The sequence below is a fragment of the Cytophagaceae bacterium genome, assembly GCA_016722655.1.
GTDB lineage: Bacteria > Bacteroidota > Bacteroidia > Cytophagales > Spirosomataceae > Leadbetterella.
Genome location: JADKIR010000005.1, coordinates 865,071 through 980,413, shown reverse-complemented (window position 1 = coordinate 980,413; position 115,343 = coordinate 865,071). Strand labels below are relative to the sequence as shown.

103 protein-coding genes, 1 tRNA gene and 2 pseudogenes (2 of these 106 cut by a window edge) are annotated in these 115,343 nt (G+C 36.4%); 45 read left to right on the top strand and 61 right to left on the bottom strand.

Annotated features, from left to right (window positions below; translation table 11 throughout):
* Together IPP61_20140 and IPP61_20135 are read right to left on the bottom strand one after the other, a co-directional pair.
* On the bottom strand, positions 1–137 hold the 5' portion of the coding sequence (locus IPP61_20140; protein MBL0327437.1) for an FdtA/QdtA family cupin domain-containing protein. The gene continues 277 nt to the left of window position 1, outside the view; 137 of the gene's 414 nt are visible here — the first part of the coding sequence; it begins with the start codon at positions 135–137; its stop codon lies off the left edge, out of view.
* Positions 138–507: 370 nt separating this feature from the next.
* Complete coding sequence (locus tag IPP61_20135) at positions 508–1,962, bottom strand: arginine decarboxylase (protein ID MBL0327436.1); 1,455 nt, start codon at positions 1,960–1,962, stop codon at positions 508–510.
* A gap of 139 nt (positions 1,963–2,101) precedes the next feature.
* On the opposite strand from IPP61_20135, the gene IPP61_20130 reads away from it, so the two are divergent.
* Positions 2,102–3,520 (top strand): peptidoglycan synthetase, encoded by a 1,419-nt coding sequence (locus tag IPP61_20130; GenBank protein MBL0327435.1) that lies wholly within the window; start codon positions 2,102–2,104, stop codon positions 3,518–3,520.
* A gap of 26 nt (positions 3,521–3,546) precedes the next feature.
* Here IPP61_20130 and IPP61_20125 read toward each other — a convergent pair whose 3' ends face one another.
* Genes IPP61_20125 through thrA form a run of 4 tightly spaced genes read right to left on the bottom strand, consistent with a single transcriptional unit; the run spans position 3,547 to position 8,617 of the window.
* A complete protein-coding gene (locus tag IPP61_20125) occupies positions 3,547–4,611 on the bottom strand; it encodes a glycosyltransferase family 9 protein (protein ID MBL0327434.1) in 1,065 nt (354 codons plus the stop codon).
* Positions 4,608–5,210, bottom strand: coding sequence for a DUF4254 domain-containing protein (locus IPP61_20120; GenBank protein MBL0327433.1), 603 nt, complete (start codon positions 5,208–5,210; stop codon positions 4,608–4,610). The genes IPP61_20125 and IPP61_20120 overlap by 4 nt, the downstream gene beginning before the upstream one ends.
* 12 nt (positions 5,211–5,222) lie before the next feature.
* Entirely contained in the window at positions 5,223–6,152 is a 930-nt protein-coding gene (locus IPP61_20115) for a homoserine kinase (GenBank protein ID MBL0327432.1), read from the bottom strand.
* A 5-nt stretch (positions 6,153–6,157) separates the two neighbouring features.
* Positions 6,158–8,617: a bifunctional aspartate kinase/homoserine dehydrogenase I gene (gene thrA, locus IPP61_20110; protein MBL0327431.1), complete on the bottom strand. Its 2,460-nt coding sequence runs from the start codon at positions 8,615–8,617 to the stop codon at positions 6,158–6,160.
* Positions 8,618–8,806: 189 nt separating this feature from the next.
* On the opposite strand from thrA, the gene IPP61_20105 reads away from it, so the two are divergent.
* Complete coding sequence (locus IPP61_20105; protein MBL0327430.1) at positions 8,807–9,106, top strand: winged helix-turn-helix transcriptional regulator; 300 nt, start codon at positions 8,807–8,809, stop codon at positions 9,104–9,106.
* 206 nt (positions 9,107–9,312) lie between these two features.
* Positions 9,313–12,210 (top strand): hypothetical protein, encoded by a 2,898-nt coding sequence (locus IPP61_20100; protein MBL0327429.1) that lies wholly within the window; start codon positions 9,313–9,315, stop codon positions 12,208–12,210.
* 105 nt (positions 12,211–12,315) lie between these two features.
* Here IPP61_20100 and IPP61_20095 read toward each other — a convergent pair whose 3' ends face one another.
* On the bottom strand, positions 12,316–12,549 hold the full coding sequence (locus IPP61_20095) for a hypothetical protein (protein ID MBL0327428.1): 234 nt from the start codon (positions 12,547–12,549) through the stop codon (positions 12,316–12,318).
* Positions 12,550–12,580: 31 nt separating this feature from the next.
* On the opposite strand from IPP61_20095, the gene IPP61_20090 reads away from it, so the two are divergent.
* The 4 genes from IPP61_20090 to IPP61_20075 all read left to right on the top strand — a co-directional run bounded on the left by IPP61_20090 (position 12,581) and on the right by IPP61_20075 (position 16,657).
* Positions 12,581–13,354, top strand: a complete 774-nt coding sequence (locus tag IPP61_20090; protein ID MBL0327427.1) for a T9SS type A sorting domain-containing protein — start codon at positions 12,581–12,583, stop codon at positions 13,352–13,354.
* Positions 13,355–13,762: 408 nt separating this feature from the next.
* Positions 13,763–14,842 carry a T9SS type A sorting domain-containing protein gene (locus tag IPP61_20085; GenBank protein MBL0327426.1) on the top strand — a complete coding sequence of 360 codons (1,080 nt, stop codon included), beginning with the start codon at positions 13,763–13,765 and terminating at the stop codon, positions 14,840–14,842.
* 155 nt (positions 14,843–14,997) lie between these two features.
* The gene (locus IPP61_20080) at positions 14,998–16,083 is read left to right on the top strand and encodes an alanine--glyoxylate aminotransferase family protein (protein ID MBL0327425.1); all 1,086 of its coding nucleotides are present in this window, start codon (positions 14,998–15,000) and stop codon (positions 16,081–16,083) included.
* A gap of 4 nt (positions 16,084–16,087) precedes the next feature.
* The gene (locus IPP61_20075; protein MBL0327424.1) at positions 16,088–16,657 is read left to right on the top strand and encodes a MarC family protein; all 570 of its coding nucleotides are present in this window, start codon (positions 16,088–16,090) and stop codon (positions 16,655–16,657) included.
* Here IPP61_20075 and IPP61_20070 read toward each other — a convergent pair.
* From IPP61_20070 to maf, 4 genes are read right to left on the bottom strand one after another with little or no spacing between them, the layout of a single operon-like run.
* Entirely contained in the window at positions 16,646–17,269 is a 624-nt protein-coding gene (locus tag IPP61_20070) for a lysoplasmalogenase (GenBank protein ID MBL0327423.1), read from the bottom strand. The genes IPP61_20075 and IPP61_20070 overlap by 12 nt on opposite strands.
* Before the next feature lie 4 nt (positions 17,270–17,273).
* On the bottom strand, positions 17,274–17,795 hold the full coding sequence (locus tag IPP61_20065) for a 5'-3'-deoxyribonucleotidase (protein ID MBL0327422.1): 522 nt from the start codon (positions 17,793–17,795) through the stop codon (positions 17,274–17,276).
* Positions 17,796–17,810: 15 nt separating this feature from the next.
* Entirely contained in the window at positions 17,811–18,056 is a 246-nt protein-coding gene (locus tag IPP61_20060; protein ID MBL0327421.1) for a T9SS type A sorting domain-containing protein, read from the bottom strand.
* 9 nt (positions 18,057–18,065) lie between these two features.
* Positions 18,066–18,644, bottom strand: coding sequence for a septum formation protein Maf (gene maf / locus IPP61_20055; GenBank protein MBL0327420.1), 579 nt, complete (start codon positions 18,642–18,644; stop codon positions 18,066–18,068).
* Between the two features lie 89 nt (positions 18,645–18,733).
* Between maf and IPP61_20050 the strand changes: the two genes are divergently transcribed.
* From IPP61_20050 to IPP61_20030, 5 genes are read left to right on the top strand one after another with little or no spacing between them, the layout of a single operon-like run.
* Positions 18,734–19,201, top strand: a complete 468-nt coding sequence (locus IPP61_20050; protein ID MBL0327419.1) for a MarR family transcriptional regulator — start codon at positions 18,734–18,736, stop codon at positions 19,199–19,201.
* A 29-nt stretch (positions 19,202–19,230) separates the two neighbouring features.
* Positions 19,231–20,421: an alpha/beta hydrolase gene (locus IPP61_20045; GenBank protein ID MBL0327418.1), complete on the top strand. Its 1,191-nt coding sequence runs from the start codon at positions 19,231–19,233 to the stop codon at positions 20,419–20,421.
* A gap of 3 nt (positions 20,422–20,424) precedes the next feature.
* Positions 20,425–20,745, top strand: a complete 321-nt coding sequence (locus IPP61_20040) for a Dabb family protein (protein ID MBL0327417.1) — start codon at positions 20,425–20,427, stop codon at positions 20,743–20,745.
* Between the two features lie 24 nt (positions 20,746–20,769).
* A complete protein-coding gene (locus IPP61_20035) occupies positions 20,770–22,044 on the top strand; it encodes a hypothetical protein (GenBank protein ID MBL0327416.1) in 1,275 nt (424 codons plus the stop codon).
* 3 nt (positions 22,045–22,047) lie between these two features.
* Entirely contained in the window at positions 22,048–22,743 is a 696-nt protein-coding gene (locus IPP61_20030; GenBank protein ID MBL0327415.1) for a DsbA family oxidoreductase, read from the top strand.
* 31 nt (positions 22,744–22,774) lie between these two features.
* Here the strand turns inward: IPP61_20030 and IPP61_20025 are convergent.
* From IPP61_20025 to IPP61_20000, 6 genes and pseudogenes are all read right to left on the bottom strand, one after another.
* Positions 22,775–25,746, bottom strand: a pseudogene (locus IPP61_20025) (DNA polymerase III subunit alpha).
* A gap of 341 nt (positions 25,747–26,087) precedes the next feature.
* Positions 26,088–26,663 (bottom strand): MBL fold metallo-hydrolase, encoded by a 576-nt coding sequence (locus IPP61_20020; GenBank protein MBL0327414.1) that lies wholly within the window; start codon positions 26,661–26,663, stop codon positions 26,088–26,090.
* 63 nt (positions 26,664–26,726) lie between these two features.
* Entirely contained in the window at positions 26,727–27,260 is a 534-nt protein-coding gene (locus IPP61_20015; GenBank protein ID MBL0327413.1) for a DUF1003 domain-containing protein, read from the bottom strand.
* Between the two features lie 2 nt (positions 27,261–27,262).
* Complete coding sequence (locus IPP61_20010) at positions 27,263–27,565, bottom strand: hypothetical protein (GenBank protein ID MBL0327412.1); 303 nt, start codon at positions 27,563–27,565, stop codon at positions 27,263–27,265.
* 102 nt (positions 27,566–27,667) lie between these two features.
* Entirely contained in the window at positions 27,668–28,867 is a 1,200-nt protein-coding gene (locus tag IPP61_20005) for a Bcr/CflA family efflux MFS transporter (protein ID MBL0327411.1), read from the bottom strand.
* Between the two features lie 102 nt (positions 28,868–28,969).
* Complete coding sequence (locus IPP61_20000) at positions 28,970–29,413, bottom strand: hypothetical protein (protein ID MBL0327410.1); 444 nt, start codon at positions 29,411–29,413, stop codon at positions 28,970–28,972.
* Positions 29,414–29,654: 241 nt separating this feature from the next.
* Between IPP61_20000 and IPP61_19995 the strand changes: the two genes are divergently transcribed.
* Together IPP61_19995 and IPP61_19990 are read left to right on the top strand one after the other, a co-directional pair.
* Positions 29,655–30,743 (top strand): caspase family protein, encoded by a 1,089-nt coding sequence (locus IPP61_19995; GenBank protein MBL0327409.1) that lies wholly within the window; start codon positions 29,655–29,657, stop codon positions 30,741–30,743.
* A 32-nt stretch (positions 30,744–30,775) separates the two neighbouring features.
* Positions 30,776–32,314, top strand: a complete 1,539-nt coding sequence (locus tag IPP61_19990) for a C1 family peptidase (GenBank protein MBL0327408.1) — start codon at positions 30,776–30,778, stop codon at positions 32,312–32,314.
* A 73-nt stretch (positions 32,315–32,387) separates the two neighbouring features.
* On the opposite strand, the gene IPP61_19985 is transcribed toward IPP61_19990, so the two are convergent.
* Complete coding sequence (locus IPP61_19985; GenBank protein MBL0327407.1) at positions 32,388–33,221, bottom strand: DUF481 domain-containing protein; 834 nt, start codon at positions 33,219–33,221, stop codon at positions 32,388–32,390.
* A 302-nt stretch (positions 33,222–33,523) separates the two neighbouring features.
* On the opposite strand from IPP61_19985, the gene IPP61_19980 reads away from it, so the two are divergent.
* From IPP61_19980 to IPP61_19950, 7 genes and pseudogenes are all read left to right on the top strand, one after another.
* Complete coding sequence (locus tag IPP61_19980; GenBank protein ID MBL0327406.1) at positions 33,524–33,895, top strand: response regulator transcription factor; 372 nt, start codon at positions 33,524–33,526, stop codon at positions 33,893–33,895.
* 41 nt (positions 33,896–33,936) lie between these two features.
* Positions 33,937–34,752 carry a hypothetical protein gene (locus tag IPP61_19975; GenBank protein ID MBL0327405.1) on the top strand — a complete coding sequence of 272 codons (816 nt, stop codon included), beginning with the start codon at positions 33,937–33,939 and terminating at the stop codon, positions 34,750–34,752.
* Between the two features lie 87 nt (positions 34,753–34,839).
* Complete coding sequence (locus IPP61_19970; protein MBL0327404.1) at positions 34,840–36,201, top strand: glycosyltransferase family 2 protein; 1,362 nt, start codon at positions 34,840–34,842, stop codon at positions 36,199–36,201.
* Between the two features lie 449 nt (positions 36,202–36,650).
* Positions 36,651–38,246 (top strand): MFS transporter, encoded by a 1,596-nt coding sequence (locus IPP61_19965; GenBank protein ID MBL0327403.1) that lies wholly within the window; start codon positions 36,651–36,653, stop codon positions 38,244–38,246.
* A 33-nt stretch (positions 38,247–38,279) separates the two neighbouring features.
* A complete protein-coding gene (locus IPP61_19960; protein ID MBL0327402.1) occupies positions 38,280–40,718 on the top strand; it encodes a glycosyl transferase in 2,439 nt (812 codons plus the stop codon).
* A 102-nt stretch (positions 40,719–40,820) separates the two neighbouring features.
* Positions 40,821–41,033: pseudogene (locus tag IPP61_19955) on the top strand (DUF4160 domain-containing protein).
* 8 nt (positions 41,034–41,041) lie between these two features.
* A complete protein-coding gene (locus IPP61_19950; protein ID MBL0327401.1) occupies positions 41,042–41,347 on the top strand; it encodes a DUF2442 domain-containing protein in 306 nt (101 codons plus the stop codon).
* 41 nt (positions 41,348–41,388) lie between these two features.
* On the opposite strand, the gene IPP61_19945 is transcribed toward IPP61_19950, so the two are convergent.
* The 5 genes from IPP61_19945 to IPP61_19925 form a co-directional block, all read right to left on the bottom strand.
* The gene (locus tag IPP61_19945) at positions 41,389–41,835 is read right to left on the bottom strand and encodes an isoprenylcysteine carboxylmethyltransferase family protein (protein ID MBL0327400.1); all 447 of its coding nucleotides are present in this window, start codon (positions 41,833–41,835) and stop codon (positions 41,389–41,391) included.
* A gap of 48 nt (positions 41,836–41,883) precedes the next feature.
* Positions 41,884–42,327 carry a DMT family transporter gene (locus IPP61_19940; GenBank protein MBL0327399.1) on the bottom strand — a complete coding sequence of 148 codons (444 nt, stop codon included), beginning with the start codon at positions 42,325–42,327 and terminating at the stop codon, positions 41,884–41,886.
* A gap of 196 nt (positions 42,328–42,523) precedes the next feature.
* Complete coding sequence (locus tag IPP61_19935) at positions 42,524–43,456, bottom strand: DUF2971 domain-containing protein (protein ID MBL0327398.1); 933 nt, start codon at positions 43,454–43,456, stop codon at positions 42,524–42,526.
* Positions 43,457–43,584: 128 nt separating this feature from the next.
* On the bottom strand, positions 43,585–45,144 hold the full coding sequence (locus tag IPP61_19930) for an aldehyde dehydrogenase (NADP(+)) (protein ID MBL0327397.1): 1,560 nt from the start codon (positions 45,142–45,144) through the stop codon (positions 43,585–43,587).
* A 2-nt stretch (positions 45,145–45,146) separates the two neighbouring features.
* The gene (locus IPP61_19925) at positions 45,147–45,968 is read right to left on the bottom strand and encodes a fumarylacetoacetate hydrolase family protein (GenBank protein ID MBL0327396.1); all 822 of its coding nucleotides are present in this window, start codon (positions 45,966–45,968) and stop codon (positions 45,147–45,149) included.
* Between the two features lie 125 nt (positions 45,969–46,093).
* Here IPP61_19925 and idi point away from each other — a divergent pair, with 125 nt between their 5' ends.
* Positions 46,094–46,597 (top strand): isopentenyl-diphosphate Delta-isomerase, encoded by a 504-nt coding sequence (idi, locus tag IPP61_19920; GenBank protein ID MBL0327395.1) that lies wholly within the window; start codon positions 46,094–46,096, stop codon positions 46,595–46,597.
* A gap of 40 nt (positions 46,598–46,637) precedes the next feature.
* Here idi and IPP61_19915 read toward each other — a convergent pair whose 3' ends face one another.
* From IPP61_19915 to IPP61_19890, 6 genes are all read right to left on the bottom strand, one after another.
* Positions 46,638–48,122, bottom strand: coding sequence for a hypothetical protein (locus tag IPP61_19915; protein ID MBL0327394.1), 1,485 nt, complete (start codon positions 48,120–48,122; stop codon positions 46,638–46,640).
* A complete protein-coding gene (locus IPP61_19910; GenBank protein ID MBL0327393.1) occupies positions 48,119–48,616 on the bottom strand; it encodes a metallophosphoesterase family protein in 498 nt (165 codons plus the stop codon). The genes IPP61_19915 and IPP61_19910 overlap by 4 nt, the downstream gene beginning before the upstream one ends.
* Entirely contained in the window at positions 48,616–49,023 is a 408-nt protein-coding gene (locus tag IPP61_19905) for an NADH-quinone oxidoreductase subunit C (protein ID MBL0327392.1), read from the bottom strand. Before IPP61_19905 ends, IPP61_19910 begins: the two co-directional genes overlap by 1 nt.
* Positions 49,024–49,119: 96 nt before the next feature.
* The gene (locus tag IPP61_19900) at positions 49,120–50,043 is read right to left on the bottom strand and encodes an aspartate carbamoyltransferase catalytic subunit (protein MBL0327391.1); all 924 of its coding nucleotides are present in this window, start codon (positions 50,041–50,043) and stop codon (positions 49,120–49,122) included.
* A gap of 112 nt (positions 50,044–50,155) precedes the next feature.
* Positions 50,156–51,358: an ROK family transcriptional regulator gene (locus IPP61_19895; GenBank protein ID MBL0327390.1), complete on the bottom strand. Its 1,203-nt coding sequence runs from the start codon at positions 51,356–51,358 to the stop codon at positions 50,156–50,158.
* A 126-nt stretch (positions 51,359–51,484) separates the two neighbouring features.
* Positions 51,485–51,709, bottom strand: a complete 225-nt coding sequence (locus IPP61_19890; GenBank protein MBL0327389.1) for a DUF2905 domain-containing protein — start codon at positions 51,707–51,709, stop codon at positions 51,485–51,487.
* 77 nt (positions 51,710–51,786) lie between these two features.
* Here IPP61_19890 and IPP61_19885 point away from each other — a divergent pair, with 77 nt between their 5' ends.
* Entirely contained in the window at positions 51,787–52,614 is an 828-nt protein-coding gene (locus IPP61_19885; GenBank protein MBL0327388.1) for a ZIP family metal transporter, read from the top strand.
* 6 nt (positions 52,615–52,620) lie between these two features.
* The gene (locus tag IPP61_19880) at positions 52,621–53,028 is read left to right on the top strand and encodes a VOC family protein (GenBank protein MBL0327387.1); all 408 of its coding nucleotides are present in this window, start codon (positions 52,621–52,623) and stop codon (positions 53,026–53,028) included.
* Here IPP61_19880 and IPP61_19875 read toward each other — a convergent pair.
* Positions 53,006–53,452 carry a GNAT family N-acetyltransferase gene (locus IPP61_19875; GenBank protein MBL0327386.1) on the bottom strand — a complete coding sequence of 149 codons (447 nt, stop codon included), beginning with the start codon at positions 53,450–53,452 and terminating at the stop codon, positions 53,006–53,008. The two genes, IPP61_19880 and IPP61_19875, sit on opposite strands and share 23 nt — an antisense overlap.
* A gap of 9 nt (positions 53,453–53,461) precedes the next feature.
* Positions 53,462–54,505 carry an RluA family pseudouridine synthase gene (locus IPP61_19870; protein MBL0327385.1) on the bottom strand — a complete coding sequence of 348 codons (1,044 nt, stop codon included), beginning with the start codon at positions 54,503–54,505 and terminating at the stop codon, positions 53,462–53,464.
* Between the two features lie 22 nt (positions 54,506–54,527).
* On the opposite strand from IPP61_19870, the gene IPP61_19865 reads away from it, so the two are divergent.
* From IPP61_19865 to IPP61_19845, 5 genes are all read left to right on the top strand, one after another.
* Positions 54,528–55,406, top strand: a complete 879-nt coding sequence (locus IPP61_19865) for a 1-aminocyclopropane-1-carboxylate deaminase/D-cysteine desulfhydrase (protein ID MBL0327384.1) — start codon at positions 54,528–54,530, stop codon at positions 55,404–55,406.
* Positions 55,407–55,705: 299 nt separating this feature from the next.
* Positions 55,706–58,792 (top strand): SusC/RagA family TonB-linked outer membrane protein, encoded by a 3,087-nt coding sequence (locus IPP61_19860; protein ID MBL0327383.1) that lies wholly within the window; start codon positions 55,706–55,708, stop codon positions 58,790–58,792.
* A gap of 19 nt (positions 58,793–58,811) precedes the next feature.
* Positions 58,812–60,077 (top strand): RagB/SusD family nutrient uptake outer membrane protein, encoded by a 1,266-nt coding sequence (locus IPP61_19855; GenBank protein MBL0327382.1) that lies wholly within the window; start codon positions 58,812–58,814, stop codon positions 60,075–60,077.
* 47 nt (positions 60,078–60,124) lie between these two features.
* Complete coding sequence (locus IPP61_19850) at positions 60,125–60,880, top strand: DeoR/GlpR transcriptional regulator (GenBank protein MBL0327381.1); 756 nt, start codon at positions 60,125–60,127, stop codon at positions 60,878–60,880.
* 76 nt (positions 60,881–60,956) lie between these two features.
* Positions 60,957–62,138 carry a DUF2961 domain-containing protein gene (locus IPP61_19845; protein ID MBL0327380.1) on the top strand — a complete coding sequence of 394 codons (1,182 nt, stop codon included), beginning with the start codon at positions 60,957–60,959 and terminating at the stop codon, positions 62,136–62,138.
* Between the two features lie 24 nt (positions 62,139–62,162).
* Here the strand turns inward: IPP61_19845 and IPP61_19840 are convergent.
* From IPP61_19840 to IPP61_19825, 4 genes are all read right to left on the bottom strand, one after another.
* A tRNA-Arg gene (locus IPP61_19840) sits at positions 62,163–62,236 on the bottom strand.
* Positions 62,237–62,287: 51 nt separating this feature from the next.
* The gene (nuoK, locus tag IPP61_19835) at positions 62,288–62,593 is read right to left on the bottom strand and encodes an NADH-quinone oxidoreductase subunit NuoK (GenBank protein MBL0327379.1); all 306 of its coding nucleotides are present in this window, start codon (positions 62,591–62,593) and stop codon (positions 62,288–62,290) included.
* Entirely contained in the window at positions 62,586–63,104 is a 519-nt protein-coding gene (locus tag IPP61_19830; GenBank protein MBL0327378.1) for an NADH-quinone oxidoreductase subunit J, read from the bottom strand. Before IPP61_19830 ends, nuoK begins: the two co-directional genes overlap by 8 nt.
* Positions 63,105–64,310, bottom strand: coding sequence for a 4Fe-4S binding protein (locus tag IPP61_19825; GenBank protein ID MBL0327377.1), 1,206 nt, complete (start codon positions 64,308–64,310; stop codon positions 63,105–63,107).
* A gap of 77 nt (positions 64,311–64,387) precedes the next feature.
* Here IPP61_19825 and IPP61_19820 point away from each other — a divergent pair, with 77 nt between their 5' ends.
* The 7 genes from IPP61_19820 (at position 64,388) to IPP61_19790 (ending at position 71,550) form a co-directional block, all read left to right on the top strand.
* Positions 64,388–65,977, top strand: a complete 1,590-nt coding sequence (locus IPP61_19820) for an FAD-binding protein (GenBank protein ID MBL0327376.1) — start codon at positions 64,388–64,390, stop codon at positions 65,975–65,977.
* A gap of 208 nt (positions 65,978–66,185) precedes the next feature.
* On the top strand, positions 66,186–66,725 hold the full coding sequence (locus IPP61_19815) for a CoA pyrophosphatase (GenBank protein ID MBL0327375.1): 540 nt from the start codon (positions 66,186–66,188) through the stop codon (positions 66,723–66,725).
* Between the two features lie 172 nt (positions 66,726–66,897).
* The gene (locus IPP61_19810; protein MBL0327374.1) at positions 66,898–67,746 is read left to right on the top strand and encodes a PQQ-dependent sugar dehydrogenase; all 849 of its coding nucleotides are present in this window, start codon (positions 66,898–66,900) and stop codon (positions 67,744–67,746) included.
* Positions 67,731–68,285: a PQQ-dependent sugar dehydrogenase gene (locus IPP61_19805; protein MBL0327373.1), complete on the top strand. Its 555-nt coding sequence runs from the start codon at positions 67,731–67,733 to the stop codon at positions 68,283–68,285. The genes IPP61_19810 and IPP61_19805 overlap by 16 nt, the downstream gene beginning before the upstream one ends.
* Before the next feature lie 61 nt (positions 68,286–68,346).
* On the top strand, positions 68,347–69,297 hold the full coding sequence (locus tag IPP61_19800; protein MBL0327372.1) for a formylglycine-generating enzyme family protein: 951 nt from the start codon (positions 68,347–68,349) through the stop codon (positions 69,295–69,297).
* A gap of 219 nt (positions 69,298–69,516) precedes the next feature.
* Positions 69,517–70,812: a Gfo/Idh/MocA family oxidoreductase gene (locus IPP61_19795; protein ID MBL0327371.1), complete on the top strand. Its 1,296-nt coding sequence runs from the start codon at positions 69,517–69,519 to the stop codon at positions 70,810–70,812.
* A 39-nt stretch (positions 70,813–70,851) separates the two neighbouring features.
* Complete coding sequence (locus IPP61_19790; protein ID MBL0327370.1) at positions 70,852–71,550, top strand: hypothetical protein; 699 nt, start codon at positions 70,852–70,854, stop codon at positions 71,548–71,550.
* A 703-nt stretch (positions 71,551–72,253) separates the two neighbouring features.
* On the opposite strand, the gene IPP61_19785 is transcribed toward IPP61_19790, so the two are convergent.
* From IPP61_19785 to tsaE, 3 genes are read right to left on the bottom strand one after another with little or no spacing between them, the layout of a single operon-like run.
* Positions 72,254–72,658 (bottom strand): hypothetical protein, encoded by a 405-nt coding sequence (locus IPP61_19785; GenBank protein ID MBL0327369.1) that lies wholly within the window; start codon positions 72,656–72,658, stop codon positions 72,254–72,256.
* 11 nt (positions 72,659–72,669) lie between these two features.
* Complete coding sequence (locus IPP61_19780) at positions 72,670–73,887, bottom strand: alanine dehydrogenase (GenBank protein ID MBL0327368.1); 1,218 nt, start codon at positions 73,885–73,887, stop codon at positions 72,670–72,672.
* On the bottom strand, positions 73,887–74,294 hold the full coding sequence (gene tsaE / locus IPP61_19775) for a tRNA (adenosine(37)-N6)-threonylcarbamoyltransferase complex ATPase subunit type 1 TsaE (protein ID MBL0327367.1): 408 nt from the start codon (positions 74,292–74,294) through the stop codon (positions 73,887–73,889). Before tsaE ends, IPP61_19780 begins: the two co-directional genes overlap by 1 nt.
* A 391-nt stretch (positions 74,295–74,685) precedes the next feature.
* Between tsaE and IPP61_19770 the strand changes: the two genes are divergently transcribed.
* Positions 74,686–76,560 carry a peptidoglycan glycosyltransferase gene (locus IPP61_19770; protein ID MBL0327366.1) on the top strand — a complete coding sequence of 625 codons (1,875 nt, stop codon included), beginning with the start codon at positions 74,686–74,688 and terminating at the stop codon, positions 76,558–76,560.
* A gap of 4 nt (positions 76,561–76,564) precedes the next feature.
* Positions 76,565–77,824, top strand: a complete 1,260-nt coding sequence (gene rodA, locus IPP61_19765) for a rod shape-determining protein RodA (protein MBL0327365.1) — start codon at positions 76,565–76,567, stop codon at positions 77,822–77,824.
* 11 nt (positions 77,825–77,835) lie between these two features.
* Here the strand turns inward: rodA and IPP61_19760 are convergent, their stop codons facing one another.
* From IPP61_19760 to IPP61_19750, 3 genes are read right to left on the bottom strand one after another with little or no spacing between them, the layout of a single operon-like run.
* Positions 77,836–78,555, bottom strand: a complete 720-nt coding sequence (locus IPP61_19760) for an alpha/beta hydrolase (protein MBL0327364.1) — start codon at positions 78,553–78,555, stop codon at positions 77,836–77,838.
* Positions 78,552–79,097, bottom strand: a complete 546-nt coding sequence (locus IPP61_19755; GenBank protein MBL0327363.1) for a hypothetical protein — start codon at positions 79,095–79,097, stop codon at positions 78,552–78,554. The genes IPP61_19760 and IPP61_19755 overlap by 4 nt, the downstream gene beginning before the upstream one ends.
* Positions 79,098–79,130: 33 nt before the next feature.
* A complete protein-coding gene (locus IPP61_19750; GenBank protein MBL0327362.1) occupies positions 79,131–79,487 on the bottom strand; it encodes a DUF2116 family Zn-ribbon domain-containing protein in 357 nt (118 codons plus the stop codon).
* Positions 79,488–79,657: 170 nt separating this feature from the next.
* On the opposite strand from IPP61_19750, the gene IPP61_19745 reads away from it, so the two are divergent.
* Positions 79,658–84,364 carry a S8 family serine peptidase gene (locus IPP61_19745; protein MBL0327361.1) on the top strand — a complete coding sequence of 1,569 codons (4,707 nt, stop codon included), beginning with the start codon at positions 79,658–79,660 and terminating at the stop codon, positions 84,362–84,364.
* 66 nt (positions 84,365–84,430) lie between these two features.
* Here the strand turns inward: IPP61_19745 and IPP61_19740 are convergent, their stop codons facing one another.
* The 10 genes from IPP61_19740 to IPP61_19695 are packed head-to-tail and all read right to left on the bottom strand — an operon-like array spanning position 84,431 to position 93,967.
* Positions 84,431–85,909 carry a hypothetical protein gene (locus IPP61_19740; protein ID MBL0327360.1) on the bottom strand — a complete coding sequence of 493 codons (1,479 nt, stop codon included), beginning with the start codon at positions 85,907–85,909 and terminating at the stop codon, positions 84,431–84,433.
* A complete protein-coding gene (locus IPP61_19735; GenBank protein ID MBL0327359.1) occupies positions 85,909–86,622 on the bottom strand; it encodes an acylneuraminate cytidylyltransferase family protein in 714 nt (237 codons plus the stop codon). The genes IPP61_19740 and IPP61_19735 overlap by 1 nt, the downstream gene beginning before the upstream one ends.
* On the bottom strand, positions 86,619–87,662 hold the full coding sequence (locus tag IPP61_19730; GenBank protein MBL0327358.1) for a nucleotidyltransferase family protein: 1,044 nt from the start codon (positions 87,660–87,662) through the stop codon (positions 86,619–86,621). The genes IPP61_19735 and IPP61_19730 overlap by 4 nt, the downstream gene beginning before the upstream one ends.
* A complete protein-coding gene (neuC, locus tag IPP61_19725) occupies positions 87,659–88,876 on the bottom strand; it encodes a UDP-N-acetylglucosamine 2-epimerase (hydrolyzing) (protein ID MBL0327357.1) in 1,218 nt (405 codons plus the stop codon). The genes IPP61_19730 and neuC overlap by 4 nt, the downstream gene beginning before the upstream one ends.
* Positions 88,810–89,814, bottom strand: a complete 1,005-nt coding sequence (gene neuB / locus IPP61_19720) for an N-acetylneuraminate synthase (GenBank protein ID MBL0327356.1) — start codon at positions 89,812–89,814, stop codon at positions 88,810–88,812. The genes neuC and neuB overlap by 67 nt, the downstream gene beginning before the upstream one ends.
* Entirely contained in the window at positions 89,811–90,131 is a 321-nt protein-coding gene (locus IPP61_19715; protein ID MBL0327355.1) for an HAD hydrolase family protein, read from the bottom strand. The genes neuB and IPP61_19715 overlap by 4 nt, the downstream gene beginning before the upstream one ends.
* 6 nt (positions 90,132–90,137) lie before the next feature.
* On the bottom strand, positions 90,138–91,070 hold the full coding sequence (locus IPP61_19710) for an ATP-grasp domain-containing protein (protein ID MBL0327354.1): 933 nt from the start codon (positions 91,068–91,070) through the stop codon (positions 90,138–90,140).
* A complete protein-coding gene (locus IPP61_19705) occupies positions 91,057–92,196 on the bottom strand; it encodes a LegC family aminotransferase (protein MBL0327353.1) in 1,140 nt (379 codons plus the stop codon). The genes IPP61_19710 and IPP61_19705 overlap by 14 nt, the downstream gene beginning before the upstream one ends.
* Complete coding sequence (locus tag IPP61_19700; GenBank protein ID MBL0327352.1) at positions 92,193–93,191, bottom strand: SDR family NAD(P)-dependent oxidoreductase; 999 nt, start codon at positions 93,189–93,191, stop codon at positions 92,193–92,195. Before IPP61_19700 ends, IPP61_19705 begins: the two co-directional genes overlap by 4 nt.
* 2 nt (positions 93,192–93,193) lie before the next feature.
* Positions 93,194–93,967 (bottom strand): hypothetical protein, encoded by a 774-nt coding sequence (locus IPP61_19695; protein MBL0327351.1) that lies wholly within the window; start codon positions 93,965–93,967, stop codon positions 93,194–93,196.
* Positions 93,968–94,359: 392 nt separating this feature from the next.
* On the opposite strand from IPP61_19695, the gene IPP61_19690 reads away from it, so the two are divergent.
* Genes IPP61_19690 through IPP61_19680 form a run of 3 tightly spaced genes read left to right on the top strand, consistent with a single transcriptional unit; the run spans position 94,360 to position 97,326 of the window.
* The gene (locus IPP61_19690) at positions 94,360–95,064 is read left to right on the top strand and encodes a methyltransferase domain-containing protein (GenBank protein ID MBL0327350.1); all 705 of its coding nucleotides are present in this window, start codon (positions 94,360–94,362) and stop codon (positions 95,062–95,064) included.
* On the top strand, positions 95,012–96,067 hold the full coding sequence (locus tag IPP61_19685; GenBank protein MBL0327349.1) for a glycosyltransferase family 2 protein: 1,056 nt from the start codon (positions 95,012–95,014) through the stop codon (positions 96,065–96,067). The genes IPP61_19690 and IPP61_19685 overlap by 53 nt, the downstream gene beginning before the upstream one ends.
* Positions 96,064–97,326 carry a glycosyltransferase family 4 protein gene (locus IPP61_19680; GenBank protein MBL0327348.1) on the top strand — a complete coding sequence of 421 codons (1,263 nt, stop codon included), beginning with the start codon at positions 96,064–96,066 and terminating at the stop codon, positions 97,324–97,326. Before IPP61_19685 ends, IPP61_19680 begins: the two co-directional genes overlap by 4 nt.
* Here the strand turns inward: IPP61_19680 and IPP61_19675 are convergent.
* Positions 97,323–99,776 (bottom strand): hypothetical protein, encoded by a 2,454-nt coding sequence (locus IPP61_19675; protein ID MBL0327347.1) that lies wholly within the window; start codon positions 99,774–99,776, stop codon positions 97,323–97,325. The two genes, IPP61_19680 and IPP61_19675, sit on opposite strands and share 4 nt — an antisense overlap.
* Positions 99,777–99,923: 147 nt before the next feature.
* On the opposite strand from IPP61_19675, the gene IPP61_19670 reads away from it, so the two are divergent.
* Complete coding sequence (locus IPP61_19670; protein MBL0327346.1) at positions 99,924–100,682, top strand: glycosyltransferase; 759 nt, start codon at positions 99,924–99,926, stop codon at positions 100,680–100,682.
* Here IPP61_19670 and bshB1 read toward each other — a convergent pair.
* The 8 genes from bshB1 to IPP61_19630 all read right to left on the bottom strand — a co-directional run bounded on the left by bshB1 (position 100,662) and on the right by IPP61_19630 (position 110,643).
* Positions 100,662–101,381 (bottom strand): bacillithiol biosynthesis deacetylase BshB1, encoded by a 720-nt coding sequence (bshB1, locus tag IPP61_19665; GenBank protein MBL0327345.1) that lies wholly within the window; start codon positions 101,379–101,381, stop codon positions 100,662–100,664. The genes IPP61_19670 and bshB1 overlap by 21 nt on opposite strands.
* 26 nt (positions 101,382–101,407) lie before the next feature.
* Complete coding sequence (locus IPP61_19660; protein MBL0327344.1) at positions 101,408–102,631, bottom strand: peptidoglycan DD-metalloendopeptidase family protein; 1,224 nt, start codon at positions 102,629–102,631, stop codon at positions 101,408–101,410.
* 78 nt (positions 102,632–102,709) lie between these two features.
* Complete coding sequence (locus tag IPP61_19655; GenBank protein MBL0327343.1) at positions 102,710–103,846, bottom strand: glycosyltransferase family 4 protein; 1,137 nt, start codon at positions 103,844–103,846, stop codon at positions 102,710–102,712.
* Positions 103,836–105,011, bottom strand: coding sequence for a DegT/DnrJ/EryC1/StrS family aminotransferase (locus tag IPP61_19650; protein ID MBL0327342.1), 1,176 nt, complete (start codon positions 105,009–105,011; stop codon positions 103,836–103,838). Before IPP61_19650 ends, IPP61_19655 begins: the two co-directional genes overlap by 11 nt.
* Positions 104,948–106,195: an ABC transporter ATP-binding protein gene (locus IPP61_19645; GenBank protein ID MBL0327341.1), complete on the bottom strand. Its 1,248-nt coding sequence runs from the start codon at positions 106,193–106,195 to the stop codon at positions 104,948–104,950. The genes IPP61_19650 and IPP61_19645 overlap by 64 nt, the downstream gene beginning before the upstream one ends.
* Positions 106,196–106,199: 4 nt before the next feature.
* A complete protein-coding gene (locus tag IPP61_19640) occupies positions 106,200–107,042 on the bottom strand; it encodes an ABC transporter permease (GenBank protein ID MBL0327340.1) in 843 nt (280 codons plus the stop codon).
* Positions 107,043–107,045: 3 nt separating this feature from the next.
* Positions 107,046–108,137, bottom strand: a complete 1,092-nt coding sequence (locus tag IPP61_19635; GenBank protein ID MBL0327339.1) for a hypothetical protein — start codon at positions 108,135–108,137, stop codon at positions 107,046–107,048.
* 4 nt (positions 108,138–108,141) lie between these two features.
* A complete protein-coding gene (locus IPP61_19630; protein MBL0327338.1) occupies positions 108,142–110,643 on the bottom strand; it encodes an SLBB domain-containing protein in 2,502 nt (833 codons plus the stop codon).
* Between the two features lie 158 nt (positions 110,644–110,801).
* Between IPP61_19630 and IPP61_19625 the strand changes: the two genes are divergently transcribed.
* Complete coding sequence (locus IPP61_19625) at positions 110,802–112,685, top strand: type IIA DNA topoisomerase subunit B (GenBank protein MBL0327337.1); 1,884 nt, start codon at positions 110,802–110,804, stop codon at positions 112,683–112,685.
* A 12-nt stretch (positions 112,686–112,697) separates the two neighbouring features.
* Positions 112,698–113,771, top strand: coding sequence for a prephenate dehydratase (pheA, locus tag IPP61_19620; protein MBL0327336.1), 1,074 nt, complete (start codon positions 112,698–112,700; stop codon positions 113,769–113,771).
* Between the two features lie 4 nt (positions 113,772–113,775).
* On the opposite strand, the gene IPP61_19615 is transcribed toward pheA, so the two are convergent.
* Positions 113,776–115,343, bottom strand: partial view of a hypothetical protein gene (locus IPP61_19615; GenBank protein ID MBL0327335.1) — the 3' portion only. Its footprint extends 94 nt past the window's final position; 1,568 of the gene's 1,662 nt are visible here — the last part of the coding sequence; its start codon lies beyond the right edge, outside the window; its stop codon occupies positions 113,776–113,778.

The window sequence follows — 115,343 nt, the reverse complement described above, 5'->3', positions numbered from 1 at the left end:
TGACCGCCACGAATCCTGAATTCGGGCACCCCATAAATAAAATACACTCTTTCTATATGCCCGGGCATCAAATGCTCAAACACCGAGAGTATTCCATCCTGACTTTCTACAGACTTAAGTTTGATGATGTTGGCCATTAATAAAATCCTATTGAATTGCAATAACAGGGATTTTTACTTTTTTTCCAATTTTTAAAGATTAAAATTCTTTAAAAATAACAATTTTCAATAAATAATATAGAAACCTAATATTATTATTGATTCAAAAGCAGAGTATTAATAAACCTTTAAGAAATCGGTTTTACCTTATACAGTATGTTTTATGGCGGTTTTAAGCTCTTTGGTATTTTTACCGTAAGCGGGGCAAGGTTGTTTTTTGCATGAAGCGAAAAGCACCATCGAACAAAAGGCTATAAGTGCAATTTTTGTTTTCATCGATTTTTTTCTGGTTTTAACGTTTTAAATATCCTAATAGTATATTTTCAACAGTACAATTTTTATGCCTAAATTAATGATTCAACTCTGAAGATGTCAGAGGCTCTGGTTTTGCTCTTTCAGTCTTGTAACCCAGAATTTTCAACATGGTGTCAGCTTTTTGTTCAGGAGCAAAAAGTTCGGTACAAAGATTTCCATTTTCATCATAATCAATCAAAACATGTTTTGGGGCCGGAATCAAACAATGCTGAATACCTCCATAGCCACCCAGAGACTCCTGATAAGCACCCGTATGGAAGAAACCAATATATTGCTCCTCTTCCGTATTATTGTCGTCAACCATTGGCATATAAAGGTCTTCAGAATGTGACTCTGTGTTATAATAATCCGCAGAGTCACAGGTCAATCCACCCAGGTTAACTTTGGTATAAGGTGCATCCCAATTATTTACCGGAAGCATGATGTATTTTTGGCCAATTCCCCATGAATCAGGCAATTGAGTGATAAACGAGCCGTCAATCATATACCAAAGCTCGCGATCATTTTGTTGTTTCTGATCGATGATTTTATACAAAATGGCCCCACTTTCGCCTACTGTATAGCTTCCAAATTCAGTAAGAATGTTAGGTACCGGTACATTGTTTTTATGGCAAATCCACTGAATATTTTCAATAATTTCATCTACCATTGCCTGGTAATCAAAATTATAGACAATCGAAGTCTGAATAGGCATACCGCCACCGATGTCAATGGAGTCAAGTTCAGGGCATATTTTTTTGAGTTCACAATATTTAAACATAAACCTTGTAAGCTCCGACCAATAGTATGCGGTATCTTTTATTCCAGAATTAATGAAAAAATGTAGCATTTTGAGCTTAAACCTTGGATTTGGTTTGATTTTTTCATTGTAAAGGTCATCAACATCTTTATATCTGATTCCCAATCTGGAAGTATAAAATGAAAAGGTGGGCTCTTCATCAGTAGCAATTCTTATACCCAGATTTACATTTTCAGCTTTTACATTTTCAAGATAGTAGTCAATTTCACCCAGATTGTCCAATACCGGAGTACAATTGGTAAATCCGTCGTTTAAAAACTCTGTGATATATTCCAAATACTGCGGCATTTTGTGCCCGTTACAGATAATAAAGGTGTCTTTCGAAACTTTTCCTTCTTTGTAAAGGGTCTTTAACAAAGGCATATCAAATGCCGAGGAAGTCTCTAAATGTATGTTGTACTTTAGGGCGGTTTCCAAAATAAACTTGAAATGTGAGGATTTGGTACAATAACAATAAGTATAACTACCCTTGTAATTGTATTTTTTCATCGCATTTTTGAAAAGAACCTTTGAGTGCTCAATATGTTCACCAATTTTTGGTAAGTATGTGATTCTCAATGGAGTACCGTATCTTTTGATGACATCCATCAAGGGTACATTATTAAACAGTAAGTTGTTTGATTGGTCAACACCGAATTCGCGGGTAGGGAATTCAAATGTTTGTTGAATCAAATCGATGTATCTTTTCATTTATTTTGAATACAGCACTCAGGCTTTTGGAAAAATTTCGTGCAAAATTGACATAATTTTTAGAACTTTGCAAATAAGCTTTTCATAGAATAACAATAATTGTTTTATTGAGAAGAAATAGCATTATTTATTAAAAAATATGGCAGATAAGCTCGGAAAAATACATTTTATTGCGGTAGGTGGTGCCGTAATGCACAACCTGGCTTTGGCATTGGCCTCAAAAGGCTATCAGGTAAGTGGTTCGGATGATGAAATCTATGAACCTGCAAAATCAAGACTTGAAAAGGCCGGAATTTTGCCAGAAAAGTTTGGTTGGTTTCCTGAGAAAATAAATTCAGATCTGGAAGCCATAATTCTGGGTATGCATGCCAGAAAAGACAATCCGGAGCTTTTAAGAGCCACTGAATTAGGCTTAAAAGTTTATTCTTTTCCTGAATATATTTATGAACAGTCCAAAAATAAACAGAGAATTGTAATAGCCGGTAGCCACGGAAAGACCTCCATTACGAGTATTATTTTGCATGTTTTGGCCTTTCATAAACGTAATTTTGACTATTTGGTCGGAGCTCAGATTGAGGGCTTTGACCTGATGGTAAAGCTGACAGAAGACGCCCCAGTAATTGTAATTGAGGGGGATGAATATCTGTCTTCGGCCATTGAAATGAAATCTAAGTTTTTATTTTATCACCCACATATTACGCTTATTAGTGGCGTTGCATGGGATCATTTCAATGTATTTCCTACTTTTGAAAGTTATGTTAAAGCCTTTGAAGACCTCATCAATGGTATGGAAAAGTCAGGCGTTTTGTTATATGATAAAACTGACAAAGTTTTAAAAGAGGTCTGTGAAAAAGAGCATGATGGTATTTTAAAATTCCCATACGAAAAGCATCCATACAAAGTTGTAAATGGCAGGGTTCATCTGGAAACAGCTGGTGGAGATGTTCCGCTGTTTATTTTCGGAGAACACAATATGAAAAACCTTCAGGGGGCAAAAATCATATTGGATCAAATCGGAATTACAGAAGAGATGTTTTATGAGGCTATTAAGAGTTTTAAAGGTGCGGCCAAACGGTTAGAAACACTGGGTTCAAATAATAATACTATAATTTACCGGGATTTTGCTCATGCTCCAAGTAAAGTTGGTGCCACCACCAATGCCACCAAAGAGCTTTTTGATAACCGAAGGTTGATTGCCTGTTATGAATTGCATACATATTCCAGTCTCAATAAAGACTTTTTACCTCAATATTCTCAAAAATTAGACGATGCCGATGTGGCAGTTGTATTTTTCTCTCCTCATACTTTGGAAATGAAAAAAATGCCGGAATTGTCGATTGATGATATCAGGAAATATTTTGGGAGAGAAGACCTGAAAGTTTTTACAAAACAGGAAGATTTGGTGAATTTCTTAAAAGGACAAAACTGGTTCCACTCCAATCTTTTAATGATGTCTTCTGGTACTTTTGGAGGTATGGATCTTCCTAAATTTGCTGAGGAAATATTGGCTTTGCCTGTAAAAGAAGAATTGCCTGAAATTAAAAATATATCCAAATAAGTCAAACAGAGAGCTTTTTGGGTTAATTAAGGATGATTCTGATTTAATTCAATAATTTTTTTTGATTTTTCAAGAACCATCTCAGGGGTAATCCAATTTAAACAGGCGTAATCGCCTCTTTGGCAGGGCTTGTTCCCATATACTGAGCAAGGTCTGCAGGTTAGTTCTTCTTTGGGTATTTCTACTAAGTTTTCTTCTGGTTGAAAAATCGGACCAAATCCTGCGAAATGATGTGTGGCACCCCAAATACTGATTACAGGAATGCCCGCCATAGCCGCAAAATGCATGTTGGAACTGTCGCCTGTTATCATCAATTTAAGATTGGAAATAAGGTAAATCTCTTCAATTAATGAAAATCTACCTACCATATTATTTCCACTTTTTGACAAGTTTGAATCAATTAGTTCATTTTCCTTTTTCCCCCCACCGAATATTAGTATTTCCGAATCAGGAAAAGATGATTTAATATTTTCACAAAGGATACGATAGTTTTCAATTGGCCAAATTTTTCCCTTGTGCTGGGCAAAAGGGGCAATTCCTATTAGTTTTTTTTCTGAAAAATTTTGTAAGAATTCATTTACCTCAGGGTAGTTTTTTGCCTGAAAATCAAATACTTGTGTTTTTTTATTATCAAAAATCAAGTTTTCAAAATGAGCACTTTTAGAAAATGTATCTAAGTATCTTTGAACTGTGTGTGGTAATTTTTTGAATATTTTGTTTGAAATTAAAGCACGTTTTTCTTGTCTTCCTTTGTCCATCGTGAAAGATTTTATACCGGAAAAACGAAAAAAAACTTTCAAAAAAAAAGTACGGATATTTTGGTGTAAATCAAAAACAATCTCCGGACTAAAAGTTTTTAGATGTTTGTATAAATTATAAAGTCCGAATATTCCCTTATAATTTTCGAAGTCAACCGATATCACAGAAATACCTTTTTGATTTTCGAAAAAAACAGAAAATTTTGATCTTGTGACTAAGTTAATTTGTGTTTGGGGATATTTTTCGAGTAAGATTTTAAATGCCACCAAGGTCAAGGCTACATCGCCCATAGCCGAAAACCTGAAAACCAAGATGTTTTTAGGCGGTTTCATTTTTTATTATAAAATACCGGATTGAGATTGGGGTCATTGTACATTTTCATCTGTTTGTACAATTTCATGTATTTTTTTCCTGATTTCAAATCTTCCATCAATTCATCAAAACAGGTTTCCAGGTCGCCTTCCTGAATTTTCAATACAGAAAGCTTATGACTAACTGATTTTCTCAATTCATCATTCAGGTCATTTCTTTTTAACTGATCTTCAAAATGATAGATTTTTAACTGTAAAATCGACATGCGATCCAATAGCCAGGCTGGCGTTTCGGAGTTCATTTTTGCGGCAGAATCAGTTTTTGTTTCTTTCAATTGCTCAAAAAGGTATTCATCAATTTGCTCAACAGTGTCAGTCCGATGTTGGTTGGAGGCATCAATCCTTCTTTTTATTTCTACCAGATATTTAGGGTCATTTTCGGGATCTCTGATGATGTCCTCCAGGTGCCATTGAACTGTGTCAATCCAATTTTTTAAATATAAAAGTGTAGAAAATTTCTCATTTTCAAATCTCTGTGGCATACTGGCATCCACATGGTCAGTGAGATGGTAATCAGCAATGGCTGATCTGAAAATCTCATTTATGTTTTTAGCTTTCATAAAAAACTAGTCTTAATCTAAAATCTTTGGTCCTATGGTGTTGATGGGAGAAACAAACACATTGGTTTTTATTTCCACTTTCTGAAATTCTTTAGCCATAGCAATTGCCACTTTTTCTGCGGTTTCTCTGCCTTTTGAAAAAGCAAATATTGATGGGCCAGCACCCGAAATGCTGCATCCAAGTGCCCCTGCTTCAATGGCAGCCATTTTTACTTCAAAAAATTGAGGGATCAAAATTGAACGAACCGGTTCAATAATTAGATCAACCATCGAACGCGAAATTAAACTATAATCACCTGAAATTAAACCAGCTATCATTCCGGCCACATTTCCCATTTGCGAAATTGCTTTCTTCAAAGATACCTCATTTTTGAGGATGTATCTGGCATCTTTGGTATTGACTTCAATATCAGGATGTACAATAGTGACAAATAATTCCTCAGGTGTGCTTACATTGAAAAAATCAAGTGGAGAGTATGATCTGATAACCACAAAACCACCCATCAGGGCAGGAGCCACGTTGTCAGCGTGTGCTGAGCCACAGGCAATTCTTTCCCCTTCCATCGCAAACTGAAGCAGTTCTCTAGTTGGAATAGGTTGATTGAGGAGTTGGTTTACCGCAAAAACACCTGCCACTGAGCTCGCTGAGCTACTTCCGAGGCCACTACCCAAAGGCATTTTTTTGTGTAATATCACATCAAAACCTGTGTTTTTGTTGAGGTGCTCCAGATACTTGATAATAGGTACAGTTACAGTGTTTTTATTAGGGTCAAAAGTGAGTTTTCCATTGTCACCCGTGATTTCCTGAATCACGATTTGGTTATCATTGCGTTTTTTTACGATGACTTCATCGCCGGGATTATCTACCGCCAAGCCAAAAATATCAAATCCACAAGCCACATTGGCTACCGTTGCAGGGGCGAAAACTCTAATTGTATCCACTTATTTTATGCTAAAAAACTACTTAAACTTATTATATCTGCGAAAACTCCCATAGCAGTTACTTCTGCTCCTGCACCCGGGCCTTTTACGACCAATGGGTTGTTGAAATACCTTTCTGTGGTAAATGATACTATATTTTCAGAGCCGGCTAAATTGAAAAATGGATGGCTTTTACCAACAGAAGTAAGGCCGATACTCGCTTTGCCATTTTCGAGTTTGGCAATAAATCTCAGTACTTCGCCTTTTTTACTTGCTTCATTTACTTTTTGGGCGTATTGTTCATTTTCCTTTTCCAATTGGTCATAAAAAGCTTCCACATTTTTGGCATTCAAGGCTTCCTTACTCAAAAGAGGATTAATAACTACTTCCTCAAATTCAAGCGGAAAGCCACATTCCCTTGCTAAAATCAGAATTTTTCTGGCAACATCCGTCCCATTGAGGTCATCCCGTGGGTCAGGCTCGGTATAACCTTTAGCTTTTGCTTCTTTCACTACCTCAACAAAACTTTTTTCGGGTGAAAACGTATTGAAAATATAGGAAAGAGTGCCACTCAATACGGCTTCTATTTTATGTATTCTGTCACCACTGTTTATCAGTCCCTGAAGAGTATTTATCAAAGGCAAACCTGCACCTACGTTGGTTTCATAAAGAAATTTCACATTTCGTTTTTTTGCAATATTTTGCAAAGCCTGATATTGTGAATATGGCCCTGAATTGGCAACTTTATTGGGTGTGACCACTGAAATGCTGCTGTCTAGCAAAGGATAATAATATTGGACGATGTCTTTGTCGGCACTACAATCGATAAAAACACTGTTTGCAAGGTTGATTGCCTGTATATCCGCGATAAACTCACTTAAATTTACCATTTCGCCTTCGGTATCCAGACTTTTTTCCCAATGGTTTATTTTTATCCCATTAGGATTTAGAAGCATTTTTTTAGTGTTGGCAATACCGGTAAGTTTTAGATTCAGATTTTTTTCTGATTTCAAATATTTGGCTTGCTGGGAAATCTGTTTTAAAAGCGTATTTCCAATTAATCCACTTGGGCCCAGTAAAAACAGATGCAGGGTGAATCCGTCAACCTCAAAAAAAGTTTCGTGAATAGCATTGAGAGCTTTACTGATATCTTTTTTTCTGATTACTACTGAGATGTTGAGCTCGGAAGAACCCTGTGCAGTGGCCACAACGTTGATCCCGTTTTTACCTAAAACAGAAAACAGTTTTCCGGAAGTACCAGAAGTGGATTTCATGCCCTCACCTACAACCGCAATTATCGATAGATTTTGCTGGATGTTAATATTCTCAATATCACCATTATGGATTTCAGTTTTAAATCCTTGCTCCAGTATTTCCTGTACTTTTTCAGAAGATTTTGGATCGATTGCAAAACATATTGAATGCTCAGAAGAAGCCTGGGAAATCAGAATAACGGAGATTTTATTTTCAGCCAAAATACCAAAAAGCTTCGCAGAAACACCCGCAACTCCTATCATACCATTACCCTGAAGATTTACCAATGAGATGTCGTCAATGGACGAAATTCCAGTGATAGAATGATTTCTTTGTACGTAATGTCTGCCAATCGTTGTTCCAATATGTTCCGGTTGAAAAGTATTCAGGATTTTAATTGGAATATCTTTTTGAAAGGCAGGTACCAAACTGGGCGGGTAAATAACTTTTGCACCGAAATGCGACAGTTCCATTGCCTCAGAATATGAAATTTCGGGAATAGAAAATGCATTTTTTACTTTTCTGGGGTCAGCGGTCATCATGCCGTTGACGTCGGTCCAAATTTCAATAACCGATGCTTCCAAAGCAGCTCCCAGAATAGAACCGGTATAATCAGATCCACCACGGCCAAGGGTAGTCGTGATTTCTTCGTCATTTGACCCGATAAAACCGGTAACACAATATACTTTTTTATTTTCTGAAATTCTTGATTTAATCAATGCATCAGTTTTAGGAAAATCAACCTCAGCATAACCATAATTACTATTGGTTTTGATAATCTCTCTTGCGTCAATGTATTCAGAATCAATACCTTGCGACTGTAAGGTGTATGCAATAATCTGTGTAGAAAGCCTCTCCCCAAAACTTACCAGGAGATCGAGTGTGCGATTACTGATTTCTCTCAGATAAGTGATTCCTTTCAAAAGGTCTTCCAGTTCATTAAATAAACCTTTGATTCTGGCAATAATGGAGGATTGAGATTTTACGTCAACTAATGCCCTGATAGCATGGATATGGCGTTCTTCAATATTTTTAAGAATTTCTAAATATTGTGTATCATTTTTGGCTGCCATTTGGCCGGATTCAATCAATTTATTGGTTACTCCGCCCATTGCCGAATAAACCACAGCAATTGATTCATTGTTTTTTAGGTTATGATTTATGATTTCAATTACCTTTTGAATACTTTCTATTGAGCCTACCGAAGTGCCTCCAAATTTCAGGACTTTCATTTAAAACGAATTATAAAAAATTTCAAAAACTGCCAACTGTGTAAACAGGCATTCCAAAATACAAATATACCAATTTATTAAGCTTGAAATGTTGTTTTGAGTTTATGTAGGAAAAAAAAGTGGTATTTTTTTTATTTTTAAATATTTATTTAGTTATTTGTAGAAATAAACAAATTAAAAATTTTATTTATGGATAAATATTTCAAGGCTCTGAATGATTCTACTCGTAGGGAAATACTTGAGATTTTGAGATTGGGAGAAATGTCGGCAGGAGAGATTTCAGAGCGATTTAATATGTCGAAACCCAGCATTTCGCATCATTTGGATCTGTTGAGACAAGCCGACCTGGTTAGTTCAAAAAAGAAAGGACAGTTTGTGATTTATGCGATCAACCTGACTGTTTTTGACGAAATCAATCATTGGTTTGGCCAGTTTAAACCCGAAGCCATTGAAAAACCAAGGTTTAGGATTCCTTTAGGGCAGAATTGATTTATAATTGTTATAATTTAATTTTTTTAAATGAATTTGTTGCCGTTAAAATGGAATTTTTTAAAGCAACAAATTTACTTACCTGTTTTTCTAACATTTGTATAAAAATTTTACTATTATTTAATACTGAAACCTAAAAGTTTCCACGTCTTTTTTTTAAGTTTGTGGAACTTAACAAGTTCTCTGAAAAATATACTTCTTCGTCAATGAAAAAAACTTTACTTACCCTTTTTGGATTTGTATTTTCTTTATATTCTGTTTTTTCCCAAACCATTATCTCTCAACAAGATTTTGAGGCTGCACCTGCTAGTCCCGCATGGAATTATACAGTTTCCGGAACCGGTGGAAGTATTCAAAGTGGACAAAATTCATCCTCAGGAAGGCCTGCCTCAGCGAATCTTTTTAATTCTGGTTTACAGAGTTTCGGAGTCAACAATGGTACTTTAATTTTTGATTTAAGCCCTGTAAATACCCTGTATCAAAAAAACATAGAATTTAACCTCAAATTGGCTTCTTATTCAACCACGACATCTACCAATGGTATCGAATCATCCGATGTTTTCGAAGTTTTATGCAGTGTTGATGGTATTAACTATTACAAGGAAATTGAGGTTAAAGGTCATGCTACATCAAATAATGCTTGCTGGAAATTTGATGCAACAGGTGTTGCTTCAAGATTTTATAGCGGTGCCGGCAATTTTGGTTCCTTTACAGCCTCTGGTGGCGGTTTGATTGCGAATGGTCACTCTTCAATTGTCTTAACCGATTTACCCTCAGTCCCTAACCTTTATTTCAGAATTTCCATAAAAAACAATTCAACTTTTGAACTTTGGCTAATAGATGATGTAAAGCTCATCGGCGAAGCTAATACTTCTCCAACATTGCTTACTACCAAAAGAACTATTTCAGATATCAATTATTTGGTTAATAATGGTCCTTCGGTTCCAAATAATTATGCATTAACGGGTATTAATTTAACACCTGCAACCGGAAATATCGGGCTAAAAGCACCGGCAAATTTTGAAATATCGTTAAATGAAAGTTCAGGTTTTGGCGATACCCTCACTTTGGCTTATGCTGATAATTCATTGACACAAACTCAAATTTTTACCAGATTAAAATCAAATTTAAACGTTGGAGTTTATGGTGGCACTGGTTTTAATATTGTTCACGATGGGGGAGGAGCTACTAATTTGAATATTAAGTTAGATGGCAGAGTTTCTGACGGATTGTTTTGTGGAACACCTATCGATATTGATTCAGTTAGACGGACAATCCCTATCCAATCCAGTTATACTGGTCTAGTTCCATACACAATTAAAGGAAAAGTGACAGGTGTTTTTGGTTCAAATAAATTCTATTTACAAGATTCAACAGGCGGAATTGCGATATTTCAATCCAATATTGTATCAACAAATTCACTAAAATTGGGCGATTGGGTTAGTTTAACCGGAATACCGACCAGGTTTAATGGCGAAGCGGAAATCGTTTCCACAACTTGTTTTGATAAAATTGCCGGAGGCGTTGTGGATTCCCCTATGGAATTTGATACAAACAATCCACCTACTGACACCACTTTGACTGCGTTTTTGAATATTAATGAAGGGAAATTAGTAAAAATAAAGAGCATAAATGTATTAAACTACGGTACATTTATTTCAGGCACCAATTACAATTTGAGTGCCTGTAATGCTCAGGGATTTTCAGAGATAAGAATCGATGCAGGGGCGGTTTCCATCATTGGAGCCGGCATACCAAATATCACGCAAGACATAGTCGGGGTGATTGGTAGATTTGTAAATGCAACAGGTAGTGCAAATAAGACTCAAATTTTCCCGAGATATTTAAGTGATTTTCAGGAAAGTTCAGTTCCTTGTTTGCCAAGCGGGGGATGTGGAGTAACCAGTTATACCGAGGCCCCGGATAAGCTTGATATTTTCAATTGGAATTTGGAATGGTTGGGAAATACAGGTTTTGGGCCTACCAATGAAGCATTACAATTAAATAATTGCATCACAGTTTTAAATAATGCTCACGCCGATGTATATATGTTGCAGGAAATATGTAGTTATAATGCTGCTGATCCAGAAGACAATACTACATCTTTCGGCAAATTGATTGAAGGCTTAAATACAGCTCATGGAGCCAATACCTACACCGGCGAATGTTCTTCAGCTTATTCTTATTCTTATATCGACGCTCCCGATCCTTTTGGTCAAAGAGTTTGTGTAATTTACAAAAAAGAAATTGTTAGTAAAATATTTTCCAGACCCATGCTTGATTCCATGGCATTGGCGTCTTACCCTCCAACCGGAAGAAAATCGCAGTTTTGGGGTTCTGGAAGATTACCTTTTCAATTTATGGCAGGGATAGATATAGGCGGCAAAAAGGACACAATATTATTTGTCGGTTTACATGCGAAATCAGGCTCAGCAGCAGAAGATTATGAAAGAAGGAAGTTTGACGTAAAAGTATTATATGATACGCTTCAAGCCCAGTATCCTTCACGCAAAACAATGGTGTTGGGAGATTTGAATGACGATTTGGATCAATCAATCTATGTGGGTGGTCATGCCAGTACCTACGCTCCATTTTTACACCAAAATCCTTCAGACACACTTTTAAATAGTGTGAGGCCCAATCCTTTTTGGTTTCCTATTACCGATGTTTTTAGTGCAATTGGATGTGCTAGTACCGGAACCTTTTCTGATTATATAGATCATCAAATTTTGTCTGATGAATTTATGAATAAACATTCCGGATTTAAATATAAGACAAACTCAGTAACAAGTTACAGGCCAATCATTGCTAATTATGGTTCAACAACTTCGGATCATTATGCTACAATTTCACAATTTGAGTATTATATAAGGCCTGTTTTGTCACCTTGTTCTAATTTAATTACTCTTGAAAGCCCAACAGATGATTATTTAAATCAAATAGGAGATGTTTTTGCTTCAAAAGTAGATGGTAAAATTGTTGTGACTAATATCATTGGTAATTCGTCTAATATTCAGTATTTTGCACCAAGTATTGAGCTCAAACCTGGGTTTATTGCAGAAAAAGGTGTTGTTTTTAAAGCTCAAAATGGTGGATGTGATTAATTTTTTTTAAATAATATTTAAATTTATTACCTTTAATTACCTTAAAGTAAAACAGATTATGAAAAAAAGTTTACTTCTATTATTTTTAATTATTGGGAGAAATTGTTATTCACAAACAATTTTGTCATACAATTTTGCTGGAATGTTAGGTAATGAATCTTCTGTTCCGGTGGGTTCTGTAGCATCAAATTCAAGTTCTACGGTTTTAACAAGATCAGGGTCCTTAGGGGTTCCAGCAGCTTCTGGCCCAACTGCTAATACATTAAATAGTAGTTCTTGGGGGCTTACAACGACTCTAGATAATTTGAAATTTCTAACTTTTACTTTTACCCCATCCATTACCCATCAATTAAATGTGACAAATTTTGAAATGACTTTGCAAAGAACAGCCACTGGACCTGCAAATATTGTAGTATCTTATCAAAATAGTGGAGACGCTGAAGTTTTTACTGCGGTAAATTCTTTATCTGGAACAACAGATACTCCTTTTTCAATACCAATTAATTTTATAAATAATGGAGCACCGATTGTCTTTAAAATTTATGGTTATAATGGAACTGCTTCAGGAGGACATTTAAGATTGAAATCATTATCAGTTACTGGGTCAGTTCCATTGCCTGTCAATTTAACCAATTTTACAACCCAAAATAAACCCGCATCCATCTCCATCCTTTGGTCCACCGCCTCAGAGACCAATTTCTCTCATTTTGTGGTTCAAAAAAGTAAAGACGCAAGAGGTTTTGAAAGTATTGGCAGAATAGAAAGTGCAGGATTTGAATCTAAAAAAAATGAATACAGTTTTATTGACGAAAAACCTTTTGCCGGGAATAATTATTACAGGCTTAAAATGGTTGACAAGGATGGCACTGAGGATTACTCAAAAATGATCAATGTGAATTTTGACGGAAAAGCATTGGCGGTTTTTTATCCTAATCCCACACAGGATTTTGTGAGATTTGAAAACATCAAAACTGAGGATATCAGTTCAGTGGTAGTTCATAAAATCAACGGTGAATATTTAGGGGAAACTCACCCGACCACCGATGGAATTGATATTTCCGGATTTAAATCTCGGGAACTCATTTTGCAGCTTAAAATGAAAAACAATCAGACCATCACGTCACGAATCATTAAAAACCTTTAAAAACCACGATTATGAAAAAAATATCAAACAAAAGCGAATACAAGAAGCCAATATTAAATAAAATGGGTAGTGTGAAAAATCTCACACTGAAGACAGGGTCTATCGCTGACTTTGGTTCAAATAAGTATGCACCATAAAAATCATATCCGATAGAATTTTGGTCCTGAAAGTCAATTTCAGGACTTTTTTTTTGAAAAAAAATGAAAATAGTGTAAACTGAAAAATTCCAGGCATCAAATTATATACATGTAAAAAAATCATTTTTACAGTTGGGGCGATTTTTGAATTCAGGCATTCATTTTTTTTAATAAAAATTTAATTTATAAATTTGATAGAGGTAAGCTTGAAAAAGCCATTTTTTTTGTAGTTGCCATGGTCAATAATTTGAAAACTAATTGATTAGAATATATGAAGAGGGTTTTTATTTTGTATTTTTTTTTCATAACAAAACTATACGCACAACAAACTGAAACAGAAACCTTTGGGACAGTACCAGCAGGTGTAGCATCTACTATTGCTGACCATGAAGCCGCTAATAAATTTGTTGGTGTTGGATTAACTTATTCAGGCAGTGCATTGGTGAGTTCTAATGATCCCTCGCCTTTCGGAGGGGCAAATGTTTTTTTTGACAAAATACAAGGTAAAGAGCTTATTATTGATGGCTATAAACCCAACTCTGCGTGTACCATAGATGTAAGTTTTTGGATCTATAAATACGTGGAGGCTGTAACCGGGACTGAGTTTTATGTTGAATATTCTACTACCGGACCTTCCGGCCCCTGGATATTTGGCCCTCAATTTAACCCTCTACCAAACGGACCCGGAACCGTGAGGTATCACAAAAGATCATTGCAAGTGCCTAATAATTTCACAAGCATAAGATTTTATCAAGCGGGAACACTTTCACAGTATAGAATAGACCAGCTTGTCATTACAGGTAGCGGAGTAGGATGCACATTTCCGGTAAAATTAAATACTTTTTTTGGTGAAAAATTCCAGAATGATGTTTCCCTCACCTGGTCCACTGCATCCGAGACAAATTTATCTCATTTCGTAGTTCAAAAAAGTAAAGATGCAAAAGGTTTTGAGAATATTGGAAGAATAGAAAGTGCAGGATTTGAATCGGAAAAAAATGAATACAGTTTTATAGACGAAAAACCTTTTTCCGGAAATAATTATTACAGGCTTAAAATGGTTGATAAGGACGGCACTGAGGATTACTCAAAAATGATCAGTGTGAATTTTGACGGAAAAGCATTGGCAGTTTTTTATCCTAATCCTACCCAGGATTTTGTGAGATTTGAAAACATCAAAACTGACGATATCAGCTCGGTATCGGTTCATAAAATCAACGGTGAATTTTTAGGTGAAATTCTACCGACCACCAATGGAATTGATATTTCAAAGATTAAATCTCGGGAACTCATTTTGCAGCTTAAAATGAAAAACAATCAGACTATTACTTCAAGAATAATAAAACAGGATTAATATTCCTATTATTAGACATCCGTTTAATTGTCTTTACGTTTTTTTAATATTGAAATCAGGTTTTTCCATAATTTTTATTTTACTTATTGATTAAATAAAATTCATATTTCGGGAGCCAATGGTTCCCTTTTTTTATTTTTGCAAAAAAACATCTGATGTTAAATTTTTATCCCGGTCCATCTAAAGTATATCCAGAAGTCAGGCAATATATGCTCGAGGCTTTTGATAGTGGTATTTTGGAGAAAAATCACCGCTCGGCTGATTTTATGGAAATGATGCATCAGACCATTACCATTTTTAAAGAAAAATTCAATATTCCGGCTGAATATAAGGTGTTTTTTACCTCATCTGCCACAGAATGTTGGGAGATCACGGCCCAGTCAATATTTCAGGGCAAAATGAGTTTTCTTTACAATGGTGATTTTGGTAAAAAATGGCTGAATTACGCCAAAAGTAATGCTCAGGTAAAACACAGAAGCACATCAGAAAAAGGTAAACTTGATTTTTTTGAAATAACCTTTCAGCCGGAAGAATCGATTTCAGATTTAAATATTGATCAGGATTCAGAAATAATAGCATGGGTAGCAGGAGAAACTTCCAATGGAACATTTACGGGTAATGAGGCTATTAAAAAATTAAGTGAACGGCATCCTGAGGCTTTGTTGATTACTGATGTTACCTCTGTTTTTGGTGGGTATAATTTCGATATTTCGCAGGCAGATGTCTGGTTTGCATCCAGTCAAAAATGCCTGGGTATGCCTTCCGGATTGGGAATTATGGTGGTTTCACCTAAAGCAATGTTAGCTGCCGCAAAATTGGGCGAGCGTAATCACTACAACAGTTTGCTTAATATTTCTGAGAATTTCCAAAAAAAACAGACGCATTATACCCCAAATATTCTTGATATTTTTCTATTGGGAAAAGTTGCCGGGCAAGTGGAAAACATTAATGTAGTTTCTCGAAAAATTGAGGATAGGAGCATTTTACTTCGAAATTTCTTTGATGTACACCCTATGTTTTCAAATTTGATTTTAAATCCTGAAGTGCAGTCGCCCACTGTTTTGGCAATGAAATATGGTGGGAACCTGGCCGATTTATTTTCCAAACTCAAACAATCTGGCATAATTGTAGGTAAAGGTTATGGAAAATGGAAAGATGATACATTCAGAATTGCTAACTTTCCTGCGATTCCAGATGCTGATTTTCAAATGCTTATGGATTTTTTAAAAAATAATTTTTAAAATTATGAAATTAGATTTCAAAGAGATTTTGTCTGTTACTCTTATTTTATTTTCAATTATTGACATTTTGGGTTCTATTCCAATAATCCTTAATTTGAGGAAAAAAGTAGGGCACATTTATGCCGAGAGAATCACTTTGATTTCGGGTGGATTGATGCTTGGGTATCTTTTTTTGGGTACAAAAATCCTTCAGTTATTTGGTGTAGATGTAAAGTCTTTTGCCCTGGCGGGAGCCATTATTTTGCTAATTATTGGCTTTGAAATGATACTCGGAAGAGAGATTTTTAAACATAATACTCACAATCAGGGAAAGGCGAGCAGTGTGGTTCCGCTAGCGTTTCCGATCATCGCCGGTGCCGGTACTATGACCTCATTGCTTTCACTTAAGGCGGCGTATCAGCAGGAAAATATTATTGTCGGCATATTGGCCAATCTGGTATTGATTTATATTGTTTTGAAATCTTCCGCCTGGTTGGAGAAAAAGCTTGAGCCCGGCACAGTAGAAGTCCTTCAAAAAGTTTTTGGCTTGATTTTGCTGGCGATTGCCATAAAGTTAGTTAAATCAAATATCTGATTCTGAATTTATAAATCCTTGTAAAATAAGGTATTGTGCAAAACCATATGTGCTCATCACCCACAGAGAGTTCAAGGGGATTTCAGTCACAAATTTGGAATAAGCAATCAATGAATCCGAAATAATAAAGAGGATTGCCCCAAGGCCAAAAAAGAGTAATTGTTTGTCTTCCATTCCTCTATGCCAGGCAGTGATGCCCATTAGGGTCAACACGATGCAATACACCATCACGGGAATTAGCAAGCCACCATTTAGATTGGGGTAAATCAAATAGAAAAAAATCGAAGAATAAATCAAAAACAGTAGGGAGGTTATTAGGTTGTATTTACGTTTTACTCCAAATGAAAAAATATAAAAAATATGTGCCAAAAGGAAAGAGCCTAAGCCATAAATGAAATAATTTTCCCCACTGAACATCAAAAAGACATCCCCCAGAAAAGAAAAAATCAATGCCGGATATAGCATTTTTGATTTAACGCCTGACTGATAGGCTACCACAAGAAGCAAAGGCATAAGCAATGGCTTGAAAACAAATACTCCTGTGCGGTTTCCTGCCAGGCTGAATCCAATTTCCAATACAAGGACGATGAAGAATAAAGTTTTGATACTCATTGTTTTATAAAAATATTCCGGCAATTTCTTTCCATGATTTTACTCTTTCATAACCCGTTAAATGATGATTGTGTGCTGCCTCAAAAAGGATGGTTCTTCCATCAAATTTGGAGAGGTTTTTTTCATGGTCGTCTATCATTATATCTCCTTTGATGATTGATTTATCACCGCAAAGTGCGAAATTTCTCCAGCTGATAAACGGGAAGTTACGCTGCATCCAATCAATTTTTTCTTTAAGAGAATTAGGGAATTCGGTTGCCGAAGATACTACAAATACTTCATGTTTTTCTGAAAGTTCTTTCAAAACCTCCTGTGCATCAGGGATTACCTGCAGGTTTCCAAAAAAGCCCGGCTCAAATAACCTGTGCCGGTAGGTTTGGTATTTTCCCGAATTTACAAACTCATAAAAATTAGTGGTTTCGAAAAAACTTTTTTCGATATTGGTATGGTTGATTTCATTAAAAATATCAATAATGGCCTGACTTGCATCCGCCAAAACATCATCCATGTCAACTATAAATCTCATTTATAAACTATTTTTTTAAGGATGGTAACCTTTTACGATTTTCTTGGATCTGATATTTTCGTTTTGATTGACAATCACAAAATAAATCCCGTCGGCTAAACCGGTCAGGTCAAAATCATGCAATTCTTTATCATGGACCTCTTCCTGAAGTATTTTTCCCGCCAGATTTTGTAATGAAAAATGGCACTGCCCGTTAGGTGGCACTTTTACATAAACTTTGTCGTCTTTTTCGTTCAGATATATCGTTATCGAATCTTTCATAGCTATATTTTAATTCCAGCTCAAATATGGGGTTAATAATTGATAAACCAAATGAATGGGTAGCCCCATTACAGTGTAAAAAGAACCTTCTATTTTCGGAATTCCGATCATTCCGATAAATTCCTGCACGCCATAGGCTCCGGCTTTGTCAAGCGGAGTATGATTTTTAAGATAGTAATCTATTTCTGCTTGCGAAAGTTCTTTAAATGTAACCTTAACAATATCTGTTTTTATTGCATATTCATTCCCAACTTTCAGACATATTGCTGTGGCTACCTCGTGCGTTTTTCCACTCAAATTTTTCAACATTTCCTCTGCCTGAAGTATATCTTCCGGTTTATTCAGGATTTTATTATCCAAAATCACAACGGTATCGGCACAGAGAATAAGGTCGTCGGGATTGGAATTTTGGAAACACTCAGCCTTTTTTTTGGCCAGATATCCCGGCACTTCATAAAGGTCCATTTCATCAGAAAATGCCTCGTCAGTCGGTTTCACAATTACCTCAAAATCAAATCCTGCCATTTGCATAATGTCTTTTCTTCGCGGAGAATTTGATGCCAGAATAAGTTTTTTTGTTAATTTCATTTATGGTTTTTTCTGATTCAGGATAATTTTTTTTACATTTGTATTTAATGTAAAAACATTTTATTTTTTTCTTAATAAAGTGCAAAAATATGAGTTTAGAACAGGAAATAAAACAAACACGGCCATTTAAAAACGAAAAAGAAAAAGCACTGGTAAATATTATTTTTACCAACAACTGGCTACTCCTGAAACAAAATAAAATGCTGAAAAAACACGGCATTAGTTTGCAACAATACAATGTTTTAAGGATTCTCAATGGTCAAAAAGGACAACCGATTACAATCAACGAAATTATTAGCCGGATGCTTGATAAGATGTCAAATGCATCGAGATTAGTTGATAAGTTGTTTTTGAAAGGTTACGTCAATCGCGACCAAAAAATTGGAAATCGGCGGGCTTGTGATGTGATAATTTCTGAAAAAGGAAAGGTTTTTTTGGCAAAAGTAACCGAGACACTCGGAAACATGGAAAAAGAAATGGGCAATATGAGTCAGGAAGAATATGCACAACTCAATAATCTCCTGGATAAAATGCGTAATAATGAAACTGAAAAGTAATTTTTCGGTTTATTATATTAAAAAGAGCTATGAAAATAAAAAACCTGTCCAAAATCCCGGTTCTGCTTTTATTCTTTTGGATAATATCTTGTAAAAACAACGATCCCGAGCCTGCGGATCAATATCTGGTTTCATTTGAACAGGTGGCTGAAATCAGCAAAAGTAAATTTCAAAGTGAGATAACCAGTGTTTTTGGTGCCCAGAGTGCTTCGATTGCTTTGTTTATTCAGTCAGGAATGAAAACCTACCGACTGAAATACAATACCAAAACTCCTGAGGGCGATGCGATTATTGCATCAGGGGCGGTTATTGTACCAACCGATTTAACGACTGCTTATCCTATGCTTGGGTATCAGCATGGTACTATTTTCGAAGAAAACAAAGCACCTTCTTATTTTAACAGTAGTTCAGAATCTTATCTGGGTATGTTTTTTTCATCTATTGGTTATTTGGTTGCCATGCCCGATTATCTTGGCTATGGAGAATCTAAATCTTACCCACATCCATACGAACATAAAGACGGCCTTGCCAAACCCAATGTGGATTTTCTTTTGGCTGTGAAAGAAATGGCAAAAAAACTGGACCTTAACTGGAATCAAAACCTTATGTTGGCAGGATATTCTGAGGGTGGATATGCCACTTTGGCCACACAGAAACTCATCGAAGAGCAATATGCATCAGTTTTTAATCTGAAGGCTTCAAGTTGTGGGGCGGGAGCTTATAATAAAACCCAAACTGTTAAAAACTTCCTGACGCAAAAGACCAATGGTGATGCCGGAAATAACAGGTCGTATCTATGGGTAATGCTTACTTATGACCGACTGTATAAGATCAATAAGCCATTAAGTGATTATTTTGCTGCTGCTTATGTGCCTGAAATAAGTGATAAAAAACATCTGGTTTCTATTTCAAAACCATTTGACGAAATATTAAATCCGGCATTTAAACAAGCTATATTGGCAAATGGGGATGCTAAATGGACGCAAGCCATGGCGGATAATGATATTTTTGACTGGAAAGTAAAAACTCCAACCAGACTGTATCATGGTGACAAAGATCCTTATGTGCCTTACCTTAATTCTTCGACTGCTGCAGCAGCAATGAAGGCAAAAGGCTCAACGTCGGTTGAACTCATCACTGTTGCCGGTGGTACGCATGATTCTTCAGTGTCAACATTTGTATTGGGTACGATGGATTTTTTTGGAAAATATAAGAATTGAGAAATGGGTAAATTACAAGAAGGCTTTGTGCATACTGTATTTTTTTGGTTAAAAGAAAATGACAATTCAGGTCACAAACAGTTGTTGTTGAAAGGTTTAAGTGAGCTTTCGCAAATCAGCGAAATAAAAGATGCCTATATAGGTGCACCCGCCGGCACGCGTCGTGAGGTTATTGATTCTACTTTTTGCTGGAGCATTACCTTTATTTTTGAATCTGCCGAAGATCAGGATATTTATCAGACGCATCCTGACCATCTAAAATTTATCGAGAATTATGGACATCTTTGGAGCAGAGTTCAGGTTTATGATGCATTTGGTCGCTAAATTTGTATAAATATTTATCAATAATTGAAAAAAGTATTCTTTCTCGTTTTTTCGGTAATTACCGTTCAGGCTCAGAATATTAATTTTGAAGCCAAGGGTCTTTTGTTTTTGAATGATGGTGATTTTAATCCCTACAGTTTCGGAACAGGAATTGTGAAAAAAGACAAGATGGCAACCGATAAAATCGGTTCTTTTGTTTTTCCGCTTGAGTTGGATGAAGAAGGAAATGAGCAAACGGTCTCCAATTCTGCACTGGATGCGTTTAAAAATATCGCCATTAAATCTGATCATCGTATTTGTTATGTGTTAGAAAGCCATAACTCATTCAAAAAGGATGCTGCTGGCCAGGAGTATAACCTCAAAAGTACCCCCGATGGGAATTTTGTAAGTGTGGTTGATATTACCAATCTTCGAAATGTAAAGCCCGGGTATCGTTTTCAGGTAGCACCCAATCCCAAATCGCTGGCATTGAGCAAAGACAATAAATATCTGGCTGTTGCTGCCGAAGGTTACAATCAGGAATTGCAGGTGTTTGAGTTGGATGAAACCGGAAAGCCGGTGAGGTTAATTCAGAGGCCGGTAGCACTTGGAAATGGCACAATTTCAGATGTAGTCTGGCATCCAACCGAAGATTTTTTGGTTTTTTTGAAAAAAGAAACACGCGAAATTGGTCTTGTTAAAGTGCTCAGAGATGGCCCTACGGGAAATATTATCAGACTGGAACTCGTAGGCAATACCATAAAAATGGAAGGCAACCTCAAGGCGGGTGAATTTACAAAAGACGGGAAGTATTTTCTGGTTTTAGATAGCCGAGATGAACCTGGTACCAATTCTTTAGGGCAAAAAGGTCAGGTTTTTGTTGTTAGGTTTTCGCTAGAAGACAACGGTACCCATGCCCTTATTTCCAAGGCTGAAGTGGAAGAAAACCCTTCGGCTATGGTGATTCATCCTTCTGGAAAATTTATTCTGGTTACCAATCAGAAAAAATCTTTTGAATATCCTGTTTCCAAAAATACAGGCAAAGGTTCTCTTTCGGTGCTTTTGTTGCAGCCCGAAGGGACACTTCAAAACAAAATCAATGTTTCGCTTGATGGTGTGATGCCATCAGGAGTAGTTTTTGATAAAAATGGAAATAATCTGGCTGTGAGTTTTATGCAATTCCTGAATTTTGGAAAATCTACAGGAGGAATTCAGTTTTTTAATTTTACCGGCGGAAATAATCCAAAAGTAGAAAAGCAAAGTTCGATGATTAACACCTCAAAGGGAATACATTCTTTGAGAGTGATTGAAGATTTTTAATTAATGAAAATAAAGATAGATGTAGTTTCTGACGTGGCTTGTCCATGGTGTTATGTGGGCATGAAACGCCTTCAAAAAGCACTGGATTTAGTGCCTGAAATAGATACTGAGGTTTCCTGGCAGCCTTTTCAGTTAGATCCAGGCGTTCCGGCTGAAGGCCGTGACTTGAAAGAATATTATGCTGCAAAATTTGGTGGGGAGGAGCAAGCTTACAGTGTTTTTGAAAATATGGAAAATGTGGGTAGGGGAGAAGGCATAAATTATGATTTCAGGAAAATGACCCGCACCATGAATACACTTCCGCTTCATGTTTTGATGCTTCAGGCCGATGCAGAGGGTTTTAAAACAGCCTTAAAAGCCAGATTTTTCAAAGCATATTTTGAAGATGCCACCGACCTGAGTTCTAAGGAAAACCTCGTCAATATCATGGAGGAGTTTGGCTGGGCAGTTGAAAAGACAAATGCCTTGCTTAGTGATGCCCAACTCAAAGAGCAGGTAAAAGAAAAAATTACATATTTTCAGTCAAGGGGTGTGTCGGCCGTTCCATTTTTTATTTTTAATGATAAATATGGCGTAAGTGGGGCTCAGTCTCCTGAGGTTCTTGCGGGCATGCTGACACAGATCAACTCAGAAATGGCCGCAGAAATTAAAGCCGGGTCCGGCGACTCCTGTGATATAGAAACCGGAAATTGTGACTGATTTGTATTTTACACTGGGAGTGTTTTGGTACTTAATTCAAAGCGTTCATTCTCGCATTGCCTGATACCCTGGGGTCGGTTTTTAGTTCGCATTTACGCATAAAAAGCACTTCGAGACTGGGGAAACCGTATTCCTCTACCACTTTGCCTTCAATGTAGTAAACCCCTTTCCCTCTGAAGGGATACTTTTCTATATTTTGCGGAAAGTGAGTGGTGTCAAAAAACTCCCCTTCGTGGTCGATAAAATAGCCAAAAGCCATGTTTTTGTGATTTTTAGTCCTGATAGCTTTATAAGTTACCATGTAACCATAAATAGCTACCCGTTTTCCCACCAGATGGATCAACTCCGAGGCGGTAAGTTTTGAGGTGGGTGTTTCGGCAATGAGCTTAAAAGGTGAATCCAGCGGAAATCCCAGTAGTTCCATTTCGTCATAACAGTCTTCCAGCCAATGGCTTTCCAATGGCGGTAACTCGAATTTCTGTTCTTCCCATTCAAAAAGTTCATTTCCCTGACTCACGGCCTTTGGTGCTTTGTAGTGGAAGAAATGGGCTTCCCAAAGCAGTTCTTTTTTACTCAAACCAAAACTCCTGAACGCTCCCACACGTATCAAAATGCTCATTTGCTCGAGACCAAGGGGTACACGATGCACAAAGTCCTGAAAACTCACGAAGTCACCTTCATCTGTGCGGCTTTTGAGCATGGCGTCGATGCTCCGACTTTCCAGGCCTTGTATATGAATCCAGCCAAGCCATATGGTGCGTTCTTCTATCCGGGTCAGATACAGGCTTTGGTTGATCTCAGGAGCTTCCAGTTTGGCTCCGTAGCGACTGGCCTCGTGGGCATACATTTCGGTATTATAAAAACCACCGAAGTTGTTGATAACCGCCACCATAAATTCCCGGGGATAGTACGCTTTCAGGTAAAGACTCTGGTAGCTCTCAACTGCAAAACTTGCCGAGTGGGCTTTTGAAAAACTATAACCCGAAAAACTCTCAATCTGTCGCCAAACCTCTTTGGCAATGTCATCAGGATAACCACGTTCACGGCAATTGACAAACCACTTGTCAACGATCCGTTGAAATTCTTTTTTGGAGCGGTACTTTCCGCTCATGGCACGTCGCAGCACATCGGCTTCGGCCAGCGTAAGGCCCGCAAAATGGTGAGCCACCTTGATTACATCTTCCTGGTACACCATTACACCGTATGTTTCCTGCAGCAATTCTTCCATTTTGGGATGTATATAGCTGATGCTCGCCGGGTTGTGATGACGTTTGATATACTCCTGCATCATGCCGCTGGCCGACACGCCGGGTCTGATGATAGAGCTGGCCGCCACCAATGTCAGGTAATTGTCGCATCTTAGTTTCCATATGAGTTGCCGCATCGCGGGACTCTCGACATAAAATGCCCCCATGGTTTCGTGCTCCACCAGTTTTTGTCTGATTTTTGGGTCACGTTTGAAATCCTGTACAGCATGGATGTCGATGTTGACTTTGTGATTTTCACGCACTATGTCCACGCAGGTTTTGATATGTCCCAGGCCACGCTGGCTCAGTACGTCAAATTTCGCAAAGCCCACATCTTCGGCTACATACATGTCAAACTGACAAATAGGAAAACCTTTGGGCATAGGTTGCAGAGCCGAATACCGGTACATGGGCTCCTCCGAAATCAATATTCCGCCCGCATGAATACTCAGGTGCTCAGGAAAATTAATCATCATCGGGGCGTATTTGAAAATATACTGCGTGTGCTCGTTGCGGTGCTGTACAGTTGACGGGTTATTAATCAGGTCGTCTATTTCAGGTTTTGGCAGACCAAAAACTTTGCCCAGTTCGCGGTAAATCGACCGCCCTTAAAAGTATTGTACGTAGCCATCAGGCTCACGTGGTCGCGGCCATAACGTTTAAATACATAGTCAATGATCTCGTCACGCTCATCCCAGCTGAAGTCAATGTCAAAGTCAGGGGGCGACGTGCGATGGGGGTTGATAAACCGCTCAAAATACAGATCCAGCTCTATAGGGTCCACATCGGTGATGCCCACACAGTAAGCCACCATGCTATTGGCTCCCGATCCACGGCCTACGTGATAGTACCCCCGGGAGCGTGCGTAGCGGATAATATCCCAGGTAATCAGAAAATAGGAGCCAAAACCCAGCTCGTTGATAATCCCCAGCTCCCGGTCCACACGTTTTTTAGCTTCTTTGTGGCCTTTACCATATCGGTACAGCATGCCGTCATAGGCGAGTTTTTGCAATAACTCAAGGTCATCAGCGGCAGAAGAGGTAAACACACGTTTGTTTTTGGGTGACTCGTTGTCAAAAACAAATTCACAATTTCCGAGGAGGCGTTCGGTGTTCAGAATCATTTCAGGGTAGGCCTCAAATAGTTTTAAAAGCTCCGCCGGCGGCATAAAATGCTCATGCACGGTAGCATGTGCAGTGACTGGCAGCTTACTCAGTAGTGCATTGTGGTCGATGGCTCGCAGCAGGCGGTGCAGGTTGTAATTTGGGCGGTCCAGAAACGTAACCGGCTGCCAGGCGACGGCTTTTTCCGGTTCCAGCTGGGATCTGAAACGAAAGAGGGCATTAAACTGCCAGTGGCCGACACCCACATATTCGTGAGGTTTGAGTCGGTTGTAGGTCGAAAGCACTTCGATGGGATAGATAACATATACATTATTAAAATTTGGTGCTTGTATAGCAAAGGGTGTTTCGGTGAGCAGGTGGGTGCTCAGGTGCTGGTTAATTTCGGCAAAACCCTCGGTATTTTGTGCCAGGCATATATATCGCAGTTCGTCGCCATTGCGAAACTCCACACCCACTACAGGTTCAATGCCGGCTGCTTTACATTCTTTTACAAAGTCATACACCCCCGAGATGAGGTTGATGTCGGTCAATGCCAGTCGTTTAACTCCCAGTTTTTGGGCATGCTCTACCAGTGCCTCCGGGCTCAGGGTGCCATACCGCATCGAGTAATATGAGTGACAATTGAGATACATATTTTTTTGTTTTGGCAATCGGCTACAGCGATTGGCTGAGCTATTTATGAGAGACAGAATTCAGCACATGAATGATTAAACCGCACGATGAAATACTAATTTTATTATGAAATCAATTAACATACTAAAAAAATAACACATTAATTATCACCTCTCCACCTCAACCTTGTTGCCTGTTTTCTGCTGCTACGCCTCTTAAACAATTCAGAGAAACAACATTACAAATATGGTTAAAAAATTAGCACAACATTGCTGTTAAAATTAGCAAAACTTCAAACTCCTTGATAATGAGAGTTCTGGAATGGTGTTTTGGAATAAATAGGCAGAAGAAAAAAGGCTGACTAATAATTGTATGGGTTTCCGTGACCGGGAAAAACCTTAGAAACACCTTCTGATTTTAGTTTTTCCCATGACAACTTCTTTTCAATGTCATCCTCCATGAGTAAAGATTCAGGGGGAAGGTCGCCGGTGAATGTCTCGCCAGTGCTTAAAACCAAAGAAACACTATCAGGAGAGTGCCCGGGTGTGTGAATAAATTTTCCATTTATATTTAACTTTCTCAGAAACAAACCTGAATCTTCCGTATTTATCACCAGATTATCTGTCAGCTTGAGCGGAGTATATTTCCATTTTCCTGAGGCTAAAATCTCCATGGGTTCAATAAATCGTTGTTGAAAATCAAAGAGGATAAATTTCACCCCCTGATTTTTTAATTCCTGTATTGCTCCGGCGTGGTCAATATGAAAATGAGTAACTGCCAGATAGTCAATCTCACTGATTTTATACCCGGTAATTCTCATTTCACGACCCATACTATTCAATGTGTCGGGAAATCCGGTGTCGATCAATAACCGGTGGGAATCGCTCACAAGCAGATACCTGTTTACCGATTTTTCGCCTACATTAAATATTTTCATTCAGATATTTTTGCAATTTATTAAAATGAAAAAAAACATCGGAAGTTTAAAAACCGAACGGTTTCATTTTATTTTTTTCTCAATCGAACTAAGGATTTCCAGTTGTTTAGCCTGGCTCTCAAAAAGTACTTTTATTTGTTCTTCCAGAAGCAGATCAATTTTTTGATTCAATGCCCTGATCTCCAATTCTGCTTTGAGATTTATCAAATAGTCATTTTCGGCTCTTTTTCGGTCTTTCTCCTCCTGCCTGTTTTGGCTCATCATTATGATCGGAGCTTGTAAGGCAGCAATACACGACAATATCAGATTCATTAAAATAAACGGATATGGATCAAAATTTTCACCTCTTGGGGCTAGAGAATTATATGTAATCCAAAGAATCAAAAGAAAAAAAAACGAAATAATAAAGGACCAGCTACCCCCAAATCTCGCCACCTTATCTGAGATTTTCTGTCCCTGTGTCAAAAGTTCTTTTGGTGGATGCAGGAGGTTTTCAATTATTAAATTCTCATCTTCAATCGATTTTTTAACGATATCCTGTAACTTTTTTAGCTGATCGCTTTCAGCCGATAATAAGTCAGTGTTACTTTTTTTCATAATTATAGTTTCCAAAAATTGAAAAGAATGAATACAATTATTCCAAAAATACCTAATAATGAACCTAAAAACAGATAATCGGCGATTTGTTCATACCGATATTCCATTTTTTTATTTTCGGTTTTAATAGAGACAAATGATAAGAAAGACGAAATAGCTAAAAATAGGGCCACAATGGAAGTAAACTCATCGATTAAGCTATTTTCGGATTTGTTGGTAAGGTGAAGAGAGGTAAGTACAAAAAGACAAAATCCTAAAAGATTTGATGAAGTTCCCAAAATATGCTGGGAAGTTTTGTTGGCCATGATTGATTTCCTGAAATGAAAAAATATTTAATTAATAACGCCTTCCTTAAACCTTAAATACATTCAGGTGGTATTTTGCTTAATTAATTTAAAAAAATAGCATTAAGATTTATGATTCAAGGCTGATTTTTTTCTTACAAAATAATTCAAAATCAAAGAGACCGAGCTCACAATTAAAGCTGCAATTGCAAGTGGGGTGATATTATCTGTCAATCTTGCAGAAATAATGGCTCCTATTCCCGAGCCGACAAAGAAGAATATTGTCCCGTAAACCGACGCCGCAAGACCTGCCTTATCACCCATGTGTTCGAGTGCCAAAGCACTGCTGTTAGGGTCGGCGGCAGTGGTAAAAGCCATCAAAAAGGCAATCATTATAAAAAAGAAAAGCAAACTTGGTTGGTGATCCTGTGAAATAGCTCCAAGCACCATTATTGCCGAAAAAATGAAATATAAAATCAAAAAAAGTTTCAGCGATTTTTTGGCTCCAAGTTTCCGGGATAGATAGGAATTGATATATGAAAATGCAGCCATCAGAAGGCCCATACCACCAAAAATCAGCGGGAACAGCCCGGGACTTTGGTAAAACTCGCCTATTATTCTTTCAGAACTTGAAACCCAGCTACTAAGAATCGAGAAAACGATGGTGGCAATCGTTACATAGATTAGGAATCGACCGTCCTTCAAAATGCTTTTGATTTTTTGCATTGTTTCACCAAATCCTGCCACAGATCTTCTTTCAGCAGGATGGCTTTCTGGCATTCGGAATGACCACAAAAACACTAATACGGCAAATATTGGAGGTACTAAAAATACCACTTTCCAGGTAGAAAAATGCAGAATCCATGCTCCCAGAGCGGGGGCAATGACAGGTGTAAACAGAAATATCGCCATAACAAAGGACATAGTTTTGGCCATTTCATCGCCCGAAAACCTGTCTCTCACACATGCAATAGAAGTCATAAAGACGGCAGCAGCTCCCATGCCAGCCGTAAACCGAAAGAAAAAAATTATTGTAAGGGAAGGGGACAAAACAACGGCAATTCCACTCAGAATATAGAGTAAAATACCCATCCTCAGAATGGGTAACCTGCCCAGCCGGTCAGTCAGGTAACCAAAAAATATCTGAGTGATTTGACCCATAAAGAAAAAAGTGATGATATTGGCAGTCTGGCTGGTTTCTGAAACAATTCCGAAATGTTTTCTCACTTCTGAAAATGCCGGAAGCATAATATCAATGCCAAGGGCTGTCAAAACCATTGAGGAAGATGTAAATACTATAAATTCCCTGGAGTTTTTGTTAATTAGCGGGCTTTTTTTCAAAAGGATAAGGTTTTTATTTGCAAAAATACCATGTCAGATTTATTTATTTCAGGGCAAATCCGACAATCAATGAGGGGTGAATGCTCAGTTTTTGAGTTTTACATATTTTTCAATGTTCAACCTGTCAATACCTTCTTTTTCTATTTTTTCAACACCACTTTGAATAAGCGTATCGCCCTTGATTACAATTGTAAAATTGAAACTATTCCCTTCCCATGCCCGGTCTGAACAATATTCCAGATTTTCGCTGTATTGGTCGCCCTTGAGTTTAAAAGTTCCTGCACCTGAAGAATAGGTTGCTGTTGAATCTTTTCCTTTGGATAAATCATGGAGAAAGAAAGCAAAATGTGTATCGTTGATTATTTTTATAAAAGATTTCCCCTGTGTGTAGTCAGTGATTGTGGTGTCGCCTTTCTCAATTAAAGTGCCTGATAATAACTTCCAGGTACCTTCGATTTGATTATTTTCGGTTTTTTTCTGACAAGAAATCAGAAATGCCAAAAAGGAGATTAAGAAAAGATTCTTCATAATTGGGGTTGTTTTTTCAAAAATAAATAAAAAAAACAGAACCGAAGAATTTATTGTAAACGCAAAATCAAATCTACAATATTTTTCAATTTCAGAAATATTCAATTGGTATAGTTTTAATATTTAAAATATTTTTCTTCTAAAATATTTCTCTAATGTTTTTTTAATATAAATTTGACCCCGTATATAACCATGAAGTAAAGAAAAGCTTTTTGTCAGTTAAAAATCAATACCTATATCTTTGAAAGCTAGAATTTTATTGATGCTCTTGTTGCTATCCTGGAGCTATCAGACCAATGCACAGGCCAAAACTCAATTAAAAAATGTAAGGGTGTTTATGATTGGAGTCCTTGAATGGGCCAATAAAGTTTCGTTTGATTCATTCGATAAACGTGGACGTCTGGATGCCAAGATTTTGAAGCATTTCAAAGATTCTGGCGTACCCGAAGATAAAATTGTTTACCTTAAAGATAAACAGGCCACTACTGATGCGGTCAGGGCGGCATACCGGGAGTTTTTACAAAAATCAAATCCTGACGAGACTCTGATATTTTATTATTGCGGGCATGGTTATAAAGATGAAAAGGACAGGGTATGTTTTGCAAATTATACCGGTGCTGATTTTTCTGCCATGGAAATTGTGAAAACTGCCAATGAATTGTTTAAAGGTAAAACCGCGTATTTTTTTGCAGATTGCTGCAATTCGGGAGGCCTGGCCGATGAGGTGAAAAAATACAAGAATAAACAATTTGTAGCCTTAAATTCGGTCGTGCCTAAGGATCTTTCCACCGGAAACTGGACATTTTCCAATGCCTTGCTTTATGGCTTGCAGGGCCAAAGTTTCGTAGATAAAAATAGCAATGGCAGTATTACTCTATCTGAACTGGCCCAATATATTGATGAAGAAATGGCCGTTGTTGAGGAGCAAAAATCTGCTTACTTTATTCCGGCCTCAATGCAAAATATGGCCATTACCACCGGAGTTCCCAAGAAAAAAGACACAAAAGTAGGCATGAGAGTGATGGTTGATTATGACAATGAGCCATACATGGGGTTTGTTACCGGGAAAAATGCGGAAGGACAATACATAGTGCGATTCTATAGCTATCTTAATAATGAAACAGACTTCGTGGATGCTTCAGAACTCAAACCCGTGATCTGTAATACTGACTTTCCGGTGGCTGCAAAGGTAAAAGTATATTCTGACTACGACGAAAAATGGTTGCCCGCCCGGGTGGTGAAGAAATTTATGTGCTTGCATTACATCAGTTACGATGGTTTTGGGGCCGAATGGAACGAGTGGGTTTCAACCGATAAAATAAAAAAATAAGAACCAAATTATATCAAACCTAATCAAAACAAATGAATCTTAGTTTCGAAAATCAGGGCGGTGATGACCGTGAAATTGCGGGTTACTCTTACTTATCGCCTAATTCTGCCGCAAAGGCTTACAAAGCTTCATCGGGAATAAAAGGTGCAAAATTACCCGCAAAGGTCGATTTACGTCCATTTATGACCAAAGTAGAAGATCAGCAAAGATTAAGTAGTTGTACTGCTAATGCTGTTGCAGGTGCTTATGAGTATCTGGCAAAAAAATATCTTACCAAAAAAGCATTTGAAGTTAGTCGGCTTTTTGTGTATTACAACGCCCGCTTGCGTGCCGGAAGTACCATAAAAGACGGCGGCAGCCACATTCAATATGCTGTGGAAAGTTTGATGAAAATTGGTGCATGTAAAGAAGATGTATGGCCTTACGAAGCACCGAAAGTTAACACCAAACCTCATGAGAAATCTTATCAAACGGCAGCAAACTTCAAAATTGAAAAGTCAAGATTTGTGCCTGTAAAACTGGAAGATTGGAAAAAATGTCTTGCCGAAGGTTACCCTATAGTTTTTGGTATAGCACTTTTCCCTTCTTTTGACAGCTGCAATAAAAATCACGGGATCGTGCCAATGCCTTCACCAAATGAGACTTCAAGAAGTGCTCATGGCTTACATGCAATGCTTTGTGTGGGATACTCAGAGGTAGATAAAATGTTTATTGTAAGAAATTCCTGGGGAGAAAGATGGGGCGACAAAGGCTACTGCTATATGCCTTATGAATATGTAATAAACCCGAAGTTTAACCTGGGGGACTGCTGGATTTTTGGTCGTTCTACTCCAATTCCTGATTCAGAAGAAACCTGGATCGAAGATAAGAAGTCGGTTATAAATGACGGGAAAGGGTATGATCGCAACGATTTTAAGTTTTATAAACCTGACGAATATAAAAGTTTTGATGTTTGGGAAACTATCGAAGTGGAAGATTACGATGAGGAGGTACCCGAGGAATATGATGAACTAGAGTATGAAAGTGAAGGTGAATACGATGAATTGCTCGAAGAATACGAAAGTCAATATGAAGGCTTAGAAGAGGAAGAATACGAGGACGAAGAGGAGGAAGAAGAATACGAAGAAGACGAAGAATCTGACGATGAGGAAGAAGAATCTGAAGAAGAGGAAGAATCTGAAGAAGAAGAGGAAGAGGAATCCGAGGAAGAAGAGGAAGAATCTGAGGAAGAAGAAGAATACGAGGAAGAAGAGGAGGAAGAGGAAGAAGAATCTGAAGAAGAGGAAGAGTACGAGGAGGAAGAGGAATCCGAGGAAGAGGAAGAAGAATCTGAAGAAGAGGAGGAAGAATCTGAAGAAGAGGAAGAGTACGAGGAGGAAGAGGAATCCGAGGAAGAGGAGGAAGAATCTGAGGAAGAAGAGGAATACGAGGAAGAAGAGGGGGAAGAAGAATCTGAGGAAGAGTATGAGGAGGAAGAAGAAACCGAAGAAGAGTACGAGGAAGAAGAGTCGTCAGAAGAAGAAAGTGGCGAGGAAGAAGGTGGGCAGGAAGAATCTGAAGAGGAAGCCTAAAATTCCATCAGCATGAGCTTGTCGAAGGCAAGTATTTAGAAATACACTTCGACAAGCTCATTTTGAAAAAAAACTAATTGCTTTGGCTATAAGCAAATCCCAAACTTGCATTAATCTGAGTGTTTTTTACCCCTGCAGTATTGTTATTTTCATAACTATTTTCCAATGTGGTATTCAACGAAATATGCTTTCCAACTTTATATTGTAGCTGAGTTAAAGCATTCCATCTCAGATATTTAGAAGTGATTGAAGGTTGGAAAAAAGTAATATTATTGAAGAATAGTTTGTCTTTTATTATTTCGGCTTTGAACTTTAAACGCGTTGAATTCCGCCACAAATCCCGATCTTCGCGAGTATAAAAATCAGTTTTTTCCTTTAAAAAGGCATTGCTGATACTCAGTTTTACTCTACTTTTTGGGTATTTTAAACCTCCAATAATCTTATAGCCTACACCAATTCCGGCCAAAAACCGTGAATTTATTTTCCTTAAATTACTTTCTTCAAATGATCCAAAAACCAGCCCGTATACATCAGATTGATTATAAAAAAATGTATTGTTTAGATCAACATAAAACTCCCTTTCCTGCAGTAAACCATTGTTTTTTCCATATTGATATTTTGGGGATGTATTTACGCCCCAAATCGATTTGGGTTTTTCGTAATTGATTGATGCTCTGAGCGAAAGCAATTGCCGGTTGACGTTTCCTGAATTATAAACCCCGTCAGCCCCAAACGAATAATACCATTCCGGAAGTTTTTCTTTTTCTTCTGTTGAAGGCATGTCAGAATCTTCCTCTTCTTCTTCTTCGGGTTCCTGAGTAACTTGGGTAGAATCGGTTTGAGAAAATACTGGAGAAAATACGAAAAGAAAAAACGCACCGAAAAGCAGTAATTTGAAATATTTCATAGCTGGTTTTAGGGTAAAAAATTTTTGCAAAAATAGGAAAAAATTGTTTAAAATCAGGTCAATATTTTAAACCTCAACTTCATAAATAGTTGGGTAATTTTCCTCTCAATTTTCGAAAATAAACTTACTTTTTGAGAAATAATTTTGGAAAAGATATTTTAGGATATTAACGAAATTTTAATACTTGGCATAATTTCTGTAATTAAAAACTGAAACTAATATCAAAATCCCACCCATTTATAATTGATTGATTGAGTGATAGTTGTAGAAAAAAAGAGGGATAAAAATAAACTATCATATTTATGAAAGTATTAATAGCCGAGGATAACGAATTGCTCAGAAAATCTCTGACTTATTTTTTGTCGTCAAAAGGATTTGAAATTACCGAATTTGACAATGGAAGCGATGCCATAGAATCTTTGAGCAAACATTCGTTTGAACTCATTATTACCGATATTAATCTGCCGGGTGCTTCAGGTATGGAAATAACCCAATTTGTCAGAAAAACGCTCCAGTCAGATATCCCCATCATTGTTTTTACTGCATCAAATATTGAAGAAATTGAGCTTGAATCTTTTGATATGGGAGCCAACGAATTCATTCCCAAGCCTATAAGTCCTTCTGTTTTATTGGTTAGAATCAATAAACTTCTTAAAACAAGTTCTGGAAATTAATCTCATTTTTTGAGTAGGAAAATTTAATAATACAAAATCAAATGTTGGAAATACAGAACAAGCATGACTGGGTTGAACCATTTTTAATGGTTGCTATCATGTTTTTTGTATTGCTTTCACTGTCCATTTTTGGTGTAATTATTTATATCAGGCAAAAAAAAATAAAGGTTCAAAGTAAAGAGGAGCAGTTTAGGGAGGCTATTGAAGAGATACTTTTCAAAATCCTTTTTGACGGCATTGACTTTAATAACATCAACAAAAATTTTGCTTTCCGTAAGTTCAATGACCAGCCTTTCTTTAGAAATCTAATGATGCGGTCGATTATCGATCTTCACAAAAATTATGATGGATTGCAGGCTGTAAGGCTTGAGGCATTTTACAGAGAATCAGGCCTGATAGAAGACTCTATTCAAAAAATGAAAGACCAGGAGTGGGAAGTAAAATGCATGGGAGTAGTTGAACTAAGCGAAATGAACATCAAAGAAGTTTTTGAAGAAATTGCCCGCATCTCTTTAAAAACAAAAAATAAAATCCTGAAAATCACAGCAATAAATGCCTGCATAAAATTGGATGCAAACCGGGGGATTTTGCATTTGACAGGTCATAGATACCGCTTCGATGTCTGGACACAGGTAAATATCCTTGATGCTATCACGAAATTAAATATAGAACATTTGAATGGTATTGACCGTTTGTTAATTTCAAAAAATAAGTCTGTTGTCAGTCTGGGTCTTAAAATTATCAAGACTTTCCAATTGGCCGAGCTTATGCCTGAAATCTCAAATATTACGGCTTCTATAGACAGCCAATCGATTAAAAAAGAAGGGATTGAATTAATGGAACATTTTCAGAATTAAAAAAATATGGTTGCCAATTTTAAAGAAATATACATTTTTTTGACAGATTCCTATCTGTTTCTGATCTTTCTTTATGCGGTTGGAGTCATGTCCTCTTATTTGGTTCTGGCATATTTGTCTTACAAGGAACTTCAATCTTATCTCAAAAGACATGGTTTTATCAACTATGATATTTTGCTGTCATCAAGATACGCACCGGACCTCACCCTAATAGCCCCTGCCTATAATGAAGGATTGACTATTGAAGAGAATGTAAAGTCTTTATTATCATTAAATTATAATAATTATAAGGTAATAATAGTAAATGATGGCAGCAAAGATAATTCCATGGACCTACTCATCAAATCTTACAATTTGGTTCGATCAGAAGCTATATATGATGAAATAATCCCTACAAAAGCAGTAAAAGGCATTTATAAATCTCAAAACAACGCTTTCAGGAAATTGATTGTTGTGGATAAGGAAAATGGAGGAAAAGCCGATGCACTCAATGTGGGAATCAACATTGCCCAAAGTGCATATGTAGTTTGTATCGATGTGGACTGTATTTTAGATAAAGATGCTCTTTTGAAACTCGCAAAACCATTTTTGGAACAAGGTCGCAAGCGGGTAATTGCCACAGGCGGGGTAGTGCGAATCGCCAACCAGTGTGTGATAAAGGATGGCAGACTGATAAGTGTAAATGTACCCCAAAAAATGTTGCCGAGAATCCAGGTTTTAGAATATTTAAGGGCATTTTTATTGGGCAGAATGGCGTGGGAACGGTTAGATGGTTTGTTGCTGATAAGTGGTGCATTTGGAGCATTTGATAGAGAGATAGTTTTGGCTGTGGGAGGATATAACACCAAAACGGTAGGTGAAGATATGGAGTTGGTGGTACGTATGAGGAGATTTATGCACGAAAATAAAACCCCTTACACGGTAAAATACATTCCGGATCCACTTTGCTGGACCGAGGCACCGGAAGATTTTTCAATATTTAAAAAACAACGAAGCCGTTGGATGCGTGGAACCATGGAGACGCTTTGGCTGCATAAAAAGATGTTTTTCAATCCCAAATACAGATTAATGGGAATGATAAGCGTGCCTTACTGGACTTTTTTCGAGTTTTTGGCACCTTTTATCGAAATCCTGGGGCTAATTATCACGGCCATTTTCATTTACTTGGGATTGCTAGACTGGGGCTTTTTCTTTTTACTTCTCTTTTTTGTGTATTTTTTCAGTGTTTCTTTTTCAATATTGGCTTTACTAGCCGAAGAATTGACTTATCACAAATACCCACGCGTGAAAGATTTCATTAAGCTACTGATTGGAGTGTTAGTAGAGCCATTTTACTACCATCCACTTGCTGTTTATGGTGCTTTGTTGGGTTATTACCAGAAAATTGTCGGTATCAAGGGTTGGGGAGAAATGACCCGGAAAGGCTTCAATAAAGTTGAAACCAAATGAGCTACAACATATTTACTGCATAGAAATAATTTTTTCAGAAATTGTTTTGAAAGAATTTGCCTCTTTGAATTTTTCAAAAATGAGATTATCCATCATTTTAATGTTTTTCCCACTTCGTTTTTTTCTTCTTATAAAATTATTTAGGCACTCAAAAAGTGAAATTGCTATTTTCAAATCAGTGTAAATTTTATTTAATTTTTTGACAAAATTGTGTTAGTGAATAGCCCAAATTGATCCCTAACTTTACAATTTGATTTTCTATTGTTTGTTTTTAATGCTTGATTCCTTTTCATCTTTAATAAAGATTTATAATTCCATTAATTCTATTCATTTCTAATTTAAATTTGTGAAACTACTTCGCACTTTTGATTTCAGGCAATGCTTTTTTTAATTGAATATGAAAGTATATGCCAATAAAAAACATTTATTCAATCTAAAATCACTATTAAATGGCAAGTCTGTCTTTTAAAGAAAAAATTGGTTACGCACTCGGCGACGGTGCTGCCAACATTGCCTGGAGAGGCGTTTCTACCTTCCTTTTTATTTTTTATACTGACGTTTTCGGTCTTAACCCAGCTGCTGTCGGTGTATTATTTCTGGTGGCTAGATTTGGAGATGGCGTCAGTGACGTCATTATGGGTATAATTTGCGACCGCACCAATTCCAAATATGGCAAATTCCGCCCCTGGATTCTTTGGTCGGCCATTCCGCTCGGTATTATCCTGTCGTTGCTTTTTATGAGCCCAGATTTTTCTCAAACCGGAAAATTGGTTTATGCTTACATCGTTTACAACTTGTTTACACTCATTTATACTGCCAATAACATACCTTACGGGGCACTTATGGCTGTAATGACCGGTGACGATAAAGAACGCACCAGTCTTGGGTCTTTCCGTATGGTGGGGGCTTTTGTAGGAGGTATGCTGGTGCAGGGTGCTTTACTTTTTTTGGTGGCATATTATGGAAATATTAATCCCGAGATTAAAGTAACCAAACTCGAAACCAGTAAATATGTAGTGAAGGTTTCGACCAATAAAGATGTAAAAAATGTAAATATCAAAACCAAAGACGGCTTAGCACAGTTTATTTGGGCTGATGTCAATCAAAAAGACAATACTCCAACGCAAGGAAAAAGCTTTTCGATGGAAGCAGGCAAAGATTATTCGTTTTTGGTAAGTGGAGAAGAAAACCTGGAGGCAAGCAAAATTACGATTGTTGACCAAAAGCGGGGCTACAGCAATGCCATTTATCTTTTGTCTTTCTTTTTGTCAATATTTATGATTCTGACATTTTTGAGTACCAAAGAAAGAGTATTGCCTCCAAAAAATCAGGAGACCAATCTGCGGCAGGATTTAAAAGATTTGATTAAAAACAGGCCCTGGCTCGTGTTATTGGTGATGGGTGTGGTTTTCCAGGTATTTAATTCTATCAAGCAAGGTATTGTGGTAATTTATTTTACCCATTATTTGCATAATCCATTGCTTACCTCGTCTTATCTTATTGCCCTTGCCTTTGCTTCTATTTTGGGTGCTATGATTACAACGCCTTTGGGTAAAAGATTTGGGAAAAGAAATCTTTTTATTTATGCTTTGATATTCTCCGGATTGGTAAATGCCCTCATTATGTTTTTCGGTCCATCCAATATTTCCGGAATATTTGCACTTGGAATCCTCAGTGAGATAGGGGCCGCTATTTTCCCGACCTTATTCTTTGCCATGCTTGGTGATGCCGCTGATTATTCTGAGTTTAAAAATGGTCGTAGAGCTACCGGCCTGGTGTATTCTGCAGGTTCTTTCGCTACAAAATTTGGAGGCGGAATCGGTGGAGCAATCATAGGAATGGTCTTGGCTTCATTTAATTACAATGGCCAAAACGAAGTAGCGATACAAGGAGCCGTACCTGGCATTATAATGCTTATGAGCTGGATACCTACTATTGTGGCATTGATTGGAGCGGTTTTCATGATGCTATACCCGCTTACTCAGGCAAAAATGGATGAAATTACCCTTGAGTTAAACCGCAGAAGAGCCAGCGAAGAGGCTTAAGAATTATTTTTTAAACACTTTTTTACTAGAAACATGAAATTCGGACATTTTGATGATTCCAACAGAGAATATGTAATCACCAACCCAAAAACACCATGGCCATGGATAAATTATCTCGGAAATGAAGACTTTTTTTCATTGATATCCAATACTGCCGGAGGTTATACATTTTATAAAGACGCCAAATTTCGCCGGCTCACCAGGTATCGGTACAACAACGTACCTATGGATGATGGCGGAAAGTATTTTTATATAAAAGATGAAGAAACCATTTGGTCACCAGGCTGGAAACCCTGCAAAACCGAGTTGGACGAATATGAATGTCGCCATGGCATGAACTATACTTCTATTAAGGGCGTAAAAAATGGGGTTTCGGCAAAAGCACTGTATTTTGTGCCCTTAAAAACCTGGGCAGAGGTACAAAAACTGACACTCACCAATCATTCTGATTCTGTCAAAAAGCTAAAAGTATTTTCATTTGTTGAATGGGCACTTTGGAATGCCGCTGCCGACATGGAAAACTTCCAGAGAAACTTCTCCACAGGCGAAGTAGAGATTCAGGATTCGGTGATTTACCACAAAACAGAATACAAAGAAAGACGCGATCACTATTCATATTACTCCGTAAATGTGCCGATTCAAGGTTTTGACACCGACAGAGAAAGCTTTTTTGGGCTTTACAATGGTTTCGATGAGCCTCAGGTAGTTGCGGAAGGAACACCCCGCAATACTGAAGCTCACGGATGGTCACCCATAGCCTCTCATTATATTGAAGTCGAATTAAAACCCGGCGAAAGCAAAGACCTTATTTTTGTTTTGGGTTATGTTGAAAATGCAGCTGAAGAAAAATGGGAATCAAAAAATATTATCAATAAGGCCAAAGCAAAGGCAACGATTGCCAGGTTTGATACCGTAGAAAAAGTTGATGCTGCTTTGGCCGATTTACGAAAATATTGGGATAATCTGCTGAGTGTATATTCGGTTAACTCCGGCGATGAAAAACTCGACCGGATGGTCAATATCTGGAATCAGTATCAGTGCATGATCACCTTCTGTTTCTCTCGGTCGGCTTCGTTTTTTGAGTCAGGTATTGGCAGAGGTATGGGTTTCCGTGACTCCAATCAGGATTTGATAGGTTTTGTGCATCAGATACCCGAGCGTGCCAGAGAAAGGATAATTGACATAGCCTCTACGCAGTTTCCTGACGGCGGTTGTTATCATCAATACCAGCCATTGACCAAAAGAGGTAATAACGATATCGGAGGTGGTTTCAATGACGACCCCATGTGGCTAATTTTGGGCACAGTAAGCTATATCAAAGAATCAGGCGATTTCTCAATTTTGGATGAAATGGTGCCTTTTGACAATGATCCTGCTACGGCAACTACGCTTTTCCATCACCTTACGGTTTCTTTCAATCACGTCATTGAGCATTTGGGACCTCATGGTCTGCCACTGATTGGCCGTGCCGACTGGAACGACTGCCTAAACCTCAACTGTTTCTCCAATGACCCCAATGAGTCATTTCAAACTACCGAGAATAAGACCGAAGGCACCAAAGCTGAGTCTATTATGATTGCCGGTCTTTTCGTGGTTTATGGCCGTGACTATGTGGCTCTTTGTGAACGCCTGGGAAATAAAGATGAAGCAGAAAGAGCTCAAAAACATGTGGATGCGATGATTGATGCTGTGAAAAAATATGGTTGGGACGGAGAGTGGTTTTTGCGTGCCTATGATTATTTTGGAAACAAAATCGGCAGCAATGATAATGAGGAAGGCAAGATTTTCATCGAATCCAACGGCTGGTGTACCATGGCAGGCATAGGGCAGGAGGAAGGCTACTGCGATCAGGCGTTGGATGCAGTAAAAGAACGTCTCGACACTCCTTATGGCATTGTTTTGAATAATCCGGCATTCACAAAATACTACATAGAATATGGTGAAATCTCCACTTATCCACCCGGATACAAGGAAAATGCAGGTATTTTCTGTCATAATAACCCCTGGATTATGATTGGCGAAACCGTACGTGGCAATGGAAATCGTGCCTGGGAATATTATCAGAAGATTTGCCCGTCTTACCTTGAGGATATCAGTGATTTGCATAAAACCGAACCTTACGTTTATGCTCAGATGGTAGCAGGAAAAGACGCATTTAAACCGGGAGAAGCTAAAAACTCATGGCTTACGGGTACAGCATCATGGAATTTTTACGCCATCAGTCAGTATATATTTGGTATTCGCCCTGATTATGATGGACTTATGGTTGATCCATGTATTCCTAATGATTGGAAAGAAGCCAACATCACCCGCAAGTTTCGTGGAGCAACTTACCAAATAAGCATTAAAAACCCTGATTCAATATCAAAAGGGGTGAAACAACTCATAGTTGATGGAAAAACCATAGATGGAAACATTATACCTGTATTTGCTGACGGTCAGGTACATGAGGTACAGGCTGTTTTAGGGTAAAAATATTCGCCACAGCGTTTCATTTTGGGACGCTTTGGCGATAATGTAACACATAAATAATGAAGTATATGTTTTTTAGTGGGATTGTTTTTTTGAAAAAAGGATCATTTCCCACCTCATTTTCATGCTGAATACAATGGGGAAGAAGCCCAGTTTTCAATTGAAACAGGAAATATAATTAAAGGCGATCTGCCCAGAAAGCAATCCAGGTTGATACAAGCATGGGTGGAACTTCACAGGGAGGGGTTAATGTTTAACTACGATGAATCTATGAAGGATAATGGTGTTTTAAGGAAGATTCAGCCTTTAAATTAATTTATAAAATGTTACCGAGAATTAATGAAGTATTGGAAGTGGAGTTCCCAAAAGTCAAAACCCGGTGGAATAACCAAGAGGTAAGATGGGTGAATTTCTCCAATATCCTTTCCGAAATAGCGGCATCAAGTACTTTTTCGCAACTTCTTAACAAAGAAACATTTGCAAAAGTAAAAACAGATGGGCGTACACTATATTGGGATAAATTAGCTTTAATACAAGACTATGATGGTTCTATAAAGCCGGCTTCTCTTGATTTTTGTCCGGATGTTTTATATCAGAATATTCAACTCGAAGGTGAAATTACCGCCTAATTTCTTATTATGTTCCAAAAGGTAATCGAATATCTGAGGAATCAAATCCACCGCCTGACTTTCGATTTATAGGCAGTGAAACTATTTCCGAATGTTTTTTCCAGAATTTTTTCCTCGGATGGAATAATTGTAAAATTCATAATTCCCCAGAAAATAATTGGAGATAAAAACGCCGTAAGCGACCCCATTAAAACAGAGATACCTAAAAGTGCGAGGCACATTCCCAGATATATTGGATTACGGCTAAAACGAAAAGTGCCGTTTGAAACCAATTTATCAGGGGTTTCAAAAGGCTGGATACTGGTTTTTTGTTCGGTCAGAATTTTGTTTGAAACATAGACCACAATAAAACCTGTTACCAAAAATACAATTCCGAAATATGAGTAAGGTTTGGGGATTATCTGAAGAATTGGAAAAACAAAATGAAAAAGCACTGATAAAGACAGCGATAATAAAAAATATCCATCAGGCTTTATATTAGATTTCATGATTAAAAAACAAATGAATTAAAAAACCGTAAACTTTTCATGGTTTGCTCAAAACTTCTTCATCATAATCACACCAACCACAATAAGTACCAACCCGGCCAACCGACCCAAACTTATGGGTTGATGCTGGGCTCCCATAATTTCGAAGTGCTCCATGAGCATTGAGACCAGCAATTGGCCGGCTACCACCAGGCCAAAAGTAAGCCCCGGACCGATTTTTGGGAAAGCCAAGACAATAACCGTCACATAAAAAGCCCCCAAAAGTCCACCCGCCCAGGCATAAGCCGGTGCCGACTTGAGACCTTTTATTGATAAATTGTTGGATGTCAACAAGATATAGATAAGTAAGACAAGGATACCCACCACAAATGATATCATAGATGCATGCACAGGACTTCCACCAGATTTGGCCAGTTTGCTATTCATACCGGCCTGAATAGGCAATATAGCCCCCGCAGCAAATGCTATGATTACCCAGATAAATTTTTCCATAAGGCTTTGTTGATGTAATATTATTTGATTCCAAGGTTCAAAAATATGGGATTTAGGGATGAATTGAATAAAATGAACCGGATTTTTCCTTAATAATTAATATGTCCCAAGTCTCCTAGCTGAACTTTTTAGAACCTTATTTTTTAATATTTTGAATATTATAATGCCCTAATTTTTAGGATTTTACATTTAAAATTTAAACTCTTGAAAAAGTCTCTTTTTGCTCATAAAAACTCTTTTTGTCTTTTAAATCAGTTAACTCAATCCTATTTGATTTCCATTCTATTTCAATAATTGGAATGTCGTATTTAATTGAGTAATAATACAAGTCCTCTTTTTGTTTTTCATTTGTGAAATTTGAAACTATAATTGCTTTTAAGCTGTCTTTTATTTCAAGCATTATGGATTTACCCACAATGTATTTTCCTCGGATTTTTTCATAATTACAAAGTTCTTTATCAAATTGGACACCGATTCTGAATTCACTTTCACCTTTATAGTCACGGTGTTTTATAAAATAACCGTTTATTATTTTTTTTAATGCGATTTTTGTAAACTTATCTTCTCCAACTTTGTTCAAGAAATCTTCATTTAAATCTTCAAGTTTTTCATTTTCTAGCTTAGAGAAGCTGAAGTATTTGACATTTCCCGTTATTAATTTTAATCTGGATTTATTAGCAGAGATGAGCTTTTCTTTGGAGAATGCCAAGCATACACCTGTATATTTTTCGGCATATTGATCCCACATTCTAGACTTTGTAAATCCAAATAATTCTTCATAATATTTGAAACCTTGAAAGTAATATTCTTTTTTATCACTTTTATTGTTTTTACAAAAGCAGATTTGATGGAAATTTTCATCGAGAGATGAAGTTTTTTCAATTAATTTATTAATGAATAGTGCATTCTTTTTTTGAATTTCCTCTGAATAAATGTCATATTCAGATTTAATACTTATTATAGATTCTACACTTTCAATAGGGTCACTTGAATTTTTCGATGGTGTAAAACGCAATTGATTTTTAAATAAAATGTAATCTATTGCGGTAGAGGCTTTTGTATAATGGAAAATGACATCTTCTGAATACAAACCCTGTATTATATCTAAACTTGGTGGGAATAATGACATAATGTTTGAATTTAATTGTTTAAAAATTGTATAGATTCGTAAAAATAAATAAAATACTCTTATGATGTATTTTATATACCTTATTAACAAAAAAAAATACGTCCCTCCCGGCACGCATTTAATATTTTTTATTTCCTCATCTCCCCATCCACTTTCCGCCAGATATTCAGGGGGTTGGCGGTTTTGAGTTCGTCGGGTAAGAGGCTGTCGGGCATATCCTGATAGCAAACGGGTCGGGTAAAACGGTGAATGGCAAGCGTGCCTACCGAAGTACTCCGGCTGTTGGTCGTAGCCGGAAAAGGGCCACCATGCACCATAGCATGCGTTACTTCTACACCGGTCGGGAAGGCGTTGATAATCAATCTGCCCACTTTTTGTTCCAAAATTTCCAGCAAGTCGGCATATTCTGTCAATTCTTCTTCTGAGCCAAATACCGAGGCCGTCAAATGCCCGCTGAGTTCAAGTGCAAGTTTCAATATTTCATCTCTGGTTTGGCAGTTAACCACCAAACTCGATGGACCAAACACTTCCTCTTTCAGATGCTCATTTTCGGTGAATCCTGTATAGTCAGTGCTGAAAATCACGGGCTTGGCCGCTGTGAATCCCTCGGGTTGAGTTCCTGTACTCAATACTTCAGCTCCCAGGCTAAATTGCTCTATACCTTTTTCATATGCCGACTGAATGCCACTATTAAGCATAATACCACCGTTGGCTTGTGAAGTTTCTTTTTTTAGATTTTCGATAAAAGTATCATCTTTGTGCACTACCAAAAGGCCGGGATTGGTACAAAACTGCCCCACTCCCATAGTCACTGAACCCAGATAAGCTTTGGTAAGTGCTTCGCCTTTTTCTTTTAAAGTTTTGGGTAGAATAAACACGGGATTGATGCTCCCCATTTCGGCATATACTGGGATGGGTTCAGGGCGAAGGCCAGCTGCATCAAAAATCGCCTTTCCACCTCGGTAAGAACCTGTAAAGCCAATGGCCTTTATCTGAGGATGTTTTACCAGAGCCTGACCGATTTCTACACTATCGTCGATAATTAACGAAAAAACGCCGTCAGGCATTCCTGTCTTTTTTGCTGCTTCAATAATGGCTGTTCCCACCAGTTCCGATGTGCCCAAATGCGAAGGATGTGCCTTATAAATCACAGGACAGCCCGCTGCAAGAGCCGAAACTGTATCTCCACCGGCTACAGAAAAAGCCAAAGGGAAATTGCTCGCCCCGAAAACACCCACAGGTCCCAGCGGCCGCTCCATCGCCCTGATGTCGGGTTTGGGTAAAGGTTGGCGGTCAGGCTGTGCAGTATCAATGATGGCATTGACCCATGAGCCTTCTTTTATGTAATCGGCAAATAGCCTTAACTGGCCCAGTGTGCGGCCCCGCTCACCTTGTGCACGGCCTAAAGGCAAACCGCTTTCGGCTACATATCTTTCCAATAATTTATCTCCAAGTGATTCAATCTCAGAAGCAATGGCTTCCAGGAATTCAGCTTTTTTGTTTCCCGAAAAAATGCGGTAGATTTTAAATGCTTTTGAAGCTTTACTGACAGCTTTTTCCAGCTCAGCCTGAGTCGCTTTAAAAAAAAGTGGCCCAAGAGGCTCGCCGGTTGCGGGGTTGATGGCTTGAATTCCTACTGTACCCTCAGATGAGGTCTCAAATCCTATGATGTTTTTGCCTGAAAGCATTTTTATTCTACTGTGTTAATTAAAGTTCCTACTTTTTCTATGGTGATTTTCACCGTGTCGCCCGAAATCATACTGAAATCATCAGGCGGGATTATGCCCGTGCCTGTCATGAGATAGCACCCTCCAGGGAAGCTACATTCACGGGTGAGATATTCAACCAATTCATTAAAATTGCGTTTCATCTGAGAAGTGGAGGTATTTCCTGCGAAAACGACCTCATTATTTCTGATTATCTCCAGATTTATCTCTGAGTTTTGCTCCAGATTTCCTTCCAAAACATATAAACAAGGCCCTATGGCTGCACTTTTGTCATAACTTTTGGCTTGCGGAAGATATAAAGGATTTTCACCTTCAATATCCCGGGAACTTACGTCATTTCCGACAGTATAACCGGCAATTTCCCCTTTGGAATTAACAAAAAGCGTAAATTCCGGCTCCGGTACATTCCATTTCGAATCTTTCCTGATCCTAATATTTTGCTGATGCCCCACTGTGCGTGCTGCGGTAGCTTTGAAGAATAGCTCAGGGCGGTCTGCTTCATAAACTCTGTCATAGAAATCACCACCTCCGGCATCCTTCGATTCTTCCATCCGAGCTTTTTTGCTCCTTAAGTAAGTCACCCCTGATGCCCAAATTTCCTGATTTTTGATAGGAGGGAGGAAAGTGTTCTCGTCCGGCAGAGGATCCAAAGTTTTTTCACAAGTTTTTAGAAAATCTGGCAAAGCATCCTGATTGACGATGTAATCCCAATGGGTATTTTCAAGCTTAAAACTTTGGTTATCGAATTCTAAATAAATTCCTTTTTGGGTGTTGAATAATTTCATGATAGAAAATTTATACAAATTTATACTTTTTTTAAAGGTTTTTAAACACTTGGGCGGAAAGGAGTGTTTATCTTTGAAAATCGTTTCGGTGGAATTAATATTTCGTCGGAGAATAATCATAAAATATGACTCAGGAAATCAGAATTCCACTTGTTGATGCACAGGATAATATTATCGGACACGCCGAAAAATTGGAAGTGCATATTAAAGGGTGGCTTCACAGGGCTTTTTCGATTTTGGTTTTTAATAAAAAAGGTGAAATCCTTATTCATCAACGTGCTCTGGAAAAATATCATTCACCCGGACTCTGGACCAATACCTGCTGTGGGCATCCCAATGAAAATGAATCTTTGGAGTCGGCGGTACATCGCAGATTGCAAGAGGAAATGGGTTTTGATTGTGAGCTTTCTGAGCGATTTGTATTCCACTACGAAGCCTTTTTTGACAACGGCCTTACAGAAAATGAAATTGATCATGTGTTTTTTGGTGAATTCGAAGGAGAATTTGAAGTAAACCCTGAAGAAGTGGCTGATTTTAAATGGGTAAGTCTGCAAAAAGTGAAAACTGATATCAATGAAAATGCTGAAGATTACACAGTTTGGTTTAAAGAGATTATAAAAAGGCTTTAATTTTCCGGCTTTTTAGATTAGGATTTTTTACTTAACAACATTAGTCAACCTCTGGCTTTACGATTTCCATTTTTTTCAAATAAAAGAATTCATTAGATTCTCCCCCATAATATGTGCTGGTTTTTTTATATCCAAAAACTAAAAATGTTTGTGGATACCAGGAAAAAATCTCAACTGAAATATCTGAAAGTTTGGAAGAATTATTTTTTTTCAAATCCAATGGAGCAAGATTCTCCGCTTTATGACCTTTTTTTATCCATTTTAGCTGAATAGTCTCATCTTTAGGGTAAGCTACCAATACTTTGTCTCCCATATTGTGGGCCTGAACTTTATTCAAAAGCCATTCACTTTCAAGGCTTTTGAGGTCAATGCTATAGTCCCATGTTTTTTTACCATCAAAATCAAAACTCATCATGAGAGCCTGGGTATATTTATAATTGGGTGCCTCCTTACGTTGAACAGTATTGTCGGCAAGGTTCATGGATGGATTTCTGGAATAATATGTATTTGACTTATAATCAGGATAATAAACTTCTGCCAAAAGCAGAACCTCGTTTTCAAAAACAAAGGGTTGTTGCAGATTGAGCTTGTATCGTATTTTTAGTTCTTTCCCTTTTCTGGCTTTTAGTTCTTTTCTCTTTTTAAGTTTTTCTTGTTTTTTTTCCGGTAAGTATGAATAGAAATTTTCAAAATCTGAGAATTTTATAAATTGCCTTTTTTCAGGATTGTTTACAGGAAAATAATAAAAACCCAAAGCCAAATCCCCGCAATTTTCAGAAAAACTGCCAGCTAGAAATTGGTTTTGATCATTGATTTTCAGGATGTTGGCATTTAATATTTTTTTACCCTTATCGTTAAGATTTATTTCTCTCGTTTTTTTGCCATCTATATCAAAAGTCAGAATCTTAAATTCACATTTTTTGGTTTCCTGTAGCATGAGGTAAAATTCACTGGCACTTTCGTTGACCTGAATAGATTGCAGCTCCAAATGATTGGTATATATTCCCGGTAGCACTTTTGCTGAGCGGTCAAACAAACGGTGAAGTTCCACCACAGGACGATTATTGTATTCTCCACCAATTAACACCTTGCTTTGGAATCCGGCAAATAAATCTACCTGAATGTCGGTAAGCAGTTCAGTTTCTATAAAAATCAGATCGCCTTTTTCAAGGTCAATTTTCAGGATTTTAATTTTTTCACTGTTTTTATCCTTCAATAAACAATAAAATCCGTCGGGAGAGAGGTAATATTTTTCAAGTTCAAAAAATTGTCCGGGTTCAAATATATTGTACCATGCCGGCTTTAAATTTTTATCATATTTTGTAATAGTTATCTTTCCCTTTTTATTAAAAATTCCCTCCTGTTCATTCACAATTATGACTCCATTGCTATCTAAAGGAATTACGGTGAAATCCTCAAAAATACTGTGATTCATAGCAATTTCCACCTCTTTTGACTCAATGAGTTGAGCAAAAGAATGGCTTATGAGAGTCATGAAAAACAATAAACTAACGATTTTTTTCATCTTTGGCCTAATTCTATGGCTTCAAGGTTTGTGATTTTCCGGTTTTCCAGAGTCATCCTCATGATTGTCCTTACATGATGAAAACCATGATGACCCGCTGCACCGGGATTAATATAAACCAGATTAAATTTATCCTTGTCTTTTATTACTCGTAAAATATGAGAATGTCCGCAAAGAAACAAGTCTGGATTGTGAATTTTTAATAATTTGTTTATTCTGCCCGAATACTTTGGCGGCAAACTGCCAATGTGAGTCATTAATATTTTGAGACCCTCAGCTTCAAAATACAGGTCTTCGGGTATCATATGCCGAATAGTCGGGTCGTCAATATTGCCAAAAACAGCTCTTAAAGGCTTAAATTTTTGCAATTCATGAATAATATCTTCGGAACCAACATCTCCCAGATGCCAGATTTCGTCACATTCTTTGAAATATTCGAATATTGCAGGGTCTAACCAGGAGTGAGTGTCAGAAATCAGTCCGATTTTTAGCATCAGTATTTTACTTTAATGCCATGGTATTCAGTTTGTTCTGTGTAATCTTTACGCAATGGGTGTCCTTCCCAGTCAGCAGGAAGTAAGATTCTTCTTAGGTCAGGGTGATTCCTGAATTTTATACCAAAGAAATCAAAAATTTCTCTTTCATGCCAGTCAGCTGTCCGCCAGAATTGAGAAACAGAATACACCTGGTTTTGTTTTTCTATGTCCCTGTCCAGTACAATTTTAAGATGCACTGAGTTGTCCAAAGGGATAGACGACAGTGTATAAATCAAGTCAATAGTACCAGCTTCGGGGCCATTGTCAATAGCTGAAATACAATTGAGCAAATCGAATAGAAGACTTTTATCAGTAAATAAATAGTTGGCAACACTGAGCAAATCGCCGGTTTCTATCAGTATCATATCCTGAATGCTATCATTTGCTACCACTTCAGCACTGATTTTCAAATTGGCAACCAGCAGTTTTTTTATTTTTTCAGTATTAGAAAATTTCATGCTTTAGTTTTTTTGTGCCAATAAATACAAGACTGCCATTCTCACTGCCACACCGTTTTCGACCTGATCCAAAATAATCGCATGTTCTGAATCTGCCGCATCGGAGCTCAATTCCACTCCGCGGTTTATTGGTCCCGGGTGCATTACCACTATTGGTTTTTCCAGGGCATCAAGCATCGCTTTGTTGATACCATAATAAAGCGAATATTCTCTCAGACTCGGAAAATATTTGAGTTGCTGTCTTTCGAGCTGTATCCTCAAAACATTGGCCACATCACACCATTGGAGTGCTTCCTGTACAGAATCAATTACATCTACTCCAAGTTCGTTTAAGTATTTAGGTATCAGTGTTTTTGGGCCGCATACTTTTACCTCTGCACCGAGTTTTTGTAAACAAAAAATATTGGAAAGTGCCACACGACTGTGTAAAATATCACCGATAATTGCGATTTTCTTTCCTGCAAGGTCTCCGATTCTTTCTTGCATCGAAAAAGCGTCTAAAAGTGCCTGTGTGGGGTGCTCGTGTGTACCATCACCTGCATTTACGATATTGGCTTTAATTTTATTGGATAAAAAATGCGGAGCTCCGGGGCTGCTATGACGCATCACAATCATATCCACTTTCATTGCCAGAATGTTGTTGACAGTGTCAAGCAATGTCTCTCCTTTTTTTACGGAACTACCTGCTGATGAAAAGTTTATGGTGTCAGCAGAAAGTCTTTTCTCGGCCAGTTCAAATGAAAGCCTTGTACGGGTCGAGTTTTCGAAAAATATATTGGCAATGGTAATATCTCTGAGGGATGGAACTTTCTTTATCGGCCGGTTAATAACTTCTTTAAATTCTTTTGCGGTATGAAGAATGAGTTGAATATCGTTTTCATTGATATTTTTTATACCTAACAGATGACGACTGCTGAGTTCCTGCATGAAGAGAGAATAATTTTACAAAAATATAAATTAAAGTATATTTCCGAAATTATAGTGCAAAGTATTTATTCAAAAAAACAAAACCTCTTATCAAATTTGGTTTAAAAAAGCACTAGAGAAGATTTAATCCTAACATTTTTTCGAAGACGAAAGATTTTGTACCATAAATTTTGGCTTTTTCACCCATTGGCGAAACCATAATCTCAAGGTCTTTTTTGAAATCCACCAAACAATATTTATTAATAGCCTGAGAAAGTGTTGAAACAATCAAATCACCTGCCTTAGTCATGATTCCATCGATGATTATGGTTTCGGGGTTAAACATGTGAATGGCCATGGAAAGCCCTTTGCCCAGTTCTCTGCCTATGTCGAAAATCAAATCAATCGAAAACTCATCACCTTTGAGAGCTGCATCTATTACGTCTTCTAATCTGATTCCATCTTTTTTTAGAGCAAGAGTCGAGGTTTTACCGTTTTCAAGTCCTTGTTTGGCTTTTTTGATGAGTGCCGAAGCCGAAGCTTCGGTTTCCAGACATCCTTTTTTACCACAATGGCACAGTTCACCTTCAGGGTTGATCTGAATATGGCCCAATTCTCCCGCAAAACCACTTGCACCTTTTATGATGAAACCATTGCTCAAAATTCCAAGGCCAATACCCCAGTCCAGATTGATCAGCAATACATTTTTTTTGTTTTTTGCCAAGCCAAAATGATGCTCACCCAACATAGAAGCCTGGGTGTCATGAGTGATAAACGTGGGTAATTTGAGTTCTTTGGACAAGATTCCTGCCAAAGACAATTCGTTTTGGTTGTGCAACGGATAAGTATAATTTATTCCTTTCTCAATGCTCAATAAGCCCGGTGATGATATCCCGATTGACCAAATATCTTTATCTTTTATAAAGTCATTGGCTGCATTTTTTATGGCTTCAACTATGTCTTCACTATTGATATTGATGGTGATAGTTTCCTGTTTTTTAATTTCATTTCTGAGATTAATGAGATAAAAATTGGTTTCATGAATATTGATATCAATAACCACAATCAGGTTTTTATCAGGATTAATATCAAACAAACTTGGTCTGCGGCCTGATTTGGTTTTTGAGGCTCCCGCTTCTTTAATCCATTTGTTTTCAACGAGTTCGTTTATAAAAACAGTTATGGAAGGAACGCTCGTATGAAGCTTTTTAGCAAGTTGGGCAATCGTCATCGCTCCGGAATTGTATATTTCCCTCAGAATCTCAACGATGTATTGATTTTTTTTGATTTCAACTACCGAAGAATATTCAACTCCCGGACTTGTTTCAAAACTCATAAAATGGTATTTTTTAGGTATATTTTACAAAAATAATTAAATATTCAGGTATTTGCAAAGTAAAAATCCGGTTGAAAAAATATGATTTTAACTATTTGATTTGTAGTAGTTTGTGAAAATATTATTTTAAAAATATTTTTTAAAAATCCAGATGATTAAATTGAGAATGCCGCTCAATAAAATCAAAGTAGTGAAAGGGAAATAAAATTTGAAGTTTTCCTTTTCAATCCTGATATCACCTGGCAGTTTGCCCAACCAATTCAGGCGGTTTCCACCAAAAAATATTATTACGCCGGCCAGAATTATTACTATCCCAATAATTATTAAATATTTTCCTGTTTGAGGGTTCATTTGAAGTTTTTTTTATTCAAATGTATTGTATTTATAGAAGAAAATCGCTTATTTTGTAAATAAAACATAAAAATTAGATGAATCTAACTTTATCTTTTGAATCACTTCTCAAAGTCAACCCCATACTGCTGGCATTATTTGCTACATTGTTTACCTGGGGAGTTACAGCCTTGGGCTCGTCACTAGTATTTTTTTTCAAAGAGATTAATAAAAAGGCATTAAATCTGATGCTGGGATTTGCAGCAGGTGTCATGATTGCGGCTAGTTTCTGGTCTTTGCTGGCACCTTCAATCGAAATGGCCGAAGCTGCAGGTAAAAAAGGCTGGATACCGGCGGTTGTTGGTTTTTTAAGTGGTGGTGCCTTTTTATATATTTTTGATAAAACTCTTCCTCACCTTCACCTCGACCGGAAAATGGAAGAAGCTGAGGGTGTCAAGACCTCATTACATCGAAGTGTTCTTCTGGTTTTAGCCATTACACTGCACAATATCCCTGAAGGGATGGCGGTAGGTGTGGCTTTTGGAGCATTGAGCCAAAATCCGACCATTGGAATGCTCGCCAGTGCTGTAGCTTTAACTATTGGTATCGGAATTCAGAATTTCCCCGAAGGTGCAGCAGTGTCGGTGCCATTGCGTCGGGAAGGTTTCTCAAGATGGAAGGCCTTTAATTATGGTCAGATTAGTGGTGCTGTTGAGCCAGTTGCCGGAGTTTTGGGAGCATTATTGGTGTCATTTGCCCAACCTATTTTGCCTTATGCACTTTCGTTTGCTGCCGGTGCCATGATTTTTGTGGTGGTTGAAGAATTGATACCTGAGTCTCAAAATGGGAACGAAACCGACCTCTCGACTATTGGAGCTATGATTGGTTTTGCGGTGATGATGTTTTTGGATGTAGCTCTAGGTTAATTATTTATGGCAACTTATTTAGCACATATTGCAATTGTCGTAAAAGACTATGATGAGGCCATAGATTTTTATACCAAAATCCTTGGATTTGAACTATTAGAAGATACGCCTCTTTCAGAAACCAAGCGATGGGTTGTTCTAGGCAATAAACTGGAAAACTCCTGTCAATTACTTCTTGCCAAAGCTGTCACAGAAGTCCAGGAAAATGCAATCGGGAATCAATCAGGTGGCAGGGTGTTTTTGTTTTTACACACCAACGAATTTGAGGATTTTCATAAAAGATTGATTCTGAATAATATAAAAATTATTAATGGTCCCCGTTTGGAATCCTACGGCAGAGTGTTGGTATTTGAAGATATCTACGGTAACCTTTGGGATTTGATAGAACCCATTAAAAATCTAAATGGGCATTGAGCCAACCTGCATCATATCTTGCCTGATATTTATCGTAAAAGTTGATGGCAGGGGTATTCCAGTCCAAAACCTGCCACATCATTCCGGAGCAATTTTCTTCTTTGGCAATTTCGACGGTTTTGTCAAATAATACTTTTCCAATCCCTTCACCCCGGTGAGCTTCTTTCACAATTATGTCTTCCAGATATAGCCTGCGACCTTTCCAGGTGGAATATCTAAAATAATATAAAGACATTCCGAGTACTTTTCCATCTTTCTCTGCCAAAATACAACCGAATGCCGGATTTTCACCAAAACCTTCTTTAAGCATTCTTTCTTCAGTATTACTTACCTGCTCCGGAGCCTTTTCGTATTCGGCGAGCTCCCTCACCAAATACATAATCTCTTTTACGTCCTCTTTTTCAGCTTTTCTTAAAGATATCATCACAAAACACTATTTATATTGAAGGTAATGATCCCATTTTTCCAGCACTTTCTGGAAATCTTCAGGTAATTCGGAATCAAACTGCATCCATTCCTTAGTTTTAGGATGGACAAAACCCAAAGATTTGGCATGTAAAGCCTGTCTTGGGATAATCTCAAAGCAATTCTCAACAAATTGTTTGTATTTTGTAAACAAATCACCCCTCAAAACTTTATCACCTCCGTAAGTAGAATCATTGAACAACGGGTGGCCCAAATACTTCATATGTGCCCTGATCTGGTGGGTACGACCGGTCTCAAGATTGCATTTTATCAAGCTTACATACCTCATTGATTTCAATACTTCATAATGGGTTATGGCTTCTTTGCCATGTTCGCCATCAGGAAAAACGTCGGACATTCTCCGGTCTTTAAATCCTCTTCCGATGTGGGCGTTTATAGTGCCTTTTTCTTCTTTAGGTTCACCCCAAATCAAAGCATAATAGGTTCTTTCTGTGGAATGGTCGGCAAATTGTTTCGCCAAAAACTGCATAGCGTACTCAGTTTTTGCAATTACCAACAGACCTGAAGTTCCCTTGTCAATTCTATGTACTAAACCCGGCCTTACTTTTCCGTCGGGTGTTGTGGGAAGATTGGCAAAATGATGAACCAGGGCGTTGACCAGTGTGCCGGTGTAATTTCCATGCCCGGGATGCACAACCATTTCCTGGGCTTTGTTTATCACCATTATCTCATCGTCTTCATAAACAATATTTATTGGCAAGTCTTCAGGCAATACCTCAGAAGGCATTTTAGGAGCTGCTGCCAAAGAAATCGCAATGAGGTCGTTGGGTTTTACTTTGTAGCTTGATTTTACCGGACGGCCATTAACCATCACAGAATCAGTGTCTATTGCATTCTGAATTCTGGTTCTGGAAGTATTTCTGACATGATGACCCAGATATTTGTCAATCCTTAGCAGGCTTTGGCCCGGATCAACTTTAATTTCCAGATTTTCAATCAGATCTTCTTCATCCTCTTCAAAAGAGTCTTTTATTTCGTCGAAAGTATCCATATTTGTGCAAATTTCGTAAAATATGCTTGATTTTGAAAGTTTAATTAATTTGCCAACCCCCTTAACTGAAATATTTGATGAGCTTTTTATCCAAAAAGAAGTTCGGGTTTTTGTAAAAAGAGATGATTTGACGCATTTACATATTTCAGGAAATAAGTACCGAAAACTAAAATATAATGTAAAATACGCCAAAGAAAACGGAATCAAAAGTCTGGTTACTTTTGGGGGTGCCTATTCCAATCACCTGGCGGCTTTTGCAGAAACATGCTACCAAATGCAAATCAAAGGAACAGTGATAGTTAGAGGTGATGAGCTTAATCCTGAAAGCAACGAAACCTTAAAAAGAGCACATGGCTTGGGAATTGAGTTGGTTTTTGTAGATAGAAGCTCTTATAGAATCAAAGAAGAATTGGCCAGGAAATATGCCCCAAATGCAATGTATGTACCGGAAGGTGGCAGTAATGAGAATGCTTTACCGGGAGTGGCGGAGCTTTTGGAAGAGCAGTTTTATCCCGATTATATCTGTACAGCTTCGGGAACCGGAGGAACTGCATCAGGCTTGCTGAGTAATGAAAAGTTTGAGGGTGAAGTAGTGATTATTCCGGTATTGAAGGGAGGAGATTTTATCAAAGAAAATATTGAAAATTTATTAAAAAAACCTTTTCCACGTCGCGGAAATCTGTTTACAGAGTATCATTTTGGCGGATATGGAAAATATAATGAGGAATTATTGGAGTTTATTGAGGGCTTTGAATTGAAACACAAGGTTCCGCTGGATCAGGTTTACACCGGAAAAATGTTTTTTGGTGTAATGGATTTGATAAAAAAAGACTTTTTTGCCCCGAATTCTACAATTTTCTTACTACACACAGGTGGATTGCAAGGTAAGCTGAAATATTAAAGCAACAGTTCCATTCTTACGGAATTTTAATCAGCAATTGTAATTCAATTTATGGAAATTAGATTTAGCCCTAATTTTTTGTTTATTTTTTTTAAAATTCTGCATAAAATAGTAGGAATATTATAAAAATTTGCAAAAATTGCATCAACATCTTTCTGGTCGAATAAATAAAGGTGTGCACATTTTTTTCTTAATCTATATCAAAAAAAACTATGAATCAAATTTATGCGGGATTTATCCGCCGGATTAGCAATGTTCCGCCGGGAGATCTGAAATTCAAAAGTCTGCTTTTGGGTTTGATGTTTTTTGCAAATTTTGCATTTTCCCAGAGCACTTATTCCATTTCGGGTAAGGTTAGTGATAATTTAGGCGGAGTGCCTGGGGCAAGTGTGAAAATTTCAGGTACAAACTACGGTTCATCCACTGATTTGGATGGTAATTACAAGTTTAATGCAATTCTGGCTGCCGGTACCTACAAAATTCTGTTCTCAAGTGTTGGGTATTCCAATATCATTCAGAATATAACACTTGCAAATGCCTCTGAAGTGAAAATTGATGTTTCTTTAAGAGAAGATGCATTGAATCTTGACGAAGTGGTAGTGGTAGGCTCTACGGTAAAAGAGTCACGCAGGCAATTGGGAAATGCGATTTCGACAATCAAAGCCGACGAACTTTTAAAAGGTGGTAGCTCAAATTTGGTAAACTCCCTGCAAGGAAAAGTGCCCGGAGCTCAAATTACCCAAAACTCCGGTGATCCTGCTGGTGGTGTTACGATTCGTCTGAGAGGTGTAAAATCGCTTCAAGGGAGTTCTGATCCCCTTTATGTTATCGATGGGGTTATTGCTAGTAACAATTCAGTTAACGTTTCTCAAACTGCTCTTTCGGCTCAGATTGGAACCGCAGTTGTGGGTACTAACCGATTGGCTGATTTAAATCCATTGGATATTGAAAGCATCAATGTTATCAATGGTGCAGCTGCTGCAGCTCAATATGGCTCAAGAGCAGCAAACGGTGTGGTGGTCGTAACTACAAAGAAAGGTAAAACAGGTGCTCCAAGAATTAGTTTCAATACTAGTATAAGTACATTTAGTTTAAGAAAGAAAATGCCTTTCAGTACCTACGGGAAACAATTTGGCTTTGCAGGTCTCAGATTACATACAATCGGAGCAATCTCAGCTGCACAGATTGCTGCAAATCCGGGTACAACCACAGTTGGAATTGTTAGAGATGGAGCTACAGCTAACCTGGCCACCAACCTGGTTGATGTAACCCGTTATGATTATCAGGATCAGATTTTCCAGACTGCAATGGGTACCGAAAACGGGCTTTCAATAAGTGGTGGTAATGACAGAACAAGTTATTTTGGTTCTGTGAACTACACTAAAAACGAAGGGATTATTACCGGAACCGATTTTACAAGGTATGGTATCAGAACTCGTATTGACCAAAAGCTAAATAATTGGGCCAGATTTACGGTGGGTTTGAGTTACACCAATAGTTTTTCTAATGAAAAAGCCAATGGTAACGTTTTCTACAGTCCTATTAACTCAATAAATATCACCAACAACCTTTGGGATATTACAAAAAGAGACGCTGCAGGAAGTCTGCTGGCAGTAGAGCCAACCCGGGTTAACCCTTTGAGCACAATTGAGGACATGATATTTACGCAAGCGGTAAATCGCACTATCAACGATTTTCAATTAAACTTAACTCCACTTAAAGGATTATCGGTTGACTGGTTAATAGGTGTTGATGCTTATTCTCAATTGGGTAAAAACCTAATTAAACCTTATCCTTATCAGGCAGTTGCTGGTTTGCCTGCAGAAAGATATCCCCAGGGTTTTGCTTCGAGTGCCAATAACCTTTCTATTTTCTATAACTCTGATTTAAATGTAGGTTATGAAAAAGCACTTACTGATGACGTTAAACTAAATCTTTTGGCAGGTTATAGTTACCAATATGGCCAGTCTGATTTTACTCGTGCCAGTGGAGAAAGATTAGCTCCATTCATTGAATCCTTAAACGGAGGCTCGGTAATTACTGCAGGATATGGTCTGGATAGATACAATCTAAGCGGGGTTTTTGGTCAGGCTACTTTTGGATTTAAAGACAGAGCGTTTTTAACGGCAGCACTTCGCAGAGACAAATCATCTAAATTCTCAGAAACAGAAACCAACCAGTTTTATCCTAAAGTATCGGCAAGCATAATTCCATCTGATTTTTCTTTCTGGAAAGATGGAAATCTTAAAAATGTAATTAATTCTATGAAAATCAGGGCTTCATGGGGTCAGGCGGGTAACTTAACAGGAATTGGTTCTTATGATAGATTCTGGCAATTTAATCCGGTAAATTATTTGGGCAAAAATACTATCATACCTAGCAGTCAGTTGGCTAACTCTTCTGTTAGACCTGAAAGAATGACCGAAATGGAAGCGGGTATTGATGTTTCAATCCTAAATGACAAACTAGGTTTGACATTTACTGCATATAACCAATCTATTTCAGACCTAGTCGTAAATGCCGTTACTGCTGCCACAACCGGAGGTACTTCGATCGTAAACAATACAGGAGAAATGAGTAATAAAGGTATTGAATTAGGACTAAATTTTGGTTTAATCAATAAAAAAGACTTCACCTGGGATGCTTCAATATTATTTAACAGAAACAGAAGCAAAGTTGAAAAACTGGGCACCGCTTTAGTGGGTATCACTAACGTAGCCGGTGCACCTATTTTCCTTGTTGAGGGCGAAGCACCATCTTTATTCTTCGGAGTTCCTTATGCTAGAGATGCCAACGGCGAGTTAATTTTAAATGCCCAGGGATTTCCGCAACGTGAAAAAGGAACACAAAATGGAGCTTATTATACTCCCGGACGTGGATCAGACGGTCAACCCACCGGTGCAAACATTAATGGTATTTTGGGAAATCCAAATCCGAAATGGACAGGTTCTTTTTCAAGTACTCTGAAATATAAAAAATTAGGTTTCAATTTCTTGTTGGATGCTGTTCAGGGTCTTGAGGTTTTCAATGCTGACTTCCGTACTCGTCAGGGTGTAGGTGTAGGAGAAGTAGCTGAACAAGAATTAAAAGGAGAACTGCCAAGAGGTTATATTTTTGCCAACTATTTGATTGAAGAATGGCGTATTGACGATGGGTCTTATGTGAAACTAAGAGAATTGGGTTTGACTTATGACATGCCAAAAATCGGTAAATTATCGACATGGAATCTTTCTTTGACCGGTAGGAACCTGATTTCGTTTGACAATTACAGAGGTTATGATCCCGAAACCAATGCCGGTGGAAACAGTGACCTTTTCAGAGGTGTTGATTTTGGAAACGTGCCAATTCCGCGTTCATTTAAGCTTCAATTGACCGCAACATTTTAACCATTAAATTGAAAAGAAAATGAAAAAAATAATAATATTAGGATTGGGGCTTTTGGCCTTCTCTTCTTGTGATAACGAATTTCTTAATCCGAGTTCTGCCAGTGAACAGCAGGTGGTTAACAGTCAATCGGGACTTATTGCTCTTGTAAATGGTCTTCAACAAAAATATACTACTTCGAGAGCAGGAGTAATTTATGCAGCGATTACTGCGGATGGATTGACTACCAAGCAGTTAAAGGTGCTTAATGCTGGTAATACTGATGAGGTCCTTTTAGAATCAGGTGGCTCCGCTTTAATAAATTCAAATTCTATTTTGAATAATATCTGGAGTCAGTCACATTTGGTAAAATCAAATGCCGATTTGATTATCGCCAATATTGCAAATGCACCGGATCCGGCCATAAAATCAGGCATTTTGTCTGCTGCTCATATGTATCGTGCTTTGGCATTGGGTACATTGGCGACTTATTGGGAGCAAGCCCCCATCGCTGTAGCAAAAGATGCTCATTTTAGCAATCGTACCGATGTTTTGAAAGAAGCCATAAAATCACTTGAAACAGCGGCAACCACTATTGCCGCTACTAAGCCTTCAACAGGTTTTACCAATGATTTTGTGACGGGTATCAATCTCGAAAACACGATACAAGCATTATTGGCCCGATACAATAACATGCTGGGGAATAATGATGCTGCTATTGCTGCAGCTTCAAAAGCGTCGGATGCCGTAAAAAGTACTTTCAATTTTGATGATATTAGCCCAAATCCGATTTTCTTTAATACTTTCGGAAATAAAAACGTGACCGAACCTTTGGCCGATTTTGGACTAACAGGAGCAAATATTCCAGCCGCTGAAGATGGTCGCAGAGCGTTTTACTATTCTACAGGAGGTGCAAACAATCTTGGAAAAGCAGGCTTTTTTGCTTCAAATACTGCCTCAATTCCGGTTTATTTACCGGGTGAAATGACCTTAATCAAAGCCGAAGCTTTTGCCAGAAAAGGTCAGGTCAATGATGCGGTAACTGAGCTTAATAAGGTATTAACGAAATCTTCTGATGTTTATGGCATAACTGCAAAAGGACAGGCATATACCGGCGAATCGACCGCTGCCGCTGTTTTAAATGCAATATACACCCAGAGGTGTGTTGAGTTATTCCTTTCTGGATTCAGATTGGAAGATAGCCGGAGATTTGGAAGAGCCGAAACCGAGCGTAACCGCAATTGGTATCCTTATCCGCTTTCGGAGAGAAACAATAATAAAAATACCCCGGCCGATCCGGCTAAGTAACAAAAATTTAGGACTCCGGATAATACTTTCCGGAGTCCTGTTTTTTTATGGTGACATTATTAAAAAAAGACCGCAAAGACCTTATTTTAAGGCAGATCAACGTACATTCCAGGGTGTCGTTTAATGATCTTGCTACGATGTTGAATGTCTCGGAAGATACCATTAGAAGAGACCTCAATGAGCTGTCCTCAGTACAAAAAATTGTGAAGGTCAAAGGAGGTGCCATGGCCAAAGGGAATGAATTTTTGGTCGAAAATCAACAAAATTTTGCTCAGGAAAGTAAAATAATAATCGCCAAAAAGGCTGTAAAACTTTTAAAAGATGGCATGTTGGTTTTGGTAGGAGGGGGGACAACAGTAAGAGAATTTATTGCTGCAATTCCCGAAAATCTCAAGGCCACTTTTGTTACCTTAAATCCCTATACTTGTATTCATTTGATGGCCAAACCTAACATTGATACCATTCTTGTAGGTGGAAAGGTGTCAAATTATAGTCAGGCGGTTATTGGAGGAGATGCTTTCCTGAAATTACGTGAAATTAAAGCAGACTTGTGTGTAGTAGGAACCAATGGAATAGACCCCGAAAATGGTCTCACTGATAGTCATTGGGAAACTGTTGAAATTAAAAAAGCCTTATTTCTTGCCTCAAAAAAAATTATGGTACTGGCCATTTCAGAAAAATTAAACTCAACTTTAAATCTTAAAATCTGCGGCATGGAGGAAGTCGATTATCTGGTGTCAGAATTAGACAAAGATCATGAGAGTCTTGAAAAATATCGATACAAAAACGTTATTTTGATCTAAACCAATTTCAAAAAAAATAGCAATTCATTTTTTTATAAGTTTATTTTCCGAAATTCATGTTAAAATCAACCTTAGCATGAAATACTATATTTTTATTTTTTCAATTCTCATCGTCTTTAGTGCCAAATCTCAGTCTATTTTTCAGTTTCCGGAAAATATAAAAAGTAGTCATATCAGTACTTTTGAAAATATTAATGGGGAAAAAGGGAAAGGTGGAAAAACAAACCAAACAGCTAAAGGAAATGCTTTTGAAGAGTTGAAAGCAGGCCAATCTAAAGTTTTATTGAACATAAATGGGCCTGGGATCATCCAGAGAATGTGGTTTACTGTAAGAGATCGCTCGCCGGAAATGCTCCGCTCAATGCGTTTGCAGTTTTACTGGGATGGAGCCACAAAGCCCGCTGTAGATGTACCTTTTGGTGATTTTTTTGGTTATGGCCTGGCAAAAACCGTGAAATTTGAAACAGCTTTCTTTTCAAATCCTGAAGGACGGTCGTTTAACTGTAATATCCCGATGCCATTTAAGGCTGGTGCAAAAGTGGTTATCATCAACGAGAGTAATAAAGATATTGGGCTGTTATTTTTTGATATTGATTTTGTAAAACTCAACAGCTTTCCCACAGGAGCCATGTACTTTCATGCATTTTGGAAAAGGCAAAAAACTTCTGTTCATGGGAGTGAATATGAATTTTTGCCTCAAATAAAAGGCAAAGGAAGGTATCTGGGAGTAAATATGGGAGTAAACGCAGGAAAATATTATGAAAATACCTGGTGGGGAGAAGGTGAGGTTAAAATGTTTATTGACAATGACCAGAAATTTCCGACCTGGAATGGCACAGGTGCCGAGGATTATATCGGGACTGCATGGGGGCTGGGTCAATATACCAATCTATATCAGGGAGCTACAGTGGCCGATGATTCTGCCAAACAGTATGCATTTTATCGTTTTCATGTAAAGGATGAAATTATTTTCAGGGAGAATTTCAGAGCGAGCATTCAGCAAATCGGTGGAGGGGAGCGGGATTTGGTTAGAAAATTAATCAAAAATAATCATCCGCTTAAGCCTGTTACGGTTCAGTGGGAGGGAGGTTTTCGTCGCCTGCTCGATGATCCCAAAGACATTTTTGATAACGACTTTCCAAACGGCTGGGTCAATTTTTATCGGATTGATGACTACTCATCCACAGCCTATTTTTATTTGGATAAACCGGTGAGTGTTTTACCAGAATTGATTAATGTTGTAGAGAGGGTTAAATAAAAAAAGCCCTCAAATGAGGGCTTGTGACCGCGTAGGGATTCAAACCCCAAACCTTCTCATCCGTAGTGAGACGCTCTATTCAGTTGAGCTACGCAGCCAATTGGACTGCAAAATTAGAGCTTATTTTTTATTTGACAAACATAAATTCACTAATTTTTTAATTCATCCAGTTGCTCCGGATCCACGCTATTGTAGAATTTCCTGATTTTCAATATGATGGATAAACCTACTGCTATTTCTGCTGCCGCTACCATCATCACCATTATAGCCATTATCTGTCCTTTTTCAGGATTGGGGTCATATTTCGAAAATGTAACCAGATTAATATTAACCGCATTTAGCATCAGTTCAAGGCCCATGAGCATCAAAATTAGATTCTTTTTTGTGACCGTGATGGCTAAACCCAACGAAAACAAAATCGTGGAAACTATCAGATAAGGTATTAAATTATTCATCAGTTTTTGCGATAAATGTTGCACCTACTAAAGCAACCAAAAGTAAAATCCCTATTAATTCCAGGGCCAAAACATGCTCGGTCATCAAGCTGAAACCTATGTATTTAATGCTTTGTATAGTAGGCGTTTTGCCGGTTTCAATTTTTAAAGATGAAACAATGATGGTCATAAGGGCTATCAATGCCAGCCCTACAGAAAGCCCCCAGGTCAGGTTTCTGTTTTTTATTCTTAAATATTCTTTTCCTGATTTTTTATTCGAACTGAGCATAATACCAAATACCAAGAGAATTAAAATACCCCCCACATAAATCATGATTTGAGAAACCGCTACGTATTCACTTCCTGCAAAAACAAAAATGCCTGCTACTCCTAGAAAACTACATAATAATCCGTAAGCAGCATAAAGTACATTTTTTGCCAATAAAACATAAATGGCACCACCTACAGCGATGGCACAGAATATGTAAAATACCGCGTCGTCAAGATGAGAAAGAATTTCCTGGTAATTCATCTATTCTTTTGGCTTTAATTTGGGTACAAACTTTGGTTTTTCGGTTACAACTTTATCGTTTTCTCCAACCACTTCAGGATTTACAGCCGGTTTCATTTTAGGTACAAAACCGTTTGACTTTATCGGATTTTCCTGATCTGGCAATACAGCGGTGTTGCCCATTTTGGGCTTAAAAACTGGTTTTCCTGCTGGTTTTTCAATAGGTTCAGCGGGTGAGTTACTATTTTCCGGGACAGCCTCTTCTCTCAATTTTGGCTTGAAAATAGGCTTGGAGGCCGGTTTTGCCAATGGCTCGATATTATTTTTCTCTTCTGAAACCATCGAAGGCTTAAATTTCGGAACAAAACCTTTTTCAGATGGTTCTGCGATATTTTCAACTTTGCCCGGTAAAACCTCTTTCATTTTTGGTTTAAAAGCACTTCCAGATGGCACAAAGGGTTTTTTAGGGCTTTCTTCAGAATTACTTTCTGCCTTTTCTTCGGTATTCTCAGCCTGAATTTTTGCCTTAGGGAAAAATGCTTTTTTCACCTCAGTGTTTTCATGACCCTCTGTTTTTGATTCAGTGTTTTCTGCAGCTTTCGGTTGGAACTTAGGCTTAAATCCGCTTGGAGTTGAAGGCGTTGCTACCTGGTTAGATACTGAATTTGCTTTTTGAGCTTCTTTTTCCGCCACAAATTGCTCATATAATTTTCGTTTTTCTTCGGCTTCTTTTTCAGTAAGTTTTGAAAAAGCAAAATTCAATAAATCTACATCCGAAACACTGTAATCATATTCCGAATTCATGGTTAAGCATTCCGTTGGACAAACGGTGGTACAAAGCCCACAGAAACAGCATTTTGCAAGGTCAATATCAAATTTTGCAGCATGTAGCCTAACTGGTGAGCCATCAGAAGTCGTCCTTATTAGTTCCGGAGATTTTATGGCTTCGATTTCGATGCAATCTACAGGGCAGATTTTCGCACATTTATCACATACTATGCAATCATCAATTTCACATTCAAGCTGATACCTTCCCGTTTCGGGCACAACAATGGTTTCGTGAGGATATTGAAGGGTTACGTGACCGTCTTTGAGTTCGAAGTATTTTTTGTCTTTTATTCCAAAATTTCCTCTGCTATTTCTGGCAGCAAAAATATGCTTCAGTGTGAGTTTTAGACCCAAAACTGATGAAGAGATTCCTTTCCGAAGATCTGAAAAATAAGACATATTGCAAATATAAAGGCAATTTTGAAGGTTTTGATTAATTTTGCCTAAAAATTAAAGGATAGAAACCTTTCAAACTTATGGTAAAAAATCTTTCTCTTATTCTTAGCCCGGAGGTGGCTTTTGATGATCAAAAACTTTCAGATTTTATCAGAAAGCAGGAAAAAATGCCTGAGATCACTCCCTTATATATTCAAAAAATTAAGCAATCAATTGATGCTAGGAAGCGGGATATCAAGGTGGTTCTTGATTTAGAAATTTCTTACAAACCTTTTGATAGTCAGATATTTGGAAAATATAAATACGATAATAATTTAGTAGAAAAATCCATAATTATCGTTGGCTCAGGTCCAGCCGGACTTTTTGCTGCCTTGCGTTGTATTGAATTGGGAATAAAGCCTATAGTATTAGAAAGAGGGAAAGATGTAAGAGCCCGTAGAAGAGATATTGCTGCAATCAATAAACAACAAATCGTAGATTCTGAATCCAATTATTGCTTTGGTGAGGGAGGGGCAGGTACCTATTCAGATGGAAAACTTTATACCCGCTCCAAAAAACGTGGTGATGTCAAACGGATTCTTGAAATTTTTGTAAAACATGGTGCTACCGAAACGATTTTATACGAATCACATCCTCATATTGGTACAAATAAATTGCCTCAGGTGGTCGCCAATATCAGGGAGACTATTTTAAAAGCCGGTGGCGAAATATGGTTTGAAACCAAAGTCACTGATTTTGTTTTGGAAAAAAACGAAATTAAGGGAGTGATAACTCAAGATGGGAAGATAAGGAAAAGTGATGCTGTGATTTTAGCGACAGGGCATTCGGCAAGGGATATTTTTGAATTATTGCATTCAAGAAACATTAAAATTGAAGCCAAACCTTTTGCAATCGGAGTAAGAGTTGAACATTTTCAACAGTTTGTTGATGAGTGCCAATACCATACTTCCCAGCGGGGACTTTTACCTGCTGCAGCATATTCTTTAGTGGCTCAAACCAACTATAAAGGTGTGCAAAGAGGAGTTTTTAGCTTTTGTATGTGTCCGGGAGGGTTTATTGTGCCTGCCTCTACCGACAAAAATGAATTGGTAGTTAATGGGATGTCGCCTTCAAGACGCGACTCACAATTTGCCAATTCGGGCGTGGTGGTGTCAGTTAATGAGGTGGATTGGCATGAATTTGAAAGTTTTGGGCCATTGGCGGCATTGGAATTTCAGAAATCGGTTGAAAGAAGGGCTTTTGAATATGTAAAGAATGGTTTAAAGTCGGAAAGTGACGATGTACAGGTTATGCCAGCTCAAAAAATCAGAGACTTCTATGATGGCAGGATTTCGAAAGACCTCAATCCCAGTTCTTATCAGCCGGGCCTTTTGAGTAGTGATTTTTATCAAATTTTACCAAGAGGAATTGCAATGGCTTTAAAGCAAGGATTACTTCAGTTTTCTCAAAAAATGCGTAACTATGACAAAGGCCAGATGATAGGTATCGAAAGCCGGACTTCATCACCTGTGAGGGTACCACGTGACAAGGAAACTTTAGAACATATTGAAATCAGGAAATTATATCCTTGTGGTGAAGGAGCAGGTTATGCAGGAGGAATTGTGTCGGCGGCAATGGATGGCGAAAGATGCGTTGAAGCATTTGTAAATCAGTATTTTGCGAAAAAATAAATTCAATTTCTAATTTCAATTTTCAATTTTTAAAAATATATAGTCTTAAAAATACCAGGATTTTGAATGATGATTTTTATTGGAAAAAATAAAAAAATTGTTTAACTTTAGCACAAAAGTATAATTTGTGCATTTCGAAGAATTCATAATTCATTTAAAAAATCAACTCAAAAAACCATTGCCCGGTCAGGCATCGCATCAGAAATATATGCATGAAGCCAGGCTTAAATCTACTATCCAACCCAACAACTATACCCGCCAAAGTGCTGTGCTAATTTTGTTTTATCCTTTTCAGAACCAGGCGTTTGTACCACTAATTTTACGTCCGGCTTATGACGGTACTCATGGTGGCCAGATGGCACTTCCGGGAGGGAAAATAGAACCTTCTGACGAAAATCTCATTAGGACTGCCCTGAGAGAAGCACAGGAAGAAATTGGTATTAAAGCCATCGATGTTTCAATCTTGGGTAAGTTGACTGATGTATATATTCCTGTAAGCAACTTCAATGTTTTGCCTGTAGTGGGTACAATTCCTTACCGACCAGAGTTTTTTCCCGATGCCACAGAAGTTGAGAAGATTTTTGAAATAAGCATTTTGGATTTATTGGCAAATGAGAATATTGAATTTCGTAATGTTCATGTTCCAAATGGTACCATGAATGTACCGGGTTTTGATGTTCACGGTCAATGGCTATGGGGTGCAACTGCACTTATTTTTCAGGAACTAAAAGACTTGATTTTATCCTGATTACCTTTTAATACCTGCTTTTATTTCTTATTCAATTCCAATTTGTGATTTTGAATCTTGTTTTTTTGACTGACATTTAATGGTTTTAATTTTTTTTAAAAAATCAATTCTTTCAAGGGGTTTTTATGATGTTTTGATTTATTTTCGGGAAAAATTTTCAACCATTTCTTCTATGAAACAAAAAAGCATATTTCTCCTTATTTTCTCAATATTTTTCAATAGCATTTCCTTCTCGCAATCCAATTCTGAGAAAAAAACCTTAGTGACTTACAATCAATACTGTTCAACCTGTCATGGCGAAAAAATCGAGGCATTTGTAGATAGAAAATGGGCACATGGGAAAACAAAACCAGAAATTATTAAAACCATTTCCGAGGGATATCTGGAAGGAGGTATGCCTTCCTGGAAAACAACTTTGTCGAAAAAAGACATAGATCAAATGGCCGCTTTGATTTTGAAAAATCTGAAATCGGTTGATCAGTACCAATTTAATAACAAAAAGACGGATACTTATATTTCCGGAAAAATGACAATTAAACTCGACACTATTGCCACCGGATTTGAGAGTCCCTGGGGGCTTACACAATTGCCCGGAGGTGACCTTTTGGTTACTGACCGTGCCGGATTTTTATACCGAATAGATAAAAATAAGAACAAAATATTAATTAAAAATACTCCAAAAGTACATGTCAAAGGCCAGGGAGGCCTGATGGATGTTGAAATTCATCCAAAATATTCTGAAAATGGCTGGGTGTATCTTTCATATTCTAAATCTCAGGAAAAAGATGGAAAAATACTCGCTACAACTGCAATAGCCAGAGGGAAAATTCAAAATGATGAATTTGTGGAGCTGTCTGAATTATTTGAAGCAAAACCTTATGTTAATACCACACATCATTATGGTTCCAGGATTGTTTTTGATAAAAGTGATTATTTGTATTTTTCGGTTGGCGACCGAGGAAAACATTTTGAATATGCTCAGGCAAAAGACAATGATTTGGGAAAATCCACAGAATTTTAGCTGATGGCTCGATACCAGCCGACAATCCGTTCAAATCACCGGAAAGTGTAACTGCATTTTCTTTTGGAAGCCGGAATCCTCAAGGATTGGCATTAAATTCAACAAATGGGGAAATTTGGGAAAATGAACATGGACCACGTGGTGGTGACGAGATAAATTCAATCAGAAAAAGTGCAAATTATGGCTGGCCGGTAATATGTTATGGAATAAATTATGACGGCAAGCCAATTACAAATATTTCCAAAATGGATGGCATGGAGCAACCTGAATACTATTATATTCCGTCTATTGCACCTTCCGGAATGGCATTTGTCACCGGTGACAAATACCCTGATTGGAAAGGTGATATTCTTATTGGTTCATTGAGATTTAATTATTTGGAGCGGGCAAAAGTAATTGATAACAAGGTAGTTAAAAGTCAAAAAGAGTTGATTAATGTTGGAAGGTTGAGGAATGTTAAAATGGGTTCTGATGGCTATATATATATTGGAATTGAAAATCCGGGAATGGTTTTCAGATTGATTCCCAATAAATTATAAATCACAATTATAGTAATTCGTTTTTCTAATTAGGATGTATTTTTTTTAATTTTTAATACTCATGAAAAAGACCTCTTTGATATTTTTGGTTGTATTATTTAGTTTTTTTATGGATCAGCCTTTTGAACCCTATTCTCAATCCATAATTAATACCAAAGAGAAAATAGAAATGCTTCCAATACCAGGCGGAGAATTTTTAATGGGCAGCCCGGAAAATGAACCAGGAAGGAAAGAAGATGAAGGTCCGCAGAAAGAGGTAAAAATCAGTCCATTTTGGATGTCAAAATATGAAATTACCTGGGACACTTATTTGATTTTTCAAAACAGAGAACTCGAAACCACCAGTCAAACAAAACTAGATGCCATCTCCCGGCCTACCAAGCCTTATGTTGAGATGTCGTTTGGGCAAGGGAAAAACGGCGGATTTCCGGTTTGTAACATTACACAATATGCTGCCAGAGCCTATTGCAAATGGTTATATCAAACAACAGGAATATTTTACAGACTACCAACGGAAGCAGAGTGGGAATATGCTGCCCGGGCAGGTAGTAATACAAGTTATTATTTTGGAAATGAAACAAAAGATTTGGAACAGTATGCCTGGTATTTTGATAATTCTGATGGTACATATAAGAAAGTAGGACTGAAAAAACCTAATCAATGGGGGCTATATGATATGTATGGTAACGTTTCGGAATGGACTTCCGATCAATATTTTTCAGATGCTTATCAAAAAATACCAACTAAAGCAATAGACCCGTATTTCCAACCCAAAGATCTTTACCCTCATAGTATCCGAGGTGGAGGGTGGGACGACGACCCCGAAGCACTCAGGAGCTCAGCGAGGGGGTATTCGACCCCAAAACTCAAACAAATCGACCCACAGATTCCCAAATCCAAATGGTGGATGACCAATGCTCCGTTTTTGGGGTTCAGAATAGTAAGACCTTTAAAAACACCTTCGCCTGAAGAAATAGAAAAGTATTTTGAAATGCCACCTAAAGATATTTAAAAGGTAAAAAATTTAGTATAAAATTATCTTTATAAAAATATTAAATTTAAATTGTAAGAAATAATTGTATTATTAGTCTTTTGATTAAATTTACAAGTATTACATTATTCAATTTCTAAGTCATTTATTTAAAGTAAATTTTATTTTTTTTTCTAACCATTGTATATTTAATTTTTAACAAATAAATTTAGCAAAGTATTATTCTAACCACCTTAAATCATGAAAAGGAGAAACTTTTTAAGAAATTCAGCAATTGCTACTTCTGCAGTGGCTTTGAAAGCCAATGCGTCAAATTCAGCTTTTTTTATTGGAACAGAGCCAATTAAAATCGCACTTATTGGGTGTGGAGGCAGAGGTACCGGGGCCGCTTTTCAAGCTCTTTCAGTTAAAGAGAATGTGGTTTTAGTAGCAATGGCTGACGCTTTTCAGGATCGATTGGATAATTGTTATAATTCTTTAAATTCTGATAAAAATCCGGGAGTAAAAGCCCGCCTTAAGGTACCCAAAGAAAATCAATTTGTTGGTTTCGAAGCCTATAAAAAAGCAATTGCCTTAGCTGATGTGGTTATTCTTACCACTCCTCCAGGTTTCCGACCTATGCATTTTGAGGAAGCCGTAGCTCAGGGAAAACATGTTTTTATGGAAAAACCAGTTGCCACTGATGCACCGGGAATCCGGCGTGTTTTAAAAGCAGCGGAAGAATCTAAAAAGAAGAACCTTAAAGTGGTGGTGGGTCTGCAAAGGCATTATCAAACTTCATATTTAGAAACCTACAAAAGAGTAATTGACCAGAAAGTCATTGGTGATCTTGTTTCGGCTCGTTGTTATTGGAACAACGACGGCGTTTGGGTAGTAAAACGTGAGGCCCAAATGACTGAAATGGAATATCAGATGAGAAACTGGTATTATTTTGTATGGTTGTGCGGGGATCATATTTCTGAACAGCATATTCATAACATTGATGTAATTAATTGGTTTAAAGGTGGACACCCTGTTGAAGCGGTGGGCTTAGGTGGTCGAGAAGTGAGAAAAGGAAAAGAATATGGTGAGATTTTCGATCATCATTATGTAGAATTTACCTACGGTGACGGCATGGTTCTCAATAGCCAGTGCAGGCATCAGCCGGGTACAGTTTCCAATGTGTCGGAGCATTTGATAGGAACAGCCGGCAGGGCTACTGAAGGAAAAATATTAGACTTAAAAGGAAATTCTATATGGCGTCACCGTGATAAGGACGATAAAAACCCTTATCAGGTTGAGCATGATGTTCTTTTCGATTGCATTGTCAACGATAAGCCCATCAATGATGCTGAAAACGGGGCAATAGCCACTATGACAAGTATTATGGGTAGAATGGCTACATACAGTGGACAAAAAGTAACCTGGGACGAAGCGATTAACTCTCAGGTAAACTATTTTCCTGAAAAATTGGATTGGAATCACCTTCCAAAATCATTGCCAGATTCAAATGGCTTTTATCCGATTCCCGTACCGGGCAAGGATAAATTGATTTAAAAGGGTATATATAAACTCTTTAAAATTGAATTGTTTAGTATGATAAATAAAATACTTAAAACAGTTGCAGTTATTCTTTTGACCGGTTTTTCGGTTTGGGGAATAAGCTCTTATTATCAAAACCAAATCGAGCAGTTTGATTTATTTCTGATAATTTTCGTACCGGTTTTATTATTTCATTATTTATTATTTCGAAAACTTTTCAATAGGAAAATAAGGCCATATGTTCTTTTGGCCCTTGTGTTTTTGTATCTCTCAGATTTAATTTATATAAGCAGGATAAGTATTAATTACGAGACCAAGATGAATAGTCAAATGGTCTTAATGTTAATAACACAGTTTTTATATTTAATTGAGTTTAGGTCTGAAGATTCCCGCTTGGCACAAATCAAAGGTCTTGATATTTTGAAAGTGGTAATTCCAGCGGTGGTAATTTTCTTTCTTTCTGGTTTTGTATTTTTAGATGTTGAGAATATCTTTCAATATTTTTTGATGTTTTTAACAGCCATCTTGATATTTCTTCTGACTATCATTAGTATGTATAGACCGGTCAATAATTACTCTTTTTATGTTTTGATTGCAGGAGTAATGCTTATGTTTTTTTCAAATATTCTTTATGTATTTTTTTACTTTAAAAGCCCGATTGATTACATATTTTCTTTAAGTATTACTTGCTATTTCGTGTCACAGATTTTGATAATTGAAGGTTTCACTTCTTCTTATAAAGTTTTGAAATGAGTAAATACCAAAATGCGAACAAATTAATAGGATTATTTATATTAGCTTCGATTTTTGAAATTGCATCATTCTATTTTTTGAATAAAAACTTAAATCTTGCATTTAAGATTTTTCCTACATCGTGTTTGTTTTTTTATTATTACCGGAGTTCTCCTTTCCCAAAAAAAAACTTTGATAAATTCCTTTTGGTTTCGATAATTATTACATTTTTAGGTGAAATATCTTTCACTTTTACGCATTTGGAATTGTTTATTTCAATTACATTAATTCTTTACCTTATTGAGCATCAGATATATATAAGTTTGGTTAGAAGTCAACGAAAAGGTGTGTTTAATTTTGGAAACAAAGATTTTTTTAAGTCAGGTTGGCCATATCTAATCTTCGCTTTTTTCTTTTTTGGCTTTTTTTTGATGGAAATCGTGCCAGATTCTTTCTTTTTTCTGGTGATAATATATGTATTTCAGCTTGCTGTTCTGGGTGTTTTTTCTATTTTAATTAGTTCAGCTTATCCAGGTAAAAAATTCTTACTTTGGGGAATTGTTATTAATATAATTAGTGATGTTTTGTCCTCTATTTACTTATTTCAAGGTCATTTCTACATGGATTACCTCTTCATCAGGTCTTCCTTTTTACTTTCTAAAATATTGATTATTATTGGATTTGTTGAAGGTAGAAAACATTTGGAATTAAAGTATTCCAAGATTTAATCATTTGGGAAGGGCAAATAAATAAACCCGGCAAATTCGCTATCCACCACAAAAAGGCAACAATATTCATCAGGATCTTTATAGTTTTCTTTAAATAACTCATCAGATTCCTGCCCAATCATGTTTCGGTTGATAAATTCTTCTAAAAAACTTGCCCTGTAATAATATACAGTTTTGAAATCTGTTTTGTCAAAAAACAATGCACCCAGTTCGATTTCTTCAGTGGAAACAATAAATATCGGAAATTTCGAATATTCTCTTTTTCTGATTTGGTATGAAGCTTCTTTGAGGTGATCAGATACTTTCACAAAATCACTTGCCACTTTACCCATCAGTTTTTGATTGATTTCCGGAGAGTTGGCATCATCCATTAAAGTGTTTTCGTTACTATGGTTTATCATCTTTTTTGTATTTAAAACTGGGCTGAAATCAAAAGGCCCAGGTCTTTGAATTTTAGATTAAATTTTTTCGCTAAATATAAATTAGTGACGGAGCCTTTGTGGCAAACCACTCCTTTCATAAACCATTGGTTTTGAAAAATCATTTCATTAACACCTCCCAATCCTTCTGTTTTTAATAATACAGGTGAAAAAATATTACTCAAAGCCATACTTGCTGTATGAGCAAATCGGGATGCAATATTGGGTACGCAGTAATGAATAACACCATGTTTTTTGTAAACCGGGCTTTTATGATTTGTAACAATTGAAGTCTCAAAACACCCCCCATGGTCAATCGCAACATCGATAATTACGGAATTAGGCTTCATATTTGCCACCATTTCTTCTGATACCACCAGGGGAGCCATGCCTTTGTCTCCTCTCAATGCTCCAATCACAACATCAGCCTCAGCCAAAGCCTGGCCTAAGCTTACCGAGTCAATAATTGAAGTATAAACCCTCCGTCCTACAGCATATTGCAGGCGGTGAAGCCTATACAATTGTCGGTCAAATACTTTGATATTAGCCCCTAAACCTATTGCTGACCGCACTGCAAACTCACCTACAGTACCAGCACCTATTATTACAACGTTGGTCGGTGGAACCCCGGTTATTCCCCCTAAAATCACCCCTTTACCATTGTTGACACTGCTGAGATACTCTGTGGCAACCAATATTACAGCACTTCCGGCTATCTCGCTCATTGCCCTTATTATCGGGAATTCCCCAACTTTATCTTGTATATATTCATAGGCTATGGCTGTAATTTTCTTTTTGTTGAGGTTTTCAAAGTATTCTTTGCTTAAAAACGGAAGATTAAGTGTAGATATCAGTGTTGTATTAGGCTTAATAATATCAAACTCCTCATTAACCAAAGGGTCAATTTTGAGAATAATATCATTTTCAAATATTTCTTTATGATTATAAACGATTCTGGCACCGGCATTTGAATATTCAATATCCGAGAAATTTGCTTTTTCACCTGCCCCGGTTTCAACAGAAACCTCGAGATTGTTTTTAACAAGTAATCCTACCGCATCCGGAGTTAAAGGAACCCTGTTTTCTTGTTCAGAAAGCTCTTTTGGTACACCCAAACTAAGCCTTTTTGAAGACTTAAAAATTGCAAGAGGCGATTCCTTGGTTTCAAGGGCACTCTGGCGGGCAAGTTCTTTTAGGGTATCATTTGACATTATTTAATAATGTTTAAAGTATAATTTCGGGTATCGTTTTGATTGTATGCTATTTCGATGCTCAAATATGGTTTTGGAAGGAGTTCTTCTATCACTTCGGGCCATTCAATTAAGCATAATTTACCAGAATCCAGGTACTCTTCAATACCAAAATCCAGTGCTTCCTCAAGGCTTTTTAGTCTGTAACAATCAAAATGAAAAATCTTTTGGTCGTAAATATTAACATATGAAAAAGTAGGACTTTGTACCTGGTCACTTATTCCCATTTTTGATAAAATTGCTTTAGTAAGAGTGGTCTTTCCTGAACCAAGATTTCCGGTTAGTGTCCAAACTTTGATTCCTTCACCAATTTTTAAAATTGAGTTTATTACATCGTCTATCTTAATTTCTGATATATTTTTTAATATTTCCAACGATTAAAATTTTTACAAAAATAACATATTATTGACCATTTTTTATTTTTTTACAATTCATATAATCGTCTTTTTTAGGTTTATATTTTTAGGAAATTTATTTATTTGCAAAAAGAAATTTTGGTTTACAATTTGAGAAAAAAAACAGTAAGAAATTAAATTAAATAATATTATATCTTGCATTAACGTCTTTTAAATCAGTAGTTTTGTCTAAAAGCTCTGGAAATTTATTTTGTAATATTTGAATTTAATCCATAATAAATTGAATATTTTTGAAAAGAATTTAATTATAAAAAAGTCTAAAAAAATATTTTTTCCAACATACTGAATTATCAGTTTTTTATTTCGGAAATTTGGCATCGCATTTTAAGTCAAGAATCAGTTCATGCTCGAGAACCGGAAACCAACAATTCTTATTTTCTTTTATACTATCGGAGTAATTTTTTTACTTCGACTTTTTTATTTGCAGGTTTTAGATCCTAAATACCGGTCATTGGGGGCTACTAATTCTACCCGCAGGCAAATCAGTATTCCTTTAAGAGGGCAGGTTTATGACCGCAATGATAAACTCATTGTAGCAAATGAGGAAGTTTATGACATGTATGTGACTCCCAAAAAAGTCAAAAACATGGATACTTTGAGTTTTTGTAATTTATTTAAAATTACAAAAGGGTATTTTGATAGTACCCTTGCTGTTGCAACTGAATTTTCGAAAGACCGGCCATCAGTATTTCTTAGGCAACTTACTAAAGAAGACTATGCCAGTGTTGTTGATGCCATGATTCAGTATCCCGGTTTTTCGTTTGAGCAGTCGTTTTTTAGAACCTACCCTGGTGGAACACTTGCTAATGCTCTGGGTTATATTGGTGAGATTCCACAAAAAATGTACGAGGAGCAGGAGGAAAGTTATTACAGGAAAGGTGATTATATCGGACTTTCAGGTCTTGAAAAGTTCTATGAAAATGAGTTAAGAGGTACACGAGGTATAAGATTTACAGTGATGAATGTAAAAGGTGAAGAAAAAGGCCGGTATGCTGAAGGAAGATATGATACCACAGCAGTAATTGGAAAAAATCTTTACACTTCGATTGATTTGGCCACACAACAGTTGGCCGATACCCTGTTTTCCCATAAAGTAGGCTCAGTGGTTGCGATTGATCCTAAAACCGGTGGTATAATTGCGATGGGTTCATACCCAACCTATGATCCCAGATTATTATCAGGTAAAGAATTTTCTAAAAATTATGCTAAACTTAGCAGAAACCCTGACAGACCTTTAAACAACAGGGCAATTTCGGCATTTTATAGACCTGGCTCTACTTTTAAACTTGTGCAGGCGAGCATTGGTTTACAGATGGGTGTGATAAATCCAAAAACTTCGTTTGTTGGTAGTCCATCAGCTTTTCCATATCATAGTGGACCCATTGAAGCGGCAAATTTATATAATGCTATACAGCTATCCAGTAACCCTTATTTTTATAATGTTTACCGGAAAATCATTGCCAATAATAGCGAGACAAACCCTTTTAAACAGGCAAGGGTAGGGCTTGAAATTTGGGGAGAATATGTAGGCAGGTTTGGTTTTGGTCAAAAACTAGGTATTGACCTCCCCTCAGAAACCAAAGGAAAAGTACCTGATACCAAGCTTTATGATAAAGTTTACGGTAAAAACCAGTGGAAGTTTTCAAATTTCTATTCTGTTAGTATTGGTGAAGGAGAATTAGGTGTAAATGTTTTAAAACTGGCCAACCTGGCAGCGACTGTCGCCAATAGGGGATATTGGCTTACACCTCATATTGTAAATTCATTAGGTTTAAATAAAACCAGTGCTCAAGGAGTTAAAATTGAAACTCATAAGACGGGAATTGAGCCACGGCATTATGAAGAAATATTAAAAGGAATGTTATTGGTAGTTAATAATGGTACTGGTAGATCGGCTCAGGTTGAAGGAATTGAAGTTTGTGGGAAAACAGGGACTTCTCAAAATAAAAAGGGTAAAGATCATTCCATTTTTATTGCGATAGCCCCACGCTATAATCCCAAAATAGCTATTGCTGTTGTGACTGAAAATGCCGGTTATGGTGGAACTGCTTCAGCACCAATTGTAGGATTATTAATTGAGCAATATTTAAAAGGAAAGGTTTCAAGGGAGGCTTACAAAAACCAAATTATCAATACTCATTATACAACTGTGGCAGCAGCAAAATCTTACAAGGATAAAATTTCTGCCCCAAAACAAACTGCACCTAAAAAAGACTAAATCAATGGCAAAAGATATAGATATAAAACAAGGAATTGACTGGACTACCATTTGGATTTACGTTGCTTTACTAACCATAGGTTTAGTCAATATATACGCTGCTGTCTATGATGTTGATGGACCACAGCCAATCTTTTCATTGAGTCATAATGCAGGCAGACAAATTTTGTTCATGTTTGTGGCGTTCGCTTTGATATTGGTTATACTTTTTGTTGATTTTAAAGTCTATGATACGTTTGCCTATATATTTTATGGTTTAATGATTCTTTTATTATTAGCCACTATTTTTTTAGGAAGCGATATAAAAGGCTCCCGTTCATGGATAAAATTAGGAACATTTTCGCTTCAACCGGCAGAGTTTTCAAAGACATTTACTGTTCTCGCCTTGGCAAAATATCTTTCTACAATGGGAGTGAACGTATCTAAATTGCGATACGCTTTAAGAGCTGCCTTATTTATTTTTGTGCCTCCCATTATAATAATTTTACAAAAGGAAACGGGTTCGGCTTTGACTTTTGCGGCACTTATTATTGTTCTGTACAGAGAAGGCTTACCGGGTGTTTATCCTGCATTGATGCTGGCATTTATTGTAATGCTAATACTCGCATTAGTTTTTCCCAATTGGGCAGTTGTAATGGGTCTGGCATTGGCTGGGGTACTTTTTTGGTATTTATTTTTGAAAAGATACGAACGAACAAAACAAAACTTTCAAAGGATTTTAGGATTGTTTATCTTGTTTTCAGGTTTTGTTTTGACGGTTGATTTTACTATAAATAATGTACTTGCTCCTCATCAGCAAAAACGTATTAAAGTTTTGGTTAACCCAGATATTGACCCCCTCGGTGCCGCCTGGAATGTGACACAATCCAAGACGGCCATAGGGAGCGGCGGATTTATGGGTAAAGGTTATCTGAAAGGAACCATGACCAAAGGAGATTTTGTACCTGAACAAACCACCGATTTTATATTTTGTACAGTAGGAGAGGAGTGGGGTTTTGTAGGCAGTTTTGTATTGTTAGGGCTTTATTTTATTCTATTAAACAGGATTTTAAGTCTTGCCGAAAAACAAAAGTCTAAATTTGCCCGAATATATGGTTATGGAGTGGCAAGTATAATATTCTTCCATATCTTGGTCAATATAGGCATGACAGTGGGCTTAATGCCCGTTATAGGTATTCCACTGCCTTTTGTAAGCTATGGAGGCTCCTCATTATTGTCATTTACTCTGCTTTTATTTATTTTCTTAAAGCTTGACGCACACTGAAGCTATAAAGTTTAAGCAATTTTACTTAGGAAATTATTGATGAAATCGGCACACATTTGGGGGCTTTCAAGCATACCTGCATGTGCAACATCATCAAGCAATAAAACATTTGGTTTTTTAGGCAAAACTGATTGTGAAAGTGCATCCTGAAAAGTAACGAAAGTATCGTAAACCCCGATAATCTGAAATACAGGGAATGTTAATTCTTTCAAAGTCTCAAAATGACTTCTCCGGCCTTTCATAGCAATAGTAGCGGCCAAAAGTGCCTCATTGGGGATCTTGCTAAAAAGCTGTATGTTGTTGTTAATGAAGTCTTTATTGGCTGATTTGAATGCCTCACTAAACATATTTGGATAAAAATGCCTTATAAACATTTCGGTATCATGTTTAATCAGAAATTGAATTGTTTTATCGCGGGCGTCTTTCTTTTCTTCAGAATCGGCAGCAGCTGTAGAGTGAAACATACCCAAACCAATTATTTTATCAGGAAACTGGTGACACGCTTCGATTGCGATATAGCCTCCCATAGAATGCCCAATTATAACTGCCTCTTTTATGCCGTTTTTTTCAAATTCTTTATGAAGCCATTCAGCATATTCCGGTATCGAAAAGCAGTCTTTCTTCTTAGAAAAATCAGGGGTGAAATATTTATGATTTTTGTCTAGTAAAGGAATGAAATTATCCCAAATACTGGCATTTTCACCAAAACCATGTAACAATATTACGTTCATTTTTTAAAGATGCTTTTAATGCGTTTTCGCCGGTAATATTTTTTTAAACCCAAATATAGAAAAACCAATGATGCCAAACCAAAAATCAGGACAAGTTGGTTTAGTGAAAATATAGCAAGTATTGCGGCAATTACCAAAAATACCAAACCTATTTTTAGGTTATCATTAAAAAGTGGATATAATTTTTTGCGTTTTAAAGTGTTTTTCTCAACTGTTTTTTCTGTAATATTTTTTTCAGAAATATTAAATTCGGTGTTTTTTGTCCTTTCAAAATCTGAAGTTTCCTGTTGAATTATTTCCTTTTCAATATTCACTATTTCGATTGGATTGGTGGACTCAAATTCAAGATTTCCCTCAATACTTGCGGTAATTTCAGGTTGATTTGGAGAAATGTTGGTATTTGTTTCCGGAAAAGATTGCCCAACCGAAGGTATTTTTTCTGAGTGATAATTTACGGATTTTCCAGGCTGGAAAAATGCTAATTTTTTGTGACATGAAACAAAAACCACTGCAATTAATGCAAGCAAAATATTTCTTAACATATAAATTTTTTGGTATTCAAAACACTAATACGGTCAATCTTTCGATCTATTGTCTTTTACTATAAGGAAAAAATCATTTTCGAGTTCAAGATAGCCAAAATCATATACAAACATATAAACTGACCCTTTTTGTGTTTTCCTGATGTGGGTTATATGGTTAAAGTCAAAACCTTTGTCATTCAATGTTTTACGCGTTGTTTTGCTTTTTTCTTCTGGGCAAAGTAATTCTAATATCCGACGATTTTTTTTGAGCGTATTATTGATATTCCTTATATAATTGGTGTCATCGGCTTTCAGCTTATTGTTGTAGGTGTTGCGACACATATCAGAGCAGAATTTTTTATCAATTCTACCCAAAATAGGATTACCGCATTCGGGGCAGTGTTTCATGATTTTGAGAATTGGATTAGTAAATTGTTAAACATTATGGTAATAATTCAAAATTAATTAATTTTATAAGAAAATTACACAGAAAGCAAAAAATGAAAATTTCTTCATGTTTTGTAGTTTAAAAATAGTTTTATAATTTTTTCATAAATCAGGACTGAATTATTTATTAAATGAAAAAAATCTATACTTTAATTATTTTACAATTAGTACTTACAAATTTATTTTCTCAGAACCAATTTGTTCAATATTCAACTCAAGAATATTATATTAAAATAAAGCAAATTAGTAAGAAATCAGATAAATCCTACAGCTTGCCTTTGCAAGTTAATATTTCCGAAGAATTGCCTTTTTTACTAAGTAATTCTGCAGAAATAAAAAGCGTTGTTCGCCCATTTTATACATCTTCAAGTGAAATATTGCAAAGCATTTACAGAATTACTCTAACAGATAAATCCAACCAAAATAAATTTATAAATGATATTAAAAACAGCAAAGATGTTGAATATATTGAACCGGTTCCAATTTTTAAAACAATTTATACACCAAATGATCCGGGAATTTCATCTCTTTACCATTTGGATAAACTAAAAGCATATCAGGCGTGGGATATCACCAAAGGAGCTACAAATATTACAATAGGGATTGTAGATGATGCGGTACAAATTAACCATCCTGACTTAGCTAATAATATTGTTCCGGGCTGGGATATTGTAGATAATGATAATGACCCAAGTCCTCCTTCACTATCTTATGATCATGGTACACATGTTGCTGGTATTGCTGGTGCAGTTTCTGACAATAATATTGGTGTTGCCTCAATTTCGATGAATAAAGGGAAAATAATGGGAGTACGTGCTTCAAATTCCCCGGGATATATCACCCATGGTTTTGAAGGGGTGTCTTGGGCGGCAAATAATGGTGCTAAAATTATTAATATGTCTTGGGGAGGTGGGGCGTATTCAATAACAGGTCAGCAAGTTATGAATGATGCATTTAATCAGGGCGTTATTTTAGTTGCCGCAGCTGGTAACTCTTCAACTAATAGTTTACACTATCCTTCTGCTTATGATAATGTTCTTGCAGTAGCAAGTACCACTAATACCGATCAATTGAGTTATTTTTCGAATTTCGGTACTTGGATTGATATTTCAGCACCCGGAAGTGGTATTTATAGCACTGTGCCTTTCGATGCATATGATACTTATAGTGGAACATCAATGGCTTCTCCACTTACTGCAGGTGCTTTGGCATTTATTTGGTCAGTTAAATCAAATTTAAATGCAAGTCAGATTATTGAAATTATGAAAAATACTGCAGACAATATAGATGTTCAAAATCCTACAATGATTGGTCAATTAGGAGCTGGAAGAATAAATTTATTAAAAGCAATTTCTTGTTCTGATTTTTCGGCTGTCGTTTCACCTTTTGAAAACCAAATTATTTGCAGTTCAGGTTCTTCGGTCCTACTTACTGCTAATTCTGTTCCAGATGCAACTTATCAATGGTATAAAAACACAATAGCTATTTCGGGTGCCACTGGGATGACATTAGATGTGAACACCTCTGGTAATTATTTTGTGCAAATAAATAAAAGTACCTGCGGTCTAAATTCCAATGTTGTTGAAGTTCAGGTAATGCCTGAGAATAGCTTCAATTTAACAAGTTCAAGGACTCCTGCCACATTGTGCAATGATAGTTTTACACTTACCGCACCATTGATTTCTGGAGCGTCATATACATGGAAAAAAAACGGAACAATTATAGAAGGGTCTTCAACAAACATTCTAACTGTTGACCAAACTGGATCTTATGAAGTTGAAATTAGCAAACAAGGCTGTAGCTCAGTAACTTCTACTTCCATAAGCGTAACAGGGTTGAATTTATCACTTTCTCCTTCAGGGAGTGTTACTTTATGTTCTGGCGAAAGTCAATTATTATCTTTACCAAGTAATCCAAATGCAATTTTTCAATGGAAAAATGGCTCTTTATACATTGGTAATAATACTAATACATTAATTGTTAATCAACCTGGTGTATATTCTTGTGTGGTTACTACATCAGAATGCGGCAGTACGACTTCGCAAGTTGTAAATGTTGGTGTTATACCAAATACAATTAATATTTCTACCTCAGGGTCTCCAATAATTTGTGTAAACTCAGGGGTAAATATTAATGCACCATTAATAGTTGGAGCTAAATATCAATGGAAAAAAGATGGTATCAACATCGGTCTCAATCAAAACACATTGCTGGCTACTACCGGAGGAGTTTATCAACTTTTTGTTTCAAAAGCTGATGGAAATTGTTTAGTTACTTCTCAGACAATTGTTATTGAACATATGAATACGAATGTTAATATAACTCCATTGAATCCAGTTACAATTTGTAACGGTGAAAGCGTAACGTTAAAAACTAATGTTTTAAATGGAGTCACATATTCTTGGAAAAAAAACGATGTAATTATTGGTGCTGGAAGTGATTCTATATCAGTTAATGAAAGCGGCTCTTATAAGGTAATTGTTTCAAGATTTGAGTGTCATATTGAATCTCCAATTGTAACTGTTAGTATTATTCCCGACATTTTACCTTTAATTTCCTCTGGTTCTACATTTCTTTGTCAAGGAAATTATATTTCACTCCAAACGACATCTTTTCAAGGAATGAATTACAATTGGAAGAAAAACAATATAGAAATACCAAATTCCAATAATAGTATTATTTCTGTTAATAGTCCAGGAAAATATGTTGTAACCTTAAGCCACCCAAATAGAAACTGTTCGATCACTTCAGACACCTTAAATATCAATGAAATAAGAAATACATTAAATATTGTAAATAATCAAATTGGTACAATTTGCTCAGGTGATAGTTTGTTAATTTCCAGCACTGCTATTCCAGGTGCAATTTATAAGTGGCAAAAAAATACAATAGATATTAATGGGGCAACTAGCTTAAATTATTTTGCAAAAACGTCTGGTATTTACAGGTTGAAAGGAACTCTTTTAGGATGTACTTTTTATTCCAATAGTGATACTTTAAACGTCAGTTCTATTCAATCTATGCCTCCAAATAATCCTGTTAATATTTCAATTTGTGATGGTGAAACGAATCTTCCACTATCAGTTGGGTTTGAAATGTGTTCACAAGGAGGAACTGTAGTCGCAAATTATAATGGTGGAACAATTGGTTATGATGCAGGTCAACAAAGTGGTCCTAATCCTACAGTAATTATTAATGGTCTTTCTGGAGGATTGTCAAATTTAGAAATAGATGTTACCTGGGAGAAGAAAGATGCCTCCAGTTATAATTCTTGTGGTACAATACATCAAGGTGGAAGCCCATATTTAGGAGAAATGAGAATCAATCTTAAAGCACCAAATGGAAGTATTTTAACACTTATTCCACTTAATTATTATGGAGGAAATTACGCAGGCGTCATAAATCAAAAATTTAAAGTGGGTGGTACATCTTTAAGTACTATTCCTGTATCTGGTGTTTTTGAGCCAAGTGATTCATTTGTAAGCCTCTATGGCTCAAATCCAAATGGTGTTTGGGAATTGATGGGATATGATTCCGAGGGGGCAGACCCTTTGTGTATTTCAGCTTTTTCTGTTAAAGCTTCAACCGCTTCCACTAATAATTCACCCAATATTACATGGTGGTCAACCTCTGCTGAAAAGATTGGAAGACTTGGTACCGGAGTAAGTTATTTACCTTCAATTAATGAACCTGGCACATATACTTATTATGCCCAAGCTCAGTGTCAAACTCTTTGCCCAAGTTCAAGAATTCCAGTTACATTTACGATAAAGCCAAAAATAATTGTTCCAGGGCAAGCTCCTATTGTTACAGGTAAAATAGGAGAAATTTCAAAAGTTTCTCCAATAACTTTGTGTGATAATGAATCCGCTACTTTGAATGGTACCTGTTTATCTGGAAATATATTTTGGTCTAATGGCGAAGCAGGTAATTCCTTGACTGTAAGGCCTGAATTGCCTACACAGTATTCCTCTTATTGTTTGCTAAATTCTGAAAATTGTAGTTCTTCCGAACAATCAAATTCAATTACTGTTTCATTAGGGAATTCTCCTTTAGTTATTACTTGCCCTATCCCTGGAAATTCTAATCAAATTATACATGGAAAAACACTAACAGGTAGAAATCATATATTGAATACATCAAAAATAGAATTTGTAGGTGAGAAAAGTATTAGTTTAGAACCGGGATTTTTCATAAGTTCGGAAACACAATCAGTTTTCAAAGCTAATATTGGAAGTTGTATTACTCCTGAACCACCAAATCATACAATCACCCTTCAGCCAAACGGTCAAAATGGGATTGATGCAGTTTTTAGTTTTTTAGCCCCAAACAATAATTATGGCTCACTTGAGGATTTACTTATTTATTCATGGACTCAAAGTGGCTTAGAAAATGTTAGTAGATCAGTAATTAAGTTTGATTTGTCAATACTACCTCCAAATATTGTTATAGATAGCGTATTTCTTTCGTTGTATAACAATCCAACATCAGCGTATTCTGGTCCCAGAGATGCTTCAAATAATGTTGCGGAAGGATATTTTATTCATCGGGTAACATCTAATTGGGATGAGATGGCTGTTACTTGGAATACGCGACCTTCTTTCTCAGAAGATAACAAGGTTTCAGTAATTGTACCATCCAATAAATCAAGTAATTATGAAAATATTAATGTTACTAATTTATATAGAGATATATATAACAGTTTACCTGAAAATTATGGGATAATGTTGAAATTCTGGACAGAAAGTCCCTACCGGTCTATTGTTTTGGCTTCAAGCGATAATCCAAATCAAAATATTCGGCCCAAATTAGTAATCTACTATCGAAGTCTGAATTAGTTTTTTTAATTGAATTCAATTTGTATAATGTGATTTAAATAGTAATAATTTTTTTGTGGGAAGAAATTACATTAAAAGTTTATTAATCATTTTGTTTAATTCAGGTACAATTTTCAAACTTAAAACGAATGTAATAAATAAAATTAGTATCAAACCTGACTTCAAAATCATTGAAATAAAATGGTTTTGAAAAAATACAATTTCTCTTCCCCAAAACCAGCCAATTAACAAAAGAGAGAAAGCAAAAACTCCAACTAAAAACTGCTTGTAACTAAACGGATGAATACCAAACTTTAGATAAACTACCAGCGTTCTTGTGAAATTATAATAAAGCATGGAAACCAAAACAGCCAATCCAGCTCCATTTAAACCATAGTTTGGGATAAGTAAATTGTTGAGAATCAGCAATAATCCTACAAAGGTTATTACCAAAATTGTATCAATTTTGTAGTATTTTGAATTAGATAAAATCAAGCCATTTATGCCATTACTCAGGTCAATCAATTTGGCAAATCCGATTAATAGTAAGGCATTTTTTCCAACTTCATACTGGGGTTTGATAAAATGAAATAAATGGTCGATACTTAAATAAACACCAGTAATTACGAGACAACCGAATGCAAATTGTGTCAGGGCTGACTTTTTGTAAATACTTTCCAGTTTTGGAATATCATTTGTGTTGATTGAATCTATTACAATCGCTGCCGAGGCCTTAACAACAGCCATATACGACATGCCCATTACGCTTCCAAACAAAGATACTGTTCCGTATATTCCTGTCATCGAAAGTCCAAGGTATCTGTAAATCAGTATTTTATCAAGGTGAGCTATGATTAAGGTAGAGATTCCCGTAAGTGTGCTTATCATTGAAAAGATATAGAATTCTCGTTTTTTGTTCCAATTTTTGAAAAATGAATCACTCTGGAAATTCCCTCCTGGTGTACTGAATACCTGAAAAACGATGAGTAAGGTGGGAATTGACAAGCCAATTGCCCAATATATTGTAAAATTATTAAAATCTGTAATTTTGAAAATTATCAGAAATAGACATAGAAATATCAAAAATCTTTGTAAAAACTGGCTTAGAAATGTGCCCCAAACAGTCTGATAGTTAGATTTCAGAAAATTATCGAATAGATTAAAAAGAACTGTAGCCAGGGAAATTGGGTAAATAAGCCAATAGTAATTTTCGAAAAGATCAGATTTTTCTCCTGCGTTTTTTACAAGTGTGCTTTTAAGTAAAAATAATGCTAAATAGCTAATAACCAGCCCAAATGCTGTAAATTTCAAGCCAAGATTTAAATAGCCTTTATGAGATTTTTCAGGGTCACGAAAGAAAGTAAAAAAACGGTTTCCGGCATTGTTAAAACCTAAACTTGCGATTTGAGCAACGATAAACATGTAGCTCATTAATAATTGCAGTACCCCGTTTTGCTCTGTACTGAGGTAATTTGGAACAAAATAAGCCTGAGTTACTGTGCCGATGAGTACTCCTAAATAGGAAAATAAAGTATTCAGAATAGTCTGTTTCCTTATAACACTCATTATTCTGGTTTTAAGATATTATTGGAAATAAGGTATTCGCAATATTGCCATTGGGCAGGTGTGTCGAGATCCACTTTATAGACCTCTTCCATTACATATTTTTTTATAGTTTTAAAATCTCTGAAAGAAGCAGCTTTTTTTAAGGCTTCTATTTTGAAAATATAAATAGAGCCATTAAAGGCATAGACTGGAGGGCAGTCCTGACGACGGGTATAATTTCCTTCGCCTTTCGAAATTTTCAAGAATCCTGATTCATTCTCTTCATATACATTGTAATAAGGATTCTGGGATTCTTCAGTCACGCTAACTACAACATTTGCCTCTTCTGATGCTTCCAGATAAGCCTCTTCAAAATGTTTTTTGACTCTAAAAGGAGAAGTGGGTTGGAGAAGCACCAGGTTTTCGAAATATTTGTTTTGATGTTCAAAAAATGCAATGGCATGATTCAAAACATCAAATGTGGAACTTTGGTCGCCTGCCAGATGCTGTGGTCGTAAGAAAGGCACTTTAAGGCCTGATTGACTGGCAATATCAATTATTTCCTGCGAGTCTGTACTTAAGCAGATTTGCTCGTCAGAAACAAAATTTCTGGCATAATCAATAGAGTACTGAATCAGAGGCTTACCATTCAGTAGTTTTATATTCTTTCCGGGAATTCCCTTGGAGCCCCACCTGGCCGGGATTACAAACAGACAGTCGGAATATTTGCTCATAAATTTATATATCTAATATCTTCCTGAGCTTTAAAATAATCTTCAATGCGGCCTATATCCAACCAATAGCCATGTATTGGTTCCGAAATAACCTTGAATCCATCAGAAAGCAGACCGTTTAGAAAATCAGTGGCGTCGTGTTTTTCATTTTTTGGAATTCTATTAAGTAAATCTGCTTTAATCAAATAGATACCAGCATTGGAGTAGTAAGTGTATTTTGGCTTTTCCTTGAAAGTGCGTATGTTTTTTCCTTCCGAAAACTCGAGCACGGCATACGGAACGTTTACATCAAATGGGGTTGAAGCAATGGCCATATCGGCCTCTTCTTCCTTGAATATCCTGTAAAATTCCTCATAATCGATGTTGGTCAATAAGTCAGAATTCAGAAGAATTATATTTTCATTTTGGAGATTCTCAATTTTGCTTAATGCCCCAATTGTTCCTAATGGTTCATCTTCAAATATATAGTGTATATTACAACCTTTGGCACTTCCATCACCAAAATATTCTACCAGTTGTTCAGCCAAATATCTTACAGAGAGGTAAATATCTGTAATTCCAAATTTGATTAGCCGGTCAATATTGTGCTCAATAATAGGCTTTTCACCAACTTTTAATAAAGGTTTTGGCGTATTCTGTGTCAAAGGCAAAAGCCGCTCACCTTTTCCCCCGGCCATTATAACCGCACTTAATGGAAGGCTGGCATTCTGGTGTTCAAGGTCAAGTATTCTTACAAAATTGCCTTCAGAATTTATTTCAGGAACAAACCTGATATTAAGTTTTTTAAGCTGAATAATTTCAGATTTACCCCAATTGTTTTCAATAAAATACCTAAAGTTTTTATTTAGAAATTTTTCAATTGAATCGTCAATTTGAAGGCCAGCCAAAAGCCCTCTTCTGATATCACCATCGGTAAGGGAGCCGATTATTCTGTTGTTTTCCAGTACAAAAAGCACCGGTGCCACTATTCCATGGCTCTCGTTGAGCAATTTAAGAGCATCTCTGCCTGTTTTGTGATTGTCGGTTACCAAGCGGTTCATTTTATATCGTAAAACTTTTTAGAGATTTCCTCAAATTTATGGTTTTTTATGATTTCAAATATTTTTGAAGCGGTATTTCCTTCGCCATAAATATTCTTAATACTTTTTATTTTATCCTGAAAAGAAGTAGATATTGCTAATTTAAGTGCATCTATGATAGCGTCTTTTTGAGCATCACAATTAATCACACTTTCGGCCGCCTCTCTGCCAGATTGTCTTTTTCCGATATTCACCGTAGGTACACCCAGACTAGGAATTTCTACTATTCCACTTGAAGAATTCCCAACCACAGCAAGTGCATTTTTGGCCGCTGATAAATATCTTAATTGACCTAAACTGGTAAAGTATTTTATTCTGGTAGGTTCTAATGCCGAATAATTTTTGATAAGTTCAATGATTTTTCTGCCATCAGAATCTGAATTTGGTAAGGTGAATAATACTTTTATTTCTGGAAATGCATTTAAAGCGTCAAAAAGCTGATTCATCTGGTTTTCGATAGATTCTGATTCCAGAGTAACAGGATGAAATGTGACAAGAAAATAATTTTCCAGCTCGTTCCAATCAATTGATTTTCTCAGATCATGGATGTCCAAAAGATTTAGGTTTTTGATATTGTCAATCCCTAAAGCCCCAACATTGAAAACCGTGGAAGGTTGTTCACCCAGCTGTAAAACCCTTTTTCTGTAAGCCTCCAAAGCAGTAAAATGCAATGCTGACATTTTTGAAATAGAATGCCGTAACGCATCATCAATTGCACCTTCGGTCACGTCACCACCAGAAATGTGTACAATCGGAATCTGCATCATAAATGCGGCGGTGGTGGCAGCAAAGGTTTCATATCGGTCGCCCAATACTATCACGATTTCCGGAGATAATCTTGTAAAAACATCAGGAAAACTCAACAAAGCTAGACCTGTAGATTTCACCATTCCTGCCTTTGTATCACTTGATAACAGTATTTCTACTTTTTCGTTGATGAAAAAGCCTTCTTTTTCAATTTCTTTGTAGGTGAGCCCAAATTCAGGCGAAAGGTGCATGCCGGTGGCCACAATCTGCAGCTCAAAAGTATCATCTTTTTGAAACAGACGCATTAGTGGGCTCAACAGACCAAATTCTGCCCGGGTGCCGGTTACGAAACAAATTTTTTTCAAATTTCTATCAGTTCGTCTTCTATAAAATCTCTTATAGCTACTTTGCCTATAATATCGTGCCATTTCATAGGAGAAATGCCATTTCCGGGTCTTTTTACAATTAGATTTTCTTCCGAGAAAACTTCCCCTTTTTTGATATCTTTGGCAGCAAGAATGCTTTTTCTGGCGATTACCATATTTTTTCTTTCCGAATCACTTACTTTTTTTAAGCCATCGCCCATTGCAAGTTCAATATTCCGGATTAAATCGACCATCAGTTTCAATTCTACAGGTTCCAAAGAAGCCTTATGGTCAGGGCCTTCCATTGTATTGTCTAATGTAAAATGCTTTTCTATGACGGTGGCCCCCAAAGCTACTGCCGCAATTGGTACTTCAATTCCTTTGGTATGATCTGAGTAACCGATTTTTACACCAAGTTTGTCTCTTAGGTCATTCATCGCCAGAAGATTAACATCTTTCATTGGAGTAGGGTACTCAGTATTACAGTGTAGAACAGTAATTTTATTTTCAGGAGTGCCTGCACTTACTAAAACCCTAATCGCATCGGCGATTTCTTCAATTACTGACATTCCTGTGGACAAAATCACCTCTTTTCCCAGCTTTCCGATTTTCTCAAGATAAGGCAAATTGGTGATCTCACCAGATGGTATTTTGAAAATCCTCTGGTTTAAATCTATCAAAACATCAATCGATTTCATATCGAATGGGGTTGACAAAAACTCAATTCCCACTTTTTCGCAATAATCCTGAAGCTTTTTGTAGGCATCGAGCGGCAAGTGTATTTTTCTTGCCATTTCCAATTGTGATTCTTTCTTTCCGGTGTTTTCTATTTGATAGTCAGCCATTTCGGCAAATTTTGACATTACCAACTCCGGCACGGCAGTCTGGAATTTTACAATATCAGCTCCGGCTTTTTTGGCTTCATCAATCAACTTAATGGCGAGGCTAAAATCACCATTATGGTTTACTCCTGCTTCAGCTATTATTAAAACTTTACTCATTTCTTTTTTGCTTTTTCCTGTACTTGTTGGTAGGTGGTTTCCCAATCAGTAAATTTATTGGCACGGTCATCAATCCACATATCACCGATAGGTTTGCCCATCATCAATTGGTGATACTTAACACCATGGGTTTGTAGCCAATGCGTGGTCATCTCAAACTCCATCCAGGTTCGGGCCGTGTAAATTATGATGGTATGACCCTCCTCAAATAGCTTATTTATCTTTTCGACTGCTCTTGGCAAAGGACTTGCCATAGACCTGCTGTAAGTTTTTTCTTCGGTACAAATAGTACCATCCATATCTATGATTAACTGCATATTTATTTAAATATCAAAGAAAAATTCACGGTTAGCTCTAACCATCAACTTATTCACTTTAAAGTCTTTTACCGCTTCAATGTCTAAATTTAAGAAATCTTTCAACACAAATAAAGGAATATTTGCTCCTGCTTCTATGGAGGCAATAACTCCGCCTCCAAATCGGGGATTAATTTCCATCACATAAATCCCTTTTTCATCTTCCAGGAATTGAATCGTAATTGGTCCGGAAAAACCTGCTTTCTTCAAAATTTCATTTGAAATCCTAATAATATCAGCATGATAAATCGTTTTGCTTTTGGTGACTTCGCCTCCGTTGGTCTCAAGTCTGATTCGTGGAATTACACTTTTAATTTCTCCGTCTTTTCCCACATAGCAATCTACAGTGTATTCTTTTCCAATAATTTTTTTCTGAATTAAATAAGAGTTGGAATCATAATATTTTTGAAAATCAATGAAATCTGATTCTGAATCAATGAAAATCAGTCCCTGCGAAGCTGAACCTTTTGCCGGTTTCGCAATTAAAGGGAATTGCTCATGCTGAAACCCCGGAACCGGAAAGTGATTTTCGATAAACCAATTGTTGGCCAGTATTTTATCAAAAAAAATATTACAGGTTTCTCCTGATGAAACGGGAATAAAGGTTTTAGGGTTTTCAGGTCTGAATTTTGAAAGTATTGTAGTTGCCGGATCCACAAATGGTAAAATAATGTCAATCTGGAAATCAGCAATGGTGCTATTTATATGAGAAAACAGTTCCGGGTCATTCCACTTTTTGCCAATAATAATTTTCCCAATTGCTGCCAAAGGAACATAAGAATCAAGTTCGTAACCCAAAACAGAGACCTCATGCCCAAGTATGTTCCCGGCATCAATAAACCTTTCAGCCAATGAAACCCTTTTGGCACCTCCAAGAAAAAGTATATTAATTTTTGCCATAAAATTCATGGATTTTTGAGATAACCTGTTCCTGATCTTCCGGCGAAAGGCTGGTAGAACAAGGGATACTAACGCAAGAGTCGTATATTAAGTGGCTAAAATCTTTTTCAGTAACATAAATATTCTCTTTAAACATAGGCAATGAATTCATCGGAACCCAAAAAGGTCGTGCCTCAATTTGGTTTTCTTTTAAAAATGCTATCAAACCATTTTTATCGTTTACTCTTACAGTGAAAAGCCAGTTATTGGGTTTACTATCAGATAGTTGTTTTTGGAAAATAATATTATTATCATCCTTGAAAGCCTCCAGATATCTTTCTGAGATTCTTTTTTTAACTTTCAAAAATTCCGGAAGTTGCTCCATTTGGGCCACCCCAATAGCAGCCAGTATGTTTACGAGTCTATAGTTGTAAGCAGTCTCATCATGATAATATTCAGTGGCAGAAGCCTTGGCCTGAGTAGTAAGATGTTTTGCTTTTTTAGCCAGGTTCTCATCGTTGGTTAATATGATTCCTCCGCCTCCGGTGGTCAAAATTTTGTTTCCGTTGAAACTCAAAGTGCCAAATTGCCCGAATGTCCCGGCGTGTTTATCATCGAAAAATGAACCCAGAGCTTCGGTAGAATCTTCAACAACTTTCAGATGAAATTCTTTTGCTATTTTTAAAACCTCCTTAATATCAACTAAATGACCCAGTATATGAACCGGCATTATGGCTCTAATTACTTCACCGGTTTCAATAATAACACATTCATTATTAATAATTTCTGTGTTTTTCTGAAGGTATTTTTTAAGAAGTTTCAAATCCATTTGCCACGTATCTTCTTCTATATCAATCAGTAAAGGCTTAGCCCCGCAATAGCTGATCGAATTTGCCGACGCCACAAAAGTGATGTTTGGGCAAATTACCCAGTCACCGGCTTGTACTCCTGACAACTGAAGTGCGATATGAAGTGCCGAAGTACCATTTGAGGTTGCGATTGCGTATTTGGCACCAGTATAGTTTTTAATTATATCTTCAAATTTGTTGACATAGCTTCCAACTGATGATACCCAACCAGTGTCAAGGCACTCTTTTACATATTGCCATTCATTGCCTGAAATATTGGGAACTGATAATGGAATCATAGGTTGTAAATGTCTGATTTGTAGTTTCTAAGATTCTCTTCTTTTGAAAACCATTCAATGGTTTGACAAAGACCTTCTTTGAGACTTATTCCCGGTTTCCAACCGGTGAGGTCCTGTAGCTTGGCGTTGCTTCCGAGCAATCTTTCTACTTCACTATTTTTAGGACGATGCCGGTTGTCATCACTCACAATTTTTGCGTCAGGATTAATCAGACTTATCAGCATTTCTGCCAGTTCCAAGACAGAGATTTCGTTTTGAGTAGCAATGTTAACTTCCTGACCTATAGTTTGTTCTGTGGCCGCGATTTCAGTAAAACCGCGAACGGTATCTTTCACAAAAACCAAATCACGAGTTGGATGTAAAGCCCCTAACTTTATTTCTTTACTTCCATGAAGCAACTGGGTAATAATGGTTGGAATGACGGCCCTTGCCGATTGTCTTGGGCCGTAAGTATTGAATGGTCTTACTATGGTTACGGGAAGATTGAAACTTCTATAAAACGAATCAGCTATGGCATCGGCTCCAATTTTCGTGGCAGAATAGGGCGATTGTCCTTGTCTGGGGTGTTTTTCATCTATTGGCACAGTGATGGCCGTTCCGTAAACCTCTGAAGTGGAGGTCACCAAAAGTCTTTCAATATTTAACTCCCGACAGGCCATAAGAACATTTAGTGTGCCCGTTACATTAGTTGAAACATAACTTTCCGGCGAATAGTAACTGTAAGGAATCGCAATCAAAGCTGCAAGATGAAAAACCACATCAACACCCTCAACAGCTTTTTTTACACCAAACGGATCCCTGATATCACCTGCAAATATTTCGATTTTATCTTTTAATTCTTTTGGAAAACTATCAATCCAGCCCCACGAATTGAACGAATTATAATATACAAAAGCTTTTACCTGGGCACCTTGCTCAATCAGATGTTCCACCAGATGGCTACCAATAAAACCGTCAGCACCTGTGACTAAAACTTTTTTATTCTTCCAAATCATTTTCAGGACAATTTAATTTTATCAAACACATCTATAAAACTCCTTTTACTGGCGTTAATTATTTTTACACCTCTGAAATCAGCATATCGTCCCAAAACCTCATAACCTTTAAAAGCTTTATGCAGGGATAAAAATTGCTTTGCCAGATAAGATTCATTTTTGTTGACAATCTTACTAATTTCGTAGGATTTATTTCCATAAAAATGGGCATCATCGGCAATAATCTCATTGTCAATATTCAATTTTATATTTTCATGCCAGGTATGGTCTGCTCCCAGCAAAAATACGCTATTATAAGTCATATTTACACATCTGAAAATTGAGGCAACCAAAACATTTTGACTTTGAGGCATACCCCAATCATTTTTGTAAATCCAAAATCTCAGAAAATCAAATCCTGAAAAAATAACGTAATTAAAATATACGGGTTTTATATTTTCGTTTTTCTCAATGTTTTTTATAAAATGCTCTGAATTTTTAAACCGGAATGGTACATGAAGATTTACCGGCCAATTGGTATCATTTACAATATGCATCAGTGCAGTATTGGCTCTTTCGTGATTTTTATTGGTAAATGCGTCATCCAATAAAATATAATTATTTGGTTTAATTTCCTGATAATAAGAGGTTGATGAAAAAAGATTTACACAAAAAATATCTTTGTTGGTAAGGAAATCCTTATGGTGTTCCAAAGAATAATTTAAAGAGGGGCCATTTCCAAGAATAACCGCATCAGAATACTTTTTTTCGGCATTTACGGTCCTAATTTTTGTCAATAAAATTAGCTTGAAGACTGAGCTAATACTTTCGAAAAAATTTGATAGGAATAAAGATATTTTGATTTTTTTATCTTTCAATTCTGAAATGTCTTAAATGAATTAGGGCTTAAAATTACCCATAAATACTCAATTTCGGAAGTTTTATGATTTTTTTAGAAATAAATTCAAAATCCGGATTATACTTAAAAATATTACTTTGAAAATAAGAATAAATTCCAAAGCTTTTCAAATTCTTTCGATGATAATAAAAATTAAGCGTTATATCTTTTAAGCTTTTTTCGATAGTCATAATTTCTCCAAACTATTTTATATATTTTTGCAAAGTTATGTTGGTTACTTTTAAAATGAAAAAATAACTAATAAGAATCTAAAATATCATATTTATATAAATGGTTAAATATAAGCATAATACCAAAACCCATAATACCCGGGCTGCAGAAAATCTTATTCCAATGTTGTTTTCAATCCTGGATAAAAAACCCAGGTCAGTAGTGGATGTGGGTTGTGGGTTAGGAACATGGTTGAAAGTATTTAATGAGCTTGGCGTTGAAAAAATATGTGGTTATGAGGGCAACCACCTTAACCGAAATTTACTTGCAATACCTGAAGATGTAGTTGTTATTCAGGATCTTGAAAAACCTATACACCCCAATGAAAAATTTGATCTGGCTATTTCGTTGGAAGTTGCAGAACATCTTAGCATTGATTCGGCTGATATTTTCGTTAAATCATTGGTTGATTTAAGCGATATCGTGCTGTTTTCTGCTGCTATTGTTGGTCAGGGAGGTCAAAATCATATCAATGAACAAGAGCCTAATTATTGGAGAAAGAAGTTTGAACAACATGGTTATGATTGTTTCGATATTTTGAGAGAAAAAATCTGGGACAATCCTTTAATCGACCATTGGTATAGTCAAAATATTCTTTTATACGCAAAGAAAGGAGTCTTACCATTCACCCCAACCAGCAATGCACCCATGTATGTGCATCCGGTGCTTTATAATCAGGTTTTGAAACAAAGAAACTGGCTGGCAAAAATCAGTGGCTACTCTATTTGGGAGAAAATCAAAAAAGCCTACAGAAAAGAGCCTTAAGATCATTTATATGAATGAAATGAATGAGGTTTCGGTTTTGATGCCTGCTTTCAATGCAGCAAAATATATTTCGTATTCGATTGACAGTGTTTTAAATCAAACATTTCAAAACTTCGAGTTGTTGGTTTATAATGATGGTTCAAGCGATGCAACCCTTTCAATTCTAGAGAATTATGCCAAATCAGATTCCAGGATAAGGATAATCGATTCAAAAATCAATCAGGGATTAACTGCCGGAAGAAATATCTTATACAATGCTGCAAAAAATAATCTTATCGTGTGGCTAGATTCTGATGATATTGCTTACCCCAATAGGATTGAAAAACAAATTTTATTTTTAAAAAACTATCCCGAATTTGCCGGAGTGAGTTGCTGGGCTCGTGTGATTGATAGAGAAAATAGCCCTTCTGGTCAGTTTTTTAAAAATTACATAAATAATGAACATTTAAAGGCCGTTTCTCTTTTTGTAAACTACTTTGTGGTTTCTGGGATGACTATGTACAAAACCGTAATTCCTGAACCTGGTTTCAATCCTGTTTTTTCCCCTGCAGAGGACTATGACATGTTTGTCAGGATAATGCAAAAAAACAAATTGGGAATACTTCATGAAGTTCTGATAGATTACCGTGTGCATAGCAATAATCTTACAGCTACTCAGTCAGATAAAATGCAAAATGCGGTTCTTGGAATACAAAAATATCAATTGGAAAGACTAGGCTTAAATATTACCCATGAACAAGCAAAATTGCATTATGATATTTCATTTAATAGCCGAATCTCTTTGAAAGTAGCGGAGGAATGGTTAAATGAAATTAAAATTGCTAATAAGGACTATAAGGAATACAATCAGCAATCTCTTGAATTTATTTTATCGCACCGATGGGTAAAAGTTTTTGAACAAAATGATCATTTTTCAGATATTTTAAAATGTGTTACTTCGGATATATTCAAATTTAATGCTCATACTTTGTTTTTAATATTGAAAAAATTGATAAAGCTTTGAAAATATTATTACTAAATACAGACGACTTTACCGGAGGAGCTGCAATTGCTTGTCGCAGGTTATTGAAGGCTTTAAATCTAAGGCAAGATACTGAAGCCTTTATGTTGGTTCAGCAAAGTAAATCAGGCCAGGAAGGTATAATTCAGCTTAATAATTCATGGTTCTCAAAGAAAATAGCATTTTTAAATTTTGTTTTAGAAAGGTTGTATTTTTTGTATTTTGAAAAAAATAAAGCGGTGAGATTTGCTTTTAATCCTGCAAAATTTGGTATAGATATTTCAAAAAATAAACATATTTCTGGAGCTGATATTATACACCTTCATTGGACAAATTTTGGTTTTTTGTCCATTGACTCCATTCAGAAATTGGTAGATACAGGAAAACCCATCGTGTGGACATTGCATGATATGTGGGCTTTTACCGGTGGTTGTCACCACTCCGGACTATGTGAAAATTATCAGCAAAGCTGCGGTAATTGCATTCAATTTTTAAAAAATCCCGGAATTGGTGACCTTTCAAACATGATTTGGGAGAAAAAGGCTAAAGTTTTTTCTGAAGCCAACATCACTATAGTTACTTGCAGTAAATGGCTGGGGAGTAGAGCAGCTAAAAGTTCACTTTTTAAAAATAAAAGAGTCCATGCCATCCCCAATCCAATAGATACCAATATCTATAGACCAATTGACCATGCGGAGGCACTCCAGGAATTTGGACTTGAGCATAACAAAAAATATATTCTTTTTGCAGCCATGCGAATTCAGGCCACAGGCAAAGGGTTTAGTTATTTTTTGGAGGCTTTAAACCTTTTAAAGTCAATGGTTAAAGAGCATGAAGAAATCGAAGTATTACTTTTTGGCCAGGCAAATACCTCAGATTTTGATTTGCTTCCTTTTAAAGTGCACAATCTTGGAAGAATCTCAAATCAGGAGACTATCGTAAAAGCTTATAATTCGGCTTCTGTTTTTGTGATTCCTTCATTGGAGGAAAATTTACCCAATACCATAATGGAATCTTTAGCCTGTGGCACCCCTGCTGTTGGTTTTGAAGTAGGAGGGATACCCGAAATGATTGACCATATGTCGAATGGCTATTTGGCTAAGTACAAATCAACAGAAGACCTTGCCAAAGGTATGTATTGGGTATTATATGAAGCCAATCAAAAAGAAATTTCTGAAAAGGCCATAAATAAAGTAATGAATACCTATAGCGAAAAAGTAGTAGCCCAATGCTATAGTGAGGTATATCAAAGTTTGATTTAAGAGTCTTCGGTTTTCCGAAGACTCTTAAATATTGCTGCAACAAATAGTAATATCAATGCTATTGAAGACCCGAGATCAATATATTTTCCTTTTTCCACACTTTCCGGTTTAAATTCAAACACTATTTCATGTTTTCCGGCGGGGATTTCCATTCCACGCAAAACATAGTTTACATTTTGGTGATTGGCAGGTTTTCCATCAATACTTGAAATCCAATCTATGTTTCCACGGTAGAATATTTCGGAGAAAACTGCAAATTGGGGTGCTGCTGCATTTGCCTCATAAACCAATTTATTGGGTGCATAAGATTTCAAAACTATACTATTGGTAGCTGAGGTGGTATATGTCTTCCCACTTAGACTTTGATTTTTATCTACTACAGCTCTGGTTTTCGGCTGGAAGGTTCCCAAGGCAGCCATCACTTCATCGGCATTATTTACTACCTGAAGGGTATCAACAAACCATACGTTGCCCAGTGCATCAGGGTTACGCTGAACCATAGGTGCATTATTTTGACCGGGAGCCACAAAATACCTTGTATTGAGCATATTCAATACTTTGAAATTCAATTTGCCATCTTTCACCATTTGGTATTCGTACAATTCCTGTATTTTTTTCAATTTGGCTCCATGATACCCACCGATAGATTTATGAAAATATGAATCGCGGGCATCAGACCAAAAAGAAGTGGTGAGGTTTATCATCCTGAAATTGGGGTCGGTATCTTTCAGGATTTCCAGATCTGCTGCTGTGGGTTCAATGACTACCGCCGCGGCTTGTGATTTGGAAACAAAATCCTGATTGTTAAAGTATCTTTTTCCTACACTAAAGAGATCAAAAACTATCAAAATAGTCGCTACAAGTCCAAAAACCTGAGCTTTGATTTTGTTTTTGGTATAAAAATATATCAGTCCGGCAAGTAATGCCATCAGTACAATTCCTCTGATAATATCTGAAAATACCATTCCTGAGCGATCAGACTGTATGGAAGCCATCACTTTTCCTGCAAAATCAGGCCCGAGAGATTGACTCAGGGATTGTTTAAAATTGTCATCATTTGCACCTGAATAATTTAAAGAAAAATATCCAATCAGCACCAAACCCAGTATAATTCCTGCCGAATAGAGGAGAGGCTTTTTTAAGGTTGAAAATTCAAACTTATCATTAATAAGCTGATTAAGTGTACTTGCCGCTCCCAAAACCAGAATAAAATGCACAATTACCAGGGTTTGGGTCACTGCTCTAAACTTGTTGTAACCAGGTAAATATTGAAATATGAAATCATTAAAAGCGGAAAAATGATAACCCCAGGCAAGCATTATGAAAAATGTAACCAGACCTAACCAAACCCATTTTAAGTTGTTTTTTGAAATAAATAAACCTAAAATGAATAGTAAAACAATGAGAATACCTGAATAGGCAGGGCCTGAGGTGCCAGACTGTTCACCAAAATACAAAGGTAATTGCTGTACAAATTGCTCAGCCATGTTGGCATCTACTCCTCCAGCTGTTAAGGTTTGGAAAGTCTCGCTACTTTTTGGCAATGCACCCATTGAACCTCCGCCCATCATGTTGGGAACCACCAGGGTTAAAGTTTCATCAATGCCATAACTCCAGCCAAATGCATAATCTTTGTCCAAACCGGATTTTCCGGCAGTAGTTTTAGACAAATCTGATGATCCACGGGTTGACTCTTTGGAATAGGTCAGGTTGTTCCAAAGTCTTTCAGCATTGGTACCAACTCCGATTGCGGCACTTCCAAGAAGACATAAAATAACAATAAGGGCATGTTTTATTTCACCATTCAATATGAGTTTGATTCCTTCATAAAGGCTATAAACCAACAAGATAATGAAAAAATAGTAGGTGATTTGTAAATGGTTTCCATATAATTCCAGTGCCAGAAAAAAAGAAGTGACAAAAGAACCTAATAAATATTTTCCCCTAAATAATAAAACAAAACCCGCCAAAAGTGCAGGAGCATAGGCCAGAGCAATGATTTTTGAAATATGGCCTGCCTCTGTATATAAAAGGTTGTAAGTGCCTAATGCATAAGCTATTGAGGCGAGAATTGCAACCCAAATATTTTTTTTAAGCGTAATCATTAAAATGAAAAATCCGGCCATCATCAAGAAAATGACATTGACAGGGGTAGGAAGTAGTTGACCTAAAAATGCACCAATGTGTCCTGCTACATTATATGGGTACCCCCCCGCAATGAGGAAGCCTGGCATACCTCCAAAGGTGCTGTTGGTCCACCAGGCCCATTCGCCGGTTTTGGTATGATAGTCAACTATTTCCTGTGCCATTCCGGTAGCCTGATTATTATCATGCATGGAGAGAGTTTTTCCACTTAATACAGGACTGAAATAGATAAAGGTTACAATTAGGAACACCAAAAGGCCTATCAGGTAAGGCACAAGATTTTTAAATTGGAAAGTGCTTTTCATTAAATATTTTTATTTCTTCTTATTATTCTAAAAATATGCCAAAGATAAGAAATCTAAGATAGATTGCCGTTGAAATTGACGGATTGTTGAAATTCATGTCAATTTTTGTTTGTTTTTGAGGTATTTTTGTTGAAATAAATGGATTAAATGGCACTCGTATCAATCATAACAATCACCTATAACGCCGAAAAATTCCTGGAAAGGACGGTTTTAAGTGTTAAAAATCAAACATCAGATGACTATGAATATCTTTTGATTGATGGAGGATCTAAAGATGGCACAATTGAAATTGCAAAAAAGTATGAGGATGTTTTTGATTTGATTGTTTCTGAAAAAGATAAGGGCCTTTATGATGCCATGAACAAGGGTTTGAAACTTGCCAAAGGTGAATATGTGTGGTTTATGAATGCAGGAGATGAAATTGCCGAAAACCTGGCAATTGAAAAAATTCAGAAAATTGGCGATGCAGATGTGATATTTTCAGATACATTGATGGTTGATGAAATAGGGAAGGTTTTAGGACTTAGAACCGAAATAACACCCCATAAAATTCCCGAAAATTTAACCTGGAAAGGATATAAAACTGGCATGTTGGTTTGTCATCAATCTTTTATAGTGAAAAGAAAAATAGCCCCACAATACATCGAAAAAAACCTGAGTGCAGATATTGACTGGGAATTGAAATGTCTGAAAAATGCTAAAGTAATCAAAGCCTATCCAGGTATTTTGGCGAAATATCTGGAAGGTGGTACTTCCCATAAACAGATATTCAAGTCTTGGAAAGATAGATTTTGGGTCTTAAACGCTCATTTTGGATTTTTCCAAAATATCATAAACCATCTTCATATCATATTCAGGGCTGATTGGAAAAATACTTTCAGAGTGTTAAAGTATATCAAAAACTGATTTTACCTGAATTTTTCTTGTAGTGGTAAAGCCTTCTCCATGGGTTGCACCAATTTTATGCCCCATTTCTCTTGATCGTGACTCGATAAAATCCAAAAAATCTGATGATGAGATATAGCTGGCAGGTTCAGGACTATTTGGGTCGAAAAACTGACTTTTAAATGCTTTTATAGATTCTAGTTTTTGCTCCCAAAAATCAGTTACATCTATTGCAAAATCCGGGTCGATATATCTGTCCTGTATGTAATGAAAAACATTTTTGGGTCTCCACGCTGCTTGAAGGTTATTATTCTCATCAAAGGTCTCAATTCTTCTTAATCCACTATAAAAACAAGCTTCATAAGCTAGTTGAGCTGCTCTTCCGTGGTCAGGATGTCTGTCCTCAATGGCATTGGCCAAAACGATTTCAGGCTGATATTTCCTTAAAACTCTTATAATTTTTAGTTGATGTTCTTCATCATTTATAAAGAAACCATCCCTTATACCAAGATTTTCTCTGACATTTAGTCCTAAAATTTTAGCTGATTCTTCACTTTCTTTTAGCCTTATTTCGGCTGTTCCTCTGGTGCCCAATTCACCGGCTGTAAAATCTAAAATTCCGACTTTTTTACCCTCGGATATTAATTTTATGATTGTTCCTGAGCAGGCCAATTCGGCATCGTCAGGGTGTACGGCCATTACCAATACGTCTAGTTTCATATTATAAGGTATTGATTTATAGTGGTTTATTTTACCCTGATTTTCAAACCGGAATATAATTTTCTATAAGAACTTATTTTATTAAGGCGAGCCAATTCTCCAACTGTAGTGTGATATTTTCTGGCAATTTCGGTTAGATTATCACCAGGTTTTACCCGATACCATATTTTTTTCTCCACTTTTACAGGTACTTCTTCCTCTTCATCATCCGCAATATCTTCGGTTTCATCAATATTTGGGTCAATTGAGCCAGCACTTTCAGGATTTCCAATGATAGCATTTGTTGCTCTCGACCTTCCGCCTCTTAAATAATCAAAAACCTTGGGCGACAAAACAAACTCCTGACCACGGATTTGCATTGGATTCGTACTAAAATTATAAATATTTTCAGGGTCAAACTGATTGCCTTCGTACCGGGTTTCAAAATGTAAATGTGATCCAGAGCTCCTTCCTGTATTACCTCCGCGGGCTATTTCTTCACCTGCTTTGACAAGGGTATTAGCTTCAAAATTTATTCTCGATAAATGCCCGTATAGGGTTTCCAGTCCATTATAGTGTCTTAATATCAAGGTTCTACCATATCCGGAATGAACCCCTGCAATCCTGATAATTCCATCAAAAGGAGCATAAACCTTATCACCGGTTTCTAGATCCAGGTCGGTTCCTTTGTGCCAGCGTCGGCTTCGCCAACCAAAATGCGAGGTGAGTTTACTTTCGTCAAGCATTGGGGCCCAATTTCTGCCTTCGGTCGGATCATATAATTTTATTGGCACAATTTCATCAAATTCTTTTGGATCAAGTCCATAGGGATCGAGGCTTCGTGTGTCCCAAACTGAAAAGTAAGAAGCCACCCGCACCATACTATCAGCCCCCTGAAATTGAGCATATTCTTCTATTTCCACAGTCATCAATTCGCCTTCATCTATTGTGGAGGTATCTTCATGGACAATAGGATTTATTTCACGTAAAGGTTCAATTTTTATTCCATCAAGGCTTTCTTTAGTGCCGGGTGCGGTTTGAGCTTTGTTTGAATTCGAATTTTCATATTGATTAGTAAACCTCAGTTTGGGCTCATCTTCAAAAATAAAATCAAATTCCTCTTCTTTTTTTGGCTTGGTTTCCTGGGATTGAGTGTTTTGTTTTTTATTTGGAATTTTTGGAGCATTCAGGATTTTTCCTTTTTCTTTTTGGGCCAAAGAGCTAAAAGCTGAAAAAATAAAAATACTAAAAATATATATACTTAACCTCATGAGTTTTTATTTTTATAACTACCTATTCACCTATTTATTTTATAAAAAATTGGAATAAATAAAATTTTAGATTCAAAACTAAAGAATTTCTTCAAATACTTTTTCCAGTTTTATGATTGAGTTTTCAAAACTATAAAGTTCCAACACTTTTTTTCTGGCATTTTTACCAAATAATTTCCTATCAACCGGATTTTGATACAATTTTTCCAAATTTTCAATCATTTGGTTAATGTTGAGATAATCAGCTCTGTAGCCACAGTCGTTTTCTATAAATTCGTCGGCACCACCTGTATTTTTAAAACCGGCAATTGGTTTTTCACAAAGAGCGGCTTCAAGTACTACCAAAGGAAAAGGATCTTCACGCGAAGAAACCAAAAATACATCTAATTGATTTATAATTTCTACCGCATCGGGGGTGGGCTCTATCCATATAATTTTTTCTGAAATTCCCAGTCTTTCGGCATCGTAGGCAAGTTGAGAAAAGTATTCATTGTCTTTCTTAATACCTATCCAGACAAATTTCCAGTCTGGATGTTTAAGAGCAGAAGTTGCAATTAAAACAAATATGTCTGTCGCTTTTCGCCAGTCCGCATTTCCGCAGGCTCCAATCAGGAATGATTCGTTTAATCCATATTTTTCTTTGATATAATTATTATTGCATCTTGCTTGACGGTCAATTATATCCTTATTATCTACAAATGAATGAATTACAGTTAAATTATCTGATTTTTTATATTGCAAAAGGTTATCAGCAACTGCCTGAGAACAAGCAATAACCTTGTCTGAAAAAGTAAATAGATTTTCTAAAGAATCTGGCTGACCAAACTGTGCAATAGAATAACTGAGTTCGTGAATATGACTGATTATGGGTTTTGCAAAAGTATTTTTTAGTTTTTCCAAAATCCCAACAGATGCAATGGTGTTGACATAAATTAAATCAAATTGAAATTTTGATGCTAATTCATCTATTGCATTCTGGTGCTTTTTCCTTTTTAAAATGCTCCAATTATTGATATGTTCCGGTTTGTTAAGATAAAATGTTGGGAAATTGCTTTCAAATTCACTCTTCAAAGTTCCCCAAACGTCAATTGCGAGTAAGACCACACCATAACCTTTTGATTTTAGGTCATTCATGACATTTAACAGAAAAAGTTGAGCACCGGCTCTGTTGACATCGTGACTTACAAAGAGAATATTTGGACGTTTATTTGACAACCGAATTTATTATTTTACAAATTTTCGAAACTATTTCTGATTCCAAATCAGGATATAAAGGTAAAGACAAAACTCTTTTTGAGATACTTTCACTTATCGGGCAGCTTTGGGTGCTTTCTAAAAAATCCAGCTCATTTAAAGATGGGAAAAAATATCTCCGCGGATAAATATTCTCTTCGTTTAGTCTTTTTATAATCTCTAATGTGATATTTTCTGATTCAAAAACTAGAGGATAATAGGCGTAGTTATATTCAAGATGTTGAGATTTTTCAGTTACTTTTTCGATTTTTTCGAAATTCAACTGTTTATCATATTCAGAAAATACTCTTTTTCTACCTTCTATTATTTCAGGCAAATGTTTTAAATTACAAATTCCCATGGCGGCATGAAATTCGGAGTTTTTTCCATTAATCCCAGCAGCATAATAATTATCCAGAACATGACCAAAGCTACGTATTAGCTTTATCTTATCGAAAAGTTCTTTTTCCTGGCATACCACACTACCCCCTTCAATGGTATGGAATACTTTGGTCGAATGAAAACTACAGGTAGATACATCTCCAAATGTAATCAGAGATTTGCCTTTGTATTTTACCCCAAAAGCATGTGCTGCATCATAGATTACTTTCAGATTATGTTTTTTTGCTATTTGCTCAATTTTTTCAACATTACATGGGTTACCATATACGTGCGTAGCCAAAATAGCTGAGGTTTTTGGAGTTATTTTTTCCTCAATCAAATCAGCATTGATATTGAGATCTGAGGGATTAATATCTACAAATACAGGCGTAAGATTTTCCCAAATAATTACATTGGTTGTGGCACAATAAGAAAAAGGTGTTGTAATGATTTCACCCTTAAGTTCCATTGCTTTTAATGCGAGCTGAATCGCAATAGTGCCATTACTTACAAAAAGAAAATTTTCATTTTCAATAAATGTTTTTATTTCATTTTCAAGTCTGACAGATAAAGGACCATTGTTAGTCAATATTTTTGAACCCCAGATTTCATCCAATAACACATCGTATTCTTCTTTTGGAGGTAAAAAAGATTTGGTAACGTTTATCCTGGTATTATTTATGGTTTTTCCCACTTTGAAAATTATAATAACTCTTTTTGAATCGAATTTACAACAATCATTTTTGGTCTGATTGAACCTGGCCATTTGCCATACCAGTCAGTGCCATCTCTGTAATCTAAAATATCAAAAGCCAGGGCATCTTCAAAGAAATAAACTGGGGCAATACGGTCTCTCACAATCATAATGGAAATATAATAAGAGCCATCATTGAGGAAATCTCCAGGGATTTGGCAGGAAGATTTAATTATTCCTTTTTGATAAACTTTTGCTTCATCACCTACATTAAAAATACATTCTCCGGTCATCGCATATAGGAATATACTGACGTTGAGCTCTGAATTGGGAACTAAATTCCAATATTCAAAACTTATTTCAAATGCAGTTCTGGTATCAAAATTATCCTGCAATAGATCATTTTTAGGAATCAAGTTAATACTTTTTATTCTTATAGATTCGTTTCCCGGAGCGGTGTCGATGTCATTCCAGTTTTGAGTCAGTTGAAATTTTGAAACATTTTTCACGTATTCATTGACTACCTCGTCAATCTTTCCATATTTAATCAATTCTCCACTTCTAAGGTATGCTCCTTTGTTGCAAAGTCCTTGAACAGCAGTAAGGTTATGGCTAACAAAAATAAGTGTTCTTCCACTATTGGAAACATCTCTCATTTTACCAATACTTTTTTTCTGAAAGTCAGCATCTCCCACTGCAAGAACCTCATCAACTACCAGAATTTCCGGCTCTAGATGTGCGGCAATAGCAAAACCAAGTCTAACATACATGCCCGAAGAATAGCGTTTTACAGGGGTGTCAATAAACTTGGCAATCCCTGCAAAATCAACAATAGCGTCAAAATGTTTGATAATTTCTGATTTTTGCATTCCTAATATTGCACCGTTCAGAAAAATATTTTCACGTCCTGTGAGTTCTGGGTGGAATCCTGTACCTACTTCCAGTAAACTGGCCATCCGGCCCTTTACTTTTACAATACCTGATGTTGGTTGGGTAATTTGGCTCAATACTTTTAAAAGCGTCGACTTTCCCGCACCATTTGCACCTACAAGCCCTAGTCTGTCACCTTGTTTGACTTCCATGTTGATATCTCTCAAGGCCCAAAACTCTTCTTTGTCTATTTTTGATTGTGAAGGTTTCAGGACTTTGCTAGTCATACGGGTAATTGTGTCACGAAGATCATCGTTTGAGCTACCTTTTTGATTTAAAATGTATCTTTTTGAGACATTTTCGATATGTAAAACCGTATTTGACATATTTTCAGATATAATCGACAAAAGAATTTTCATGCTTTCTGAAAAATCTGAAAGACATAAAAAAGGTAATTACTATAAATATTAATAAAGGTATAAATGAAGCCCAATTAAATGGTGCAAAATCACCCAACATGGCCCAACGCATAGCGTCAATGCAACCTGTAACAGGGTTTAATAAAAATATCTTGAAGGCCCAGGGATTTGAAAATTTTGAAGCTGCACTTGATGTGAGATAACCAACTGGGGAAATAAAGAATCCAAATTGTATAATAAAAGGGATAATTTGACCAATATCTCTGAATTTTACATTAAGAACTGCAGTAATCAATCCAATTCCAAATGTTGCGAAGAAAGTAAGCAAAACAAATACCGGTACTAATAATATTTTCCAATCAGGAACAAATTGAAAATAAAAGCACAAAAATATGAACAAGCCCAATGAAATTACTACATCAACTAATCCAAGAAAAACTGTCGATAGGGGTATTATTAATCTCGGAAAAAATACTTTGGTGACAAGATTGGAATTCATCACAATACTCATACTCATATTCAGCAATGATTGGGAGAAAAACAACCAGACGATAACACCCGGAGCTACTACCAGCGTAAAAGGAATTGTATTATCGGTATCTAATGAACCGATTTTCCCAAACGCAAACGCCATGACTATGGTGGTAATTAATGGACGGAAAACACTCCAGCCAACACCAAGAATTGTTTGTTTATACTTAACCAAAATATCCCTTTTGGCAAGAATCCAAAGCAATTCTTTGGATTGCCAAATGTCCCGGATGTAGTCTAAAGTGGATTTATTTGCGGTTATTATTCGCTCTTTGGAGATCATAAATTACTGAATTTGATTATCACGCATTATTTCAAGATAGGATTTTCTTAAAGATAAAACAATTATCATTGAAAATAAGGCAATTAATCCATTGATGCGAGTACTTATACCAGCTTTTGAATAAATGGTTAACGGCAACCTGACAGGCTCTAAAATTGTAAAAATTGGGGTTCTTTCAAAAAGAAGTCTATTTAAGTTTTCGACGTTTGCTAATTGAGTATAATATTGATTTGAAAGATAATTATTATCTCTGGTCAATTGCTGTTGTTTCATAGGTCCCGTTGGATCTACGACGTTAGGTAAATCAAATGTCAACCTGGCAATTTTCTTATCATTATTTCTCATTAAGTAGGAGAGGCTGTCAAGTCTACTTGATTGTATTTCAAGGAGTTGTCTAGTCTTCTTGGTTTTCATTTCTTTATAGAAATCCTCTGTAGCGAGCATAAGTGTTTCCAACCAAAGTTTTGTCAGTCTTTCGTGGGTAGTTTTCCCAACGAGAACAAATAAACTGGAATTTTCTTTTGGAACTAATTCTGTCGCAAAATTTAATTTGGTATATACATCCCCAATGATTTGGTTTTCATAAGGAGTAAAATCATATATGGATTTTTTGGAGAATTTATATGTTGAGTAAGCAGAAGGGCCTGAGAAAAAGTTTCCTGCCCATTCATTTCTTTTTATATCGCTACTGTCAACAAATATATTAATAAATAAGTCCTTTCTATCTCCCATTTTAACTTCTCTCATGAAAGCATTTTGGAAAACATTAACAGAAGTAACAATTGCTCCAAAATTTGAAGAAGCAAGTATATCCCCTCCTTGCGACTGTCCTCCTCCTATACCAAAGGTATTTGCCAGACCTGTGAGCTGATTTTGGCCCGAACTTCCATCTAATTCAAGATGGAAGACTATTTGACCTGTATATTCCTTATCATTAGAAGTTGTAGTGTTTTTAAAAGTATCGTAACCTGTTCCTAATAATAATGCAATTAATAATATTTGCCAATTTTGACCCAGAAAATTGAAAAATTTAAAAATAGATTTGATAAATTCTCTCGTTGAGACTTGTTCACTTTTAATTTCAGAATTATTCATTTTTTTAATTTCCATTCAATTTTAATAATGAAAAAATTGAAACTATAGATGTTAGAGTAAAGCTTAATGTAGTTACTAAACTAGACATATTAGAAAATTGAGCAGCAGTATTTTCAGTTCTTCCTGGTACAACAATTTCGCTTCCGGGTTCAATTTTTGGGAAAATTCTTACAAATAGAAACTTACGGGTTCGGTAAACAGAGCCGTTTGGATATATTACAAAAGCTCTTGCTCTTGCAGACTTCTTTGTAAATCCTCCAGATCTCGAAATGTAATCAATAAACTTTAATCCAGAGATAAATTTTACGGTAGTAGGATATAAAACTTCTCCTTCAATTCTAATTGTTTGAAGCCTTTTAGGAATATTGATAATGTCCCCGTCCTGTAAAATAAGGTCTTCGGCAGAGCCCGGATTTTTCAGGATTTTCTCCAGATCAATACCTACAGATTCGATTATTTGATTGTCAAGAACTTCTTCTTCAGCAGTAAAAGTTTCTTCAATTTCTTCAGGAGCTTTTTCAGTAGTAGATTTTATCTTAGTATTATTAAGATTAAGACTTGAAAGTACATCATCTCTCTGGTTCTTTTCATAATCACTCAAAAGAGTTTTCCGAACTAAGGTAGCACCTTTTATATAGGATTGCGGGCTTAATCCTCCAGCCCGGTTAATTAAATCTGAAATTTTTTCGTCTTTATATTTAATTCCATATTTTCCAGGGAAAATAATCTCACCTTTAAGTATTACAAAATTCTGTTTTTCATAATTGGGTGAGGTTCTGATAAATACTTCATCAAATGGTAACAAATAAAATGTTTCTTTTTTATTATCTACTAAAAGATCAGATTGAATTTCAAATTCAATGATATCAGATATTTGAGCATCAATTTGTTTTGGATCCACATTTCTCTTCCTCCTAACAACCTCAACTTTTGATAAAGAAGCAGCTTCTGTTAGGCCCCCAACTTTTACAATTAGGTCTTGGATAGTCATATTTTTTACAAACGGAACCTGCACACCCTCACTAGCTAAGGGATTGTTAATAGCACCTTGAATTTTAACAAAAGATGTCTCTGTCAATTCAAAAATACTAGGGACAAAAACCTCATCAAGTCTTTTTAAGAAAATATCAGAAACTCTTCCAGAATTGATTTCTGCTAAATTAACAGATATATTTTGAATAGAAAGATCGTCATTTGTTCTAATGATATTGATTCTCCCTTGTAAAGATTCTTCTTTAAGTCCTTCTGCTGACTTTATCAGACTGGTTAGTGTTTTGTTATTATCTAATGAATATTCTCCGGGTCTGAAAACTGCACCAGAAATGGAAACTATGTTTTCAAATCTGTCAAGTATTTTTCCAACAACTAGTGAATCACCTGATTGAATTGCAGTTTTATTAAATTCATCTGATTTTACATCAAGAATTTTCCTTTCAGTGGGTGTATTTCTATAAATTTTAATTCTATCAGAATATGCATATTGGTTAAATCCCCCAGCATAGTTCATTAATTGACTTAAATTTTCATGTGGTAATACTTCAAATAGCCCGGAACGCTTCATATAGCCTTCAACTGCTACTCTCGATACATATGGTCCTACCTGAATATTGTCTTGTTCTTTTAAAAGCATATCACCTTTTGAAAAGCCTTTTGTGAAAACATCATATAAATCTAAAGTACTTACAACACGGTTATTACGAATTAATTTTATTTCTCGGTAAGTCCCTATTTCATTAGGTCCGCCACAAGCATAAAGGGCATTGAGCATACTTGTAAAACTAGTTACCGTATAAGTTCCTGGTGCAATAACTTCACCTGTTATTTTAATTTTGATTGATCTGTAGCCTGTAAGAGATAATTTAAGAAATGTATTGGCCGGATAGCCATTACCTCCATTTAAGCCTAAATAGATTTTTGATAGTGCATTTTTTATTTTTTTCTCTGCTTCATCAATATTTAAGCCGGCCACATTTACAATTCCAGCTTTTTGAAGAACAATGAAGCCATCTGTATTAACTGTAGCAGTTTGATTTGCCTGGGAATAACCATAAATATCAAGGTTCAACTTATCGCCCGGTCCCAAAACATAATTATTAGGTGTGGCAACGTTTACATTTGCCGAGGCATCAAATTTTGAATTTGAAAAAACCGAGCTTCCAAAAGTGCGTTTAATAATTTTTGATTTTGCCAAATCTTTTGCCAGTTCGGCTTCCCGGTCTAATCTTGTCTGTTCTTCCAACTCTATAGCCTGCAAATCTGCAGGTTCCATTGTAATATCTCTGGTATTGGTAGTGGCATTGGTTGGAGTCCTGTTAATTGGGGTTGTCCTGTTATTTGTTGCCTGTTTTTCCTGTGTATTTTTGGTTGTTGGAGTGTTTGTTGTTGGAATTGGGTTGTTTTGAGTTTGGGTTTGACCCATAACTACAATATTTGTAGCAATTATCGTAATTATTAAAACCAGAATTTTCGGTATTCGAATTGTCTTCCTAAATTTGGGAAATTTCATTTTGCAAATAAGTTTTACTATCTGTTTTGCCGTTTTTACCTGACAAAATTAACAGAAGAATTTCGGTAAATTAAATTTAAAAGTCTTTATTTTTAAAAGTACTTTTTATTGCAAAGTAAATTATTTTTTTTCTGAATTACAAATTTCAATAAGTAAAAATGGCTGAGGACAGTAAAGTTCTATACGACGAAGACAGTATTAAATCACTTGACTGGAAAGAGCACATCCGTTTAAGACCCGGAATGTATATCGGAAAATTAGGGGATGGTTCCTCTCCTGATGACGGCATTTATGTTTTATTGAAAGAAGTGGTCGATAATTGTATCGATGAATTTGCGATGGGTCATGGAAAATCAATTGATATCACAATTGATGAAGGAAAAGTAACTGTAAGAGACTTTGGGCGTGGAATTCCACTTGGAAAAGTCGTAGATGTGGTGTCAAAAATCAATACCGGTGCTAAATACGACAGCAAAGCTTTTCAGAAATCTGTAGGATTAAATGGGGTGGGGACCAAGGCTGTTAATGCACTTTCAAGCTATTTTAAGGTTATTTCTTACAGAGAAGGCGAAGCTAAAAGTGCTATTTTTGAAAAAGGAGTTTTGATTGAAGAAAGCGGACTTGAGATAACTTCTGAAAAAAACGGAACTTATGTTGAATTTATACCTGATGCCAGCGTATTTAAAAACTACCATTTTATTCCACAATATATCGAAAACATGGTTTGGAATTATTGCTATCTCAACGCACAGTTAGCTTTAAATTTCAACAAGAAAAAGTATATTTCTCAAAACGGTTTACTTGATTTACTTTTAAGAAAAACCGACGAGGCTAGTTTAAGGTACAATATAATTCATCTTAAAGGTGCTGATATTGAGGTGGCTATCACCCATGGTAACCAATACGGAGAAGAATATTATTCTTTTGTCAATGGCCAGAATACTACGCAGGGAGGTACTCACTTATCGGCATTCAAGGAAGCGATTGTAAAAACAATAAGGGACCATTATAATAAAGATTATGCACCTGAAGATATTCGGCAGTCAGTTATTGGGGCCGTTTCAGTAAGAATTCAGGAACCCGTTTTTGAGTCCCAAACCAAGACAAAACTGGGTTCAACCAATATTTCCTTAGAAGATAATGCCACAACTGTCAGAACATTTGTAAATGATTTTCTGAAAGAAAAACTGGATAATTTTCTTCATATGAATCCAGATGTTAAAGACGCATTGAAAAAAAGGATCGAACAGTCTGAAAGAGAAAGGAAAGAATTGGCCGGTGTAAAGAAAATTGCGAATGAAAGAGCAAAAAAAGCCAATTTGCATAATAAAAAACTAAGAGATTGCCGCTTTCACTTAACAGATGAAAAGTATGAAGGAAGGCTTGATACAATGCTTTTTATCACTGAAGGAGATTCGGCGAGTGGTTCGATCACCAAAGCCCGAAGTCCTGAAACTCAGGCAGTGTTTAGTTTAAGAGGTAAACCCCTTAACTGCTATGGTTTAAGTAAAAAAGTGGTGTATGAAAATGAAGAATTTAATCTTCTTCAACATGCTTTGGATATTGAAAATGGTATTGATACCCTTCGATATAATCAAATTATCATTGCCACAGATGCGGATGTCGATGGTTCTCATATCAGGCTGTTATTGTTGACTTTCTTTTTGCAGTTTTTCCCTGATGTGGTCAGAGAGGGGCACTTATATATTTTGCAAACTCCTCTATTTAGGGTAAGAAATAAAAAAGAAACTATATATTGTTATTCTGATGAAGAAAAACAAAATGCCATGAAAAAATTGGGAGGTAAACCTGAAATCACCCGATTCAAGGGTCTGGGAGAGATTTCCCCTCATGAATTTGAAGAATTTATCGGCAAAGAAATAAAACTGGATCCTGTGATTTTTGAAAAAGAATCATCAATTCCTAAAATATTGAGCTACTACATGGGTAAAAATACCCCGGAAAGGCAAGTCTTTATCATTGATAATCTTATCATTGAAAAGGATATTATTGAAGAAAAAGAGATAGTTTTGGAAGACTAAATTAGAAATAAAGTGACATTAGAAGATCTGAGAAAAGAAATAGACCACCTTGACGATAATCTGCTCAATTTACTCAATCAAAGAATGAAATGGGTTCAGAAAGTAGGTGAATTTAAAAATAGAGGTAAGGAGATAATTTACCGTCCTGAAAGGGAAAAACAGATTGTTGAACGTCTGGCAAAACATAACGATGGTCCTTTGACAAAAGATGCTATCGAGGCAATTTTTCTTGAGATATTTGCTACTGCCAGAAATATTGAACTTCCTGAAAGAATTGCTTATCTCGGGCCTGAAGGGAGTTTTACTCACCAGGCTGCCGAAAGTCGTTTTGGTGCCATGTCAGAATATATGACTTTACCTACAATCAGAGCGGTTTTTGAGGCAGTTGAGACCGAAAGAGTAAGATTTGGTGTGATTCCCATCGAGAATAATCAGGAAGGCATTGTGTTTGAAACCGTGGATTTATTAAATGAAACCAATGTAAATATTGCTGCCGAATTAAAAATTCCAGTGCATTTTGCCCTGGCAACAGAAGCGGAAAACCCTTCTAAAATAAAAAGGATTTATTCAAAAGATATAGCTTTCAGACAGTGCCGCGGATTTTTGAATAAATATTTTGAGCAACTCAATCCCGAGGAAATTCAGGTAGAATCAACATCAAAGGCTGCCAAACTTGCTGCTGAAGATCCTGAAGCAGCGGCAATTTGTAGTGAGATAGCAGCAAAATTATTTCGGATTCCGGTGTTGTTTAACAACATCGAAGACAATAGTAACAATCGCACCCGTTTCTTTATTTTATCAAAACATTTCGAAAATCAACCCTCAGGCAATGATAAAACTACCTTGATTGCCCGATTGCCTCATACGGAGGAATCAGGAGTTTTGGCTGATTTTCTTCAGGAATTTAAAAAGCAAAAGATAAATCTGACCAAAATCGAAAGCCGGCCACATAAAGGCAATGAAGATTTCAATTTTTGGTTTTTTATTGAAGTTCTGGGATATTATAAAGATCCGAATTTTTTGAAAATCTTGAAAAAACACAAAGATCAAATCAAGATATTGGGTAGTTATGTAAGAAATGCCTGATTGATCAGAAAATCAAATAAGGCGTTTTAAGTTGTTTTTTGGTATCTTTTTTAGAGATTTTATTGTCAATTATTTCCATATAGTAAATGTGATATTCTCCCGCTGGAATCACTTTTACAGGAAATGCCGTCCTGTATTTTCCTGAGTAATATTTCGCCGAGGTTAAAAAGGAGAAAATTGTATTTTTTAAATTTTTTGCCGGAAAAATAAACTTATACTTATCATTTTCTATCGAAAAATACGCAGTTTGATTTTCCGTAATAATATCCTGATTCGAAATTTCCAGTGTACCATCCACAATCTGATAATTCAGATTATTCATAATCCCTGTTATCTCGATTTTGTCAAAATTGTCAAGAATATTTTTCGGAAAAATATATTTTTTATCCCGAAACGGTTCATCTAGTAAAGGATTAAGTCTGCCTACATGACTTGAGTCACTGTATTGGTTAGCCCAACTGTGATTTTTTTGCCAATTGATGCCGTCAGTTTCACCATTGATTCTTATGTATTTGGCTGTATCAGTATTATTGTAATAAGAAATAATCAGAATAAATAATGTAAGAATTGAAGCAGAAATTGTGAATGTTTTTTTGAATTTTATATGGTTTAAAATGAATAAATAAACCGAAACACTCAGAAATGTAGAGTTGATAGTATATCGGCTTAGCATTGGAAAACCCGTCCTTGAGATTCCAATCATGAGTCCGGTGGCGAATATAAATCCAATAGTAACTATCAAAAACTGGTCACTTTTGGCTTTTCTCAATTCATCTAATTTTAATGGGAAAATGTATTTTCTTGAAAAAATAAATATAAATACTGCTATAAGAATAAATCCATATAATTCTAATAATAAATGTTTTATCCCACTTTGACTCACTCTGGAAGACAAATCAGTGATATTTTGAAAATAAGCACCCAAAAACTCAAAAACGTATCTGAGGGCGGCAATCGGATGGTCCAGAAACGAAACTTTAGGTCCCCACTCAGGTTTGTGATACCCCCAGAAATATAAACCAATGGCGATCATACCTGAAGGAAGCCAGGTTTTAAGATCAGAAAATCGTTTATTGAAAACCAGTATTATGATACCAATCAAAAATGCGAGGATTCCGTTGCCATGGCTGTAGAGAGCTAAAATAGCAAATATCACTGCCCATAAAAGCGATTTATTTTTTCTGAAAATCAAAAAATAGAATGAAAGATAAGCATAGAGCATCACAGAAAAGTTTTGGAATGGCACCATCAGTGATTGCAGACTTTCATAATACTGAGCCTGAAAAATTAGAAAAACTACCGGGATGAAATATACGTAATTGGCTATTTGTTGTTTAGTAGATTTTATTAGAATAAATAGCAGGCCGATGAGATTTATAAAGCCCAATAAAGCAAGGGTTTTCATTTCAAAAGTGCCTCTGAATAAATAAATGATAAGCATAAATAGCCGGTCATTTACCACACGATGCTCATTATTTAAAGAAAAAAACAGTTTAAGTTTTTCAATTAGAGGCTGGTCTGAAAATAAATTATAAACGGGAAGCATAATTCCATGGAAATCGTCCCACCAGG

What these genes read in the sequence shown, in the direction of transcription:
- IPP61_19890 (MBL0327389.1), bottom strand. Translation starts at nt 51,709, where the DNA reads ATGAACCCTCAAACAGGAAAATATTTAATAATTATTGGGATAGTAATA.
- thrA (MBL0327431.1), bottom strand. Translation starts at nt 8,617, where the DNA reads ATGAAAGTCCTGAAATTTGGAGGCACTTCGGTAGGCTCAATAGAAAGT.
- IPP61_20105 (MBL0327430.1), top strand. Translation starts at nt 8,807, where the DNA reads ATGGATAAATATTTCAAGGCTCTGAATGATTCTACTCGTAGGGAAATA.
- IPP61_20090 (MBL0327427.1), top strand. Translation starts at nt 12,581, where the DNA reads ATGACTTTGCAAAGAACAGCCACTGGACCTGCAAATATTGTAGTATCT.
- IPP61_20020 (MBL0327414.1), bottom strand. Translation starts at nt 26,663, where the DNA reads ATGAAAATATTTAATGTAGGCGAAAAATCGGTAAACAGGTATCTGCTT.
- IPP61_19855 (MBL0327382.1), top strand. Translation starts at nt 58,812, where the DNA reads ATGAAAAAAATAATAATATTAGGATTGGGGCTTTTGGCCTTCTCTTCT.
- IPP61_19845 (MBL0327380.1), top strand. Translation starts at nt 60,957, where the DNA reads ATGAAATACTATATTTTTATTTTTTCAATTCTCATCGTCTTTAGTGCC.
- IPP61_19910 (MBL0327393.1), bottom strand. Translation starts at nt 48,616, where the DNA reads ATGCTAAAAATCGGACTGATTTCTGACACTCACTCCTGGTTAGACCCT.
- IPP61_19795 (MBL0327371.1), top strand. Translation starts at nt 69,517, where the DNA reads ATGAAAAGGAGAAACTTTTTAAGAAATTCAGCAATTGCTACTTCTGCA.
- IPP61_19960 (MBL0327402.1), top strand. Translation starts at nt 38,280, where the DNA reads ATGAAATTCGGACATTTTGATGATTCCAACAGAGAATATGTAATCACC.
- IPP61_19815 (MBL0327375.1), top strand. Translation starts at nt 66,186, where the DNA reads ATGCATGAAGCCAGGCTTAAATCTACTATCCAACCCAACAACTATACC.
- IPP61_19760 (MBL0327364.1), bottom strand. Translation starts at nt 78,555, where the DNA reads ATGAACGTAATATTGTTACATGGTTTTGGTGAAAATGCCAGTATTTGG.
- nuoK (MBL0327379.1), bottom strand. Translation starts at nt 62,593, where the DNA reads ATGAATAATTTAATACCTTATCTGATAGTTTCCACGATTTTGTTTTCG.
- IPP61_19860 (MBL0327383.1), top strand. Translation starts at nt 55,706, where the DNA reads ATGTTTTTTGCAAATTTTGCATTTTCCCAGAGCACTTATTCCATTTCG.
- IPP61_20040 (MBL0327417.1), top strand. Translation starts at nt 20,425, where the DNA reads ATGGGTAAATTACAAGAAGGCTTTGTGCATACTGTATTTTTTTGGTTA.
- IPP61_20085 (MBL0327426.1), top strand. Translation starts at nt 13,763, where the DNA reads ATGAAGAGGGTTTTTATTTTGTATTTTTTTTTCATAACAAAACTATAC.
- IPP61_19965 (MBL0327403.1), top strand. Translation starts at nt 36,651, where the DNA reads ATGGCAAGTCTGTCTTTTAAAGAAAAAATTGGTTACGCACTCGGCGAC.
- IPP61_19990 (MBL0327408.1), top strand. Translation starts at nt 30,776, where the DNA reads ATGAATCTTAGTTTCGAAAATCAGGGCGGTGATGACCGTGAAATTGCG.
- IPP61_19900 (MBL0327391.1), bottom strand. Translation starts at nt 50,043, where the DNA reads ATGCAGGAACTCAGCAGTCGTCATCTGTTAGGTATAAAAAATATCAAT.
- IPP61_20000 (MBL0327410.1), bottom strand. Translation starts at nt 29,413, where the DNA reads ATGAAGAATCTTTTCTTAATCTCCTTTTTGGCATTTCTGATTTCTTGT.
- IPP61_19940 (MBL0327399.1), bottom strand. Translation starts at nt 42,327, where the DNA reads ATGGAAAAATTTATCTGGGTAATCATAGCATTTGCTGCGGGGGCTATA.
- IPP61_19790 (MBL0327370.1), top strand. Translation starts at nt 70,852, where the DNA reads ATGATAAATAAAATACTTAAAACAGTTGCAGTTATTCTTTTGACCGGT.
- IPP61_19640 (MBL0327340.1), bottom strand. Translation starts at nt 107,042, where the DNA reads ATGATCTCCAAAGAGCGAATAATAACCGCAAATAAATCCACTTTAGAC.
- maf (MBL0327420.1), bottom strand. Translation starts at nt 18,644, where the DNA reads ATGAAATTAACAAAAAAACTTATTCTGGCATCAAATTCTCCGCGAAGA.
- IPP61_19870 (MBL0327385.1), bottom strand. Translation starts at nt 54,505, where the DNA reads ATGGATACTTTCGACGAAATAAAAGACTCTTTTGAAGAGGATGAAGAA.
- IPP61_19770 (MBL0327366.1), top strand. Translation starts at nt 74,686, where the DNA reads ATGCTCGAGAACCGGAAACCAACAATTCTTATTTTCTTTTATACTATC.
- IPP61_20070 (MBL0327423.1), bottom strand. Translation starts at nt 17,269, where the DNA reads ATGAGTATCAAAACTTTATTCTTCATCGTCCTTGTATTGGAAATTGGA.
- IPP61_20030 (MBL0327415.1), top strand. Translation starts at nt 22,048, where the DNA reads ATGAAAATAAAGATAGATGTAGTTTCTGACGTGGCTTGTCCATGGTGT.
- IPP61_20075 (MBL0327424.1), top strand. Translation starts at nt 16,088, where the DNA reads ATGAAATTAGATTTCAAAGAGATTTTGTCTGTTACTCTTATTTTATTT.
- IPP61_19980 (MBL0327406.1), top strand. Translation starts at nt 33,524, where the DNA reads ATGAAAGTATTAATAGCCGAGGATAACGAATTGCTCAGAAAATCTCTG.
- IPP61_20125 (MBL0327434.1), bottom strand. Translation starts at nt 4,611, where the DNA reads ATGAAACCGCCTAAAAACATCTTGGTTTTCAGGTTTTCGGCTATGGGC.
- IPP61_20080 (MBL0327425.1), top strand. Translation starts at nt 14,998, where the DNA reads ATGTTAAATTTTTATCCCGGTCCATCTAAAGTATATCCAGAAGTCAGG.
- IPP61_20065 (MBL0327422.1), bottom strand. Translation starts at nt 17,795, where the DNA reads ATGAGATTTATAGTTGACATGGATGATGTTTTGGCGGATGCAAGTCAG.
- IPP61_19735 (MBL0327359.1), bottom strand. Translation starts at nt 86,622, where the DNA reads ATGAGCAAATATTCCGACTGTCTGTTTGTAATCCCGGCCAGGTGGGGC.
- IPP61_19650 (MBL0327342.1), bottom strand. Translation starts at nt 105,011, where the DNA reads ATGGCCAGGTTCAATCAGACCAAAAATGATTGTTGTAAATTCGATTCA.
- IPP61_19825 (MBL0327377.1), bottom strand. Translation starts at nt 64,310, where the DNA reads ATGTCTTATTTTTCAGATCTTCGGAAAGGAATCTCTTCATCAGTTTTG.
- IPP61_20100 (MBL0327429.1), top strand. Translation starts at nt 9,313, where the DNA reads ATGAAAAAAACTTTACTTACCCTTTTTGGATTTGTATTTTCTTTATAT.
- IPP61_19730 (MBL0327358.1), bottom strand. Translation starts at nt 87,662, where the DNA reads ATGAACCGCTTGGTAACCGACAATCACAAAACAGGCAGAGATGCTCTT.
- IPP61_19625 (MBL0327337.1), top strand. Translation starts at nt 110,802, where the DNA reads ATGGCTGAGGACAGTAAAGTTCTATACGACGAAGACAGTATTAAATCA.
- IPP61_19810 (MBL0327374.1), top strand. Translation starts at nt 66,898, where the DNA reads ATGAAACAAAAAAGCATATTTCTCCTTATTTTCTCAATATTTTTCAAT.
- IPP61_19740 (MBL0327360.1), bottom strand. Translation starts at nt 85,909, where the DNA reads ATGAGTGTTATAAGGAAACAGACTATTCTGAATACTTTATTTTCCTAT.
- IPP61_19715 (MBL0327355.1), bottom strand. Translation starts at nt 90,131, where the DNA reads ATGCAGTTAATCATAGATATGGATGGTACTATTTGTACCGAAGAAAAA.
- IPP61_20135 (MBL0327436.1), bottom strand. Translation starts at nt 1,962, where the DNA reads ATGAAAAGATACATCGATTTGATTCAACAAACATTTGAATTCCCTACC.
- IPP61_19880 (MBL0327387.1), top strand. Translation starts at nt 52,621, where the DNA reads ATGGCAACTTATTTAGCACATATTGCAATTGTCGTAAAAGACTATGAT.
- neuB (MBL0327356.1), bottom strand. Translation starts at nt 89,814, where the DNA reads ATGAGTAAAGTTTTAATAATAGCTGAAGCAGGAGTAAACCATAATGGT.
- IPP61_19875 (MBL0327386.1), bottom strand. Translation starts at nt 53,452, where the DNA reads ATGATATCTTTAAGAAAAGCTGAAAAAGAGGACGTAAAAGAGATTATG.
- IPP61_19895 (MBL0327390.1), bottom strand. Translation starts at nt 51,358, where the DNA reads ATGAGTTTTGAAACAAGTCCGGGAGTTGAATATTCTTCGGTAGTTGAA.
- IPP61_19635 (MBL0327339.1), bottom strand. Translation starts at nt 108,137, where the DNA reads ATGAATAATTCTGAAATTAAAAGTGAACAAGTCTCAACGAGAGAATTT.
- IPP61_20010 (MBL0327412.1), bottom strand. Translation starts at nt 27,565, where the DNA reads ATGGCCAACAAAACTTCCCAGCATATTTTGGGAACTTCATCAAATCTT.
- IPP61_19820 (MBL0327376.1), top strand. Translation starts at nt 64,388, where the DNA reads ATGGTAAAAAATCTTTCTCTTATTCTTAGCCCGGAGGTGGCTTTTGAT.
- rodA (MBL0327365.1), top strand. Translation starts at nt 76,565, where the DNA reads ATGGCAAAAGATATAGATATAAAACAAGGAATTGACTGGACTACCATT.
- IPP61_19785 (MBL0327369.1), bottom strand. Translation starts at nt 72,658, where the DNA reads ATGATAAACCATAGTAACGAAAACACTTTAATGGATGATGCCAACTCT.
- IPP61_19745 (MBL0327361.1), top strand. Translation starts at nt 79,658, where the DNA reads ATGAAAAAAATCTATACTTTAATTATTTTACAATTAGTACTTACAAAT.
- IPP61_19850 (MBL0327381.1), top strand. Translation starts at nt 60,125, where the DNA reads ATGGTGACATTATTAAAAAAAGACCGCAAAGACCTTATTTTAAGGCAG.
- IPP61_19930 (MBL0327397.1), bottom strand. Translation starts at nt 45,144, where the DNA reads ATGCTTTCAGGCAAAAACATCATAGGATTTGAGACCTCATCTGAGGGT.
- IPP61_20050 (MBL0327419.1), top strand. Translation starts at nt 18,734, where the DNA reads ATGAGTTTAGAACAGGAAATAAAACAAACACGGCCATTTAAAAACGAA.
- IPP61_19830 (MBL0327378.1), bottom strand. Translation starts at nt 63,104, where the DNA reads ATGAATTACCAGGAAATTCTTTCTCATCTTGACGACGCGGTATTTTAC.
- IPP61_19905 (MBL0327392.1), bottom strand. Translation starts at nt 49,023, where the DNA reads ATGATACTGATAGAAACCGGCGATTTGCTCAGTGTTGCCAACTATTTA.
- IPP61_19885 (MBL0327388.1), top strand. Translation starts at nt 51,787, where the DNA reads ATGAATCTAACTTTATCTTTTGAATCACTTCTCAAAGTCAACCCCATA.
- IPP61_20130 (MBL0327435.1), top strand. Translation starts at nt 2,102, where the DNA reads ATGGCAGATAAGCTCGGAAAAATACATTTTATTGCGGTAGGTGGTGCC.
- IPP61_19670 (MBL0327346.1), top strand. Translation starts at nt 99,924, where the DNA reads ATGGCACTCGTATCAATCATAACAATCACCTATAACGCCGAAAAATTC.
- IPP61_19985 (MBL0327407.1), bottom strand. Translation starts at nt 33,221, where the DNA reads ATGAAATATTTCAAATTACTGCTTTTCGGTGCGTTTTTTCTTTTCGTA.
- IPP61_19950 (MBL0327401.1), top strand. Translation starts at nt 41,042, where the DNA reads ATGTTACCGAGAATTAATGAAGTATTGGAAGTGGAGTTCCCAAAAGTC.
- IPP61_19705 (MBL0327353.1), bottom strand. Translation starts at nt 92,196, where the DNA reads ATGATTCCATTATCAGTTCCCAATATTTCAGGCAATGAATGGCAATAT.
- IPP61_19935 (MBL0327398.1), bottom strand. Translation starts at nt 43,456, where the DNA reads ATGTCATTATTCCCACCAAGTTTAGATATAATACAGGGTTTGTATTCA.
- IPP61_20015 (MBL0327413.1), bottom strand. Translation starts at nt 27,260, where the DNA reads ATGAAAAAAAGTAACACTGACTTATTATCGGCTGAAAGCGATCAGCTA.
- IPP61_19925 (MBL0327396.1), bottom strand. Translation starts at nt 45,968, where the DNA reads ATGAAATTATTCAACACCCAAAAAGGAATTTATTTAGAATTCGATAAC.
- IPP61_19675 (MBL0327347.1), bottom strand. Translation starts at nt 99,776, where the DNA reads ATGAAAAGCACTTTCCAATTTAAAAATCTTGTGCCTTACCTGATAGGC.
- IPP61_19755 (MBL0327363.1), bottom strand. Translation starts at nt 79,097, where the DNA reads ATGTTAAGAAATATTTTGCTTGCATTAATTGCAGTGGTTTTTGTTTCA.
- IPP61_19690 (MBL0327350.1), top strand. Translation starts at nt 94,360, where the DNA reads ATGGTTAAATATAAGCATAATACCAAAACCCATAATACCCGGGCTGCA.
- IPP61_19970 (MBL0327404.1), top strand. Translation starts at nt 34,840, where the DNA reads ATGTCCTCTTATTTGGTTCTGGCATATTTGTCTTACAAGGAACTTCAA.
- IPP61_19645 (MBL0327341.1), bottom strand. Translation starts at nt 106,195, where the DNA reads ATGTCAAATACGGTTTTACATATCGAAAATGTCTCAAAAAGATACATT.
- IPP61_19865 (MBL0327384.1), top strand. Translation starts at nt 54,528, where the DNA reads ATGCTTGATTTTGAAAGTTTAATTAATTTGCCAACCCCCTTAACTGAA.
- IPP61_19915 (MBL0327394.1), bottom strand. Translation starts at nt 48,122, where the DNA reads ATGAAAAAAATCGTTAGTTTATTGTTTTTCATGACTCTCATAAGCCAT.
- IPP61_20060 (MBL0327421.1), bottom strand. Translation starts at nt 18,056, where the DNA reads ATGAAAGATTCGATAACGATATATCTGAACGAAAAAGACGACAAAGTT.
- IPP61_19780 (MBL0327368.1), bottom strand. Translation starts at nt 73,887, where the DNA reads ATGTCAAATGATACCCTAAAAGAACTTGCCCGCCAGAGTGCCCTTGAA.
- IPP61_20045 (MBL0327418.1), top strand. Translation starts at nt 19,231, where the DNA reads ATGAAAATAAAAAACCTGTCCAAAATCCCGGTTCTGCTTTTATTCTTT.
- IPP61_19750 (MBL0327362.1), bottom strand. Translation starts at nt 79,487, where the DNA reads ATGAAACACTGCCCCGAATGCGGTAATCCTATTTTGGGTAGAATTGAT.
- IPP61_19800 (MBL0327372.1), top strand. Translation starts at nt 68,347, where the DNA reads ATGAAAAAGACCTCTTTGATATTTTTGGTTGTATTATTTAGTTTTTTT.
- IPP61_19975 (MBL0327405.1), top strand. Translation starts at nt 33,937, where the DNA reads ATGTTGGAAATACAGAACAAGCATGACTGGGTTGAACCATTTTTAATG.
- idi (MBL0327395.1), top strand. Translation starts at nt 46,094, where the DNA reads ATGACTCAGGAAATCAGAATTCCACTTGTTGATGCACAGGATAATATT.
- IPP61_20095 (MBL0327428.1), bottom strand. Translation starts at nt 12,549, where the DNA reads ATGGATGGGGTAAAAGTAAAAGTTAGAAATTTCAAATTATCTAGAGTC.
- IPP61_19710 (MBL0327354.1), bottom strand. Translation starts at nt 91,070, where the DNA reads ATGGCAAAAATTAATATACTTTTTCTTGGAGGTGCCAAAAGGGTTTCA.
- IPP61_19630 (MBL0327338.1), bottom strand. Translation starts at nt 110,643, where the DNA reads ATGAAATTTCCCAAATTTAGGAAGACAATTCGAATACCGAAAATTCTG.
- IPP61_19945 (MBL0327400.1), bottom strand. Translation starts at nt 41,835, where the DNA reads ATGAAATCTAATATAAAGCCTGATGGATATTTTTTATTATCGCTGTCT.
- IPP61_19700 (MBL0327352.1), bottom strand. Translation starts at nt 93,191, where the DNA reads ATGATTTGGAAGAATAAAAAAGTTTTAGTCACAGGTGCTGACGGTTTT.
- IPP61_19660 (MBL0327344.1), bottom strand. Translation starts at nt 102,631, where the DNA reads ATGAGGTTAAGTATATATATTTTTAGTATTTTTATTTTTTCAGCTTTT.
- neuC (MBL0327357.1), bottom strand. Translation starts at nt 88,876, where the DNA reads ATGGCACGATATTATAGGCAAAGTAGCTATAAGAGATTTTATAGAAGA.
- bshB1 (MBL0327345.1), bottom strand. Translation starts at nt 101,381, where the DNA reads ATGAAACTAGACGTATTGGTAATGGCCGTACACCCTGACGATGCCGAA.
- IPP61_20120 (MBL0327433.1), bottom strand. Translation starts at nt 5,210, where the DNA reads ATGAAAGCTAAAAACATAAATGAGATTTTCAGATCAGCCATTGCTGAT.